The sequence below is a fragment of the Hafnia paralvei genome, from assembly GCF_020150375.1.
Taxonomy (GTDB): domain Bacteria; phylum Pseudomonadota; class Gammaproteobacteria; order Enterobacterales; family Enterobacteriaceae; genus Hafnia; species Hafnia paralvei.
Genome location: NZ_CP083737.1, coordinates 747723 through 863065 on the forward strand (window position 1 = coordinate 747723; position 115343 = coordinate 863065).

The following is a 115343-nucleotide window of genomic DNA, read 5'->3' on the forward strand; positions in this document are numbered from 1 at the left end:
CTTTGGCGATGTGGGTTCCGATACTTTAGGTCATATCGCTGACGCCTGCGCGCGCGGCGAAGCCGACATCGGTCGTAAAGGTCCATTGACGCTGCCAAACCTGAGCCGTTTAGGATTGGGCAAAGCGGCTGAAGAATCTACGGGGCGTTTCCCGCAGGGACTGGATAAAAACGCCGAAATCATCGGCGCATATGGCTATGCTAGCGAGCTTTCTTCCGGTAAAGATACCCCGTCTGGCCACTGGGAGATCGCTGGTGTTCCGGTTCTGTTCGACTGGGGTTACTTCTCCGATCATGAAAACAGCTTCCCGCAGGAATTGCTGGATATTCTGGTAAAGCGCGGCAATCTGCCGGGTTATCTAGGAAATTGCCACTCTTCAGGTACCGTGATCTTAGATCAGTTGGGCGAAGAGCACATGAAAACCGGCAAACCGATTTTCTACACTTCGGCTGACTCGGTATTCCAGATTGCCTGCCACGAGGAGACCTTCGGGCTGGATCGTCTGTATGAGCTGTGCGAAATCGCGCGTGAAGAACTGACCAAAGGTGGTTACAACATCGGTCGCGTTATTGCGCGTCCATTCGTGGGTGACAAACCGGGTGAGTTTAAGCGTACCGGCAACCGTCACGATTTAGCCGTTGAGCCACCGGCTCCAACTATGTTGAAAAAGCTGGTTGATGAGAAGGGCGGCGAAGTGGTTTCTATCGGTAAAATTGCCGATATCTACGCGAACGTTGGGATCACCCAGAAAGTGAAAGCGACCGGTATCGATGCGCTGTTTGACGCCACGCTGGTGGAAATGGAAAAAGCGGGTGACAACACTATCGTGTTCACCAACTTTGTCGACTTTGACTCCTCTTACGGCCACCGTCGCGACGTAGCAGGTTATGCTGCCGCGCTGGAGCTGTTTGACCGCCGTCTGCCAGAAATGCTGAAATTGGTGAAAGATGACGATATCATTATCTTCACTGCTGACCATGGCTGTGACCCAACCTGGGCTGGCTCTGACCATACTCGTGAGCACATTCCGGTATTGGTTTACGGCCCTAAAGTGAAACCGGGTTCATTGGGGCACCGTGAAACCTTCGCTGATATTGGTCAAACGGTAGCGAACTACTTTGGTTTGTCACCAATGGATTACGGTAAATCCATGTTTTAATTTCTGAGCGCCACCTGATTTCAATGGATCGGGTGGCGTTTCATTTCACAGCAAGTTTGAATATCTAGATTCATATACCAAAAGGATACGAATTATGGCTACGCCGCATATTAATGCCGAGATGGGTGATTTTGCAGACGTTGTGTTGATGCCGGGCGATCCGCTGCGTGCAAAACACATTGCTGAAACTTTCCTGCAAGACGTCCGTCAGGTAAACAGCGTGCGCGGCATGCTGGGGTTCACCGGGACTTACAAAGGTCGTAAGATCTCTGTTATGGGTCACGGTATGGGTATCCCATCTTGCTCTATCTATGCGAAAGAGCTGATCACTGATTTCGGCGTGAAGAAAATTATCCGCGTTGGTTCATGTGGCGCTGTACGTATGGACGTTAAACTGCGTGATGTGGTTATCGGTATGGGGGCATGTACTGACTCTAAAGTTAACCGTCTGCGTTTTAAAGACCATGACTATGCAGCGATTGCAGATTTCGACATGGTACGTAATGCATCTGACGCGGCTAAAGCGAAAGGCATCAACGCTCGCGTAGGTAACATCTTCTCTGCTGACCTGTTCTACACTCCAGATCCATCTATGTTCGACGTAATGGACAAATACGGCATTCTGGGCGTGGAAATGGAAGCGGCAGGTATCTACGGCGTAGCGGCTGAGTTCGGTGCGAAAGCGCTGACCATCTGCACCGTTTCTGACCATATCCGTACCCACGAGCAGACCACTGCCGAAGAACGCCAGACGACGTTCAACGACATGATTGAAATTGCTCTGGAATCCGTTCTGCTGGGCGATGCAGAAGAAGCTGCTGCAAAATAATTGCAGGCGCTTTAGATTGTTTAAAAGGCTCCAGATTGGAGTAATGCTGTTCATTTAAGAGATCGAGATACACGGGGCTAGCACACCGCGGGGCGCTCCGGCGGCTTCGCCGCTACGACCCCATCGGTGTACTTCCCCTAAAATCAGGCTTAACTGACAAGCATTGTTCCTGATGGGAGCCTTTTTCGTTTTTGGCTTTCAGCTAATTAATCGCACTATCCGCTAACCTAAAAGTGGAATAAACGGTGACGTGAGAACGATTATTCATCAGAGAGTGGTGATTCACCGATAAAATTCAAGCGCATGGTTAACCAATCCTGAACGATGGCGTTAGCTGCCTTCTCCGCATCGCTCTTAGTGAAATGTTGTTCTGTCACAAGCCATTGTGCCGTTGTTTTACGCGCCTCATTAGCCGCATTCAGTACGGCATCACGTTCCTGTTTTGGCCATTCTTTATCGTTCCAAGCTTGGATTTCACTTTCTGGGCTATTGGCCGTTGTCGTGTTGGGCTCAGATTTTAGAAAATCTCTTGGTGACACAGTGACATGCAGATCGAACATTCTCCAGTCTGCATAGCTGGCGGAACGTATGGTTCCCATATCTAAGCTGGCTTTATCAACGATCGTTGCCATTGCGTCATTTAATTGTTTCCATGCGGGGCGTTGAAATAAATCCCCTTGCGGCGAACAAATCGGAGCGTTTCCATCGAGAGATGAGCCATACAGCGCACCAAATGTGTCATAGGCGGCTTTCCCTTGGCGCTTGAAAATAAAGCAATGGGCATACTCCCTTTCTTTGCCGTTAATGATTTCCCTATAGTGATTTTCATTTTGTTCAATGGTCATGCGTAGCAGGGTAAGCGTGGCTGAGTTTTTGGTTGTCGCCGGATCTTTTTCTATGTTGTGGAGCAATTCGCCAGCCCATGAGCTACCTAACCCTTTTACCGCCTGTTGGTAGCGCTGTGCGGCTTCTGCATCGGTTATCTGGCTGGAGGGTTCAAACTGGTGGAGATAAACGAGCCAAGCAGAAGCAAGAGGGCCGCGATATAACGCTAACTTCTGTGCTGCAATCGCTGGATTGGCAGGTATGCCACGAATGATGTTGTCTAGCGTTGATGTTGCTTGGCCGGCTATCTCTTGCAGTTCACGGTCACGCTGCTCCATGCTTTTTTGTAAACAGCTTTCGAGCCGCTCGGGATTCGCTGCACAACCATTGCGCTGCTTGATCCAGTTTCTTTGGACCGTACGTAACTCATTCGCTTGAGTTGTTGGAAGGTTAGACATCGCGATCTGGTAGCTTTCATTCAAGCTACTGTCGAGGGCGCTTAATGACGTGGTATCGCAGATGGTATGCTCTATGCTGCTTTCCGCTTTTTCACAGTCAAAAGAGGCTGCAAATACTGGCGCGGCACACATGATGAGGGGCAGCATAATCCCTGCGGGAATGAACGATGAAAAAATGCTCTTCTTTGCCATCGAAGAATGCATGTGACGGTAGGTGCCGTGTAGCATCAATGAAAGTCCCTTCTTATCGTCGTATTTTATCAAGATCATCGCTAAATGAGATCGTTTACGGAAAGATAACCGCAGAGCAGATCAAAATACAGCTCCGGTTTATACGATCTGAAATGCACAGTTATCGGATCACTATTAAGGAATATATGGCATGAAGCGAATACATAAATTAACGCTACTGTTAGCAGCGGTATCCAGTATGCCAGCTTGGGCTGCGAGCGGAGTGTCGTTCGATCATAAAGACTGGGAAGTCACTTGTGATAACACGTTAACCTGCCGTGCGGCGGGTTATAGCACAGAAGAACAGCCTAGCGGCTCAATCTTGTTTACACGCAAAGCAGGCCCCAATACGCCAATTAGCGGCGAAGTTATTTTGGCTGAAGTTGAATCGGCCGATAAGACTCCTAAGAAACTCACAATGTGGATCGATGATAAATTCGAGGGGGAGGCCAAGGCAGGAAAAAATGATATCTGGCACTTATCAGCGGTGCAGAATCAGAAGCTCATTCGCGCTCTAAAAGGAACGGGAAAAGTTGAGTTCAGAGGCGCTCCCGACCCCTTTATACTTTCTGGCGACGGCGCATACGCAGTAATGCTAAAGATGGATGATGTTCAAGGGCGGATTGGTACACCGGATGCGATGGTGAAAAAAGGAGATAAGCCAGAGGACAGCGTATTGGCCGCGATCCCCGCGCCGGTGATTCAGGCGGCGCAGACTGAAACAGGAAAAGAGCGCCCGTTGACTGCTCCTGAGCTTGCTGCGCTGAAACCTAAATTGGTTTCCACTTTGACACCGGATGACGGATGTGACCGTTTACAGCCATCCCCAGATGACACTGCTGAAAGTGATGAGGGAATTACGCTAACGCCGCTCGATAAAACACATGCTCTTCTCTCGACACTTTGCTGGCGAGCGGCCTACAACGAAGGCTACGGCTACTGGGTGATCGATAATGCGTTGAAAGAAAAACCGGTCATGGTGACAGATTCCGGCACCAGCTATGACGCAGGCGTTATTTCATTAAGCCAGAAAGGGCGCGGGCCAGCTGATTGCATGTCGATGGCGAGCTGGGTGTGGGACGGGCAGGCCTTTCGTCAAAGCAAAGTGGCCGACACCGGCATGTGTCGGTATATTCGGTTAGGTGGAACTTGGGATTTACCGACGTTTATTGCCGATGTGAAACCTGCGCGATAAAACGACGCTTGCTGTTGTTACTGCCAAAAAACCAAAAGCCGCATAGTACTAGTACTATGCGGCTTTTGGCTAATCTCGCTATCGCATTAGCCGATTATTTGGACCCAATCTTACGCAGTGGCTTGCCTTGCATCAGGTTACGCTCGATGTGTTCCAGAGAAATGTTCTTAGTCTCAGGGATTAGCGCCAGCGTAATGAAGATGAAGATAATATTCAGACCGGCATAAACCCAGAAGGTATGCGCGCTACCCAGAGAGTTCAGCATGGTCAGGAAGGTGGCACCGACAATCATGTTAGCAATCCAGTTGGTTGCGGTTGAGCAGGTGATACCAAAGTCACGGCCTTTCAACGGCTGGATTTCAGAGCACAGAACCCAAATCAGCGGACCAGCGCTCATAGCGAAACCAACGATGAAGATGAGCAGCATGATGACGGCAAAGTACTGAGCAAAGACGGAGGAGATGCCGATGTTCATCATCGTACCCAGTGTCCCCATGCCCAGTGCCATCACAATGAAACCGAGGATTAACGTAGGCTTACGACCCCAGCGGTCAACCAGGCCGATGGCGATGAAGGTTGCTAACACGTTCACCAATCCGACGATAACGGTGCCCCACATCTGCTGAGAAGTGCTGGCAAAACCGGCCAAATCGAAGATTTTTGGTGCGTAATACATGATGACGTTCATACCGGTGAACTGCTGCATCACCTGTAACAAGACGCCAAGATAAACGGCACGGCGGAAGTTTTTGTTGTTTACAAATAATGCCCACCCGCTTTGTTTCACTTTCAAACTTTCGCGAATTTCGTCCAGTTCGTTTTTGGCTTGTTCGCCGGTGTCACGCAGCTTTTCTAACACGCGGCGCGCCTTTTCATCACTGCCACGAGCGGCCAACCAGCGAGGGCTATCCGGTAGGAAGAATACCCCAATCAACAGCAGAACCGCAGGGATGGTGATGACACCTAGCATCCAGCGCCATGCACCTGTGTAGCTGAAAGCGGTATCAGACAAATAAGCGGCTAAAATACCGATGGTGATCATCAACTGGTACATGGAAATCATGCTGCCGCGGATTTTTTCTGGAGCAATTTCAGAAAGATAAATTGGAGCAGTATAAGACGCGATCCCCACGGCCAAACCCAGCAATACACGTGAAACGATGAGTATTTCTACGTCTGGGGCAAATGCGGAGCAAAGTGAACCGACGACAAATAATACTGCGCCGATCATCAGACTGTATTTACGACCGATGCGGAAGTTTAACCATCCACTACCGACTGCGCCAACCGCTGCGCCAAACATCATGGAGCTCACAACCCATTCTTGTTGAGAGCTGGTGATCTGAAACGTCTCGCTGATAAATGGCAAAGCACCAGCGATAACACCAATATCCAGTCCGAATAATAAGCCTGCCAGCGCAGCGAGAAAGCAGACAAAAAACGTCAGGCTGGCATTTGAACGGGCTTTACGACCCGGGTGTGTACTCACGGTAGTACTCATACTGCCTCCGAAAAGAAACTCGTTTGTATATCTATCATGTTAAGAATCTATGGCTTGAATGTAAGTGCTCCCGATCACAGAAATGTAATCGTTTACACTGACGTGGTATTCACCGCGATTGTGAATGGATGTGTGGTTATGGATTTATTTACAGTGAAAATGGAATATTCGATTGAATTTTATGATTTTTTGTCAATGGTTTGCGATGGTTATATATTTGTTTTGATGTTCATTAAATATACATTAATAATTTTTTTAGTTTAATTGGAAATATTATGTAATCGTTTTCATTGTGATTGACCTGATTTGAGACAAAAAAAAGCAGGCTCACATGGCCTGCTTTATTGATGCGAAATAATCTAGCGCGAGTTAAATCTTACTTTAGACCCGCAGCTTCACGCAGTAATGCCGCTTTATCGGTTTTCTCCCAAGGGAAGTGCTCACGACCAAAGTGACCATAGGCTGCGGTTTGACGATAGATTGGCTGAATCAGATCCAGCATCTGGATCAAACCATATGGACGCAAATCGAAGAATTCACGTACTAGCAGAGTCAGTTGTTCGGTAGAAATTTTCTCAGTGCCGAAGGTTTCGATCATGATTGAAGTGGGTTCAGCAACGCCGATAGCGTAAGAAACCTGAATTTCACAACGATCTGCCAAGCCCGCGGCGACGATGTTTTTCGCCACGTAACGAGCGGCATAAGCGGCTGAACGGTCAACTTTAGAAGGATCTTTACCAGAGAATGCACCGCCACCGTGACGAGCTGCGCCGCCGTAGGTATCAACGATGATTTTACGGCCAGTCAAACCGCAGTCACCCATTGGACCACCGATAACGAAACGACCTGTTGGGTTGATGAAGTATTTGGTATTAGACGACAACCATTCTGGTGGCAGAACTGGCTTGATAATCTCTTCCATTACTGCTTCTTGCAGGTCAGGAAGACTGATGCTGTCAGAGTGCTGGGTAGAAAGAACTACTGCGTCAATACCCGCAATTTTACCGTCGTCGTACAGGAAGGTAACCTGACTTTTTGCATCAGGACGCAACCATGGCAGAGTGCCGTTTTTACGGACTTCGGCCTGACGTTCCATCAAACGATGAGCATAGGTGATTGGTGCAGGCATCAAAACTTCAGTTTCGTTGGTTGCATAACCAAACATAATGCCTTGGTCACCGGCACCTTGTTCCAGAGGATCGGTACGGTCAACGCCCTGATTGATGTCTGGAGACTGTTTACCGATAGCGCTCAATACGGCACAAGAGTTGGCATCAAAGCCCATATCGGAGCTTACATAGCCGATTTCAGCAACGGTTTTACGAGTCAGCTCTTCAATATCAACCCATGCATTCGTGGTAATTTCACCACCAACCAGCACCATGCCGGTTTTAACGTAGGTTTCACAAGCTACGCGCGCTTTAGGATCCTGTTCCAGAATCGCATCGAGCACGGCGTCAGAAATTTGGTCAGCAATCTTATCAGGATGTCCTTCAGACACTGATTCGGAGGTGAAAAGGTGTTTAGCCATTATGTTCTTTACCTTCAAAAGACGGGTTTATCGTGACTGCGTAGTGCTGGGGTATGTACATCAGTCGCTAGCGATATGCCCTTACGAGTGGGGATAACACGCTAGTGCTGGTGCCTGATGCATCCTGCAACGCCCCTCAGGCAAAGCCGTTCAGCAGTTTATCTGTCAATAAGTATAGATGGATTAACATCTGGACGGCTATTTTAAGCCAGACCCGCCATAACATTCCAGTCATTTTTACTGCGTGCTTTTATCAAATGAGCACTATTTATATCTAGAACAGAACCTTTACACTTGCGTAAACGCTCAGAAACAGTTTTTAGTAAAATTTCATTTTGCATTTAAGGCGAGTTGATTGTATAAACTGCGCGCGGCTATGTGTCTCACTTCCAGCCGAGGAGGGTATGGGTTGCTGCTCATACTGTCAGTTTCAACACACTGTTAACTTTTTGGCTCTGTGCGTTAGCGATAACCGCAGACATGGAGGTGGTTCAGGTAATGATCCGCACTGATATCATTGCGACATCCGTCGCGCTAGACACTGTTATTTGCAAAACCGCTTTGTTTAAGACAACGGCTTTGTTTGATACCGTGACTTCCTGCAATACCCTGCGTCATTGTGACGCCTCGCCGTCCCGCGCATTGCGCTTTCCTTCCTATTTATCTGCATTTCTCGCATTTTCCCGATGTTATTCATCACTTTGGTGAATATAGGGCGCGACTCAGGATTCTTACGCCGATAGCGGCAACTGATGACTGAACAAGGGTAACCTGCTACGTGGTATGACGACCAAATAACGTGGCTGGTGAATTTTCATTGGGGTTTATCCTGCATTCAAGAATGCACTCCCCGACCCACGGAGTTAGCGACGTGTTTTGCTCTTATACTTATATCAGCCCGGCATTTTGTCCGGCGCTGAGCTTTGTGGTCACGCCAAAAATCCCGGCGTGTGGGTTGTTAAGCGCAGATGTTGCTGCGATAGTGAATAACCGTGCTGTGAATAATTCCATTATTTGCCACGATAGTGCACAAGGAGTTCGGCATGTCTAACGAACTCAGCCAACGCCCGCAGGAAGCGGCCGGACACCATCATTTGCGTTCTATGCAGGAGGTTGCCATGAATGATCGTAATGCCAGCAAAATGCTGAGTACTTATAACGTCGCCTACTGGGGTGGCAACTATTATGACGTCAACGAATTGGGTCATATTTCGGTTTGTCCTGATCCCGACGTCCCAGAGGCGCGCGTCGATCTGACTCAATTGGTTGAGAAGCTGCAAAAAGAGAGCAACCAGCGTCTGCCTGCGCTGTTCTGTTTTCCGCAGATCCTGCAGCATCGCTTGCGTTCTATTAACGCGGCGTTCAAACGTGCGCGTGAATCCTTCGGTTATGAAGGCGGCTATTTCCTTGTCTATCCCATCAAGGTAAACCAGCATCGTCGCGTCATTGAATCTCTGGTGAATTCCGGTGAGCCTCTGGGGTTGGAAGCGGGTTCAAAAGCCGAATTGATGGCCGTGCTGGCGCATGCCGGTATGACTCGCTCTGTCATTGTGTGTAATGGCTATAAAGATCGCGAATACATTCGTTTGGCATTGATCGGCGAAAAACTGGGACACAAGGTGTATCTGGTCATCGAAAAGATGTCCGAGATTAAGCTGGTAATGGAAGAAGCTGAGCGTCTTAATGTCGTGCCGCGTTTAGGCGTGCGTGCGCGTCTGTCTTCTCAGGGCTCAGGCAAATGGCAGTCAAGCGGTGGTGAGAAATCCAAGTTTGGTCTGGCTGCGACTCAGGTTCTGCAATTGGTCGAAACCCTGCGTGAGGCTGGGCGCTTAGACAGCCTGCAATTGCTGCATTTCCACTTGGGTTCTCAGTTGGCGAACATTCGCGATATCGCCACAGGGGTGCGTGAATCGGCACGATTCTATGTTGAGCTGCATAAGCTTGGCGTTAATATTCAGTGCTTTGACGTCGGCGGCGGTCTTGGCGTGGACTATGAAGGAACACGTTCCCAGTCTGATTGCTCAGTCAACTATGGCCTGAACGAATATGCTAATAACGTGATTTGGGGGATCGGTGATGCCTGTAATGAACACGGTTTGCCGCATCCGACAGTGATCACCGAGTCTGGCCGTGCCGTTACCGCGCATCACACCGTGTTGGTTTCCAACGTGATTGGCGTTGAGCGCAATGAGTTCCATGCACCGATTGCGCCGGCAGAAGACGCACCGCGCGCGCTGCAAAGCCTATGGGCAACATGGGAAGAGATGCAGGATTCTGGCACTAAGCGTTCTCTGCGCGAATGGCTCCATGACAGCCAGCTCGACCTGAATGATGTCCATAGCCAATATGCGCATGGCATTCTGGATCTGACCCAGCGTGCTTGGGCAGAGCAACAGTATCTGACGATCTGTAGCCAGATTCAGGAACATCTGGATCCAAGCAATCGAGCACATCGCCCGATTATCGATGAGCTGCAGGAGCGCATGGCCGATAAGCTATACGTTAACTTTTCGCTATTCCAGTCAATGCCGGATGCATGGGGTATCGATCAGTTGTTCCCTGTACTGCCATTGAGTGGCTTGGATCAAGCGCCTGAGCGCCGCGCGGTGCTGTTGGATATCACCTGCGACTCTGATGGTGCTATCGATCACTACATCGACGGTGACGGCATTGCGACGACCATGCCAATGCCTCAGTACGATCCTGAAAATCCACCGTTGATCGGTTTCTTCATGGTGGGGGCTTATCAGGAAATTTTGGGCAATATGCATAACCTGTTCGGTGATACCGCATCGGTTGACGTATTTGTCTTTGAAGATGGTAGCGTTGAGGTTCAAGATTCTGATGAAGGCAACACGGTGGCTGAGATGCTGGAATATGTTCAGCTCGATCCGGAAGTGTTGCTCACTCGTTTCCGCGATCAGGTACGTAAAACCGATCTGGCGCCTGAACTGCAAACGCAGTTCTTGGATGAGTTCGAATCTGGCTTATATGGGTATACCTATCTCGAAGATGAGTGATCCTCAGCTCTAAGTGGTAATAAGTAAGATCACATTGAGTCAGATCACAAAGTATCAGGGTGCTTCGGCACCCTTTTTTATTGCTGATATAGTGAGGATCATACCGAACAGAGACGTGGAGAGTTTCACATGGAGAAAATCGATCTGCATATGCACTCGCATTACAGTGATGACGCGGATTATCCGGTGGCTGAATTGATCGCTCGCTGCCTACGCGAAGGAGTGACTACGCTGGCGGTGACCGATCACAACTCGGCATTTTCGTTTGCAGAATCGATAAAATGGCGTAGTGACTCCCTGAATATTATTTCGGGAATTGAAATCGACTGTACCTTTCAAGGACGCAATTTCCATCTGCTGGGCTACGGTTTTACACCGTCGGATGACTTCTCTCTGGTTTATGAAAACTTTAATAACATTCAGCGTGAGCTCGTACCGGTAAAATTGACCAAGCTGCGTGAATTGGGCTTTTTCATTGATGATGAACATTTGATTCGATTAGCTAACGGTCGCTTGCCGCAGGAAGAGCAAATGGGCGAGGCCATTCTGGAGGATGAGCGCAATGCCGGCAATTCACTGCTCTTACCATATCGCTCAGGTGGTGAACGTGCGGATATGCCGTTAATCAATTTCTATTGGGATTTCTTTGGCCCCAACAAAGCCTGTTATCAACCAGTGACCTATCCTGCGTTAGAGGATATGGCTGATTTGATTCGCAATAATGGTGGAATACCGGTGATTGCGCATATTGGGGCTAACCTGAAAGAAGAACATGAGGCGATGCTCGAGCTGATGTTGGAATCGGGCGTAGCAGGCATTGAGGTTTTCTCAAGCTATCACGATGAGGCGCTGGCGCAGCGACTCTACAATTTTGCGTGTGAGCAGGGTGCCTATGTGACCTGCGGCAGTGATTTTCACGGACGCAATAAGCCCAAAATTGAAGTGGGAACCTGCCAATATAATAGAGAGCAGTTGGCAGAAATTCAGCGCTTTATCGACGTTGTGAGCAAGGGTTCACATCAGGCTTGAAGAGTGGAAAGTTTACGGCGATAATTGCTAATAGCAGCTTTAAAAGCGAACAATAAATCCCTTTCTCGTCGGGCTAACGACGCGGAAGGGATTTTTTTTCATCGGTACTTTGACTTCGGCCTGTAACAAATGTGGCCTTCAACGAGGATTGATTATGAGCACCCTGGGCAATAAACCCGATAACTCACTGGTTTCTAACGCCTTTGGCTTCCTGCGTTTTCCGCTGAATTTCCAGCCATACGACAGCGATGCTGATTGGGTTATCACCGGTGTACCTTTCGATATGGCCACTTCAGGCCGTGCGGGTGGGCGTCATGGTCCTGCCGCCATCCGTCAGGTATCCACCAATCTGGCGTGGGAAGGCAACCGCTGGCCGTGGAATTTCGATCTGCGCGATCGCCTGAACGTGGTTGACTGTGGCGACGTGGTATTCAGCTTTGGTGATGCTCAGGACATGAGTGACTCTCTGCAGGCACACACCGAGAAATTGCTGGAGTCCGGTAAGCGCTGTCTGACCTTCGGTGGTGACCACTTTGTCACGCTGCCTTTGCTGCGCGCTCATGCCAAACATTTTGGCAAAATGGCGCTAGTGCATTTCGATGCGCATACCGATACTTATGCCAACGGCAGCAAATTCGATCACGGAACAATGTTCTTCCATGCGCCAAATGAGGGGCTAATCGATCCGAATCACTCCGTGCAGATTGGTATTCGTACTGAGTTCGATCGCGATAACGGTTTTACCGTATTGGACGCTGCGCAGGTAAACGATCGCGGTGTGGATGACGTGCTGGCGCAGATCAAACAGATCGTTGGCGATATGCCGGTTTATCTGACTTTCGACATCGATTGTCTGGATCCTGCTTTTGCTCCGGGCACCGGTACGCCGGTAATTGGCGGTTTAACTTCAGATCGTGCGCTTAAGTTGGTGCGTGGCCTGAAAGATCTTAACATCGTGGGTATGGATGTGGTGGAAGTTGCTCCAGCGTACGATCAGTCTGAAATTACCGCTCTGGCTGCGGCCACGCTGGCACTGGAAATGTTATATATTCAGGCAGATAAAAAAGGCGAGTAATTTTCACGAAGTCTTATGATATTGAGGCGGCCATCAGGCCGCCTTTTTTAATTCTGCTGTGCTCTTTGGGGCAGTAGTAAATATATTTTCATACTGATGGGGCGGCTGGTTGAGGCAAACACCGACTCACCGACCTTATGGTTCTGCTGGCACAGGATCTGAGCATAATGCATTGGGTGTACCGCGATAATTTTGCACATGATATTTACCTAACGGTTTTGAAAATCTGATGGGGATATCAATGCTATGGAATCAATACCATAAAAACAGAATAGGGGATTCCTTATAAAAATAGGGTAAAAATCGGCAGTGGAATATAAAAATGGTGTAACTATCTTACCTATTTCGGCTACTGTGAGGTGTTATTTACTATTATTTTGTTCTCACCGATTGGCATAATTTAATTGGCTACGCTATATGGAATAAGTATCACTTAACTGTAATTTTTTTTTTACTACATGCTCTTGGTGATAGAATAAATTATTACCAATTTATGGATTTTTTCGTGAAAAAAGTACTTGGATTATTTTTTTGTGTGGGATGCATCCTGCTTATTCTTGCGGGTTATATGCTCTATTCAAGCATGCAGTTTCAGAAAACTGCTTTACGCGCTGAAGGTGTTGTGACCGAAGTTCGCTATGAGCGCTCGAGTGATTCAAAAGGATCTTATCATCCCGTTGTTGCTTTTAACACCAATCAAAATAAGAGAATTGTTTTCGAATCCTCAACGGGGAGTTCTAGCTACAGAGGTACTGAAGGAAATAGCATTGAGGTTCTTTATGCCGCAGATGCACCAGAGAACGCAGAGATAAATGACGCACTTTCTCAATGGATTGCCCCTATTATTCTGGGTGGCATGGGAATAGTGTTTGCTGGCATCGGTTTTGTCCCCTTTCTGATTATGCGAGTGCGTTCTCGCCAAGGCGCCCGTTTGCTTCACGAGGGAGTCCCTATTGATGCGCAAATTATCGGTGTTGAATTGAATCAGGCTATTCAATTTAATGGCCGTTCACCTTATCGGATTAAAAGCCAGTGGTTAGATAAAAATACAAACCAAGTATTTGTTTTTTATAGTGACAATATTAAATTCGATCCTTCTTCTTATATACAGAGTGAGACGATTACCGTTTACATCGATAAAAATAATCCTAAAAAATACCATATGGATATTTCTCTGTTACCTAAAATAGCGTGATGGCTGAAGTATATGTTTATTATTAAGGGAGTAGTGATGAACAAATTAACATTGTTTCGTTTGTTGTGCAGTTTCTGGATCATTTTCGCTTTGTCTGGCTGTGGGTATAACGATATTCAGTCGGATGATGAAAATGTTAATGCCACCTGGGCTGAGGTATTAAACCAATACCAACGACGTGCCGATCTGGTCCCTAATCTCGTCGCCAGCGTTAAAGGGTATGCCGCCCACGAGTCGGAGGTATTCGCACAGATTGCTGAGGCCAGGGCAAAAATAGGCGGATTGCCAAATATGCAGCAGGCTCCGCAGGATGAGCAAAGCATTAAGCAGTTTCAGCAGGCACAGGCCAGCATGAGTAGTGCGCTATCCCGTTTGCTGGTTGTTAATGAGAAATACCCAGACCTGAAATCCGATCAGCTTTATACCAATCTAATGGTACAACTCGAGGGGACGGAGAATCGGATTGCGGTTGCTCGCCATCGTTATGTACAGGCAGTGCAAACTTATAACACCCGCATTAGAACGTTTCCTAACAACCTGACGGCTAGCTGGAAGGGGTATCAACCTAAACTCACTTTTCAGCCTGAAAATATCGAATCTATTAGCACGGCACCAAAGATAGATTTCTCAACTCCTTCAACGGCAAAATAAGGCGAAACGGATGCGCTTTTTCGGATATGGAATGATTCTGCTGTTATCACTGATGAGCGGCAGTCTATTTGCTAAAGAAATACCGATTCCTGCGTTAACTCAAAGAGTGACCGATTTAACCGATACGATTACGAATAGTGAAAGTGCGCAACTATCTGATCAGATTGTTAATTTCGAAAATAAAACGGGCCATCAACTTGCGGTTTTAGTGGTAAAAACCACGGGCGAGGAAACTATCGAACAATATGCCACACGCGTTTTTGAACAGTGGAAATTGGGAGATAAGAAGCGCGATGATGGTTTATTACTGCTCATCGCCAAGCAAGACCACACTCTGCGATTAGAAGTGGGATATGGGTTGGAAGGTGAGATGACCGATGTTGACGCGGCAAATGTGTTAGATAGATACATCGTTCCGTTATTTAAGAAAAATCAGTTTGCGCAGGGAATTAGCTCCGGTATTGAGCAGGTAACGTTTAAGCTCACCGGTGTAAAAACGGCCGATAGAAGTGCAGCTGAGGGCGTTTCTGCAGCAACAACGCACAATCGCACTAATACAGCTTCTGACAGCACGAGAAGAACTATCAGCCATATGCCATCGAGTCCGTATGGGGTTTATGTGTGGATTGTTGGCATATTGCTTTTACTCAAGCTAAACGCGAAAAGCAGTAAGGTTATTTTACCGGCATTATGGGGAGGTATTGGGATGGGGGTGGGTAACGTTGTCTACCAATCTGTTTGTCTCTTGCTTAAACCCACACCTTTTAAATTGAGTTCTCTTGAGCCAAAGTTTTCTGTTTTCTTCGGTATTTTCATGTTTATCGTTTTTTTAATACTCCCGTTTCTCAAGGGATGGAGCTCGGTACAGCCCTCTAGGCGGAAAAGTGGTTGGGAAAGTAAACGCTCTTCGAGTTCCTCCTCAACCTTTGGCGGAGGAGGTGGAAGCAGCGGCGGTGGCGGCGCGAGTAGTCGCTGGTGATTCGTTATCTTCCTCAGTAATACAACACGATAAGAGCTGTAAGAATTGCTACCAGCTAAGTTTTATCAGACCGCAGCCAATAACGTTGCGGTTTTTTTATCACTCATATATGACTAATTTGGCTTTCCCCTCCATTTCCATCTAATTTTTTGAATAAAGAAAGTAATGGGTATAAATCCTACAAATCCTTATTCCGTGTGCCATTAGAGTTAATGAAACGTTACTCTTCATACTTATTAAGGGGTAAATATTGACTAAATAGTTCTCTTTTTTGATTTGACTCAATATGAGCAGGGTTTTAACTGCTAGTTTGCCGCTGACAAAAACATCATTGAAGCAATGAGGATGGCAATGGACGTCAGTCGCAGACAGTTTTTTAGAATCTGCGCCGGCGGGATGGCTGGTACAACAGCGGCAGTTTTAGGGTTCACTCCTAGTCTGGCGCTGGCGGAGTCGCGTAACTATAAGTTGCTGCGAGCAAAAGAAACACGTAACTCCTGTACCTATTGTTCTGTTGGTTGTGGGTTATTGATGTATAGCCTTGGTGATGGTGCCAAGAATGCTAAATCTACGATTTTCCATATTGAAGGGGACCCGGATCATCCGGTGAACCGAGGCGCGCTTTGCCCTAAAGGTGCTGGCCTACTGGACTATGTCCATAGTGAAAATCGCCTGCGTTACCCAGAATACCGCGCTCCGGGTTCTGATAAGTGGCAGCGCATTAGCTGGGACGATGCTTTTGAGCGTATCGCCAAGCTGATGAAAAATGACCGTGATAAGAATTTTGAAACCACAAACGCCGAAGGCGTAACGGTCAATCGCTGGCTCTCCACCGGCATGTTGTGCGCCTCAGCGGCCAGCAACGAAACCGGTATGCTAACGCAAAAGTTTGCCCGCTCTCTGGGCATGCTGGCGGTTGATAACCAAGCGCGTGTCTGACACGGACCAACGGTAGCAAGTCTTGCTCCAACATTTGGTCGCGGTGCGATGACCAACCACTGGGTTGATATCAAAAACGCCAACGTTGTGATGGTGATGGGCGGCAACGCCGCTGAAGCGCATCCGGTGGGATTCCGCTGGGCGATGGAAGCCAAAAACAATAACGATGCCACGCTGATCGTGGTCGATCCGCGCTTTACCCGCACCGCATCGGTCGCGGATATCTATGCGCCGATTCGTTCTGGCACCGACATTACTTTCTTGTCGGGCGTGCTGCTGTACCTGATTTCCAATAACAAAATCAACGCTGAATACGTCAAGCATTACACGAACGCCAGCTTGCTGGTACGTGATGATTTTACGTTTGAAGACGGCCTATTTAGCGGTTATGACGAATCAAAACGTCAGTATGACAAAACAACGTGGAACTATCAGTTCGACGAAAATGGCTATGCCAAACGAGACGATACCTTGCAGCATCCACGCTGCGTATGGAATCTGTTGAAAGAGCACGTCAGTCGTTATACGCCGGATGTGGTAGAAAATATCTGTGGTACGCCACAGGCCGACTTCCTCAAGGTGTGTGAAGTATTGGCCTCAACCAGCGCCGCAGACCGCACTACGACGTTCCTGTACGCGCTCGGTTGGACGCAGCACACCGTGGGCGCGCAGAACATTCGTACCATGGCGATGATTCAGCTGTTGCTGGGCAATATGGGGATGGCTGGCGGTGGTGTTAACGCCCTGCGTGGTCACTCTAATATTCAGGGGCTTACCGATCTTGGCTTGCTGTCTACCAGCCTGCCGGGCTACTTGACGCTGCCTTCTGAAAAGCAAACTACTCTGGAAACCTATCTGGCCGCCAATACGCCAAAAGCCACGCTGCCGGGGCAGGTTAACTATTGGGGCAATTATCCTAAATTCTTCGTCAGCTTGATGAAGGCGTTCTATGGTGATGCCGCGCAGAAGGAAAACAACTGGGGCTTTGACTGGCTGCCGAAGTGGGATCAATCCTACGACGTCATGAAATATTTCCAGATGATGGATCAGGGCAAAGTGACGGGCTATATCTGCCAAGGTTTTAACCCTGTTGCGTCATTCCCAGATAAAAACAAGGTCGTCGAGTCGCTTTCGAAGCTGAAATATCTGGTGATTATCGACCCTCTGGTAACAGAAACCTCAAACTTCTGGCAAAACCACGGTGAGATGAACGATGTCGATACTGCGTCTATTCAGACTGAAGTATTCCGCCTGCCATCTACCTGTTTTGCTGAAGAAGATGGCTCGATTGCCAATTCCGGTCGCTGGTTACAGTGGCACTGGAAAGGTGCGGATGCTCCGGGTGAAGCGCGTAATGACGGCGAGATTCTGGCTGGCCTCTATCACCGTTTGCGTACCATGTATCAGAATGAAGGCGGAGCGGGCGCAGAGCCACTGCTGAAAATGGGCTGGCGCTATGAACAGCCAGACCATCCTGAATCTGAAGAAGTTGCTAAAGAAAACAACGGCTATGCGTTGGCTGACTTGTATGACGCTAACGGCACGTTACTGGCGAAAAAAGGCCAACTGTTGGATACGTTTGCTCTTCTGCGTGATGACGGAACCACGGCCAGTGCCTGCTGGATTTATGCCGGTAGCTGGACCAGCAAAGGCAACCAGATGGCGAATCGCGATAACAGCGATCCGTCCGGTTTGGGGAATACGCTGGGCTGGGCTTGGGCATGGCCGCTAAACCGTCGCATTATTTATAACCGAGCATCAGCCGATCCAATGGGTAACCCTTGGGATCCGAAGCGGATGTTGATCGAATGGAATGGTAGTAAATGGGTCGGAAACGATATTCCAGATTACAACACCGCCGCACCGGGCAGCGGCGTCGGACCGTTTATCATGCAGCCGGAAGGACTGGGGCGCCTGTTTGCCATCGACAAGATGGCGGAAGGGCCATTCCCTGAGCACTACGAGCCGTTCGAAACGCCACTGGGTACTAATCCGCTGCATCCGAATGTTATCTCTAACCCAGCGGCGCGTTTGTATGAGTCCGATGCTAAGCGTATGGGTGAAAAAACGGAGTTCCCTTACGTCGGTACCACCTATCGCCTGACGGAGCATTTCCATACTTGGACGAAACATGCGCGTTTAAACGCCATTGTGCAGCCTGAGCAGTTTGTGGAAATCAGCGAAGGCTTGGCGAAGGCGAAAGGAATTACTCATGGTGATACGGTTAAGGTCAGCAGCAAGCGTGGATTTATCAAAGCCAAAGCGGTGGTCACCCGTCGTCTGAGCACGTTGCGCGTTAATGGTCAGGATGTGGAAACCATCGGTATTCCAATTCATTGGGGCTTTGAAGGCGTGGCGCGTAAAGGATTTGTGGCAAACACCCTGACTCCGTTTGTAGGCGACGCTAACTCGCAAACGCCAGAGTACAAGGCGTTTTTAGTTAACGTGGAAAAGGTATAAGGAGCCGAACTTATGTCCATGCAATCACAAGACATTATTAAGCGTTCGGCGACCAATGCCTTAACGCCGCCGCCGCAGGCTCGCGATTACAAGGAAGAGGTTGCTAAGCTCATTGACGTCTCGACCTGTATTGGCTGTAAAGCCTGTCAGGTCGCTTGCTCAGAGTGGAATGACATCCGTGATGAAGTGGGGCACTGCGTTGGGGTTTATGATAACCCAGCTGATTTGAGCGCCAAGTCATGGACGCTAATGCGTTTCTCTGAAGTGGAGCAAAACGGCAAGCTAGAGTGGCTGATCCGTAAAGATGGCTGTATGCATTGTACCGATCCGGGCTGCCTGAAGGCATGCCCATCGGCGGGCGCGATCATCCAATATGCCAACGGCATCGTGGATTTTCAGTCTGAACACTGCATCGGCTGTGGCTATTGCATCGCGGGCTGTCCGTTTAACATTCCACGCCTGAACCCAGACGACAATCGTGTGTATAAATGTACGCTGTGCGTTGACCGTGTCAGCGTGGGACAGGAGCCTGCCTGCGTGAAAACCTGCCCAACCGGAGCGATTCACTTCGGCAGCAAGAAAGAGATGCTGGAAGTGGCTAGCGAGCGCGTCGAAAAACTGAAGAAACGCGGTTTTGAGCAGGCGGGGATATACAATCCTGAGGGCGTTGGCGGCACACATGTGATGTATGTACTGCATCATGCGGATAAGCCAGAGCTCTATCACAATCTGCCGAAAGATCCGAAGATCGATATGGCCGTGGGTCTATGGAAAGGCGTGTTGAAGCCATTATCCGTAGCTGGGTTTATCGCCACCTTTGCGGGGCTGATTTATCACTACATCGGTATTGGCCCAAACAAAGAAGTGAGTGACGAAGAAGAGAGCGATGACGAAAAGGGGAACCATCATGAGTAAAAGCAAAATGATTGTTCGTACTAAGTTTATCGATCGCGCCTGCCATTGGACGGTAGTGATCTGTTTCTTCTTGGTTGCATTATCGGGTATTGCGCTGTTCTTCCCTACGCTGCAATGGCTAACACAGACTTTTGGTACGCCTCAAATGGGCCGCATTATGCACCCGTTCTTTGGCGTACTGATTTTTGTGGCGCTAATGTTTATGTTCTTCCGTTTTGTGAAGCACAACATCCCTGAACGCGAAGACGTGCCGTGGGTGGTCAACATTGTTGAAGTGCTAAAAGGCAATGAGCATGAAGTCGCGGATGTGGGAAAATATAACGCCGGACAGAAGATGATGTTCTGGAGCATCATGAGCCTGATCTTCGTGCTGCTGGTGACGGGCATTATTATCTGGCGTCCGTATTTTGCTCAGCACTTCCCGATTGAGCTGGTGCGTTATTCGCTACTGATTCACGCCGCGGTAGCTATCGTGCTGATCCATGCCATCTTGATCCATATGTATATGGCATTCTGGGTTAAGGGGTCGATCAAGGGCATGGTGGAAGGTAAGGTAAGTCGCCGATGGGCGCGCAAACACCATCCGCGTTGGTATCGTGAAATCGAGGCGAAGGAAGCCGAGAAAGCGCAGGAAGATAAACCGTACGATTAACGCTGTTATCCGATGAAAAAGCCGCATGAAAATTGCGGCTTTTTTTATGTCCGAAAACGGTCGTTCATTAAATGAACGTAGCTAGCTAACATGCGTCACGAGAATGACATGTTGTCCGTGATGGGCAGACACATGTCTGTATATGGCCTTTAAATTTAAAATATTAACAAGCATTATAGATCCCACAAGAAGTGGTATTGCTTAAGGCCGTTAGCTATTAAGATGCAAGGTATCTGGCTACAGACGGAACTTGAGCAAAATGAGCGTAGATGTCTACTTCTTGGTATTACCGAATATGATGGTGCTGGATATTGTCGGGCCGTCAGAAACGTTACAGCTGGCAGGCGATCACTTTAAAATTCATTACATAAGTCCCAAGCAAAGCGTTCGCTGTTCTACGGGGATGATGGTTGGTGACTTAAAACCTCTGCCGGAAACGTTACCTAATGGCAGCTTGTTAGTGCTGCCCGGAGTCACTAACTCGCTGGTTGATTTTGACACTGAAGAGGCGTTGACCGCACTGGAGTGGCTCAAAGGGTGGCGAGGGAAGGTGAGTCGGCAGGAGCTCAGCATCGTATGCATCTGTTCAGGTGCATTGCTCGCGGCTAGAGCAGGCCTGTTAGATGGAATTCAATGTACGACGCACCACGACATTTTGGATCGGTTACGAGCACTGGCACCGGCAGCGTTGGTGAAAGAAAACCGCATCTTTATTGAAGATAAAGGCGTGTGCACGTGCGCGGGCATTATGGCTGGTATTGATTTAGCGCTGCACTTAGTGCACCGGTTTTGTAGCCCACAAGAAGCGATGCGTGTGGCGAGAGAGATGGTGGTTTATTTTCCACGGGCGGGCGAGGACGCACAAATGTCACCGTGGCTAAGGTTTCGTCATCATCATCATCCGGTTATTCATCGTGCCCAAGATATTATTGCGATTTCGCCAGAAAAGAACTGGAATATTGAGGAACTGGCCGCGCTTATTCACGTTAGCTCACGCCATCTGTCGCGTTTATTTCGCCAGCATCTTGGAATTAGCGTACGAGAATTTCATGAACAGATGCGTTTGGCCATTGCGCAGCAATATATCCAAAGCGGTATGGGCGTTGAAAAAGCGGCTTTGGTTGCCGGTTTCTCTTCCGCTCGCCAATTACGTCGAGCGAAAATGCGAGCTGAAGAGTAGCGTATAATTTACTTAATAATATTTTCGCACTCTTGATAATCATTTTTTAGCCTCACACTATCGGTATTAAATCGCTCCGAGGGAGCGATCTATTCAAAAAACAGAGAGTCGCTCTCCTAGCGCTAGAGATGTCATCTGTAAGTTTACGGTGAGTCTTGACGCTAGAGCCATATCTCCGTGGCGTAAAGGTTATGAATTAATAAATTTTAAAATATGTTTTTAATAAAATGAGAGAGCGTGGATATGGAAAGTAATATCAGTCAGTCAGCTGTTGTTTCTCAGCAATTTGCCGTTATTGTCGACCCATTTTCTAGCGGTGCTCTATTAGCCGCAGAGTTTAAAAAACGTGGCTTAGAGTGTATAGCGCTAATTTCTCAGAAAAATATTCCCGCGGTATTTGCAGGCTCATATCGCCGTGACGATTTCTTCATGGAGATTCGCTTCGACGGAAATGTGAAAAAGATCTCCAACGTTTTGCGCCAATTAGATATTCGTGCCGTGGTGTCTTGTTTAGAAACCAGTGTGGCTTTGGCGGATCGTGTGGCTAATTTACTCGATGTTCCGGGCAATAACGTATTTACCAGCGAAAGACGTCGCGACAAATTTGCCATGGGCGAAGCGGTGCGAGCCGCAGGTTTACGTGCCCCATTGCAAAAAATGAGCGCGAGCGAAGATGAAATCATTCGCTGGGTTGCAGAACATAAAGTATTCCCCGTGGTGGTTAAACCGGTAAATTCGGCTGGCTCAGATTGTGTCACGATTTGCCACGATCTGGATGAGGTGAAATTCGCATGTTCACTGATTTTAGGTAAGTTGAATAAATTCGAGCAGGAGAATACTTTCGTACTGGTGCAGGAGTTTTTAGATGGTCATGAATATGTGGTCGACACGGTGACGCTTAATGGCCAAACCGTTACCTGTAACGTATTCGTGTATGAGAAAGTTGCAGCTAACAACGTCGCTTTTGTCTACCGCGCTATTCGTGCGCTAGAGCTCGACGATCCGATTGCCCAAAAGCTGATTGCCTATAACGATCAGGTACTGAAGGCGTTAGATATTCACCAAGGTGCAGGGCACAGCGAAATTATTATTAGCAACGGAGAACCTGTGCTGGTGGAAGTCGGTGCGCGTATGCACGGCGGTAATATTCCAGCGGTTGTGCAGAAATGTGCCAAATGGTCCCAAATTGAATTGCTCGTTGATTCTTATATCGATCATCCTTCGTTCCATCGCCGCGCTAAAGAACCGTTGCATCTGGATAGAAAAATTCTTATTCATTTCTATATTTCGGGTGAAGGTGGAAAAGTAAAAGCAATTCGTGGACAAAGCGTTGTCGAGAATTTGCCATCTTACTTTGATGCATTTTGGTACGTTAAACCGGGCGAATCTATTGCTGAAACGGTTGATTTATATACCTGCCCGTTAAAAGTTATTCTCACTCACGATAATGCTCAACAGATTGAAGAAGATAAAAGACTTTTGTTAAAGCTAGAACAAGAGAATCTGATTTTTGAAGTGTAGTTATTTCCGATGATATTTTTAAAGGGTTAATTAATGAAAAAGATAGCTGTGCTGACTAATGACCTGCAATATGACTTGGTAGAGAAAAACCCTGAGCGTGTTGCCGCCGTAGAGGCATTTAAAGAGCGTTTTGTTTCATTCATGAATAATATGCGTGAAATGGGGCATATTATTGTCCATCTACAACTGGTTAACTTACCTGATGACCCTAATGTAGAGCGCTATAATGGTTTTCTTCCGGTACAGAAAGGAACTCATGGTGCGGAGATCATCAGTGAGTTTTTGCATCCTGCGGATATTGTGGTTGAAAAGAATAAAGACAGCGGTTTTTATGAAACCGAGCTGGATAATATATTGAAGCAGAATGATGTGGATACGGTCATTATCACCGGTATGCAAACTCAAATCTGTGTTCAAACGACAGCGGCTGATGCGTTTTTCCGTGGCTATAACGTTTGGGTTCCAACTGACGGCGTAGTTTCAGCCCGTGATGAAGATAAAGAAAGAGCGCTAACCTGGCTTGCTGGATATTGTGCCACCGTATGTTCTAGCGATGAGATTTTGCATACGCTGGTGGACAAAGGTCACTTACCCCGTAAAGAAGTTAAAATCCCTTAACTTATATTGAGTGAGCAATAAATGAACCAGCAGGACAAGATTGTTCTCGATCACGGAACGGGTGCGAAATTAAGCCAAGATCTTATTCGTACCATGACAGAACTTCTCGGTGATGTGCATATTGGTAAAATGGAAGATAGTGCGGTTCTCAATATTGGTAACAATAGAATTGCCATGACAACCGACTCATTTGTTGTTTCTCCTGTTTTTTTCGGCAACGGTGATATTGGGAAAATAGCCGTATGCGGAACGGTTAACGATTTGGCCGTGATGGGAGCCAAACCTTTATTTATCACTTTGGCGATGATTATCGAGGAAGGTTTCTTAATTGAGGATCTGAAACGCATTATTATGTCTATCCGTGATACCGCCCGTGAAGCCGGTGTGAAGATTGTGGCAGGAGATACCAAGGTTGTTGGGCGCGGTGAGGCGGATAAAATATTCCTGAATACGACCGGCATTGGTACTTTCGAACGAGAGCCTCTAAGCATGTTGAACGTGCGTAGCGGCGATAAAATTATCCTCAGTGGTAATATTGGCGATCACTCTATTCATCTACTTTCCATTCGTGAAGGTTTGGGATTTGAGCAACGCGTTAAGAGCGATTGTGCGCCGCTTAATAATATTATCGAAGCACTACTCAGTTCATCTTTGGCTTCAGCAGTGGTTTCCATGCGCGATGTCACCCGCGGTGGCTTCAGTGAAGTTATGCATGAATATAGCCAGTCGACAGGGCATGTCGTGTGTTGTGATGAGGCGCGATTGCCTATTCAAGCAGAGACACGTATGGCTGCTGATATGTTAGGGGTTAACCCTATTCATTTAGCCAACGAAGGTTGTTTGTGCCTATTTGTTCGTTCTGAACATGCAGACGAAGTCGTGAATTTCCTGCGTGAGTTTGAACAATCAAAAAATGCGACCGTCGTGGGTGAGGTGAGCGTAGAGGCAGGCTGCCAAGTATTGATGCGTCAAAGTGATGGTGATTCTTACACGTTGGAGCAATTGGTCGGGGCTGAATTGCCGCGCCTTTGCTAATACCCGTCATATTTGAAGCTGTATCGGCGTTGGCCAAGCCTGCTTAGCCGTATGACTAAAGAAAGTAAGCTCATACGGATAAATAAGAGGCCGATGCAAATCCAATTATTTGGAGCATAGAGAAATATTTCCGTAGCGGGTCAGGTTATTTCGTTTATTGACCCGCCTTTTTCAACTATCTGTTCTTAATACTATGGCTATTTAGCCATTTAAATTGCAAAGAAATACATTATGTATACACACAAACAGATAAGAGTGAACGGAGTCGTACAAGGGGTCGGATTTCGTCCTTTTGTACATAAAATTGCATTAATTAACGATCTATTGGGATGGGTGTTAAATGATTCCCAAGGCGTACTTATTGAAGTACAGGGAAGCGTTGAAAATTATGCCAAGTTTAAACGACAGCTATTAGAAGATAAGCCGCCGATGGCGAGCATTATTTCCTGCGTAGAAACGAGTTTCGAAACGAATCATGAAACGGGCGCAATTAAATACACTTCATTTTTAATTAAAGAAAGCCTAGAGAAATTAAATACTACGACGATAGTTCCTCCCGATGCCAATGTGTGCCCTGACTGCATAAGGGAAATGTTTGATCGCACCAATCGTCGTTATTTATATCCATTTATTAACTGTACCAACTGCGGCCCGCGTTTTTCTCTGATTGAAGATATGCCTTATGACCGCAAGAACACCACTATGGCCTCTTTTACCATGTGTGATAGCTGTTTGGCAGAGTATCAGGATGTTGCCGATCGCCGTTACCATGCTCAGCCGAACGCTTGTCCTGACTGTGGACCGCGAGCATGGCTTGCTGATACTGCAGGTCAAGAGATATTGCATCCTGAGCCGTTGGCTCAGGCTCGCCGCATGTTACGTGATGGACAAATTCTGGCGGTGAAATCGCTGGGGGGCTTTCATCTTTCTGTGGATGCGACACAGGAAAATGCCATCAAATTATTACGCCAGCGTAAGCGTCGGGATGACAAGCCGTTTGCCATCATGGTCAAAGACATGGCTACCGTGCGCCGTTTTTGTGAGGTCAGCGCTGAGGAAGAACGCTATCTACAATCGCACCAGCGCCCCATTGTCATCTTGAAAAAACGCAGTGATTGTTCACTGCCTGACGCTATTGCCCCAGCTAACCCATCACTTGGTGTTATGTTGCCTTCCGCGCCGTTGCACTATTTGTTGCTGGATGACACTGCGCTGCCAGCCTTAGTGATGACCAGTGCCAACCGTTCTGGCAACCCAATTGTGTTTCGCAATGAAGAGGCAGTGGCGGAATTAGGGCAAATTGCAGACGTTTTTTTATTCCATAACCGCGATATTCATACACGCGTCGACGACTCTTTGGTTCGTTTGGTTTCTACCCGAGATGGTGAAACATTGACGACGTTTGTTCGCCGCTCGCGCGGCTATGCGCCTTATCCGGTCAATGTGTCGCAAACGCTGCGTCCCATCATGGCCGTGGGCGCGGAGTTGAAAACCACGTTGGCGCTCTCGAAAGGTGAGCAGGTTTATTTAAGCCAACACATTGGCGATCTCAAAAATGATAAGGCTTTTGACGCTCATGAGCTGTGTGGCAAAACGCTCGGTCATTTACTGGATATCCAGCCGACGGCTTGGGCTGCGGATATGCATCCCCAGTTTCGTTCGACTCGTCACCTCGAAGAGAGCAGTGATTTACCTCTGTATCGCGTTCAGCATCATCACGCGCATATGGCGTCTTGTATGGCTGAAAATGGTTTGCAAGGCAAAACCATCGGTGTGGTGTTTGACGGCACAGGCTATGGTGATGATGGCACGATTTGGGGCGGTGAGTTTTTGCTGGGCGACTACAAAAGCGCACATCGCATTGCTAGCCTGCATCCGTTTGGGCTTCCTGGTGGTGATAAAGCGGTTAAAGAGCCATATCGCGTTGCATTAAGCCTACTATTTGAAACTTTTGGTGATGACGCAAGACACCTACCGCTGCCGTTTTTAAGTGAGCTACAGGCAGACCAAATCAATGTGTTGATGACTATGCTGAGCCGCGGAATTAATACCGTGAAAACATCCAGCATGGGGCGATTATTTGATGGTGTGTCGGCGCTCATCGGTGTGCGCAGCAAAATTGAATATGAAGCGCAGGCCGCTATTGAACTTGAAGGTCTGCTGGACCGCGATCTTTCCAGCGCAGAGATTTTTGCCTATAGCTTTGTCGGCGATCAAGGTGTGATCCGATTGGATTATCGCCCCATGATTGCTGAAATTGTAGGCTGTTTGATTAACGGCTCACAGGATGCCGCACATCTCTCTCGCCGTTTCCACGCCACTATTGTCGCCGCCACGCATAGGCTGTGCCAGCTTCTTTCCGAAGCCTATAACACTAGCCAATTTGTTCTCAGCGGTGGCGTATTCATGAATGAATATCTCCTAGCCAATACTTACACGGCGCTAAAAAACAGTGGTTTTCGTCCCTTCGTTCAGCAGCAGGTTCCTGCTAACGATGGCGGTATAGCTTTGGGGCAGTTGATGGTTGCCAACGCCCAGATGGAGTCTTAATAACATGGCCCCTTTTGATCACGATCTTTCTCGACAGTTTGGCATTGAGTCCAACGCACGCACTTATTCGCGCACGATTAATTGCAACATTGTGCGCGGGCAAGGCTCTTTATTGTTTGATGAACATGGACATCGGTATATCGATTGTTTGGCCGGCGCTGGCACTCTTGCGACTGGACACAATCACCCTGAAATAGTCTCTTGTCTGACTTCTTTTTTAACCAGCGGGCAGATTTTGCATGGGCTAGATATGGTGACGCCGGCTAAGCGGATTTTTAGCGAAAAGGTGATTGCCGCTTTTCCTGAGCAATGGCGTAACGATCTGAAAATCCAGTTCTGCGGGCCAACGGGTGCAGATGCCGCCGAAGCCGCGATTAAGCTGTTTAAGACCGCCACGGGGCGCAGCAATATTATCGCGTTTCACGGTGCTTATCATGGGATGACCTGTGGTGCCTTATCGATAACGGGCAATCTAAAGGTGAAAGACCCTATTCAGAATCTGATGCCGGGCGTTCATTTTCTGCCTTATCCGTATTTGTTCCGAAGCCCATATGGCGTGGGCGACGAAGAGACGATTGATATCTCTCTCCATCATATCCGACAAACGTTAGTCGATCCTGAAAGTGGGATTAGCAAACCCGCGGCGATGATCGTTGAGGCGATTCAGGGGGAGGGGGGATGTATACCTGCCCCTCTGCGCTGGTTAAAGGGGCTTAGAGAGATTTGCACCGAGCTCGATATCCCCCTGATCCTCGATGAAGTTCAGTCTGGCATTGGGCGTTCGGGGGCGATGTTTGCCTTTGAGTTGGCCGATATTCAGCCTGACGCCGTTTTACTTTCCAAGGCGATTGGCGGCGGCTTACCAATGTCGTTGTTGGTCTATCACCAGAAGTATGACCGCTGGGCTCCAGGCGCGCACACCGGAACGTTTCGTGGAAATCAACTGGCGATGATTGCCGGAACCGCGACGCTGGAGATTATAGAGCGCGAGCAGATTTTGGAACAAACCAAGCTCAAAGGTGCGGTGCTGATGCATATGCTTGAAGGATTGAAAGCGCGCCATGCCTCAATAGGAGACGTGCGCGGAACCGGTTTGATGGTCGGCATTGAGCTGGTTGATGTGGGAGGTGAGTGCGATAAATTTGGCCGCTTCCCACCCAACGGCGACTTGGCCACTCGTGTGAAACGTCGCTGTTTTGAGCATGGTTTGATTGTTGAAACGGGAGGGCGGCATGGCGCAGTGGTGCGCTTACTTCCGGCTCTGACGATTGAAACAGCGTTGCTTGAGGAGGCGGTATGTATTCTCGACCAAGCCTTAGGCGATGAGCGCTAATCTCCAATCTATCTATTGATTGGATCTATTTATAACGATAGCCCCGCTAAAACGGTGGGGCACAAAACATCACTGACAGGCTAGGGGAAGGAATATGGGGAACGTTGATAGTCAAAAAGGCAGCCGTTTCGGCGTCGGCTATATATTGGTGTTTAACCTGTTGTCTGGGATACAGGCAGTTTATTTATCAGGGCTGCTGCAAAAGGCTAATCTGTTTGCCACCATCACTATTACGTTTTTCTTTGTTAGCGTTTTTTTTCTGGTCGTTTCTTTGTTTTATAAAGAGAAGAAAAACATACCGACGGCACCGGCTGCTAAATTTTATAACGTACTCGCTATTAACCTGACCACGGCGGGAAGTTGGTTGGGATTCTTTGTGGCGCTGAAATATATTGAACCGGCGGTGGTGTCTGCCCTCGCGAATGCAATTGGTCCAATGCTGACGCTGTTCATTACCGTGAAAATCGCGAAAAGCGACAAGCTGAGCCGCGCCGAGATATTCTCTGCTATCGGTGTGTTTGTCTGTATGTTGTTGATGATTCGTTCCACGATGAACGGTACCAGCGCACTAGGGAATATCTCCCGCGATCACGCGATTATCGGGATCGGCATGGCGTTTTTGTGCGGTCTTTCAATGGTGCTGAACACCATATTCTCAAAACGTTTGAATAACCAAGGCGTAAAACCCCATAGCATCATGACATTTCGTTTCGTTTTGATTGTGCTGGTAGGGGTTTATATTGCGGGTTATGACGAGATCATGGCGACGCTGCATCAGTATTGGCTGACGTTGTTGATTGTGGCGATGTTAGGGAATGTGTTGCCGCTTTATATCTTGCAGGTCGGGATTAGTAAAGTACCGCCGCTGGTTGTTTCGTTCGCACTGGTATTAGCGCCACTGTTTTACTTCCTGTCGCAGCAGTTTAGCGCCCGCATCGCATTTTCTGCAGAAACGCTGATTTTTATCCTGTGCTCTTTAATGTTTTTGTCCTACGGCATTATTGCAAAGTCGAAAGCTAAAGCGATGGCTGAAAAAGCCTTGCTGGCTGAATGAGTGTCTGCAAAACCTTATTGCGAATGCTATTGTTGGGATAACCACCTCAGATGAGGTGGTTTTTTTGTATGTACTAATTTTTACTTATCAGCAGCAATGCGTTCGCGGATGTGCTGTGCGCGCTCGGTTGATGGTGGGTGAGAATCAAACATACTGCCTTTACGGCCACCTTCTAACTGCGCCAATTTTTCAAAGCTAGTGGCTAAGCCTAGGGTATTTAGCTTACGTTTTTTCAGATAATCGTAAGAGAAATCATCGGCTTCTGATTCTTGGTGCTGTGAGAACTGAGAGTTAATCAGGGCTTCACCCAGATCGGCTAACTGTGTTTGGGACAACTCTGCGGCAACACCGCTTGTGGAGGCGACGGCAGTGCGTGCTGCAATGGTGCCATAGGCAACTTTCATCGCTTTCAAGCTGTGACCTAGTGCGACGTGACCCATTTCGTGACCTAAAACGCCTTCAACTTCTTCGTCGGTCATCATATCCATCAGCCCGCTATAAACACGAATGCAGCCGTTGGCCATTGCCCATGCGTTAACATCTTCAGTCATATAGACTTTATAGTTAACTGGCGTGCCGTTGATGTTATTGCCCATAGCCTTAGCAATTTTATTTAAACGCTTAGTGTATTTGCTTTTGCTGCTGGCGATTTGGCTTTGGCTATCCATCTCTTTGCAAGACTTGTTCGCGATAGCTTTAGCATCATCATCGGACAGGGTGGCTGCTTGGACGGCCTGTGCGCCAGATTGAGCCATCATTTGGGTATTTATGTTTTTACAGCCCGCTAATAATGCGGTAGTGACTGCAATCGCAATGATTGTTTTAAGCTTCATTATCTTTATCTTCCGTTGACAAATGATAGGTTAATTGGATGATTTACATAAAATAAAATCAGCTGATGCTATCACTAGGTCAAGGACGTAAATAGTTAATTAAATATTAAGTCAAAACAATTTAGCAGGGGAAAAGAGAGGATGAAGTAGGGCGAAAAGGCTCCGAATTATACCGGAGCCTGACAGTGTTATTGCTCTGCTGCGATGCGATCTCGGATATGTTGAGCACGCGCCTGAGAGGATGGATGATCGTCAAACATACTGCTTTGACGTCCGGCTTCCTGAGAGGCGAGCTTATCGAAACTGGTCGCCAATCCGATCGGATTAATGCCGCGTTTCTTCAGTAGATCGAACGAGTAGTCGTCAGCTTCACTTTCTTGTTTTTGGGAGAACTGGGAGTTCACCAGTTTTTCCCCCAGATCGGCGAGCTGTGATTGAGAAAGCTGTGCACCGATACCGCTGCTGGCCGCAATGGCAGTGCGTGCTGCCGTTGTGGCGTAGGCTACCTGCATAGCTTTACGTGAGTGGCCCAAGGCTACGTGCCCCATTTCGTGACCAAGAACGCCTTCCACTTCATTGTCGTTCATCATGTCCATCAGACCGCTGTATACGCGCACGCAGCCGTTAGCCATTGCCCATGCGTTGACATCTTTAGTGACGTAGACTTTATAGTTAACTGGGGTACCATTGATATCGCTGCCCAATGCTTTAGATATAGTGGCTAACCGTTTAGCGTAGGTACTGTCGGCAGGTGCAATTTGATTTTTGCTGTCCATTTCGGCACATGATTGTTCGCTCAGGGCTTTTACCTGCGCATCTGACAGCGTTGCCGCCTGAAATGCCTGTGCACCCGATTGCATCAGTCCCTCGGCGTTCATGTTTTGACAGCCGCTGAGGAAGGCTGAGGCTGTTAGAGCAATAAGCGGAAGTGTTATTTTGTTCATGTTATTTTCCTTTGGTGCAGTCTTTCCAGAGATTGAAGGTCGATCTGTGGTAGTGTATCCAGCGCAAAACGGGCTGTCATTGAGTATGTATTTTGTCTGTGCAGACTCCATATGAAAGCGGATTAATCTGCTATTTACAGGGATTAAATGAGACTTGATGCACTCATTTGGCCTTAGGGATTGCTGTTTTCATACGTAGTCTGAGAAAATACCTCGAACCCTGTTTCTTTAAATCCGACTTGGAGTAGAACATGTCCTCTCGTAAAGAGCTTGCCAATGCGATCCGTGCACTCAGTATGGACGCTGTGCAGAAAGCCAATTCTGGTCACCCAGGTGCCCCTATGGGGATGGCTGATATCGCGGAAGTCCTGTGGCGCGATTACATGAATCACAACCCGACCAATCCAAATTGGGCCGATCGTGACCGCTTCGTGCTATCAAACGGCCATGGCTCCATGTTGATTTATAGCCTGCTGCACCTCACAGGTTATGACCTACCAATCACTGAGCTGGAAAATTTCCGTCAGTTACATTCTAAAACCCCAGGCCACCCAGAATACGGTTACACCCCTGGTGTTGAAACAACCACTGGCCCATTGGGTCAGGGCATCGCGAACGCGGTAGGTATGGCTATTGCTGAGCGTACTTTGGCTGCGCAGTTTAACCGTCCTGGTCATGAAATCGTTAACCACCACACCTATGCATTCTTGGGTGACGGTTGCATGATGGAAGGCATTTCTCACGAAGTTTGCTCTCTGGCGGGTACCTTGAAGCTGGGTAAACTGACTGCGTTCTACGATGACAACGGTATTTCCATCGATGGTCATGTTGAAGGTTGGTTCACTGATAACACCGCTGAGCGCTTCGAAGCTTACGGCTGGCACGTTATCCGTGGCGTAGACGGTCACAACAGCGACGCTATCAAAGCGGCAATCGAAGACGCACGTAAAGTCACCGATAAGCCATCACTGCTGATGTGCAAAACGACTATCGGTTTCGGTTCTCCGAACAAAGCGGGCTCTCATGAAGCTCATGGTGCTCCACTGGGCGCGGCTGAAATCGAAGCTACCCGTAAAGCATTGGGCTGGAACTATGCTCCATTTGAAATTCCACAGGAAATCTATTCTCAGTGGGATGCTAAAGAAGCGGGTAAAGCGAAAGAAAGCGCTTGGGATCAGAAATTCGCTGCTTATAAAGCTGCATTCCCTGAACTGGCTGCTGAGTTCAAACGTCGCGTGAGCGGTGAACTGCCTGCTAACTGGGCTGAAGAATCCAAGAAATTCATCGACCACCTGCAAGCAAACCCAGCTAAAATTGCTAGCCGTAAAGCCTCTCAGAATGCACTGGAAGCCTTCGGTAAAGTGCTGCCAGAATTCCTAGGCGGTTCTGCTGACTTGGCTCCTAGCAACCTGACCATGTGGTCTGGTTCTAAGCCGTTGAACGAAGATCTGGCCGGTAACTACATCCATTATGGTGTACGTGAATTCGGTATGTCTGCCATCATGAACGGTATTGCTCTGCATGGCGGTTTCCTGCCATACGGTGCCACTTTCCTGATGTTCATGGAATATGCGCGTAACGCCGTACGTATGGCTGCGCTGATGAAAATCCGCAATATCTTCGTTTATACCCATGACTCTATCGGTCTGGGCGAAGATGGCCCAACTCACCAGCCAGTTGAGCAGATGGCTAGCCTGCGCGTAACGCCAAATATGAACACTTGGCGTCCATGTGATCAGGTTGAGTCTGCGGTTGCGTGGCAGTTCGCTATTCAGCGCAACGATGGCCCATCTGCGTTGATCTTCTCTCGCCAGAATTTGGCTCAGATGGATCGTACTCCAGAGCAGGTTGCTAATATTTCTCGCGGTGGTTACATCCTGAAAGATTGCGCGGGTCAGCCAGAGCTGATCTTCATCGCTACCGGTTCTGAAGTTGAACTAGCAATGAACGCCGCAGAGCAGTTAACCGCTGAAGGCCGCAAAGTGCGCGTAGTTTCTATGCCTGCAACTGAAGTCTTCGATAAGCAAGATGCGGCATACCGCGAATCTGTACTGCCGGCGGCAGTTACTGCGCGTGTGGCTGTTGAAGCGGGTATCGCTGACTTCTGGTACAAATACGTTGGTTTGAACGGCGCGGTGGTGGGTATGACAACCTTCGGTGAATCAGCACCGGCTGAACTGTTATTTAAAGAGTTTGGTTTCACCGTAGACAACGTTGTTGCTAAAGCGAAAGCTCTGCTGAAGTAATTCGGTAAGCATCGTAGATAGAAACGGGATTGCCGCAGGGCAGTCCCGTTTTTTTACGCCTGAACGGGGATATGAAACGCGATAATTTGTGAACTACAGCACATTTTTGGCGAAAGAAAGCGAGGCTTAACGCCCTTTTTATTGCGGTTATTTCTTTTGCTAAGGCTTTGGTTTATTCTTGGCTGAAGCGTTTCAGTTGATTGATGAAACGTCATTATTGGGATTATGTGACCGTGGGATTTCCATCGTTTTCGATGCTGCAGTACTCTATGCTCTTGTCTTAAAACTTTTGTTTTAAACTGCGTTCGGCGCAGGGAGTGATATGACCATTCGCATCGCAATAAACGGTTTTGGCCGCATCGGGCGCAGCGTGTTACGTGCGCTATATGAATCCGGCCGACGGGTAGAGATGTCCGTGGTGGCGATCAATGAATTGGCTGATGCTGAAGGCATGGCTCATTTATTGAAATACGATACCAGTCATGGGCGCTTCGCTTGGGATGTCCGTCAAGAACGAGATACGATGTGGGTAGGTGGGGATATTATCCGCCTGCTGCATGAAAAGCAGATTGCCAATTTACCGTGGAGTGAATTGGGGGTAGATATCGTGCTTGATTGTAGCGGCGTGTATGGCAGCCGAGCTGACGGTGAAGCGCATATTGCTGCGGGAGCCAAAAAAGTGTTGTTCTCACACCCTGGCAGTCACGACCTTGATGCCACTGTCGTTTACGGTGTGAATCAGCAGGAGTTACAACCAGAACACCACATTGTGTCTAACGCATCCTGCACGACGAACTGCATTATCCCTGTTATAAAACTGCTCGACGACGCGTTTGGCATTGAATCGGGTACGGTGACAACGATCCATTCATCAATGAACGATCAGCCGGTGATAGATGCGTACCATTCCGACCTGCGTCGGACGCGTGCAGCAAGTCAGTCGATTATACCTGTCGACACCAAACTTGCCGCAGGTATCACCCGTATATTTCCCAAGTTCTGCGATCGTTTTGAAGCGATTTCAGTGCGAGTGCCGACCATCAATGTGACGGCAATTGATTTGAGTGTTAGCGTGCAGGCCGCAGTAAAGGTGAGTGATGTCAACCACCTACTGCAAAAGGCAGCAAGCACCTCATTTCGTGGTATAGTTGACTATACAGAATTACCACTGGTTTCGACCGATTTTAACCACGACCCGCACAGTGCCATTGTTGATGGCACGCAGACGCGAGTTAGCGGTCAACACCTGATAAAAACGTTGGTCTGGTGTGACAACGAATGGGGTTTTGCCAATCGTATGTTAGATACAACGCTGGCAATGTTCCAAGCGGTTTCCAGTACGGCACAGCGGCCTGTGCTGCTGTGACGGTCAAGCAACTTTAAGAGAATCAACGAGAGGGTTCACCATGTCTGTAATTAAGATGACCGATTTGGATTTGGCTGGTAAACGTGTCCTGATCCGTTCAGATCTGAACGTTCCAGTTAAAGAAGGCAAAGTGACTTCTGATGCGCGTATCCGTGCGTCTCTGCCAACTATCGAAGCTGCTCTGAAACAGGGCGCTCGTGTTATGGTTACTTCCCATCTGGGTCGTCCTACCGAAGGCGAATACAACGAAGAGTACTCTCTGCTGCCTGTAGTTAACTATCTGAAAGATCACCTGAAGTCACCAGTTCGTCTGGCTAAAGACTATTTGGATGGTGTGGATGTTGCAGAAGGTGAGTTGGTTGTTCTGGAAAACGTTCGCTTCAACAAAGGCGAAAAGAAAGACGACGAAACCCTGTCTAAGAAATACGCTGCACTGTGCGACGTTTACGTCATGGACGCATTCGGTACTGCACACCGTGCACAGGCTTCTACCCACGGCGTAGGCAAATTTGCGCCTATCGCATGTGCGGGCCCTCTGTTGTCTGCAGAACTGGAAGCTTTGGGTAAAGCTCTGGGTAATCCAGCCCGTCCAATGGTTGCAATCGTTGGTGGTTCAAAAGTTTCTACCAAGCTGACCGTTCTGGACTCCTTGTCTAAAATTGCTGACAAACTGATTGTTGGTGGCGGTATCGCTAACACCTTCGTTGCTGCTCAAGGCCACAATGTAGGTAAATCTCTGTACGAAGCGGATCTGGTAGGCGAAGCGAAAAAACTGCTGACAACCTGCGACATCCCAGTACCAACGGATGTCCGTGTTGCAACCGAATTCTCTGAAACTGCGGCCGCAACGCTGAAATCCGTAAACGATATTAAAGATGACGAACAGATTCTGGATCTGGGTGATGCTTCTGCACACGAACTGGCTGAAATTCTGAAGAATGCAAAAACCATTCTATGGAATGGTCCAGTCGGCGTGTTCGAGTTCCCTAACTTCCGTAAAGGCACCGAGATCGTTGCTCAGGCTATCGCTGATAGTGAAGCATTCTCTATTGCTGGCGGCGGCGACACTCTGGCAGCTATCGATTTGTTCGGCATTGCTGACAAAATTTCCTATATCTCTACTGGCGGCGGCGCATTCCTTGAATTCGTTGAAGGCAAGAAACTGCCAGCTGTAGTGATGCTGGAAGAACGTGCTAAGCAGTAATGAACCGTGACGGGAGGCCGAGCCTCCCGTTGTTCTATCTGTTTGAATGTGTGGTAGCTTTTTTCTCTGTACTTTGCCCACATCAAGCAGCTGAAGACGATTTATTTTTTACTTACGGCCCACGAAACAGGACGACGTAACATGTCTAAAATTTTTGATTTTGTTAAACCGGGTGTCATCACTGGTGATGATGTTCAGAAAGTTTTCCAGATCGCTAAAGAAAACAATTTCGCATTGCCTGCAGTCAACTGTGTTGGTACCGACTCTATCAATGCGGTAATGGAAGCTGCTGCGAAAGTACGTGCTCCGGTTATCGTTCAGTTCTCAAACGGCGGTGCAGCATTTATCGCTGGTAAAGGCGTGAAAACCGACGTTCCTCAGGGCGCTGCTATTCTGGGCGCAATTTCTGGTGCACATCATGTTCACCAGATGGCTGAGCACTACGGTGTTCCAGTTATCCTGCACACTGACCACTGCGCCAAGAAACTGCTGCCATGGTTAGACGGACTGTTGGACGCTGGCGAAAAACATTTCGCAGCAACCGGCAAGCCACTGTTCTCTTCTCACATGATCGATCTGTCTGAAGAGTCCTTAGAAGAAAACATCGAAATTTGCTCCAAGTATCTGACCCGCATGTCTAAAATCGGCATGACGCTGGAAATTGAACTGGGTTGCACCGGCGGTGAAGAAGATGGCGTAGATAACAGCCATATGGATAGCTCTGCGCTGTACACTCAGCCAGAAGACGTTGACTATGCGTACACCAAACTGAACGCAATCAGCCCACGTTTCACTATCGCTGCTTCTTTCGGTAACGTACACGGCGTTTACAAGCCAGGTAACGTACAGCTGACTCCAAAAATTCTGCACAACTCTCAGGAATATGTTTCTAAGAAACATAATCTGCCACACAACAGCCTGAACTTCGTATTCCACGGCGGTTCTGGTTCTACTGCTGCAGAAATCAAAGAAGCTGTAAGCTACGGCGTAGTTAAAATGAATATCGACACCGATACCCAGTGGGCAACGTGGGAAGGTATTCTGAACTACTACAAGAAAAACGAAGGTTATCTGCAGGGCCAGCTGGGTAACCCAGAAGGTGCAGACAAGCCTAACAAGAAATACTATGACCCACGCGTTTGGTTGCGTGCAGCTCAGACCAGCATGATTGCTCGTCTGGAACTGGCATTTGACGAACTGAACTGCAAAGACGTTCTGTAATTCTTGCGGCGCAGCACTAATTTGATTAGTGCTGCGGTCAAATAAAAACACCCTGACGATTTCGTTGGGGTGTTTTTTTGTTTTATATGACGACCAATATCTCTGAATTATCCTATTTCATTGGGCCAAATTTTATATTTTAAGTTTTGATTAGTTGGCGTATGGCCCATTGTCCGTTAACCTTACGTCAACATGTCGCATATATCCGTCATACTTGAAGTTGCATCTGTGTTGGCTGCGTTCGCTCACCCGAATCACTTACTAGAGTAAGCTCATCGGGGGTTTCTCACTTGCCACCTTGATGCAACGCCAATTATTTGGGATATAAAACGGCATAAATTGAGCATATTGCATTACTTTTGATTTCTTAAAAGGAAGGATGGTTTATGAAAGACCTGAACGTTGTTGATGGCATTAATAATGCCGGAAACTGGTTAGTGAAAAATCAGGACTTATTGATTCACTATGCGGTAAATATTATTGCTGCGATCGTTATCTTCATTGTGGGTTCGATTATTGCCAAAATCGTTTCTGGCACCATTACCCGTTTAATGAAGGCTCGCGGCGTAGATCTCACCGTTGCTCACTTCCTTTCGGCACTGGTGCGCTACGGTATTATGGCGTTTACCATTATTGCTGCGCTAGGTCGTTTAGGTGTGCAGACTGCGTCTGTGATTGCCGTTATCGGTGCCGCAGGTTTAGCTGTTGGTTTGGCGTTGCAGGGCTCACTATCTAACTTTGCTGCGGGTGTTTTGTTGGTTCTGTTCCGTCCATTCCGTACCGGAGAGTTTGTTGATTTGGGCGGCGTATCGGGTACGGTTAAAGACGTACAGATTTTCTCTACAACGATGCTGACTGCTGACAATAAAACTATTGTAGTGCCAAATGGTAAAATCATTGCGGGTAATATTATCAACTACTCGCGTGAGCCTAATCGCCGCGTAGATATTACCGTTGGCGTCGCCTACGATGCTGACATCGATATCGTTAAAAAAGTTCTGGGCGATATTGTTGCTGCTGATAGTCGTATTATGCACGATCAAGGCGTCACTATTCGCCTGAATGAAATGGCTGCTTCATCTCTGAATTTTGTGGTTCGCGCATGGACAACCAATGCTAATTATTGGCCTGTCTATTTTGACCTGATGGAAAACTTCAAACGTGGTTTGGATGCCAATAAAATTGGTATTCCATTCCCGCAGATGGATGTACATCTGTATCAAGCCGCGGTGCGTAAGGCTGAAGGGGAATAGAATCTCCTATTGTTTAGGCGTTTCGAGCGTCAGTTGTTTATGTTAAGGCTGTGCAAGGTTCCGCCCGCCTGTCGATACCGAGCTTCATTGATGCACTGATGAAGGCGTACGGGCAGAGACCACCAGCGCGTGGTCTCTGCACTCGCGCGCTTTTATCTGAGACGCCATCTCCGCTTCGGTTTGGTATCGCCCATCCAGGGCGCCCCAAACTCCGCCGATACATCCTTGTATTGGCGGCTCTCCCTACCAAGACTTAAACAATTAAAAAGACACAAACAAAACAATATTGCTGTGTCTTTTTCATGTTGAATGGAATGCATTTTAGAGCCGCCATTAGGGATGCTAGTGGGCGGACGAAAGGCTGGCGTGATATTCAATGCTCTAGCCGCATGCCTCTATATCATTAGCCTCTCTAATCCCCGATAAGAATCATCCATTTCCTCTTCTGAAATTCTCGGCGTAATATCGCTGCCATTCCGGCCCATTATCTCTTTGGGACGCCGTTATATTTCTGAGGGACTTCCATGTTTTCTGTTTTTTTACAGGGCTTTGCTCTGAGCGCAGCGATGATTTTGCCTCTTGGTCCGCAAAATACGTTTGTGTTGAGCCAAGGAATTCGTCGTCAATACCACCTGATGATCGCCTGCCTGTGCGCGCTTAGCGATATCGTTTTAATTTGTGGCGGCATTTTTGGAGGAAGCGCGTTATTAAGTCAGTCGCCGCTGTTGTTAATGCTGGTTACATGGGGCGGTGTCGCGTTCCTGCTATGGTACGGATGGGGAGCTTTCCGTGCGGCGTTGGCAAAACAGGGGATTCAGACTGGCACAGAGGTCATGCAACAGAGTCGCTGGCGTATTGTCGTGACTATGCTGGCGGTGACATGGCTAAATCCACACGTCTATCTTGATACCTTCGTCGTTCTGGGGAGTTTGGGGGGACAGCTTGCCGTAGATGCGCGTAGCTGGTTTGCGTTCGGCGCAGTGAGTGCATCGGCGTTATGGTTCTTTTCACTCGCGCTATTAGCCGCATGGTTGGCTCCGTGGTTGAGTACCCCAAAAGCTCAGCGAGTGATTAACCTGCTGGTTGCCTGTGTCATGTGGGTTATCGCCCTGCAATTGGCTCGAAGTGGACTACAGTTGTAATGTAATCTGTAACTCGATGCGTAAATTAAGGTTTGCACCCGATGGACAAAATTCTGGATTGTTCCTAAAGCGTTACATACTGTTTTAGTTCAGGATATTGTTCATCTTTCAGTATGAAATAGGTTCATGCTGAAACCACCAAAATCGAGTATGTCTACAAGGAGACGCCATGAAGCTAAAAGCTTTAGCAATGGTTGCAATGATGGGATTAAGTGCGTTACCGACACTGTCTCAGGCCGCAGATATACCAGAAGGACCACATTTGGCGACTTCCGGTACATCAAGCGTAAGCGCTACTCCCGACATCGCAACGCTGACTTTCCAAGTGACAGCGTCTGCTAAAGATGCGGCAAGTGCTAAAACTCAGGTAGATGAGCGGGTTGCCAAGTACTTCGATTTTCTGAAGACCAATGGCATTGAGAAAAAAGATATCAGCGCCGCGAATCTCAGTACTCAGCCTGAATACGATTATCTGAAAGATGGCAAAAGCGTGCTAAAAGGCTATCGTGCCGACCGTAGCGTTCAGGTGACTCTGCGTCAGTTAGACAAGCTGAATGGTTTGTTAGATGGGGCGTTGAAAGCCAACTTGAATGAAATTCGTTCGGTAGAGTTAGGTGTTGCTAAGCCAGATAATTACCGCGAGCAGGCGCGTCAGGAAGCGATCAAAAATGCCGTAAATCAGGCTCAGTCTCTGGCAAAAGGCTTTGGTGTGACGCTTGGTCCGGTATATAGCATTCGTTATCACGTCTCAAACTACCAGCCAGCACCGGTAAGCCGCATGTATATGGCCGCAGATTCTATGCCGAAGACTTCTGCTGCACAAACTTATGAACAGCAAACTATCCAGTTTGACGATCAGGTTGATGTGGTCTTTAGCTTGAACAAATAATTAACGCCGATGAATTGAAAAAGCACACCAAACGGTGTGCTTTTTTAGGCTTGATACACCGAACTTAGTCCTGACGTAACACATGATGCCCATAGGTCAGCAGCGCATCGGTGACTCGGCGCATCATGCGGCTCTCTGGCGCAAATCGGTGCCAATACAGCATACGGCGCTGCACCATGCCTGGAGTTAGATTGATCAATGAACCGTCTTTAAGCTCTTTTTCAATTTGCAGATGAGGGATCATACAACAGGTGGTTCCCTGCAAAGCTAACTGCACAAAGGCTTCGGACGAGTTAACGATATGGCACGGCACGCTGCCTGGTGGAAGGTCAAAGTTTTGCTGTAAGAAGGCCTGATGCATATCGTCCAGATGGTCGAATGCCACGGCAGGAGCTTTCAGCAGCGAAGAGCGGTTAACGCCGTTTGGAAAGTAACGAGCAGCAAACGTTGGCGATGCGACAAACAGATAGTCTAGTGCCCCCAAGCGGTCAACGAGGCAGCTGGGTAGTGGCTGTGGCTGGATACTCACGGCACCAACAACCTCACCGCGGCGCAGACGCTCTTGGGTTCGAGTTTCATCCTCAACCTGAAGATTCAAACGTAGCGGCGAATCGGCCAGCACAGGTTTAAGTGCAGGCAGCAACCATGTTGCCAAACTGTCGGCGTTGACGGCTAAAGAGAGCAACAGCGGGCCATCCGTGCTGCTATCGTTCCCAAGCCACTCTTCCTCTAGCAATTCGACCTGATGCAGCAACGCAAGCAGGCGCTGTCCCTGCTCCGTAGGACGTGGCGGAACGGTACGCACCAGCAATGGCTGTCCGAACAAATTTTCCAACTGCTTGATTCGCTGAGAAACCGCAGACTGAGTTATACAGAGTTTTTGTGCCGCACGCTCAAAGCCACGTTCGCGTATTACCGCATCCAGTGCTTGCAAAGTCCGGTAGTCCGGGCGTTTCATGTTGTTCTTCGTCCCCTGCGCTTATGATTTTTATATCTTAATAACTGCAATATGCCACATTTCTCCTCATTGACGAGGAGAAAATACATCAACCTCAGGGAAAAGGTTGTTACTAAGGACTAAAAACTCGCCATGTGACACGCCATTTTATAGGCAGTTGCTCTATAATACGCACACGTTTTCGTAGATTAGTCGATAGGATTCGGTAATGACTCAAGATGAACTGAAAAAAGCTGTGGGTTGGGAAGCGCTGAAATATGTGAAGCCAGGTACCATCGTTGGAGTGGGGACGGGGTCAACGGCGGCTCATTTTATTGATGCGCTAGGAACCATGAAAGGGCAGATCGAGGGTGCTGTATCCAGCTCTGACGCTTCTACGGAGAAATTGAAGAGTTTGGGTATTACTGTCTTCGATCTTAACGATGTGGACTCACTCGATATTTATGTTGATGGCGCAGATGAAATCAACGGCCACATGCAGATGATCAAAGGCGGCGGCGCGGCGTTAACGCGTGAAAAAGTGGTAGCTGCCGTCGCGAAGAAATTTATTTGCATCGTCGATGCGTCCAAACAGGTTGATATTCTGGGCAAATTCCCTCTGCCGGTGGAGGTTATTCCAATGGCACGCTCCTATGTTGCGCGTGAGTTGGTGAAGCTCGGTGGTCAGCCAGAATATCGACAAGGTGTTTTAACCGATAACGGCAACGTGATTTTAGATGTGCATAACCTGAAAATCATGGATGCAATTGCGTTAGAAAAGCAAATCAACGCGATTGCAGGTGTAGTGACCGTTGGCCTGTTTGCTAACCGCGGTGCTGACGTTGCGTTGGTCGGTTCGGCAGACGGTGTAAAAACTATCGTTTTATAAAATCATCGTTTTATAAAGCCATCGTCTTATAAAACCATCACGGCTTAAATTCGCTGTAACGATTGTTATCGTTGACTCAGCTCCGAAAACTCGGAGCTGTTTTTTTGTCCATCTGCCATAATTTCTCTTTAGTGCCTTTCCCTTTGTTAACTTTGTTTTAAACACTGAATTTCATTTATTTATCACACCCCCTAAATTCGGTGACATATGTCACATATTTGCGCTTGACGATACTTTCACTCTGCGGTGATGAAAGCCGGTAGCATTTTTCGCCAACTTTTAACGATTTATTCCCTTTGTTCACCTCATTGTAGGCAATCGGTTGGCTTGCTGGATGCGTAATATTTGTTATGTTGGCTGCATGCCGCATGAGTTTTATCGTTCGCAGCGGTCACACTAAGGTTCGAATTAACAGGGGTTAGGGTCGGGTCATGGCAAAAGTATCTTTGGAGAAAGACAGGATTAAATTCCTTTTAGTTGAAGGCGTTCATCAAAGCACGGTCGATAATTTACGTGCAGCGGGTTACACCAACATTGAATATCATAAAGGTGCGCTGGACTCGGAATCGCTGAAATCATCCATCCGCGACGCCCACTTTGTAGGCATTCGCTCCCGAACCCATCTGACCGAAGATATCTTTGCGGCAGCCGAAAAGCTGATTGCTGTCGGCTGTTTCTGTATTGGAACCAATCAGGTTGATCTGGTTGCTGCTGCCAAACGCGGTATTCCGGTATTTAACGCGCCGTTCTCAAATACGCGCTCCGTAGCTGAAATGGTGCTTGGCGAGTTATTGCTACTGTTGCGCGGTATACCGACGGCGAATGCCTGCGCGCATCGCGGTGAGTGGAATAAGCAGGCCGTTGGCTGTTTTGAGGCTCGCGGTAAAAAGCTCGGCATTATTGGCTATGGTCACATCGGTACTCAGTTGGGCATTTTGGCTGAAGGTATCGGGATGAATGTCTTTTTCTACGACATTGAAAACAAGCTACCTCTGGGTAATGCGCAACAGGTTCGCCATCTCTCTGATTTGCTCAACATGAGTGATGTGGTGTCTCTGCATGTGCCGGAAACTCGCTCCACGAAAGATATGATTGGTGCGGATGAACTGGCATTGATGAAGCCTGGTTCGATTCTCATTAACGCCTCTCGCGGGACGGTCGTCGATATCCCTGCGCTATGCAATGCGCTGTCATCTAAGCATTTGTCTGGTGCGGCTATTGACGTATTCCCAACGGAGCCAGCAACGAATAGCGATCCGTTTAACTCACCGCTGTGTGAGTTTGATAACGTGCTGCTAACGCCTCACATCGGCGGCTCAACGCAGGAAGCGCAGGAAAATATTGGCGCAGAAGTTGCGGGCAAGCTGGCAAAATATTCAGATAACGGCTCTTCATTGTCAGCCGTCAACTTCCCTGAAGTTTCACTGCCGATGCATGAAGAGAACGTCAGTCGACTCCTACACATTCATGAAAACCGCCCAGGTGTTTTGACTCAGATTAACCAGATTTTTGCCGAAGAGGGTGTGAATATCGCAGCTCAGTATCTGCAAACTAATGCGCAGATTGGCTATGTGGTTATCGATATCGAAACGGAAACCGAGCGAGCGGAAGCAGCGTTGCAACGGATGAAAGAGATCGCTGGGACTATCCGCGCTCGTCTTCTGTATTAATTTCGCATCATTATCATTGTGAAAACGGCAGCCACAAGGCTGCCGTTTTTTTATCTAGCATCTTGCTAGAAAATGAATAGTTTCTGTGTAGCGAAGTCATAAAAATCAAAAGATAGACCGCATTCTGAGCCTCTCTTTTCTTATCTCTGTGTACTTATATCATCAATGATGACCAACGATAATGCGTCGTTGGCGTGATTATTTCTGGCAGCGGCACATCCCATTCTTGAGACGGTAGAGTATCGACCTTTTGGCAATCGTGAGCCAAGCCGATTGGATAAGGGCCGCAGTGTTTGGCGTGCGCGGTTTGCCACTCCTGAAGAGTACGGTCGTAAAAGCCGCCACCCATACCTAGTCTTTGCCCCAATTCATCAAATGCAACTAACGGTGTAAAGACGATCTGCAGTCGATGTAGTGGTAGGACTTGCCGCACGTCGAGCCGAGGCTCATCAATGCCAAAATAGTTTCGCGTCATTTCGGTGTCAGGGGCGTAGCGTAAAAACAGCAGATTGCCGCGACTAAAGGGATGAAGAACCGGCAGATAAACCGATTTTCCTGCCTGCCAGAGCTGCTCAATGAGTGGACGCGTATTTAATTCTCCGTCAAAAGAGAGAAAAAGAGAAAGCGTTTGAGCCTGTTGAATTTGAGGTAATGACATCACTCTAGCAGCTATGTTCAGGGCTGCATGTTGTTGAAATTCAGAGCTAAGTTTTTTCCGGCGCTGGCGGATAGAAGAGCGGATATCCGAACGGGATAGAGCAGATATTGGGGTAGAGTAGGGATGAACAGAATTATTAGACATGAGACACCCGTTTAAGGATGTTTAGGGTAAGGAATCTCCGAGGTGCCGTAACAGGCTGTAACCCTTGAACCCATGGTTCAAGGTGAACGCAACGACGCAATCTTAAGGCTTCTCGGAGACCGAGCGTGCTCACCGATTACGGATCCGCCGCATTCTTGAGGTATTAAATATCGGCTCAGGGGACTGGCCCGCACACGAACACCTCAGAGAAATTTTGTATCCTTTACGCTAATTAGCTTATCACATTTTTCTTAAATTGATACGATTTTATTTAAAAATCGCTTGCTAACCAACATGTTACAACTATAAGTCACACTTATTCGAACTGCGCACCCTGACGATCAGTGATGCGACCTTGTTCCAGCAGAGCTTGTTCAATTGTCTGCTGCAACATGCGAATTCTTTGCTCCATATTGGAGGCATAATCGCGAGTTTTCAAGCGTTCTTGCGCCAGTTCGTGACATACGTTTAATGCCGCGATGAAAACCAGTTGCTCTGTATTTGTGACTCTAGTGCGAACTTTGAGATCTTGCAACCGCTGATTAAGATCCTCTGCAGCCTGATTCAACGCTTCTTGTTGTTCTGGCGGGCAATTAACTCTTAACGAACGACCAAAAATTTGAATATCTACCGGTTGTGCAGACATACCACCTTCCTGCCTAGATTTTGCGCCAGTTTCAAAACCGCGAGGGTCACTAAATCGGGCGCCAACTATATATACCTCGCTACGCAGTTACAAGCCATTTCAAGCCTTACAGCGTGCCCTTTCTGGTATAGCGACTGTTCTTGATGGTAGCATAACACGAACTTTATCTGCCAACGATGACCAAAACGTATGTCAATTGAGATTACTGTACCGGAATATTCTGTTTTTACTCAGGCTTTGCAACAGCAAGGCGTTGGATTAACTCCCGCTGAAATGCATGGTTTGATCAGCGGAATACTGTGTGGCGGCAATCAGAACGACAACTGGCGCACTATGGTTCATGATCTGACCAATGAGGGCGAGGCTTTTTCTCAATCGCTCGCACAGCCTCTTCAGGCTGCTTATCAGCATACCCGCGATACGCTGGAAGATGATGGATTTGGTTTCCAATTGTTGCTGCCTGATGGCGATGATGTGACCGTGTTTGATCGCGCCGATGCGCTGTCCGGCTGGGTAAATCACTTCCTGCTAGGTCTGGGCATGATGCAAAAGAACCTTGGCAAAATTAAAGGTGAAGTGGGCGAAGTGATCGACGATCTGCGTAGCATTGCTCAATTGGGCTATGAAGAAGACGAAGATCAGGAAGAGTTAGAACAATCTTTGGAAGAAGTCGCAGAATATGTGCGTATGGCAGCCATGCTGTGCCACAGCGAATTTTCTCAAGAAAAGCCAAACGCGGCTGAAGTGCAAAAGCCAACGTTGCACTAATTTCTGTTATGAATCAGGTGGCACTCCCGCCGCCTGATTGATCTTGCTTATCCCATTTCGCAAACCGCGTGATAGTCTATACCCATCATATTTGAAGCTGCCTCGGCGTTAGCTGCACCCATGCTTTCGAATCGCTTACTGATGTAGGTTCATCGGAATTTATGCGCTTGCTGCCTTGATGCAACACCAATATTTAGGCTATATCCCCTGCATGCTTGAAGCTTGGGGACTCTATCTGTATTGATAGCTCATGCTGATTAAGCCGTATGCTATGAGCACTACGCCACGTTTTCGCAACTGCTGATTTCAGGAGAAGGTCATGACCCCGCAAGAATTCCAACGTCGCCGACAGGCTGTTTTGGCACAGATGGCACCCGGTAGTGCCGCTCTCTTTTTTGCTGCTCCAGAATGTACCCGCAGCGCGGACAGTGAATATCCTTACCGTCAGAATAGTGATTTCTGGTATCTGACGGGGTTTAACGAACCCGAAGCGCTGCTGATCTTGATTAAAAGCGACGAGACCCATAATCACAGCGTGCTCTTTAACCGCGTGCGTGATTTAACCGCCGAGATTTGGTTTGGTCGTCGTTTAGGGCAAGAAGCCGCTCCGGCCAAGTTAGGCATAGATCGCGCCTTACCTTACGGCGATATTGAAGAGCAGCTTCACCTGTTGCTGAACGGGCTAGACGTGGTTTATCACGCTCAGGGCCAGTATGATTTTGCCGACCAGATTACCTTTGCCGCCCTCGAAAAACTGCGCCGTGGTGTACGTCAAAACTTCCGCGCGCCGGCAACGCTTATTGATTGGCGTCCTTGGGTACATGAAATGCGCTTGTTTAAATCGCAGGAAGAAATTGCGGCGATGCGCCGAGCGGGTGAAATAACGGCATTAGGCCATATCCGTGCGATGGAAAAATGCCGCCCAGGTATGTTCGAATACCAGTTGGAAGGCGAAATTCTGCACGAGTTTACTCGAAACGGCGCGCGTTACCCCTCTTATAATACCATCGTTGGCGGTGGTGAAAACGGCTGTATTTTGCACTACACCGAAAATGAGTGTGAGTTAAAAGACGGTGATTTAGTACTGATTGATGCGGGCTGTGAATATAAAGGCTATGCCGGTGATATCACCCGTACTTTCCCTGTAAACGGCAAGTTCACCAAGCCACAGCGCGAAATTTACGATCTGGTATTGGCTTCGATGGACAAGGCATTTGAAATCTTTGCTCCTGGCCGCAGTATTCGCGAAGCGAACGAGGCGACGGTTCGAGTGATGGTCGAAGGGTTAGTAAAATTAGGCGTAATGAAAGGGGATGTGGATCAGCTGATTGCCGATCAGGCACATCGCCAGTTCTTTATGCACGGTTTGAGCCATTGGTTAGGTCTGGATGTACATGACGTCGGCGATTATGGCTCTTCTGCGCGTGAGCGCGTGTTAGAACCAGGCATGGTATTAACCTGCGAGCCGGGCTTATATATCGCACCAGATGCCGATGTTCCAGTGGAGTATCGCGGTATTGGCATCCGCATTGAAGATGACATCTTGATTACTGAAGATGGATTTGAAGTGTTAACTAAAGATGTTGTTAAGCAGGCTGATGATATCGAAGCGCTGATGGCGCAGGCCAAAGCAGCCCGTTAAGGAAAGATAAACGGCATGAAAATGATCATTGTGGGCGGGGGCATGGCGGGAGCCACGCTGGCGTTGGCGGTTTCTGCTCTGAGCGCTGGACGTATTCAAGTTGAGGTTGTTGAGGCGGTCTCCCCAGACAGCAGACAACACCCAGGATTCGACGCTCGCGCTATTGCTCTCGCGTATGGTACATGCCAGCAATTGGAACGAATTGGCGTATGGCAGGCGCTTAAGGCGTGTGCTACACCGATTGAGCGTGTGCATGTTAGCGATCAGGGACATGCCGGCTTTGTTGGCCTCGATGCTCTGGATTATCAGATCCCTTATTTGGGACAGGTGGTTGAACTGCATCAGGCGGGCTCACGACTATTCCAACTGCTTGAGAAAGCGCCGGGCGTTACACTGCATTGCCCGGCAAAAGTGGTGGGTGTCGAGCGGCAAAAAGATAGTGCTCGTATTGCGCTGGATAACGGCTCTCATCTCACAGGCGAACTACTGGTGGCGGCGGATGGTTCATCTTCGGCGCTGGCCCAGCATTGTAACGTCGATTGGCGTAGTGAAGACTATGGTCAAATTGCCGTTATTGCCAATGTGACCACCGCATTGCCGCATCAAGGTAAAGCCTTTGAGCGCTTTACCCGTAATGGTCCGCTAGCCATGTTACCGATGAGTGAGGGGCGTTGCTCGCTGGTGTGGTGCCATTCCGCAAACGAACAGGACAACGTAGATAGCTGGAGCGATAGCGAATTTTTATGTCAGCTTCAGAAGGCGTTCGGCTGGCGATTGGGCGCGATGGTCAAAGCAGGTAAGCGCCATAGCTATCCATTGCGCTTAACGTTGGCTCAGCAACATATTAGCCATCGCCTTGCCTTGGTGGGTAATGCGGCACAGACGCTGCATCCAATTGCAGGCCAAGGGTTCAATCTTGGGCTGCGCGATGTGATTTCACTGGCAGAGACGGTTGTTCAGGCCGAGCAGCAAGGGCATGATATCGGCAGTTATCAGGTACTAAGCCAGTATCAACGGCGCCGTGAGCCGGATCAACGGGCTACGATTGGTGTGACAGACGGGCTTATCCATCTGTTTGCTAATCGCCTTGCACCCTTGGTGGCTGGGCGCAATCTGGGGCTGATGGCGATGGAGCTCGTTCCATCGCTGCGTGAAACATTGGCGCGGCGCACGCTCGGCTGGGTGGAGCGTTAAATTTATCCTCGCCGTACTTCAGGATGCTTTTCAGCAGCTTGAATGATTTAGGGGATATGATTCATTAACAGGAACAGATAATCACAATGCAATCTTTTGATGTGGTCATTGCCGGTGGTGGCATGGTGGGATTGGCAACAGCAGCAGCGCTTCAGGGAAGCGGTTTACGTATTGCTGTGGTTGAACATCGGATCCCCGAGCTCGCTGAGCTAGCGCCAGAACCCGCCCTGCGTGTTTCCGCGATTAATGCCGCCAGCGAGCGTCTATTGCAACATCTGGGCGTTTGGCAAGATATTCTCGCCCTACGCGCCAGCGCCTATCAAGGCATGGAAGTATGGGATAGTGATAGCTTTGGACGGATTGCGTTCCGCGCGCAGGAATATGGTCATACCCATCTGGGGCATATCATTGAAAATAGTGTCATTCAGCAGGCATTGTGGAATAAGGTAGCTCGGCAATCCGAGGTAACCATGATAGCGCCAGCCACTTTCCAACAGGTGGCATGGGGAGAGAATGAAGCGTTCATCACCCTGAATGATGGGCAAATGCTCACCGCGCGCCTAGTCATTGGGGCCGATGGAGCACAGTCGTGGCTGCGTCAGCACGCGGATATCCCTTTAACGTTCTGGGATTATGGGCACCATGCCCTAGTTGCTACGATCAAAACCGAACAACCGCACGATGGCTGTGCTCGTCAGGTTTTCCGTCCAAATGGCATACTGGCTTTCTTGCCGCTGGAAGATGAACACTTGTGCTCAATTGTATGGTCGGTTGGGCCGGAAGAGGCTCGGCGTCTGGAAGCCTTATCGGACAGTGATTTTAACCGCGAGCTGGCGGTGGCCTTTGATACACGTTTAGGGCTGTGTGAGGTGGTAAGCCCACGTCAGTCACATCCACTAGTGGGGCGCTACGCACGTAGTTTTGCCGCGCATCGCTTGGCCTTGGTTGGTGATGCTGCGCATACCATTCACCCATTAGCGGGGCAGGGCGTGAATTTAGGCTTTATGGATGCCGCTGAGCTGGCTTCTGAAATTAAGCGCCTACAACGTCAGGGTAAGGATATTGGCCGATATATGTATCTGCGCCGCTATGAACGTTCTCGTAAGCATAGCGCCGCTGTGATGCTGACGGCGATGCAAGGTTTCCGTCAGCTCTTTGACGGTGATAATCCTGCCAAAAAGCTACTGCGTGATGTCGGAATGATGCTCGCGGATAATCTCCCTGGGCTAAAACCTCGACTAGTACAACATGCTATGGGGTTAGCCGATTTACCGGATTGGTTGCAAAAATAATCCTCTTTTGCGGCTGACAAAACGCATTGTTGGCCGCTTCCATTCTTCCCTTTCTTTTTCCTCTTACGACCTTGTTTGAAATATTCTAATGCTGTCCGCTATTTTGAATTAGTTTTTCTAATGCATGCGTTTTTAACATCCGCTATTTTCCACGATAAAATTGCGACATACGTTATATAACTGCAATGCAGTTGCAGTGAAAATGTTAATAATGTGCCATTAGGCGCAGTTTTCTAGGTGAAACTTCTGCATTATCCCCTCTCTAAATTTCACTATCGTTAACACTAGCTCTTATTTTAACTTATGGTTAATCGCTGATTTCGGTGATAACGTCTGAGGAAGGGTATCGTTTGCGTAGCGATGTTTGCTGCTCTTTGGCTCGAAGATATCTTTAGGCAAAACATATCTTATCAGTGCGCCCGGGACGCCATAGAGAATGACTTGTACCGGATGACAAAACGTTCAGGAAAAGAGGGTTAAGATGGCTAAACAAACTCCACTCTTCGATCAGCACGTCGCCTGTGGCGCGCGTATGGTTGATTTCCATGGTTGGATGATGCCGCTGCACTACGGCTCACAGATCGATGAGCATCATGCCGTGCGTCAGGATGCAGGCATGTTTGACGTTTCCCATATGACTATCGTCGATTTGCGCGGGCCGCGCACCCGGGAGTTTTTGCGCTACCTGCTAGCAAACGACGTCGCCAAACTGACCGTTCCGGGTAAAGCTCTCTACACTGGCATGCTGAACGCCTCTGCAGGCGTCATTGATGACCTGATTGTTTATTTCCTCGAAGAGGAATATTTCCGTCTGGTGGTTAACTCTGCGACACGTGAAAAGGATCTTGCATGGATCACCGAGCATGCCGAGCCATATCACGTTGATATAACCGTACGTGACGATCTCGCGCTGATTGCCATTCAAGGTCCGCAAGCGCAGGAACGAGCCGCAACGCTGTTCTCAGACGCTCAAAAGCAGGCTATCAGTGGTATGAAACCTTTCTTTGGCGTACAGGCCGGCGATTACTTTATTGCGACTACGGGTTACACCGGCGAGAACGGTTATGAAATTGCACTACCTGTGGGTGAGGCCCCTGAGTTTTGGCAAAAACTGGTTAAAGCTGGCGTTAAACCCTGCGGTTTGGGCGCGCGCGACACTCTGCGTTTAGAGGCGGGTATGAACCTCTACGGCCAGGAAATGGATGAAGGTGTTTCGCCGTTAGCCGCCAATATGGGCTGGACCATCGCTTGGTCTCCGGAAGATCGTGACTTTATTGGCCGTGAAGCATTAGAACAGCAACGCGAAAACGGCACAGAACAGTTGGTTGGCTTGGTAATGACCGAAAAAGGTGTGTTACGTAATGAGCTTCCGGTGCGTTTCACCGATACCAACGGGAATCTTCAAGAAGGTGTGATCACCAGTGGTTCTTTCTCTCCAACCCTAGGTGTCAGTATTGCATTGGCGCGCGTACCAGCAGGAATTGGTGAAGAGGCTATTGTGCAGATCCGTAACCGTGAAATGCCGGTTCGTGTCGTTAAACCTGGTTTTGTGCGTAACGGCAAAAGCCTGATTAACTAGGCTACTGCGCTTGCCACGTTAAGCTCGGACAGTGCTCGGAATCCTCACGTACTGTGAGTACGCTCCGATTCCTATGAGCTGGCCGCACTTAAATTGGCAACACCAATTGAATCAGACTTAGAAAGTATAATTTAACAAACATTTAAGAGAGGATTTCGATGAGCAACGTGCCTACTGAATTGAAATATACCGCATCTCACGAATGGGTTCGTGCAGAAGGCGAAGGGGTTTATAGCGTTGGTATCACCGAGCATGCGCAGGAGTTGCTGGGCGATATGGTGTTTATCGATCTGCCTGAAGTCGGTACCTCTTTCGATGCTGGGGATGACTGTGCGGTAGCGGAGTCCGTAAAAGCGGCTTCAGATATTTATGCGCCTATCAGCGGTGAAATCGTCTCAATTAACGATGAGTTAGAAGGAGCACCAGAGCTGGTAAACAGCGCGCCTTATTCAGAAGGCTGGTTGTTCCGAATTAAAGCATCAGACGAATCGCAGATTGCTGACTTGCTGGATGCTGCTGCCTATGAGTCTTCTATCGAAGACTAACTGTCCGTGCCTGAACGCTTTTGGGCACCGTAGCGGCAACTCGTGGTAGATAGCGCTTCAAACTTTCTCTCGGCGGTAGGGTATCGCGGAGAGAAAGTGAGTTCGTAGTGTCATTTCTTTTGTATGCACATTTAGGAATCAGTAACTCATGACCCAGACTCTCAGCCAGCTCGAAAACAGCGAATCCTTTATTGCTCGCCATATCGGTCCGTCTGCGCAACAGCAGCAAGAAATGCTGGAAACTGTCGGAGCACGCTCTTTACGTGATCTGATCGAGCAGATCGTTCCATCGGATATTCAGTTACCAACACCGCCAGCGGTGGGTGACGCCGTGACTGAACATCAGGCGTTGGCTGAGCTGAAAGCCATTGCGGGTCAGAATCAACGTTACAAATCCTTTATTGGTATGGGTTACCACGGTGTGCTGATGCCGCCGGTTATTCAGCGCAATATGCTGGAGAATCCGGGTTGGTACACCGCTTATACGCCATACCAACCGGAAGTGTCTCAAGGACGTCTTGAGGCACTGCTGAATTTCCAGCAGTTGACGCAGGATCTTACCGGTCTTGAGTTAGCTTCTGCTTCCCTGCTGGATGAAGCAACAGCCGCGGCGGAAGCCATGGCGTTAGCCAAACGAGCCAGCAAGCTGAAAAACGCTAACCGCTTCTTTGTGGCTGCAGATGTTCATCCGCAAACGCTGGATGTGGTACGTACCCGTGCCGAGACTTTTGGCTTTGACGTTATCGTCGACGATGCAGAGAAAGTGCTCGATCATCAAGACGTATTTGGCGTATTGCTGCAACAGGTGGGGACCTACGGCGAGCTGCACGACTATACCGCGCTGATGAATGAGCTGAAAAACCGCAAGGTGATAACCTGTGTCGCAGCCGATCCTATGGCACTGGTACTGCTGGCGGCTCCGGGAAAATTAGGTGCAGATGTCGTATTTGGCTCGGCACAACGTTTTGGTGTGCCGATGGGGTATGGCGGTCCACATGCGGCCTTCTTTGGCTGCCGTGATGAATTTAAACGTTCCATGCCGGGACGTATCATTGGGGTTTCGCGTGATGCGGCGGGTAATACCGCGCTGCGTATGGCAATGCAGACGCGAGAACAGCATATCCGTCGCGAGAAAGCTAACTCCAACATTTGTACTTCGCAGGTATTGCTCGCCAATATCGCCAGTCTATATGCGGTTTATCATGGTCCAGTTGGGCTGAAGCGTATTGCCGATCGTATTCATCGTTTAACCGATATTTTGGCTGCGGGTCTGAAGCAAAAAGATGTCACCATTCGTAATCACAGTTGGTTTGATACGCTCACGGTGGTTGTTAAAGATAAAGCCGAGGTTTTGGCTCGTGCATTGAGTTTTGGCTTCAACCTACGCAGCGATATTCCTGGCGCAGTAGGGATTTCTTTGGATGAAGCGACCAGCCGTGAAGATGTTGAAGCGTTGTTTGCGGTTCTGTTAGGCGATAATCATGGTTTGGATATTGATACGCTAGACACGTTGGTATCTGAAGAGTGCGAAGGCAGTATCCCATCACATATGCTGCGTACCGATCCTATTCTGACTCACCCAGTATTCAATCGCTATCACAGCGAAACTGAAATGATGCGCTACATGCATCGTTTAGAACGTAAGGATTTAGCGCTGAATCAGGCGATGATCCCGTTGGGTTCTTGCACTATGAAGCTAAACGCTGCGGCGGAGATGATTCCAATTACCTGGCCTGAATTTGCAGAGCTGCACCCGTTCTGCCCGCCAGAGCAAGCGTTAGGGTATCAGATAATGATTTCCCAACTGTCACAGTGGCTGGTGCAATTAACCGGTTATGACGCTGTGTGTATGCAGCCGAACTCCGGTGCTCAGGGGGAATATGCAGGTCTGCTGGCGATCCGTCGCTATCATGAGAGTCGTAACGAAGCAACGCGTCATGTTTGCTTGATTCCAAGTTCTGCCCATGGGACGAACCCGGCCTCAGCGCAAATGGCGGGTATGAGCGTGGTCGTTGTGGCTTGCGACGATTCCGGTAATATCGATCTGCACGATCTGCGTGCTAAAGCAGAGCAGGCCGGCGATGAGCTGTCTTGTATTATGGTGACCTATCCGTCGACCCATGGCGTATATGAAGAAACCATTCGTGAAGTGTGCCAGATCGTGCATCAGTTTGGTGGACAGGTTTATCTTGACGGCGCCAACATGAACGCGCAGGTGGGCATCACCACGCCGGGCTATATCGGCGCGGATGTGTCACATCTCAATCTGCATAAAACTTTCTGTATCCCTCACGGCGGTGGCGGACCGGGCATGGGGCCTATCGGTGTGAAATCACATTTGGCTCCGTTTGTACCGGGTCATACTATCGTACAGATTGACGGTTTAACCACTCAGCAAGGTGCGGTTTCTGCTGCACCGTTCGGCAGCGCGTCGATTCTGCCGATTAGCTGGATGTACATCCGTATGATGGGGGCTGAAGGGCTGAAGAAAGCCAGCCAGACGGCAATTTTAAATGCGAACTATATTGCAACGCGCCTGAAATCCGCTTATCCAATTTTGTATACCGGCCGTGATGGCCGTGTGGCACACGAATGTATTCTGGATATTCGTCCGCTCAAAGAGCAGACCGGTATTAGCGAAATGGATATTGCTAAACGTCTTATCGATTTCGGCTTCCATGCACCAACCATGTCTTTCCCTGTGGCGGGTACGTTGATGGTTGAGCCAACCGAGTCAGAAAGCAAAGCTGAACTGGATCGCTTTATTGATGCCATGCTAGCGATTCGCGCTGAGATCGAGCGTGTCAGCAGTGGCGAATGGACATTGGCGGATAACCCGCTGGTCAACGCTCCCCACATTCAGGCTGAGTTGGTGGCAAACTGGGAGCATGCTTATTCACGCGAATTGGCGGTATTCCCAACGGAATCAACCAGAGAGAATAAATACTGGCCAACCGTGAAACGTCTGGATGACGTCTACGGTGACCGTAATCTGTTCTGCTCGTGTGTGCCCATTTCTGAATACGAATAGTTTTTAGAATAAAACGGTAACGATCAAACCCACCGCTCTGATGCTGTGAATCAACAGCTCAGAGCGGTTTTTTTATGTCATAAATCCGCAGAGCGTTATAGCAAATTGAGTAGGTGGAGGATTACATGTCCTGAATCACCACGCCGCCAAGCAATGGCGATATCGCTGGTAGGAAGCGCCCGGAGGGAATCAAGGCAGACCACGTTTTTTTCATCTATCTTGCTTAGCGAAGCCGGAACGAGAGCAAAGCCAAATCCCCCTCCCACCATGCTAATTGCCGAGGTTAGCTGAGGAGATTGTTGGCCTAACAACGGTGTGAATCCGGCTTCTTCACAGGCGTTAATCGTTTGATCATATAGACTTGGCGCTACCTCTCGTGGAAACGTAATCAGGGGTTCATCTTTCAGATCTAGTAATGATAGGGATTTATTTTGGCTGAGAGGATGAGTTCGCGGTAAAGCCACCATCATTTTCTCTGTGTCGATCACTCGGCACATAAAGTCTTTACTGCGCTCGCACGGCAGGCGGATAAAAGCAAAATCCAGATTCCCTTCTTCAAGTGCGTTCATCAATGCCGACATGTCTTTCTCTTGCGGTTGAAGGTGCATCTTGGGGTAGTTTTCGCGAAAGCGTCGTAACAGCGAAAACACCGTGGGATTAAACGCCGTAGAGCACGCAAATCCAATATTCACGGAGCCACTAATACCGCGCGCCACGTTGCGAGCACGTTCCAACGCGGCATCGGTGAGCTTGATGATTTCACAAGCGTCTTTATAGAGCGTTTTCCCCGTTTCCGTAAGCTCGATCCCGCGAGTTAAGCGCTTTATGAGAGGTGTGCCAACTTCATGCTCAAGTTTTTGGATTTGCTGACTGAGTGGTGGCTGGGAGATCCCGAGTTGCTCAGCTGCTCGAGTGAAGTGACCGGTTTGAGCCACTGCGACGAAATAGCGTAAATGGCGTAGTTCCATATCAAAAACGTCTCAAAGTGAACACAACATCATATTGGAACTCATTGCTGAAAGGAGTCAACCTTTAGTTAACAACGCTAATGATTAAAAAATGGATCACCTCATGAAAGCACATCATTCTGACTGTTCATGCGTGGCAGACATCGCAGAAACTGCTAAGCAGCTCTATCGTAAACATCCAGAACGCGTCATTTATCAAACTTCTCTAATGAGTGCGCTATTAAGCGGGGTCTACGAAGGTGAAACCACCATGGCCGATTTACTTAAGCATGGTGACTTTGGTTTGGGCACGTTTAATCATCTCGATGGTGAGATGATTGCGTTTAACCGCAACATTTTCCAACTACGTGGTGACGGCAGCGCTCGGAAAGCCAAGCCTGAGCAAAAGACGCCTTTTGCCGTCATGACATTTTACCAACCCACCGAAGAGTACCGTATTAACCGTCTACATAGCCGTGATGAAATCCATCAGGTTATCGACAAAATGCTGACGAGCCAAAATGCATTTTGCGCACTACGCATCGACGGTGTTTTCCATAATGTGGAAACACGGACTGTGCCTGAACAGCATCGTCCTTATAAGCCGATGCAGGAGGCTATTGAAGCGCAGCCGACATATCACATTGAACAGCGCAAGGGCGTACTGATTGGGTTCCTCACCCCTAACTATATGCAAGGTATCAACGTTGCTGGCTATCACGAACATTTCATTACTGAAGAGCGCGACTGTGGTGGTCATGTTCTCGACTATCAGGTGGAAAGCGGTGTGCTGACCTTCGGCACAATCGACAAATTACTGATCGATTTTCCTCATGACGATGATTTTATGCAGGCTGATTTATGTCCTGCAAATTTAGATACCGCAATTCGTTCTGTAGAAAGTTAAACCTTGAAGGCATCTAGGAGTTGGGTTCCATGAAAAAGTCTGATAGCAACAAAGCATGGCAGTGTGGGGCAGATCTGATCGTCGCTCAGTTGGAGGCTCAGGGGGTAAAACATGTATTCGGTATTCCAGGTGCGAAAATTGACCGCGTATTTAACTCATTAGTCGATTCGAATATCGAAACAATTCCAGTGCGTCATGAGGCAAATGCGGCTTTTATGGCGGGAGCGGTGGGCCGTTTGACGGGGAAAGCTGGCGTAGCGTTGGTGACTTCAGGACCTGGCTGTTCGAATTTAATTACCGGTGTAGCCACGGCAACATCGGAGGGTGATCCTTTGGTTGCACTGGGTGGGGCAGTAAAACGCGCTGACCATTTAAAACAGGTACACCAAACCATGGATACCGTGACGATGTTCCGTCCGGTCACCAAGTATTCAGCTGAAGTGACATCGGCTTCTGCTTTGCCTGAGGTGTTAGCCAATGGTTTTAGAGCGGCAGAGTTTGGGCGCCCTGGGGCAAGTTTCATTAGTCTACCCATGGATATTCTCAACGAGCCAGTCAATAGCAGGGTGTTGACGACGCAGCACCCTACTCTTGGTGCGGCTCCTTTTGAGAGTGTGGCTCAAGTCGCACGCCGTCTTGAGAAAGCTAAAAATCCAGTCATTTTGCTGGGACTGATGGCCAGCCAGCCGCGTAATGCTGAAGCTATTCGTCGGTTTTTGCATAAAAGTGGGCTGCCCGTTACCAGTACCTATCAAGCTGCGGGGGTTATCGATCAGGCGCATTTCCATCGCTTTGCTGGTCGGGTGGGGTTATTCAATAATCAGGCAGGGGATCGTCTGCTGAGGAATGCGGATCTGGTGATGACTATTGGTTATAGCCCGATAGAATATGAACCAGCACAGTGGAATAATGATGAAAGTGCGCTGGTACATGTCGATATCACGCCCGCCGAAACCGATAGCGATTATCAGCCAGATATTGAACTGGTAGGGGATATCGCCGATACGTTGGATCTACTTTCTGAACATATTCATGCCACGCTGGATTTAAGCTGTGATGCGGTCGCTATTTTGGAAGAGCGGCGTCAGCAACGGGAACTGCTGGCACAAAAAGGACGTAGCCTAACGCAGTTTGCGATTCATCCGTTGCGCTTGGTTAGAGCGATGCAGGATATCGTCAATAGTGATGTGACGTTATGCGTAGATATGGGGAGTTTCCATATTTGGATTGCTCGCTACTTGTACAGTTTCCGTGCGCGTCAGGTGCTGATCTCAAATGGGCAGCAAACCATGGGTGTTGCGTTACCGTGGGCAATCGGTGCTGCGCTAGTCGATCCTAGCCGTAAAGTGGTCTCGGTTTCTGGAGACGGTGGTTTTATGCAATCCAGCATGGAGCTAGAAACCGCCGTACGTTTAGGCGTAAACCTGCTGCATATCATTTGGGTCGATGACGAATATAATATGGTTGCGATTCAGGAAGATAAAAAGTATCACCGCACATCAGGGGTTAAGTTTGGGCCCATTGACTTTAAAGTTTATGCTGAAGCTTTTGGGGCTAAAGGTTTTGCTGTTACTTCCTCGGAAACGCTCGAGAGCACGCTTCGCGCTGCCATGGATGTGCAAGGACCTGCGGTTGTCGCCGTACCGGTCGACTATAGCGATAATGCGTTGTTGATGAGCCAGCTGAATATGAGCGAAATGTTCTAATTCAAGAGCCATTGATTTCACCTACCCCGAGGAGTGTCTGACATAGCATCTCTTCGGTTTCAGCCTCATCATTTTATCGATGAGGCTTTTTTTATCTTTATAGCGACTTAAACCATCTTACCCTTACTTTTTCTCATTTATTTTGGATGAAGTTTTCTAATGCAAAAGTTGCAGATACCCAATGGGCAATCTCTTGGGTGACTTTAGATAAATCTAATTTTATCATTTAGTTATGCTGATTTAACATTCTATTACTTACACTAATCATCACTTTTACTCATGCTGATTTAACCCTCATTCAACCCCAGAATGGTGATAAAAGTGTGATAGAGTTCTCACCGTGAAATGTTCCCCTAATGAATACAAGGTCAGCCAGCCTATCTGGGCTTATTGGCTGATATATCAGCATTTTCATCATGACAATCCACCTGGGTGCTTTTAACGACTACGGGTGAGCTATTGGTTTTGCATTACAACTTTGACGCGTGACCACACGCGCGCCGGCATAAAACAGGTAAGGCATTTATGGAATTTATTACTCAGTTAGTTAATCAGGTCAACAGCCTGCTTTGGGATGAACTACTGATTTTTCTACTTTGTGGGACGGGGATCTATTACACGCTACGTTTGGGGTTCATCCAAATCCGCCATTTTAAATCGGGATTTAAAGCCTTGTTTAGCGGTATCTCGCTGTCTGGTGCTAAAGCAGATAAGCAGGGGATGAGCTCTTTTCAGGCCGTGGCGACGGCGATTGCTGGACAGGTTGGTACGGGGAACTTAGCGGGGCCAGCCACGGCCATTATTGCTGGTGGACCAGGTGCGATTTTCTGGATGTGGGTTTCGTCGTTCCTTGGGATGGCGACAATTTATGCTGAAGCGATGTTGGCTCAGAAATTCAGATCGAAAGATAAAAATGGGCAGGTTGTCGGCGGACCGGCGTACTACATCGAAAAGGGGCTGAACTGCAAATGGCTCGCCTGTATTTTCTCGGTGTTAGTGATTATTGCATTAGGATTTATCGGCAACATGGTGCAATCCAACTCCATTGCCGCAGCGTTTAATAGTTCTTTAGGCGTTCCAGGCTGGGTTATTGGCATTATTCTCGCGTTGATTACCGGTGTGGTCATCATGGGGGGGATCAGCAGTATTGCGTCCTTTACCGAGAAAGTGGTGCCTATTAAAGCCGTGTTCTATTTATTGGGTACTCTGGTGATTTTGGTGCATAACGCACACTATATTCTGCCTGCGTTTAAATCGATCTTCGTTGCTGCGTTTAATCCAACAGCGGTGTTAGGTGGTGGTGCAGGGATTGCCATCCAGCAGGCAATGCGTTTTGGTATTGCTCGCGGCCTGTTCTCCAATGAAGCCGGTATGGGGTCTACGCCTCATGCGCATGCGGTCGCTAAAGTCGAACGTCCAGAGCAGCAGGGTTATATCGCGATGATGGGGGTTTTCGTCGTATGCGTTATTGTAACGTTGACGGCATTGGCGATTATCACTTCCGGTATGAGCATGTGGGAGCTGGATGGTAAAACTCAGGCTAATTTCCTCGGAGTGTTTACCGGACAGGGAATTGCGGTGACTCAGCAAGCCTATACCTATGTCTACGGCTATTTCGGCAGTCTGTTTATTTCTGTCTCTCTATTTTTCTTTGCCTTTTCAACGATTGTAGGTTGGTACTACTACGGTGAAATGAACATTCGCTACCTATTCAATTCGCAAAGAGCGGTACGTGCTTATCAATTGATGGTGATCGCCTTCATCTTTATTGCATCATTCTTCAAGGTTGAGCTGGTATGGAATATGGCAGATATGTTCAACGGGCTGATGGTACTACCAAATCTTATCGCGCTGATTTTGCTGTCGCCAATAGTGATTAAGATGAGCAAGTTGGTAGGCGGAAAGGTGGCGGTGAACCCAAATTAAACTGGGTGAATGTTACGTTCGCCTAATGTATCCGGTCTTACATCTGTATTGTGCAGGCATCCGTGTCGGAGGGCTCAATAGACGTCCTCCGACGCGCTTCCAGCCGGCTACGCGGTTGCCCTCGGGAACGAACGGCAATCGCCATTCTGGCTAATCCGTTCTTTTACCTAGTCCAACGTCAGCTACACATACAAATAAATCGCAAAGAAGTGGCAAGCACAGCCCCCGAGTACAAACGCATGCCAGATGGCGTGGTTGTAGGGGATGCGTTTGCTGACGTAAAAAATCACGCCTAGCGTATAAACAATCCCGCCGATAGCAAGCAATGTCACTCCGCCCCACGCCAGCTTGGTTGCCAGTTGGTAGATCACAATCAGCGACAACCATCCCATCGTCAGATAGGTGATCAACGACAGCACTTCAAAGCGATGCGCAAACGCGAGTTTGAAGATTATGCCAAACAGCGCTATTCCCCAGATCACCGCCATCAGCCATTTAGCTAGCGTTGAGTCCAGCCCAACTAACAAGAAAGGCGTATAGGTGCCGGCAATCAATAGATAGATTGCGCAGTGGTCAAACACTTTTAGCCAACGCTTGGCGCGCTGATGTGAAATTGCGTGATACAGCGTGGAGGCCAGAAACAGCAGAATCATGCTGCCGCCATACAGGCTGTAACTGGTGATTGCGGTGGCGTCAGCGCCGGTGCCAACGGCTTGCACCAGCAATAAAACTAAGCCGACGATACCTAGAATAAAACCAACTCCGTGGCTGATGCTGTTGGCAACTTCCTCTGCCAGCGAATATCCCTGCTGAACAATATTTGCCTTTGCCATAGTGCGGCGTTACCTCTGTTGAACAATGAAAAAATTAAAGCTAAGGCTAGATTAGCTGAGAATGATTCCAGTGTACACGTGTACGCCAAAATATAATTAAAACAAGATAGAGAGTGATGTGTTTGCTTTTGGTTATCAAATAATTAAATGATTTATAAGGGAATAAATAAGTTTTTATAATATTGTGCGTATGAGCTTGGTGTCATAATTATCACAAAATATGGGTTATTTTATTACCTTCCAAACATTTGTTTGGTGCGACACTGTTACAGCAGCAAAGTTTCGTCAGACTTTTCGTAGATAAAGTTGCGCAACACGGCTGTAAGTGACTACCTGCGTTGGCGTATTTTATAGAACCCTTGCAGGGCAAGCCTTATCGAGCTGTTTTAAAATTATGCTCTCCGTTTTAAATTTGATTAATCCTGCAAAGATTGTAGAATCCCTCCGAATTTTTTTACCGCAAACGTGAACGCAATCGATTACGTATTTAAGAATGTATTCCTAGATCACAGATTTTTGTGAGCAATGATTTCTATAATACACGCAGCCAGAAAGCTGGGTTGTTGATCAATTGATGGCTATTTGTGGTGATGTTTACATGGGTCTTTCCCCTGGCAGGGAATCTTGCTTAAGGTAAGTAGCAATATTATGAAAAAAATAATTTTAGCTGCAGGCACCGTGCTTGCGCTTTCAAGCAGCGTTACTGCTGTAGCAGCAGACAACAACAGCGAATATCTTTCTGACTGGTGGCACCAGAGCGTTAACGTCGTGGGCAGTGCTCATACGCGTTTCGGACCACAATTGCGTGACGATACCTACTTAGAATATGAAGCTTTTGCCAAGAAAGATTGGTTCGACTTCTACGGTTACGTGGATGCGCCAATGTTCTTCGGCGGTGACAGCACCTCTCGCGGTATCTGGAACCACGGTTCACCGTTGTTCATGGAAATTGAACCACGTTTCTCTATTGATAAATTGACAGGCACCGACCTGAGCTTTGGTCCATTTAAAGAGTGGTACTTCGCGAACAACTATATCTACGATATGGGTCGTAATAGCGATAACCGCCAGAGCACGTGGTATATGGGTTTGGGTACCGATATCGATACCGGCCTACCAATGAGCCTGTCCATGAACGTATATGCCAAATACCAATGGCAGAACTACAATGCGTCTAACGAAAACGAGTGGGATGGCTACCGCTTCAAAGTGAAATACTTCGTGCCAATCACCGAAGTATTGGGCGGCAACCTGAGCTACATCGGTTTTACCAACTTTGACTGGGGTTCTGATCTGGGCAAAGACTCTGGCTACAGCAACATCGATGGCAAGCGTACTCGTACCAGCAACTCTATCGCCTCCAGCCACATCTTGGCATTGAACTACGATCACTGGCACTATTCCTTCGTTGCGCGTTATTTCCATAATGGCGGACAGTGGAACGACGGCACTGAACTGAACTTCGGTAAAGGTAACTTTGACGTGAAATCCACCGGCTGGGGTTACTACCTGGTTGCGGGTTATAACTTCTAAGTTTTGCCAATATGCATAGAGAGAGGAGCCTTATGGCTCCTTTTTTGCGTTCTGGTGAGTCGCAGTGTTTGCTATAAAAGAGGAACCAGAGAGAAGATATTCAGCCATTTTCACCCTCCCTGTTTTAGTCCATGATAGTCCTCAATACGGGCGCATCTCTGCGGCTTCACTCATATTCACCCTTGGCGAAGAGGTTTTGTTACATGACCAAATACCTAAATAAAGATACGCAGGTTTGTATGTCGCTGGCGGCGCGGCCAAGTAATTTTGGGACTCGTTTCCATAACTATCTTTACGATGCACTGGATCTGGACTATCTCTACAAAGCATTTACGACCAAAGATATTCAGGCGGCTATAGGCGGCGTTCGTGCTCTGGGGATCCGTGGATGTGCGATCTCGATGCCGTTTAAAGAGGATGTGATCCCGTTAGTCGATGAAATGGATGCATCCGCTAAGGCGATTGATTCAGTTAATACCATTGTTAATACTGATGGTCATTTAAAGGCCTATAACACCGATTATTTGGCGATTGCGCAATTGTTGGCACAGTATGCGGTGTCTAATGATCAGGTTTTTGCTTTACGTGGTAGTGGCGGTATGGCGAAAGCCGTAGCTTGTGCGTTGAAAGATGCTGGTTTTAAGCGTGGCTATATTGTGGCTAAAAATGAAAAGACGGGTCAGCAATTGGCCGCGTTATATGGCTATGAATGGCGCGCAGATATGCAAGGTGTCACCGCCGAGGTATTAATTAACGCCACGCCAATTGGCATGAGCGGCGGCGCTGACGCCGATAAACTTGCCTACAGCGAAGATGAAATCAACTCCGCAAACGTGGTTTTTGACGTGGTCGCACTGCCATCGGAAACGCCAATGATCCGCTACGCCAAGACGCAGGGCAAAACCGTTATCAGCGGTGCAGAGGTGTTTGCGATTCAAGCGGTCGAACAGTTTGTGTTGTATACCGGGATTCGACCTGAGCATGAGTTGTTTTTAGCTGCGGCGAAATATGCGAGGGAGAGTGCATAAAAAGGATGAGTACGGGTTGCTGAGTCTTGCAGTTGAGCCTTTATGTTAGAACTATGAAAGGTTTCGTCCGCCTGTCAGTATCTACTTTTCCATGACACCGCTGGTGTAGGCGTCCGACGAGAGGTTGCCAGCGCGTAACCTCTCGACTCTCGCGCTTTTTTACCGCGTCGTTTGACCGACCGGTCTCGGCTCGCACATCCTGTACGCCCTCGACCTACCGCCATCTTCCCTGATGGCGGTTCTATCATGCATTCCATTCAACATGAAAAAGACACAGCAGTATTGTTTTATTTGTGTCTTTTTAATTGTTTAAGTCTTGGTTGGGAGAGCCGCCGATACAGGGATGTATCGGCGGAGTTTGGGGCGCCCTGGATGGGCGATACCAAACCGGAGCGGAGATGGCATCTCGGATAAAAGCGCGCGAGTGCAGAGACCACGCGCTGGTGGTCTCTGCCCGTACGCCTTCATCGGTGTATCAATGAAGCTCGGTATAAAACAGGCGGGCGGAACATTACACAGTAGCCCCATAAACGGCCAGTGTGCGGAACATTACACAGTAGCCCCATAAACGACCGATAAAAAATCTTACTCTACCAATGAATATGGCAATGCCTGAATGGTCAGCATGCCGCCTTCATCATCACGTACTCGCAGTACGCTGTCGGCTTCCAAATCGTTATTTAACACGGCCTGAACATTTAGAATGCCGTTGTTAAGCTGGATTGCAGTGAGTACAGTGCCTGTACGGCGCCAGTTTTCACCTAGCTTAAGCTCTAAATCTTCGCCAGCCTGCGGAACTCGACTTGCAGAGCCTTGCAGCCAATAGAGTGCGCGTTTATTGGCACCACGATACTTAGCTCGAGCCACCATTTCTTGTCCGGTATAGCAGCCTTTTTTGAAACAGATGCCATTTAGAGCCTGAAGGTTGGTCGCCTGTGGAATCAGCTGGCCGCTGTTTTCTACGTCGATAACGGGCTGTCCCGCTTCGATATCCAGTTCAACCCATTGCTGACTATCGTTAAATTGGGCACTGCCCTGAAGCTTTTCAACCAGCGCTTCAGCCATCGAGGTTGATGTAATCACTAGGTAGCGATCCTCTGGCTGGGCTAGATACAGCAATGTTGTCTCTTCATGAGCAACCACCGGCGTTGTCGAGTCAGGCAGTTGTGAGAACAAGGGGGCAAGCGCAGAGGCGGCTTTAAAGCCGGCAACGCCAAGAACGACGGCGTCAGTGTCGGCAGCGATAGTGAGCTTGGAGAACACGGCATATTTCTTTAGTTCAACGATTTGGTTCTCCGCGACGCTGCGACGAAGCAGATAAGAGAAACCTTCTGCGCGGTGGAATAAACGTAAATCGCTCCACATTTTTCCCTTTGCGTCACAGTGGCCACACAGGGTGTGCTCTTGCTCAGTCAGCGCGGCGACGTCCACCGTTAATTGTCCCTGCAAATATTTACCTGCGTCAGGGCCTGTTACGTTCACCAACTGCCAATCGTTGAGTAGCATAATCGTTAGTGGAAGGTGGCTTGAAGCAACAGGTTGGCGCGGTGCGAAAAGAGAGTTCAAAGTCATGATGGTTCCCTACTAATGCCGTTCCGAAATGGAATTCGTCCATGTTAAGAGAGGGCGGTAGGATTGCAAACGGAAATATTGCACCATGGCGATAAAAATGGAGTCAGAAATGCATATGAATAGAGGAGTGGTCAGAGCAGGGGAGAATTCCGAGTTTCGATGAAACCCCTACTTTTTCCAATGTTAAAGGCTCGCTTTGGTACATAATGCGCTAATAAATATGTCAGTTTGTGAACCTATTTTCTAAATCTTGGCCTGAATCGCGCTAAAATAGAGCCTCGGCATCTTGTAGAGGCTGGGAACCCAGTATGATATGGGGTGTCTTACAGGATTAATGATAAGAATAAGACTAACTGATCAGGAGTCGGTAAATCATGGATATAGAAAATAAATCACGAATTCATTGGGCGTGTCGCCGTGGGATGCGTGAACTGGATATCTCTATTATGCCGTTTTTCGAACATGAGTATGATTCACTGAGTGACACAGACAAGCAGACATTTGTACGCTTACTTGAGTGCGACGATCCCGATCTTTTTAATTGGCTAATGAATCACGGCTCACCAAAAGATCCTGAATTGGCGCATATGGTTAAACTCATTCAAACGCGAAACAAAGACCGTGGACCAATGGCGTTGTGATGTGCGGGTGTCATGGCGTACACAACTATTACTGTTGGTGACGCATGGCACTCTGGTTTTATTGATTTTGTTAGCTCCTTGGCCGGAAAACTACAGTATTTATTGGCTCATTTTGCTGACATTAGTGGTGTTTGAAAGTATTCGCAGCCAGAAGCAGATTGCTAAGGTTCAGGGAGAGTTGAATTTTCTGGCGGAAAATCGCATTAGTTGGCAGCACCAAGAATGGGAGCTATGTAAGACGCCGTGGATCAGTGATTTTGGCGCTTTGCTACCGTTGAAGAGTTTGAAGGATCAGGATAAAAGAAAGCGTTTGTGGATTGCAGCAGATAGCCTGACGCCAGAAGCGTGGTCTCATTTGCGACGCAGTTTAATGCAGATGCGTCATGATGCTTAACAAAGAATGCCCGAGGTTTTCTATCGGGCATTTTTGTTGGGACGTGATTTACAGCAGTTCAGCAATTTCTAACATGATCTGTTCGCACCATTGCTCAAGTCGCTGATCGCTTAGATCATATTGGTTGGCCTCATCTAGTGCCAGCCCGACAAAGAGTTTACCGTCATCGATAACAGGTTTAGGGCTTGTAAATTCGTAGCCCTCCGTTGGCCAGTAACCCACAAACTGTACGCCGAGCGGCAGTAAACGATCGTGTAGCATGCCGAGTGCGTCTAGGAACCACTCACCGTAGCCGAGCTGATCGCCCATGCCATACATAGCGATGATTTTGTTTTGTAATTTCAGGCTAGGTAGCGCGTCCCAGACCGCTTCCCAGTCTTCTTGAATTTCACCGAAATCCCAGGTCGGAATACCAAGGATTAAAATATCGTAATCCTCCATCCGTTGGATCGGCACATCTTTGATGTTGTGCAAATCGACTAACTCGGTGCCGAGAATATCGCGGATTTTTTCAGCGGCCATTTCGGTGTAACACGTGCTGGAGCCGTAAAAAAGACCTATCTTCATAGTTATACCCAAAAACATTCGAGCTGCGGCAAGCCGGCAACTGGGGGATACGAGGGACGCTAACACCCCCCGCATTGACTGGGGGGGAATTCGCTGCCATCGGGTTACAAATACATAACAGCAGAGTGTATCAGATTTGAATCCGTATCAGGCATAATGCACACTAAACCTAAGTTTGAGCCTTTATATAAAACGGAGTAAGCGGTGCACGAGCAAGATCAGGCACTGATAGAACAATTTCTGGATGCGTTGTGGCTAGAGCGTAATTTGGCAGAAAATACGCTGGCGTCTTATCGCCTAGATCTTCGGTCTCTGGCCGAATGGCTGGCGCATCATCATTCTGATTTATTACTGGCTCAGGTCTCCGACCTGCAAGATTTTCTCGCTGAGCGTGTTGATGGTGGCTACAAGGCGACCAGTTCAGCCCGGCTATTGAGCGCAATGCGCCGTTTGTTCCAGTATTTTTACCGTGAGAAGATGCGCAGCGACGATCCAACAACGCTGCTATCATCGCCAAAATTGCCGCAACGCTTGCCCAAAGATCTCACTGAAGCGCAGGTTGATACTTTGCTGCAAACGCCCTGTATAGAAAATCCGATTGAGCTGCGTGATAAGGCGATGCTTGAGGTTCTCTATGCGACTGGGTTGCGAGTATCTGAGCTGGTTGGTCTGACGCTGGCTGATGTGAGTTTGCGTCAGGGCGTTGTTCGCGTGATTGGTAAAGGTAATAAAGAACGACTGGTTCCGCTGGGCGAAGAGGCTGTTTACTGGATTGAGTATTATCTGGAATATGGCCGCCCATGGTTGCTTAACGGCCAAACAATCGATGTACTGTTCCCCAGTAATCGCGCGCAGCAAATGACGCGCCAAACGTTTTGGCATCGCATTAAACATTATGCGGTGCTTGCTGGAATCGATAGTTCGCGTTTGTCCCCCCATGTGTTAAGGCACGCTTTTGCGACGCACTTGCTGAACCATGGGGCTGATTTACGTGTCGTACAGATGTTACTCGGACACAGCGATTTATCCACCACCCAAATTTATACGCATGTAGCCACTGAACGACTGAAACAGCTACATCAACAGCATCATCCTCGCGCCTGAAGCGATGGGGAATTACAAGGACTATGCAATGAAGAAAGGTTTAATCTGGTTGTCTCTGTTGGCGGCTTCAGTCACCGGTGCCGCGCATGCAGGTGACGCAGAAATTCAACAGTCGCTGAAAACGTTAGGCGTGCAAAAAGCTGACATTCAGCCATCGCCAGTGGCTGGCTTACAAACGGTGTTTACTGACAACGGTGTGCTGTATGTCACGAGTGACGGCAAACATATCCTTCAAGGTCCAATGTATGACGTCAGTGGTGCTGTACCGGTTAACGTGACCAACCAGATTCTCATTGGGCGTTTGCAGAAGTTGGTGCCTGAAATGATTGTCTATAAGGCACCTAAAGAAAAACATGTCATTACCGTTTTCACGGATATTACCTGTGGCTACTGCCACAAACTGCATTCTCAGATGAAAGAGTACAACGATCTTGGTATCACCGTACGCTATCTGGCATTCCCGCGTCAGGGCTTAAGCTCGCAGGCGGAAAAAGATATGCAATCAATCTGGTGTATGGCCGATCGCCGTAAAGCGTTTGATGCTGCGTTGAGTGGTGAATCCACTCAGCCTGCAACCTGTAACGTTGACATCAAAAAACATTATGAACTGGGCGTGCAATTTGGCGTACAGGGCACCCCAGCTATCGTGCTGAATGATGGCTCTGTGATCCCTGGCTATCAGGGACCTAAAGAGATGCTGGCGATGTTGGATGCACAGGCTGCAATGAGCAAAGCAAAAGGTTAATAAGTTTGATCGTATCGACACAACTCCGCCGCCGTGAGGCGGTGGAAAATCATGAACTGCCCGAAGATCTCCATCCTCTTCTGCGTCGTGTCTATGCTAATCGCGGCATTCTCAATGTGCAGGAGCTAGAACGCAGCGTTAAAGGCTTACTTTCATACCAGAAACTATCCGGTATCGAGCGAGCCGTAGAACTGTTACATCAGGCGCTGAGTGAGCATCAACGCATTGTTATCGTCGGTGATTTTGATGCTGATGGCGCCACCAGTACCGCGCTGTCAATGTTGGCGTTACGTAGTATGGGGGCTGCCAACGTCCAGTATCTGGTGCCAAATCGTTTCGAAGATGGCTACGGGCTAAGTCCTGAAGTGGTCGAGCAGGCGGCGGCAATGGGTGCTGAACTGATCATGACCGTCGATAACGGCATTTCTTCGCATGCTGGCGTGGATAACGCTCACGATCGCGGAATTAAAGTCTTAGTTACCGATCACCATTTACCTGGCGAAACGCTGCCAGCAGCTGATGCCATAGTAAATCCAAACCTCAATGATTGTGACTTTCCATCCAAGTCATTGGCCGGTGTGGGGGTTGCTTTCTATCTGATGCTGGCGCTGCGTAAGCATCTCCACGAACATGGTTGGTTCGAGAAACATGGTATTTCTGCACCGAATTTGGCTGATTTGTTAGATCTCGTGGCGTTAGGCACGGTTGCTGATGTGGTCGCTTTGGATACCAATAACCGTATTCTGGTTCATCAAGGATTAAATCGTATTCGTGCAGGGAAATGCCGAGTTGGTATTCGTGCACTGTTGGAAATTTCCAATCGTGATGCTAGACAGTTGGTGGCAAGCGATTTGGGCTTTGCGCTAGGGCCAAGGCTGAATGCCGCGGGGCGTTTGGATAATATGTCCGTGGGCGTTGAATTATTACTGTGTGAAGATATGCCGCAGGCGCGGGCATTAGCCAGTGATTTGGATAGCCTAAACGTCACACGCCGTGAAATTGAGCAGGGCATGCAGGTTGAGGCGCTGCAGATTTGCAGCGAGCTTGAACGCACTACGGTAGAAATGCCGTATGGTTTAGCGTTGTATCACCCTGAATGGCATCAGGGTGTGGTCGGTATTTTAGCATCGCGCATTAAAGAACGTTTCTATCGTCCGGTCATTGCTTTTGCTCCTGCGGGGGATGGCATTTTGAAAGGTTCAGGACGCTCGATCCACGGTTTGCATATGCGAGACGCCCTCGAACGTATAGATTCACAGAATCCCGGTCTGATCATGAAGTTTGGTGGTCATGCAATGGCGGCGGGATTATCTCTGGAAGAGGCGCGTTTTGATGAGTTCCGCCTGCGTTTTGCTGAGCTGGTGGGCGAGTGGCTGGATGCCTCTCAGTTGGAAGGCGTGATTTGGTCTGACGGTGAATTGGCGATGGACGAGCTTTCGTTACCAACTGCCGAACTGTTACGCGATGGCGGCCCTTGGGGCCAGGCATTCCCCGATCCGACGTTTGACGGCAAGTTTAAAATTCTGCAACAGCGTTTGGTTGGCGAGCGCCATCTAAAGCTGATGGTTGAGCCCGTTGGTGGTGGTCCGTTGTTAGATGGAATTGCGTTTAACGTGGATACCACATTATGGCCAGATCCCAGCGTGCGTGAAGTTGAACTGGCATATAAGCTGGACATTAACGAATATCGTGGCAACCGCAGTGTACAGCTGATGATTCACCACCTTTGGCCGCGCTGACGCGTTCGAATAAAAATCCATGTAATGTAGAAGGGGTAGCACAAGCTGCCCCTTTTTGTTCTCATCATAGCTCAAGCGGTATGAAGTAATCGCTTTCCACCATACAACCCGAGTTGGATAGCGCTATGAGGCATCGCTCTTTTATAAGAAAAAGTAATAACTGCGACTCAGCAATAAGCTACACATTTTAGTTTCGTCGATCCTCGTCCGATTTTGCAGCAACAGAGCTTGAAAAGCGCGGAATGACTGCCATTTATAGATGTGAGTTGCTATATTCTGTAAGGGCATTTTGATAGAGTCGAAAACTGAGCATAAGCGATTTTTTCGTTCATTATGCTGCTTTGAGGCTGTTTCTATCGTCTCTTTATGGCGGGTTAGGATTTCCTTTATGGGAATGAAGTGGTTCCGTCTTTGAACACTTAACGAAAGATATAAGAAAATATGTTTGAAATTAATCCGGTAAAAAGCCGTATTCAGGACCTGTCTGAACGGACAGAAGTTCTGAGGGGGTATCTTTGACTATGATGCCAAGAAAGAACGGCTAGAAGAAGTCAACGCTGAGCTTGAACAACCCGATGTGTGGAACGAGCCAGAGCGGGCACAGGCGCTGGGTAAAGAGCGCTCCTCGCTAGAAGAAATTGTTAACACCATTAATCAAATGACGCAGGGTCTGGATGATGTTTCCGGGCTGCTGGAGTTAGCTATTGAAGCTGACGACGAAGAGACCTTCAATGAGGCCGTCGTTGAGCTGGATCAGTTAGACGCGAAACTCGCTCAGTTAGAATTCCGTCGTATGTTCTCGGGTGAATACGATAGTGCCGATTGCTATATCGACATTCAGGCGGGTTCTGGTGGGACAGAAGCACAAGATTGGGCAAGCATGTTGCTGCGTATGTTCTTGCGCTGGGCTGAAGCCAAAGGTTTCAAAACTGAAATTATTGAAGAGTCAGACGGTGAAGTTGCTGGTCTGAAATCTGCGACCGTAAAAATTTCCGGTGAATATGCCTACGGCTGGTTACGTACTGAAACTGGCGTACATCGTCTGGTACGTAAGAGCCCGTTTGACTCCGGTGGTCGCCGTCATACGTCATTTAGCTCTGCGTTTGTATACCCAGAAGTGGATGACGATATTGATATCGAGATCAATCCAGCCGATTTGCGTATTGACGTATACCGCGCCTCCGGTGCAGGTGGTCAGCACGTTAACCGTACGGAATCCGCTGTACGTATTACCCATATTCCGACCAACATTGTGACCCAGTGTCAGAATGACCGTTCTCAGCATAAGAACAAAGATCAGGCAATGCGTCAGCTTAAAGCTAAGCTGTACGAGTACGAAATGCAGAAGAAAAATGCTGAGAAACAAGTGATGGAAGATAATAAATCTGACATCGGTTGGGGGAGCCAGATCCGTTCTTATGTACTGGATGACTCTCGCATAAAGGATTTACGTACTGGCGTTGAGACGCGTAATACACAGGCCGTGTTAGATGGCGACCTGGATAGATTCATTGAGGCAAGTTTGAAAGCCGGGTTATGAGGAAACAATATGTCTGAACAACAATCACAAGGTGCCGAACAGGCTCTTGATCTAAACAATGAAATGCAGTCACGCCGTGAGAAATTGGCCGCGCTGCGCAAGGAAGGGATCGCTTTCCCTAACGATTTCCGCCGTGATGCTACTTCGGACAAGTTGCATAGCCTGTACGACGAAAAGGATAAGGCAGAACTCGAAGATCTGAACGTCGAGGTATCTGTTGCAGGTCGTATGATGACCCGTCGTATCATGGGTAAAGCTGCCTTCGTGACGCTGCAAGATATGGGTGGTCGCATCCAGCTGTATGTTGCTCGTGACGATCTGCCAGAAGGCCTGTACAACGACCAGTTCAAGAAATGGGATCTGGGCGATATCATCGGCGCACGCGGTAAAGTTTTCCGCACTCAAACCGGTGAGTTGTCTATCCACTGTACCGAAATTCGTCTGCTGACCAAGGCTCTGCGCCCACTGCCAGATAAATTCCACGGTCTGGCCGATCAGGAAACACGTTACCGTCAGCGTTATTTGGATCTGATTGCTAACGAAGAGTCTCGCGAGACTTTCCGCATTCGTTCTAAAACGCTGGCTGCTATCCGTAGCTTCATGGTGAACAAAGGCTTCATGGAAGTGGAAACTCCTATGATGCAAGTGATCCCTGGCGGTGCGTCTGCACGTCCATTCATCACTCACCACAATGCGCTGGATATCGATATGTATCTGCGTATCGCTCCTGAGCTGTATTTGAAACGTCTGGTTGTGGGTGGCTTCGAACGCGTGTTCGAAATTAACCGTAACTTCCGTAACGAAGGCGTGTCTCCGCGTCATAACCCAGAGTTCACCATGATGGAACTCTATATGGCTTACGCGGATTACAAAGACTTGATCGTTCTGACCGAAGATCTGTTCCGTACTCTGACTCAGGAAGTTCTGGGCAGCAGCATTGTTCAGTACGGCGACCAGACTTTCGACTTCGGCAAACCTTTCATCAAAATGACCATGAAAGAGTCCATCAACCACTATCGTCCTGATATTAAAATGGAAGATTTGGATGATCTGGAAAAAGCGACCAAAATCGCTGAATCTCTGGGCATTAAAATTGAGAAGAGCTGGGGTCTAGGCCGTATTCAGTGTGAAATCTTTGACGAAACCGCAGAGAAAAACCTGATTCAGCCAACCTTCATCACCGAATATCCAGCAGAGGTTTCTCCGCTGGCACGTCGTAACGATGATAATCCGTTCATCACTGACCGCTTTGAATTCTTCATCGGCGGTCGTGAAATCGGTAACGGTTTCTCCGAGCTGAATGATGCGGAAGATCAGGCTGAACGCTTCCAGGATCAGGTTCGTGCGAAAGACGAAGGTGATGATGAAGCAATGTTCTATGATGAAGACTATGTGACTTCTCTGGAACACGGTTTGCCACCAACCGCAGGTCTGGGTATTGGTATCGACCGTATGATGATGCTGTTCACTAACAGCCACACCATCCGTGACGTTATTCTGTTCCCTGCAATGCGTCCAATTAAATAAATCAACGTACTGATTTAATTTAATAAAAACCTCATTAATGCATTCTGTGCTTAATGAGGTTTTTTTATGCCTATGTTTATTTCCCTTTGTGCGCATCTATGTGATCGCCTAGGGAAGATCACCTGAGCATCCAGAGCCATGGAAAAACGTTGAGGGGAGAGCTGATAGATCTTCTGCGAGCAAACCAACGGAGGAAGAGGGGATAGCTTGATTGACGCTCAATTATCTTATGCGAGATATGGCGCATGTCTATTTGCTTAAATTATAATCTGTTAGCGCATTTATCTGCTTGCCGGGTTAACATAAGCGGCTATAATGGTCTCCACATTGATGCGGGCGTAGTTCAATGGTAGAACGAGAGCTTCCCAAGCTCTATACGAGGGTTCGATTCCCTTCGCCCGCTCCATTTTCAAAAGTCTTTTCTTCTAGCTCGCACTCAACATAGTTAATATCGCCAACGGTAATTAAACAAACATTCATGCTTTCATAATGGACTGCGGGCATAAACTCTGCTTTTGGCGGTGAATATTGATTTTTGATAGCCAAACCTTAATGTTAATCGATCATTGCTATCATCTAACGCTATACTGAGGCCATCAACGTAAAAAATTTATTATGTTTTCAACATACTGCTCGGTAATAAATACATAATCGATTTTTTGATGAATATAAAACACCTCATAATGGGATAGATATTCAGTTATTCACATTTATCTCGCATGATACCTCGCTTTATTCGATTACGTATTAGCATGAAACTTCGATTAGCGATTAGCCATCTATATTTGGATGGAACAGCCACAAAGCCCTCAGACAGTTGCAAATGGCTGGGGGCTTTTAAGAATGAGAGGATTTTTTGTTTTGATGCATAAGGTTGTGCCGGAGTGATTACTGCTCTAACAAAGCAAGGATTTGTTCGTCCAGTTTATCAATCGTATAAATCACTTGTTGACTGGCTGATTCAAACTCATCTAATCGCTGTGTGATATCTGACCAATCCATCGACTTAAACCCCTCTTTGGCTAACTGCACACTGATTTCATGTAATTTCCGGTGGGCATCACCCAGTGAAGAATACGCAGGTAGATGCCCAAAATCTCGACGACCATCCCCGTGATACCATTGCCCTAAAGCACAGTGAAACTCATCGTCAGTAGGTACATTGTCTGAACGTCTCAGTACGGACAGATACACTTTCTCTCGCCACTGGTAATGCTGTGACTTAAGAATGGTCATCAGGAAACTGTTCGCGATCCTTGCCATCGCATTAGCCGAGTCGAGCGTTGTTTTTTGGATACGGTCGGCGGTGAAACCAAGCTCATTGGCCAGTAATAGCATTTTATTCATATTGAGCGGTGGGGCGGTTTCAGGCGAGGCCTGAATTTTCTCAATATGTCGACGATAGACATACAGGTGATTGAGTGCCCGATAAGCATCCTCGCCCACCTGCTTTTGATGACTGGCAAGATTTAGCATATAGCGCTGCAGTTTGAGTGCTTTCTGAGTGGTGTATTGGATATGCGTCCGTTTCTCTTGCAGTGCGAGGTAAATATGTTTAAACCCTTCGTGCTCATTATCATCGTTTGCGCACATTTATTTTATTCTCACTTTCTGTCGCACTAACATATATATTTCCCCGCACCCTTGCCTCCGGTCATACCGATAGCTTACAGCGCTAAGTGCATCGGTAGTACTTGTTGATGTAGTGAAAAAGCATGGTTTAGATAATGCAGGACACCCATATTATTGGCGGTCTAACTTTCAAGCTCGACTACGCTTATCAGTCGGTCATCACAAATTATCAATATTGCTATGAATATCTAGGTTGCTTAAACTCAGTACATGGCTAGATGCTAGCGAACATATAGAGCGGTAATATCAACGGGATAGTGCTGGCGTTTGAATGCTTGACGGATCAATAACATTGTCAAAGAACGTCATAAAAACGGTAGGTTACTCGAACCTACCTTAATGTGACATAACTCAGTTATTACCGTGATTTTAATTTAACGCGGCATTTATTGTTAATCGCCCATCAATATCACCCGTTTGTGCTTGTAGTGATTCAATTTTCAGAGTACGAGTTATACGATCACCCGAATTAGCCGTAATAGTCTCACTAGTAACTTGCGCTGGAACGTCGTCTAAAACAGAAGCTTTTGCCCATGCAGGTAATCCGCTGAAAACATAATCAACCATAACGGAGGATTTTGAAGGGAGGCCATTGAACGTGATATTTATGTCGCGCTGAGCACTCTGAGTGTTCGAAAGAATACCAAAATCAATGGCGTCAGGTGCTGCCGCTATGTTGACATTTAATTCTCTGACAAAATCCACAACCATATGAAATGTGTATGTGTCCACATTTGATGTGGCGCCGCCCAAGTTACTCTCAAAATTCATTAAAGAATTATTCGAAAGTGAATAAGTGGAGGTTAACGTATATTCATTCTCTATTTTTCCTGAAGGCTCGGCACAATACGGTGAGTTAAGAGGATAATCCACAGACACCTCCTGCTTCAAGTCGGATATAGCGGTTGTCTTCTGTCTTATAGCAAACCTATATGTATAATCTTGTACTACTGAGGAATTTTTATAATATCTAGGTGTGACGAGTAACCTCATATTATCATTGCTTACACTGAGCCCGTTACCGCCTTTAAATATATTCCTGAATGGGGTTTTAACCTCTTCTATTGCCGCAACTATACTATGATTGGCACTTGTTGTGCCCGCTGTATTTGAATATATATAGATGTCGCGACTGAGTTCGATATCATTGACCATCTCCGCGAGAAGTTGCTGTGTGTCGTCTTGCGACCAAGCCACCGGCTTTGTTGCTATTGTCCCCGGCGTTAATTGCATATCAATACGAAGATTAAGATTACCGCCTGAATAAACTGCATTTACAGGGTCTACCTGACTAAACCAGAACTGTTGTGCATTAAGGCCCCAGTTAGGAATTCCTGTAAAAGATACAGTCCCCTTAATAGTACAACTGTTATTATCTGCTGATTGTGCAGGAAGAACAAAAACCGACATTAAAAACATCAGCACAAAAAATTGTGTCACTAGACAGGTCCGTTTTATATGACGCTTCAAAATATCACCCTCACACATAATTTATATTGAATCTGATTGTCGCTGTGGTCTGGCCTCTGGGAGTATCCTGAACGACAAGGGTCGATGGCGTCAGTGTGCAGCTACGGTTGTCCGTTCCCGCGCAAAATCCCTTGGTCTCATCTGTCGCTCCATCTCCGGTCAGGTCAATCTCTTTCCCTTCCGTACTCAGCCAGAATTGTGCCGGCGTACCGGTAACACCTGCAGGCCCAGTCATTTCCATCCGTGAGGCGTTACCTCCCACCATCGCGCTGCCAATCTGTTCCCCGTAAATCACCGTATTCGTGGGGGTCGGGCAATTGATATCTATCTTCACCGGGTTATAACTCTGCGTTCCGTTCAACAGACCGCCAAGATGCACTGCCGAGGGCATCGTCAGCGTACATGGCTGGCTGGAGAAGGTCGCCTTTATGGTTACCGTAGCGCTCGCTGACGTAGCCGCCTGAGCCCCTTGATGGCCCGCTGCTAGCAGTGTCAAGAGCGAAGAAAAGGCTAGATGTACCGCTTTATTTAACGTCATAACTCACCGTCCCGCCCCAGTCATTAAGCGCCTCCACACTGACCTCGTTTAGGCCACTGTGCCCCGTGCTGGCCTCAGAATAAGGCGCAAGTTGTGCCAGCGCACGCTGGGCTTCACTACTCAGCTTCACCTCTTTCCCTTGGCTTTTTACCTTCGTCACCGCGAAGTAATACGGTGTCGGGTTTTTTATCCATACGCTCCCGTCTCGACTGACTAAGGTCAGCTGTTTTTCCGCCTCTTTGCGCCCATCAGTTAGCGATTTGGGGCGGTAAATCAGTTTGACCTGAGTGTTCATGGCAATCGCCAGTACACTACCGTCGGTCTCCTTTGGCTTTGGCGGAATTTCCTGAACGTTCAAGCGAAACAGGGATTCTCGGTCAGAGGGTAATGCTGGGTTTACATTCATCAAACGGACTATCTGTTTCCCTTGAGGCCCCACCTTAAAGAACGGCGGAGATGGAACCATAAACACATCCGCTTTATTCTGTGACACATTGTCAATCCACACCTGGCCGCCATAGGTCTCCTGAGAACTGCTGCTCACCTCAAAGGAGATATTCTTTTTCCCCTCTTCATAGATAAACCGCGTTCCGTTCAGAGTGAAGGCCGCCATGGCTGAGCTGACCAGCGTAGTGCCTAGCACAGCCGCCAGCACCGTGCGCAGTAATACTTTCTTTCTGTTATTCACAACGTATCTCCTGAACGGTAACGATATTTTCTTTCAGACCAGACGCGCTGAAGCGGCATTGCTTCCCGTTGCTCTGGCTGACAGTAATGGTTTTCGGCGTAGCCAATAGGTTCATCAGTAACACGCCATTATTAGTAATGAATCCTGCATCCAGCCCCTGTTCGGTAGTTGTACTACCTCCGGTCAGTACATTGCCCTGAGCATCCCGCACTCGAACGATGTAACGCTGCACATTCTGGAAACCGAACTCCCGATAGATAATCGCTTTCTCTGTCGGTACCACTTCATAGGACGTATTAAGCAGTTCCGCGCTATCTGGGACGTTTTCTGGATTGATGCTGATGTTGGTCGGGTTGTATCCAGTCAGGTACAGCACCGTACTCCCATTGCCGTTGGTGGGCAGTGAGCCGTTAAAGGTCACCCCTGGGGTATCTTTAATCCTAACCACCGCCACGGTATCGGACGATTCTTTGGTCAGCAGGAGACCTGTAGGTGCAGTGGCAATTGCTGAGCCAGAGACATTCCCAGATAACGTGGTCGTGTCTCGGCTTTTCGACACGGCCAAGTTGGTCTGCATGCGGTCAAAGGCATAGCTAACGGAGGCGCCTGCGGTATTATTACTGCGCTCATCCGTCCCCGCGTTGACGCTGTAGTTCAGACGTTCATTCAAGGTGGCTGAGGTGCTGGTATTAAACGAGGTCCCGCTGTATCGGCTGTAACCCACTGAATTACTACTATAGTGACGTACTCCCCCCAGAGAGCCTGAATATTCATCCGTCGTTGACCAAGCACTGCGAGAATAGTTGCCACTGAGGTACAGTGATATACCGTCCAGAATGGTGGTACTGGCAGACAGTGAAGCACCGATGGCATCTTTGTCACGATTCCAGTAAGACTGCTGCCAGAACGATCCACTCACATAAATATTGTCCATCCGGTGGGATAGTCGGGCTTCGTAACGTGCTTTTTCCCGGCCGTCAAACCAGACATAATGGTCATTTAGCCCAAGCCCGTCTGGGTCGTAAATTTTACGACGGTCGCCGTATTTAGGATCCCAACTTGCAAACTCGGTATACCCTGGGCTCTGATAACGGTACGTCAGCAGTTGAATATCCGTTTTGTTGGTAAAACTTTTGGCATACTTCGCCGTAGCACTTACGCCTTGGCGGCGGGAGCCATCATCATATTCAGCTCGCGAGCCGTTAACGCTTAGTGCCAGCGCGCCCCACATCCCCATAGATTGCGTAACGCCTATGCCTGCTGCCTGATAACCGCTGTGCAGCAGAGTGGCCATATTGAGGGTGGTGGACGATAGCCCCCAGTCAAGGCTAGCCAGACCAAAGGTGCCATTACCGGAGGAGAACGCCTCACTCAGACGGTTGGAGTCGTTTCGCTGCCCAACGGCTAGGTTGTAGTTATAGTCCCCTGGTCGCAGAAGAGAAGGCAGGGTGGCTACCGGGTATTCAGTTACAGTTTTATGCCCGCTATTATCCTCCACGGTTACCACCAGATTTCCGTTACTGGTGGAATTAATATCATCGAGCCGATACGGCCCTGATGGCACTACGCGGGAATAAATGGTGTATCCCCCTTGAGATACTGTGATTCGGGATGCTGAGGAAGCGACACCCGTGATGACCGGCGCATAACCACGTGTTTGCCATGAGCGCATATTGCTGTTGGATCGCAGGGCGGCGCCATAAAAACCGAAATCATTGAACAACTCAGTCTTCGTCTGCGATCGTCCTAGCAACAGGTCGCCTTTAATTTGACTGATGGCCGTGGATAGTGTGAGGTCATTCGTGGTGAACTCACTTATCCCTGCGTTTCGAGCCGCGTTCATGTCACTGGATAAAATCCAGCGACCGACATTCAAACTGGTATTGAAGCTGCCATAGGCATTAAGGGAATCATCCCCATACCAGTTGTTGTTTCGAGTCTGAACGTTCTGGTTAAAGTTACCGTTATACTTCAGACGTAGACCACTGATGCCATAATCCCAGCGTGAGGCATCGTTTTTTTCTGCCAACCAAGCTTGAGGAATACCGAAATCTAGGGACTGACTGCCGAGGTCAAAACTGACTTTTGTGCTGTCCTTACGTCCCAACTGGTAGCACCCTCGGACAGTGTCAAAGGTGTCCTGATACGCTTCCGGCTTAAAGAAGATGCCGGCATTCTGCAGCCACTCTGGACTGAGACAAAGCAGGCCTGTCTGCTCATCATCTGGACTGATGGTGAGCTCCGTTCGTCCGATTCGAGCGCCGTTGAGAGAAACGTCGATATAGTACTGACCTGCAGGATATTTCACCCCGTCCTTCAGAACCGAAGGAACATCCGTGGTTCCTTGCAGGAATGCCGTATTGAGTTCCGTGGCAGATGCAAAGGAAGAACAAATGCTCAGAGCCAGAAGAGACAGCGCAGGTTGTTTTATTTTTGTATATAGTTTTGTGTTCACGCAGACCTGCCTTCAAAGCAAATAAGAAAGAACAAAACAAAAAAACAGCGTCGACTGATAAAGGCCCTGCCGAGCCACGGAGTCATCGCGGTACAGGCAGGGCGAGCACTTTATAGTCGATGGGGATTAGTTGTAGGCAACAACGTAGGCAGCAGTAGAGTTATAGTCACCTGCATCATTGCCGCCTTTCAGTGTTGCAGTGAACTGGGCACCGTCAGTGGTCAATTTTGTAGCATCAAAGTCAATGCTCAGGTGTGACTGAGTGATAGACTGCACAGCAGTGGTCTGGGCATTTTTGGTGGAAATCAGCGTCACAGCGTCAGTTGCAGCCCCCCCTTGAGCTTTCAGACCTTCACCATTGAAAGGACCGTTCCAGCCGATGGTTGCTTTACCGGTTAAGTTGCCACAGCCGGTGGCTGTTGGGTCAGCCTTCAGGACAAAGTCGACAGGAGTAGTGCTAATAGCGTTTTTTGTTACTGAACCCAGTTGTACCAAGCTGTTCACACCGCCGTTCACAGATGGGGTCAGGTCACATGTGGTGTCTGTTACTACACCTAGAAACTGGATTTCATTCGCAGCCATAGCAGAGCCAGACATGACAGCCAGAGCCAGAGCAGAAACAGCCAGTAAATTTTTTTTCATTGTTAAATCCTTAATAAGTATTGATATAAGTGCGACAGTTTTTGTCAGTGTGATTGTTAATAAGCACAAGGCTCCCTTGATGATGGCGCTTATCCTCTACCTTGAGCTTTTCTCAATGCCACATCCTTATGGACGAGAAACCATCGGTGGCGCTTTAAAATAAAAATCAAAAAATAAAGCCCCACCGATAATCACTTATCTAAATATGGAGTTACGTTGTCCGACCAATAAAAATTGGATAGTGAGAAAGTTAAGTTATTAATAAGCCACTCGCACTCCGACGAGAGAGTACTTTACTTTATTGGTGCGCCCATTCTGCATGATTGTCCCCTAATCCTAACTTTTTCACTTTCTAGTTTTTTATATTTCCATCTATCACTCTGGAGTTTAATGAAAATTTCAGCGCATATAAGGAATTGCTGTGCTTAGCATAACCTCTGTGCTCATGATAATCTGACTGACGCACTGTTTTATGCTAAGCGCGAGAAATACCTCGCGATAAGAATGTTATTGATTTTTTAATTACATTGCTTTTAATCGATAATTTTCTACCAATAATAGTATGGGCATTACCAATAAGAGTTTATCAACTAACACATTGAGTTAGCGTGGTTTTGAATTTTAAAAAATAACAACGCCTAGTTTTCCATTACGTTCATAAATAACTTATGCAACCTGCGGCTATTATTAAGGCCATCCTTTTTCTTATTTATTGTTATGTTGCAATATCCGCTATTTCCTAGTCTCAATGTGCGTAAGCGACGAGCCGGTCATGGTGTGCCCTTCCTCATAAATTAGCGCACAAATTCTGGCGACCGTCCGACTGACCATCTGCATGTGACGATATTTCACTGAGAAATAACTCTGTGCGACACCATTAGCCTCACAGGCTTCGCTACGGCTTTTACCGTGTACCAATACATCTTCTAAAGACTGTCGGATACTTGGGCTATGCATCACACAGACCGTGGACAGCAAGCGAAAAAGTCGAATATCAACTTCACCCGGTGTTAATTCTCCCTGAGTTATTTTACTCATAGCGCTCAGATCATTCTCTTCATGTGTGCGACTCATTCCTCCACTCCTGCAATCTTTATACTGTGACACCGTATTCTTGTATATTAGCCAGTCCCTGCTTCTCGTCACTGCTCGTCTTTATCTTGACCTGTTCATGCGAGGGCAATGGTGGTGGGGATGACACCAACGCAGGCCGGTGTTCCCTCATCGGGTAATAAGAAACGGGCCCTGCGGTTACTGTTAGCGAGGCAATAAAATCCCGAGTACGGTTCTGAATACCCAGTACTTTCATTGCCATCAAGCGATAGTGGTAAACTACCTTACTACTACATCCCAACAATCTTCCGGCGGTAATGGGTTCAACTCCCTTAACCAACCAACCTAAAACCACCTCTTGCGCCCTTGGCGATGCAATTAGGTGAGAAAAGTGTACATGCATTAATTGCTTAATTGACTGCAATGCCTCTGAAACACCTTGCGTCCTCCATGACGGGAGTTTGGTTAAATTCACTTCCTCTCTTAAAGTACGAAGGAGACAATGATATTCAGCCAGCAATAAACAAGGAGGATCATTCATCAAGGCATCATATTTTTTTAATGCTATCCCATCAAAATATTTCACAACTATTTTGTCAGAGAATAAAAACTCGTCTTGCATAAATATGATGGCCGTATCTGGGCATTGTTGGCGCAGAGCTAAAGTAAGAGCCACTGCATTTCTAGGCGCATCATCGATAATAAGCAAGTTAGGCTGTGTATTTATTGCATAGCTAACAAGTATATCTGTATCACGCGTGCCTTGAATAATTATTCGGGTTTGTTTTATTGAACGGTACGTATATTCAATTGCTACCTGATGCGTCCAGTTCTTGGAGTAAATCATCACCTTTAATGTATTGTTTATCTTATTCATGACCGCATCCTTAAGCCCTGTTAATAGCCAACTTCATTATTCATCCAAGAATAACACCATAGGGTTTGTGGGTTTACGAGCATCCTAAGCTAGACATTTGGCGTGGTATAATTAATAAAATCGATCGATAAGATCTTGATTTTAAATTAATAAGGTTTAATGTAAGAAAAATCTGATGATTGCATTGTGGGAATATTCATAAAAGTAGCGATATTATCTTTTTATAAAATATTTATAATATCAATGAATTTATTAATGTTTATTTTTGATATTACGTAATGTACGTTATAGCGTACATTGCATAATTATAAATACTTACAATAAGATGTTGCGATATTTTTCAGTATCAGCGCTTGAATGCTCATTTATTCGATAAACTTGAATAGTACGGAAAAATCGAAGGTTTAAAAAAACGGCATGGGAAATAGGCTGGGAAAAATCCTAATAAATTAGGACAAAGACAAATGAGAATTGCGTCGTGCATTGTAAAATACAGACACATTCAATATGGTGGTACTTGGATTATCTAACCTTATGGCAATAAAATAAAGAAAATACACTCTTTTTTAATTAGTAGAAGGCTAATGATGGGGTTTGTTTATCGTGGATAAACTGCAGAGAGGAGAAGACATTAACCTGCAAAAGTGCTGGCGACGATAAAGAATTTTGTTCAAACGTACTTAACGCAAGCAGCCCATCCACTCACCACCGTGTTTCTAGTCGCTGCCCCGGGATATGATGAGTCAACGTAAACAGGCTAAACGATGCTTTTTGCTAGGGTTTAAACAGGAATAGATTGAATAGGTCGTTTAACATCAACGGTGCGCTGTTGATTTGACCCAGACTCTGAATTGAATACCAGTCAGTTGTGTAAAGGGGGACCTCAGTATGAATATGAACTGTAGGTCGCATAGCTGGGATAAAGAAAAGCATCCTCACCAGCATCACGGCGGTTTATCGCCCAGTGAGAAAATAAATGAAAAAGGGCGACAAAGGTGTACTGATTTTGTGAACTACTACATTTTACGGATGGTTCATGCTATCTAGGCTGCGTCAGACGCTTTTCACAAGATGCGACTAATCGCGAGTGACACAGCCTAGTTATAGTGAAAATAGATTAAGCAGGGCGCGGATGATTTTCGCTATTAACGACGGGTACATCTTCTTGTACTGGCAGATCATTCGCTGTCAGTGCAGCATCGCCGAGGCCATGGGGTAATGCGGCAGTCAGTGCGGCTAATGAACCACCGGAAAGACCCACCTCTCTGAGTAGGGAATCTACAATCGGCGCATGTGTACGATAGGATAGCGCGGCCGTCATTGCCTGTTCTGCTAGATTACTTCCACCGCCGGTACTTGGTTCAGATGAAGAGCCTGCTGTGGCAGAACCACTACGGTTTAAACCGTCAACCTGAATGATTTTGATACCGTCGATAGATTTCATTGGTTCAACGGATTTCTCAATAATACTTGGCAGGGACTGCAATAGTGCCAGTTTGAATTTTAGGCTGGTTTGATTATCGGACAGTATATTGACCGCATCATTTAATGCCCGTTGTGCTTCAGCTTCAGCAAGCCCTTTTTTCAGCGTCGCCTCTGCGAGTTTAATAATGGCCGCTGCTTGCATTTCGGCTGCTTCTTTCTCGGCCTGCGCCTTCAGCGTTAGCTGTACCGCTTCGGTTTCTGCGGATTGTTTTGCGACGATTAGCGCAACTTGTTTGGCACGATCTGCTTCGGCGGTTTCCCGAGTTGTAACCACGTGTTCTTCCGCGCGTACAGCTTCGGCTAATGCATCGTTTGCTCTTGCCTGAGCTTGAGATTGCTGCTCTGATTTACTGGCAATCGCAATATCTTTATCCTGCGCGGCGATTTCAGTCACCTGTTGTTGTTCAATCTCTTTTATTCTAATTTCACGTTCAGCTTCTACCTTACGAGTGCGAACAGCCTGCTCCCGTGCGATTTCCGCTTCTTGAATTTGACGTTCGGTGCTAATACGGCTCTGTTCAGCCTCTCGGCGGCGTTCCGCTTCAAATACGGCAATATTTGCGCTTTGCTCTGCGCTGCGAGTTTTTACCTGCTGCTCTTGGTCAAAGGTCATGAACGATTCTTGTTGCTCAATTTCCAGCTTACGTGACATGGCATCGCGGTTCTTTTCGCGTACGGCGACTTCAATGTCTTGTTCGACTTCGTTACGTTCACGGCGGCGGCGTTCAGTTTCCTGAGTCAGTTTGGTTAGACCCTCTGCATCAAACGCATTGTTAGGATCGAAGAATTCTTTCGAGGTTTGGTTAAAGTTAGTTAATGAAACGCTCTCTAACTCCAAGCCGTTTTTGGTTAAATCCTCTGCGACCGTATTCTGTACGCCTTGAACGAAGTGTTCGCGGGTATCTTGCAGATCATGCATCGTCATCTGTGATGCCGTTGCACGCAGCGCATCCACAAATTTATCTTCAATAAGAATGCGTAGATCTTCCGGTGACAGCGTTCTTTGCCCCAACGTCTGTGCTGCGGTAGCGATACCTTCAATGGTTGGTTTTACACGCACAAAGAATGCGACGACAACATCGACTCGCATACGATCTTTAGTGATCAAACTGTCTTTCATGGAGCGACTGACTTCCAGTTTGAGAGTATTCATATTGATGTGAATAAGCTCGTGAAAAATCGGAAGTACAATGGCGCCTCCGCTCATCACGACTTTCAGTCCACCCAAACCAGTTCTAACAAAGGATTGCTCTGCAGAAGCGCGCTCATAGAGTCGAGAGAAAATAATCCCGATGACCAATAATATGATTAATACGCCAAAAGAAACAAATCCCCAATAAGGAATGTTATCCATTTCAAACATAAAATTTCCTTGTGATATCATTAAGTAAGATAAGTTTTAAAGTAAATTAGGCCACGGGTTTTTGCTTGCTAAAAATCGCGCTGACGTTATTTTTGCAATAATGAGCACGCGTTCTCCCCGCGTAAAAATAACGTCTGGGTTTTCTGGCTCAATCAATAAATAGTGAGATTGTCCGTAGGTATCAACAATTTTACATTCTGCTGACATCCCAGGTTGCTCTGCGGATTGGGTTACAAGGGCCATTGAACCGACAAAGCTATCCTCTGACACCGCGAAGGATTCATCTTTGGGAAGATAAGGAGCAAGCCATCGCCCTATGAAATGTAAAGTGGGCAGTGATAGCACAAATGCAATCAGAGCCATTAAACCTGCCGGTAGCGGCTTTTGAAGCAGGCTAATCATGAGATACTGCCCGCTGATACCAATAATAGCAAAACTGCCAAGCAGTAAAACGAGCATAACCAGCAATGGAAGCTTGCCAATGTGCAGCCAACTCAAGGCCTGCACGAGTAAGTTATCTCCACTGGCAAGATCAAAATGAGATCCTAAGGAAGAGTCTAAATGGCCAAATGCACTAGCACCTATTAGTAGCGATAATATTTCCAATACACCAAGAGAAATTATAAACGCAAGCGCGCAGAGAAAAGGGGCATTATAAGCAGACAGTAGTACCACTAGGACTCCTTTCGATCTATATCCATAATATGGTCATTCTATCGTTATTTCTTGCTTTAGGATATGGAGGGGGAGAAATATAGGATAATTGCTGTGAAAGATAATTTTCAAGGCATGTTTGCCGCTGAAACATCAATGGTTAAAATTGCTTTCGTCAAGTATCAGAAATTAACGTTAGGGTTAGAGAAATATTTCACCCTAAGGTTAGATATCAAAATAAAACAATCGTTATCAATATTATCGCGATATAAATCGGAGATATTCACTACGGGAAGATGTAGTAGACCGCGTTTACATTTTGACTATGAATGAATTTCTCTTCGATATTTTCCTTTTATGTTCTTGCATCAGGTAAGGTTTTTATAGAGTGCCTTAAGCGTTTCTCGTAACCAGATAATTTTAGGGTTATGGCTGTTGCGTTTATGCCATAGCAGCGTGAAGGGAACCATCAGCTTTTCCCGTAGTGCTTCGTCGAAGGGGAGCGGGCGTGCGACCAAGGGGAGTTGGTGTAATTGATTATAGCGTTGGCAATAGAGAGGCGCGGTCGATATTAGCGAATGACCGGGTTGAGCAGCCATAAACAGCGATTGCTCGAAACCAGGCAGACTCAGTGCGATATTGCGTTTATGCCCCACTTCCTGCAATACGTCATCTAGCGCCCATGTATCGCTTTGCTCCCAGCAAATACTGATATGGGGATAGCGTAAAAAGGTTTCTAAATTCCATTCCTCTTGTAGCGCAGGATGATCTTCTCGTAGCCAAACCCAAGGCAAATCAGAAAACAGAACTTCATAATCGATCGATAAAGGCAGCAGGCTGAGCTGTTCGCGCGATCGCGGATGGCTTTCGCGACCGGTGAAGCCAATATCTACTTCGCCACGAGTAATGGCGTCTAGTGCATCATAATCCCAGTTGCGTACTTTGATCGTTGCCTGCGGATAACGCTGGTAAATCTGCTGTGATAGGGAATTGAACATGATCATCATTAGCGGAGATTCTGCAACCAGTTCGAACTTCAGGCCATGCGGTGTTTCATTGTGTGGCTTATCAAGTAACAGATTGCTCATCTGCATCCACTCGGCCAAAGGGTGTTCCATACTGATCATCAGCGGCGTAGGCGTTAACCCCAGCGGCGTATTGACGAACAGCGGATCACCAAACCATGAGCGAAGCTTCGACAGTGACTTGCTCGCCGCCGAAGGCGTTACGTTCATACGCTTTGCCGCTTTGGTTACGCTGCGTTCTTGCATCAGAAGCTGTAGGCATAACAACAAATTAAGATCGAGACTGCTGATGGATTTCTTCATGGTTGGGTACAGGACTCTTGAGCGTAACGAGCATGATCAATGAGAGACTGACTATGCTACAGACAATCAGAATTGCGATCAGCATATTCAGCGCATCGATGCCGAGTATTGCTGCTAGCCAAATCCAGAATGACGAACCGCAAACTTGGGCGATGCCTAGCACAGAGCTAGCCACGCCCGCGCGCAGTGAAAAAGGCCCTAAAGCCTGACTCATGGCCACACCAAACCCCACAGAGAAGCCTGCGCAGATTAGCGTTAAGCCAAAGAGCGCCACGGTATTTGAGTTTGCGAGACTTAACACCACGGCGGCGACCAGAAATAGCGCCTGAGACGTTATCATGAGCGTCCGGGGTTTAAACACATCCAGAGCAAATGGGGTTGAGAATGATACTGCCATGCTCACACCCGCCGTCAACGCCATGATCATGGCATATTCTCCCCGCTCGAACCCCATAATCTCCATCAACAATACCGGCGAGGTATTTACGAAGGTGAGGATCACAGACACGCTCAATGTGGTAATGGCTAACCGGCTGAGGAAGACACGGGTGAGCAGTGATTCAGCAGTTATTTGTGACGGTGATGATGCGGAGGCTGATTCAGGACGAGTCTCTTTCAGAACAAACAGGGACAGCATACACGCCAAGAAACCCATGGTCATCATGGTGTAGAACAGGCTTTGCCATGGGAACTTGAGCATAATTAAATGCCCAAGAACAGGGGCTAGAACTGGCACAATGCAGGTAATTCCGTTTAGCAGTGAGAGTACTTTTGCTCGTCGGCGGTCGTCTAGCGTGTCTCGCAGAATGGCAAATGCCACGACATAGCAACTCCCCGCGCCGATACCTTGAATAAAGCGTCCCGTTAGAAATAACAAGCTATCTTGTGCTAGAGAGCAGAGTGAGGATGCAATAATAAAAATCACGCTTCCCACGATCGCCACCGGTTTTCTTCCCGACCGATCGGCGATTTTACCTGCAAACAACATGGCACAGCCCATTCCAGTCAGATAGACGGAGAAGGCGATATGTAATTGTGATTCGCTGGCGCTGAGATCGGCTGCGATGCGAGGTAGTCCCACTAAATACATATCAATTCCAGCGGGATAGAGCAACACCAGAATAAAACTGCAGATTAGAAAACGTGTCATAGCATCCTCACAAGTAGAGTGGCGGCAAGGATAACGGCAAGGTGTGAATGAGGCGAGTTGCCATTTGGACAACACTAATTTCCATATGGGACATCGACGTCAACATGGTCGCGATGTTGAGACGCGTCCAATAAAGACAACATTTTCTAATATGCTAACTTTGTTATTTTTTGTGCCTAGACCGAATCATGGTTGTTCAGTATTGCGATTCACTGTCCATCGGGGATCCGCAGGGAACAGCCAGCGGGCTTCATTAGTGAGTTGTTCTGCCTGAATCGGATCGTTTAAATATGTCGCGATTTGAATGCGAACGGCATACAGATTGTTGTCTGGATGGCGAAGCGTATAGTCTGCGGCCCACTGTTCAACGTTACGCAACGCATTAATATCCTGAACGTGATTAAAGCGTAACAGTTCCCCCATTTGCCGATCATACTCATAGCGATCCTGTTGCAATACCGTCTGCCAAACCGCACGTGACGGGAGCTCATATTGTGTGCCATTCCTTTCAACGGTCGTTAGCTGATTCTGTAGGTACAGGGTTTGGATTAAAACACCGGCGGCGAATACGGTGAAAAATATCATGCCTCCACGGATCCATCTCATGGACATCGGCATGGTGCTTGTGGAGTACGGACGATCCGCACAGCGCAGCAGCACAATCAGTAAAATCCAGTGTGGGGCCGATTGATATAAGGGAAATTCCGTCATCATATGTAATGCAATAGGAGAGGCGGTTAGTAACATGGCTCGTTGAAGCCGACCCCCATTCAGCCAAAGCGTGATGATTGCCATTAACAGCATTAACATTCCTACGGCGGCAAATATCCCCCCTTCCACCAGCCACAAAAGTATTTCATTATGCGGATGACTGACGGTTCTGATGCCAACGTTAGTGATTTGTCCGCCAAACTGATGCAGAAAAACGGACTCAAAACTACCAACGCCCCATCCAAACAGCGGATGCATACTGAATAACTGCCCGCTATGCTGCCAAATTAACAGCCGAGTATGGGTACTGTCGGTGTGAACTACGGTAGGAAACTGTAGCCAAACATGCACGGCAAACGACAGGATGCCCCCAGCCACCAAGCTTATGATGGCGGCAAAGATGATAAAACGCTGCGGCCAAAACAGTCCTAAACAGGCGAGTATGACCAACGCCGTACTTAGATAGCCAATTTGTGATTGGCATGCGTAAAGAACAAAACCTTGCAGCGTGAGGCTGATATGCAGCAGCACGCGCTTCCACCGAGTAGTTTTGCTGCGATATAAAAGCAATAGCAGCGTGGCTGCTATGCCGCATGCGATAAAGCTCGCTAAGACATTAACCTGCTGGAAAATACCATAGGGGCGTAACTGCGCGGGTGAAAACTCCCACCACGCCGCTGCTTTGAGATGAAATAGCTGAATAACAGCGATGACACACTGCAAAACTGACGCTATCCACAGTGTGGAGAGTATCGCGAAGAGGTGCTGCCGCCGCCACGGTAACTGGAGTAATAAACGGTAGAACGATAATCCGGCGACTATACCGATTGCGACGATCAGTGCGTCGTTAAACCAAGGTAAAGGGGTGAGCAGTGCTCGAATAACCAGCACCACACATCCTGCATAAAGCCAGAACAGCGATGCTGAGCGACGATACCGCTGCCAGACTTTAGGCGCCTGAATGATAAGTAGCGCAAAGCAGCATAAGGCTATCCAACTCAGAATATTCAGAGGTAAAGATAGCCCGCTTCCTCCCATGTTGGGCAGGTAAACGGTCATCACGATACCGCCAAAAAAAAGAGCTGGTACTAATGCGCTATAGTAACCAGCTCGCAGTGAAATTCGGCGCATAGTTAAGCAAATCCCGTTAGATGGCGGAACGTTTGTGCCAGAGACACTGTGCTGGTCACATTGAGCTTTTTCATTAAGCGCCTTTTGCGATAGCTAACGCTTTTAACGCTGATACCACTGTTGAGAGCAATCTGTGTGAGTGATTGTCCCTTGAGAATTTCCTCCATTAGCCACCATTCTGTATGGGTGATGCCATACCTCGGCACCGAAAATGCCTGATTGCGGTAATGCTCAATGCTTTTACGGATCATACTGCTGTAATAAGGAGCGCTAAACGAGGTTAAGCGCAGGTGTTCCAGCATGTTGACTAATTCTTGGGGAGGCTCTTTCTTGCAGAACCAACTCGCCAAAGGCAGCTCGGTGAACAGTGCTGACAGCAGGGGAACTTGCCCCTCTTCAACGAGCATAATCAACTGACGTTGCTCACCTTTCAAATATTGATGACGAAGTAGACTTAATGCTTTAAACCGTGCCTCAGGTAGGCTAGCAATATCACAAAGTATGATTTGCTGTTTATTTCCCCAAATAGGTGTAGCAAGGTGATCGACGAGTTTTTGAAAGTCGCGATCAAAATATTCCAACGTAGATTGTGTGGATATATTTTTGGTATCAATAATTGCTTTTATTCCCTGAACGAAAGAAACGTCACTGTCAAAAATACAGAGTTGGAGTTCCATACGATATTAACCTTTATTGATAAGTCAGCGTATAATTCGCCGTGGCGGTAAATGGCCCCAGTGTTATATCTCCATTTTGCAATGCAGTTGGTTCGCCTGCGACCCAAGCTTGAAATGTTAAATCCATAGAACCGTTAGCAATATTTTCTGCCGTAGTCGGTTTATTGAGTTCTATTGCTGAACCATTGCTTTCTTTTAAACCAATTGCAACCCCTGAAGCTGAACTTGGAGAGACAGGATTTATAATCAGATGATTAGGAAGTTCTGTACTTTCTATTCCACTAAACGTGACTGAAACGGTTTTAAATACGGCATCACTGCAATTTTCTAGAGGTATGGTAAAAGGAACGGGTGGACTCGTTTTATTACTATATAAATCTTTAGTAGATATTTGTTTGAAATTAACACCGATTTTATCTCCTCCTGGTTTGACGCTGCACGGCAGCGCCTCCACGGTTCCGTGGAAGCGCATGTCTCCGCCAATGAGCTCCGTCTGCGCGTAGATAGGGCCACTCAAAAGCAGAAAAATAGCGGCACCGTATAATTGATGGCGTTGTGGCATCGTTGCTATTCTCCTTGGTTATTGAAACTGTGCGACGACGGTCGCTGCAGCATCGAATTCCCCCTCAGGGATAATACTGCCCGGTTTTGCAATCGGCGCGGCGGTTAAATTCCATACACCTTGGTTATTATTAAACCCAGGGACGTCGTAGAATTGATTGGGTACTACCGTGCTACCTGATGAATCTTTTATGACAATGCCAAGATCGCGACGATCGTTTGCGCCATTTGTACCCAAATAGTCAGAGTTAAAACTTGCCACACCTGAACCGGCAGACTGAATACCCAGTTTTATATTAAGGTATCCCGTATCAAAACTGCCCCCCTTACACTGAACTTGAATAGGGACTTGCTGCACATAATTATTGCCATTTAGCTTTTCACTGGTATTAGGAATGGCTCCAAATTCGACGCTAATTGGCGTGCCTTGGTTAATAATACATTTGTCTGGAACGGTAATAATGCCAGAGCGAATATTAATAGTGGATAATGCCTCACCTGATAAAACGCCCGCGGATAATAATCCACGGCGACCAAATACCTTAACCAGTTCGTGATCCACCAATACAATACCGTTAATAACGGGTTTGGTGATACGGAAGGTTATTTTCCCTTTTGAGCCCGAACGCACGTTGTTAAAACGAGATGACGGCGGCCTACAGCTTTCACTATAGCGGTTGGTTTCATCGGTAAAGGGCGACGTTACATATTCGCTTCGATTCCCTGCAATCCAGACCTCTACTTTAACGTCAAAATATTCATTTAAGCGGTAGTAGCCTGGGTTTGACGTTGATGGGGTCATGGTTGACGTCGTTGAGTAATAACGAGCGTCATTAATCCGTTGAGTACAGTATTCAGTGACGCCGAAATTACCGCCCAAATCCCATGACTTAGAGATGGTTCCTCCTATGACGTTGTTGGAGATATCCATCGTTTCCAGATCGAAGTCATACGTATGTGTACCACTGTTAGGTACGACTTCGCCTTCGATCCATGCTTGGGCGCTTGATGTATACGCTAGCGCAGCAAGAATGAGAGCAGTACTCCAACGGCGGCTAAACTGATTTACTTTTTTCATTACTGATACTCCATGATTAGCCGCAGTAGGCTGCGAAAGTCACCGGCGCTGATGCTCGACTGTGTGGATTCCAGTGCGGCATTAAGCTGTAGTTCGTTATCGCCGGGAGAGAGCAGCCAAGTGTTTGCTTTTTGGTTAAGCGCTAATGCGTGTCCTTTGTCATCAAGCAGGCGAATTCCCGCGCCTTTGACGGCGCCTTGGATACGTAATAGGTCTTGGTTTATTGGAGACGATTCCCCTTCCAAGCGGAGAGAAACCGCCTGTTCACCGCTGGTGTAGCGCTGAGTCGGTTGTCCGACGCTGTGACTTGTTATATCGCTTGCGGACTGAGAGGCGCCCCTCAAACAATCACGCAGGCGCAGTGTGAAAGGAATGAGTTTGCTGCGGTCTCCTGACTGATGAAACAGCCGAGCGCTGATATCTCCCAGATCGATATATTGCTCACGAGATTGGGGATCGAGCACACAGGGGGCGACGTAAACATTTCCAGAGAAATGAACGACGCCGTTTTCCCCTTCGACATGACTGAAGTCCTGTCGAAAGGTCGGTGCCGCCTGCAACATGAGCGGCATTGCGGCTAATACAATTATCGGTAACCGGAACTGTTTCATCACATCCTCCTTTATGTAGGTCAGCGAGGCTGCTGATCGGCAGGTAATGCCTTACACACGCTTCCTTGGCAGCTGTACTTCAGTTCGGGATGACCGCCATAATCGTTGATGTACATCATCGCGAAACTGCTCACCGCGGAATTAGTGACGTCAATATCGAGTGATGACTTCGGTGCAACCAATACACCAGGAAACTGGGTCAGTTTGCCTCCGCCTTCTTTCACCGTTTTCTGCGCCAAACCAATAATCGTGATGTAGTAAGGCGTTGGATTTTCAATCGTCATCCGGTTACCAGATTGCTTATGGAAAACGACTTGGTTTTGCCATATCTCACCTTTGCTTTTTGGCACGATGGCGCTAGGGCGGTAAAACAGCTTAATGCGTGACTGCATAGCTAACTGCAACACGTTTGGTTTTGTCGGTTTAGGCGGAATTTCTCTGACATTGAGATAAAACAGGCTTTCACGATCCTGTGGTAAATCATCGATGCCATTGGTCTTGGTGACACGAGCCACGCCTTTTTGCCCCCCGTTAATTCGCTGGAGAGGAGGTAGTACCACTAACGGTGAAGTGATTTTTTTGCCTTCAGCATCTTCCACCCAAGACTGGGCTAAAAAAGGAATATCAGGACTGGTGTTACTCAGATTGGCGCTGGCTGAGCGATCGTTACCCGTGATAATGAGGCGGGTACGATCCAATGAGATCCCAGCGTGTGCGCTTCCTGTAATGGCGCTGAATAGGCATAGCGTGCTTAGCCAACGTTTGACTGTTAATTTGTTCATATTATTCCTTTCGCTATTAAGCAGGCCGCCATAAAGCGGCCGTTATTTCACTGGCAAGGCAGTAGTAATTGTTTGGAAGAGTTAAGGTTATGGTCAGGAATTTTCAGTTGGCACTGGCTCTTGCCGTTCCAATTGGCTGAGAGTTTTTCCCCCGGTGTCACACCCGCGATCCACGCCATACCGTTATCCATCACCATGGCCACGCTCACGCCGTCGCGATTGACGATTTCTGAACCAAACGGAGGGAAAGAACCATCTGCAAGGCGAATGAGTGCCATCATTTTTTCACCCTGAGCAACAGCAAAGCGCTGATAACCAATAGCCCCTTCGGTGAGCGTCGTTGTCGAAATTGCTTTGCTGGCTTCGATATCCTCATCCAGCGCATCAACGTCGATTCGAGTATCAAAACTGTTGTAGCTCACGACATCAGGTACGACGGCGACACCTTGGCTGTTGGTCCAAGCATGCTTACCATTAAGAGGAACACCGGCGATGCCGCTGGTATCCACCATGATGCGAGCCGTATCGAGCGTCGCGCTGCTGTTATGCAAGGCGGCTCCGTATTGCGTGGCGGTAAATCCACCGCGCATGGTGCCGCCGACAGAAACATAGCGAGATTGCTGATAACTCAAGTTAGCGTTGAGTTCGGCCATCTGAGATCGATGCTGGTAATAACCGTCCATCGCAGCGCGATCGTTTTGACCTAAACCGGCTCGAACTCGCCACAGGTTGTTGTAGTCGCTGTTATCGCTATAAGACGCTAACTGAGTCGTGCTGCCTGCGCTGTTTTGCAGGTCATAGCCCATCCAGCGGCTATCGCCGATCGGGATGGAGAGCGAGAGGGCAAAGCTGTCATCGCGTCGGCCCTGATAGTCTGAACGCCAAGCAGATACGTTCGCCGTGATGCCATTGACACCAGCCAATCGGAAAGAACGCCCAAGCGTGATCCCGTAACGATCTTGCCCGCTGCGATCCCAGTAGTTTTGATGGGTGTAGGTAAGAAACATGGTGGTCGCCCAGTCAGGATTGTCAGCCCAAAAGGTTTTATTACCCGTAATGGTGTACATCTCTTTTTCTCGACCCACGTTGTCGTATTTCTGGTAACGCTCATCAAGATATTGAGAGAGAGAACGGAATGTCTTTTGAGAAAAGCGGTAGCCTGCAAAGGTGATTGCACTGTTATATTCGTCGAAGGTTTTAGCGTAGCTAAGCTTAAAGGACATCCCTTTTTGGCTATCCTGATCGGGGACGCGACTGATGGATTGCGTCACGTCAGCAGATAATGCGCCAAGCACATTCAGATCGCGGCCAAGACCTAAAGACCATGCGTTGTAGTCATTACCCGTCAGCATGGTGCCTCCGTACAGTGACCATGCATTGCTGATCCCCCATGAGAAGTCTCCGACGTAAAAAGCCGGTCCTTCTAGCTGGTGGTTATAGCGTGATGGCTTGCCGATAGAGGTGTTGTAGCGCACGTAGCCAGGGCGTGTGAGATACGGGATATTGGCGGTATTGACTTGAAAAGTCGAAACCGAACCATCTTGTTCTTCAACTTTAACGTCCAACGTACCGCGTACAGAACTGCGCAAGTCCTGAATATTAAATGGCCCCGCCGGCACGGTCGTTTCATAAATAACGCGGCCACTTTGGCTAACGGTGACCTTTGCGTTGCTTTTTGCGATACCGTGAATTTCAGGCGCGTAGCCCTGCAGGCTTGGCGGCAACATGCGCTCATCGCTAATCATGTTGATACCGGTGAAGCGTACGGTGTCAAAAACCTGTGAGTTAAGATAGATTTCGCCGACGGTCAGTTTTGACGCCAGACTTGGCAGCGGGCGGTAGGCATACACCTGATTCCAGTCAAGATTATGCTGGCCATCATTGTCGTAATTTGCCTGATATTCACCACGCATACGCCAAGCGCCGGCGTTAAAACCGGTTTGACCATAGGCTGACAGCGAGTGTGTGCTATCACCTTCTTTAAGCTGGTGAGTCATCTGGCCAGAAAGGCTGTAATCAAATACTAAGCCAGCCACGCCGTCATCCCAACGTTCTGGTGGCACCCAATCAGGATCGTTATATTTCATCCATGCCTGCGGCACGGTGATATCCAGAATCCCTTCATGATTGTTGAGTTCAACGCCAGGGATCGCTTTGATGTCGAGGCACTGTGGGTCAACGTGGTGTATTTTCTCCTGGGCTTCTTTTTTTAAAGCGAGAAAATCGACCTGCTCTGGCGTCAAGCAGACAAAGCTGGTGTCAGCATTATTTGCTGTGGCGCGATAGATTACGTTTTGCTGTGATACTGCTTGGCCATTAACACGGATATCTAAAAGATAATTCCCTGGAACGACATAGTTATCGGATGAGAATCTCTTTAAATCGACATTTTTACGATCGGACGCATCTAAAACGTCGGTGTTAAATTCCACCATAGGATCGGCCGCGACCCTGTCGCTGTAGCAAAACAGGGCGATCAAAACAGCCAGTAAATTTTTTTTCGTTTTCGGTGAATAAAGCATAATATCACTACGTTATATTTTACCGGCTGTCATGCGCAGCCCTTAAGAGCGAGCTAAAACGCCCCCCGTCAGATATTCCCTTCATACTTCAAGCTGCATCTTTATTAACGGTGTTTACTCTTTTTCCACCCCAATGCGGCTCGAATTATTTTGGATATACATAGCTAACCTGCCGTTGAGTTACAGGTAGTCCATGAAAAAACGCGCGGTGGCATAGAAATCGCCCGCACGAATATTTCGCCCTGTTGAGACGAGTGACGCGCTGAAATTCAAAATGTTGTCACCATCCATCAAGGCATAATCAGGTGTGTTCTTACCCAGTGTTAATATTTCACCATGAGTATCAGCTAATTGAATTGCAAAGCCTCTAGCTTCCCCGTCAATGGCTAATAGTTGGTTGTCGGATGAGTCAGGTATGCCGGTGAATGTTACGTTTGCGCTATGGTAATAACTGCCGGGTTTTATAACGCTAGCCAAAGCACAACCGGTTAGCTTGATATTAAAATTTTTTGTGAGTAACACGCCGGAACCTTGCGCTATATCCCTCGCTGAGATATTTCCAAACTCGATCCACTGTTCTCGGTAGAGTGGATCAATCACACAGGCAGCTTCGATTAATTCACCTTTCATACTTAGGCTACCCGGTGTTATATTTCCTGTTTGCGCATGGGCAAGGATCGGAATTACACCGATAGCAATATATAGCCAGCTGCGGATAAACATGATGTCTCCCTGTCAGGAATAATGTTCTATCCAAGGGTGAAAATAAACGCGGGAATGCTCCCGCGTTGTACGGCTGATTTATTGATAATCAATCTGGAAGTTAACGGTAGATTGGAATGCACCTGGGGTTACTGCACCAGATGCATTGTCAGCTTTCAGGTAAGCGACAAATGGGATCTTGTTCGTGCCGTTAACCAACTGAACTGGTGTCATTTTTTGACCCCAAACCACGTTGTTACTTGCGTTGTCTTTCAAACCGATACCTGCGCCTGAAGCGGTGCCAGAAGTGAAGGCAGCTAAGGTATTATCGGCTGTGTTAATGGTGTTTGGGTTATAGGTCACCGTCGCAGTTTTTGCCACAGTAGTATCGCAATCCTGCAATTCAATATTCTTCTGAATATTGCCGGCTTGCTGGCCATTAGCTAAAGCTGAAGTTGGGATCTGGCCAAAATCAACAACCACTGGGCTAGATGATGGCGCTAAACCACAGGCAGAGTTGACCAGTTCACCCTGGAATTGAATTTCACCTGTAGTTGGAGAACCCGTGTAAGCCGCAAATGCAGTCATAGACGTCATGCCAGCAGCTAAAGCTGCAATAATTGCCAGTTTATTCGTTTTCATATTGTATATTCCTAGAGATTTAGCGTATTGCTATCAATAAGTAACAGCACATGGTGAAAATTTATGTACTTGCTACTCTATTTTATTCAGCGGTTTTAAATGTCTATTTTTATTAAATGAAAGATATTTCATAAATCCATTTAACAAATCAATATTACAATTATTTTGTTTATACATAAAAGGCTTTGCTAATCAATAAAAAGAATTCGGTATATTTTTCTAATTGTTATTTTATCCTTAGAGGTTCAGATCGTTTGTTAACAATGCTTGTGCTGCTGTTGGAATAAAAGTCCTGATATCTGGATTTATTTGGAATGTTCCTAGTTAATTCATGGGTGAATTAAGATAATTCCTTATGGTTTTATTTTTAAATGATTTAAATTACAAAAATGCAACATCTTGATATTATATAAACCTTAAACTTATGGGGTTTATTCTTAATGGTTTAATAATTTGTCTCTAGGAAAATATATAGGGTATAAATTCTTGGCAGGTTTTGATGACGTGCTGGAGTAAGGTAATGGTTTTGGTTATGGGTTAACTTATTTCCATAAGAATTTTCTCTGGATTGATTATATCTCGTTATTTGACTGCTTAATGGACGGTTGATCTAACATGCACCTGATCGTCAGGGGCAATTGCGACATCACACTCTTTACAATCCAAATACTTTGCAACTATTCATTACTCTCTCATCGTGCGTAGAGTGCTAGAGTTGCGCCTGAAGCATGTTGCTTAAGGCTTGAGCCTCTTGAGGTGTACCATGAAAAAGTTAATTGCTATCGTGTTGTTTTCAACGCTGCTAGCGGGTTGTGCAACAGAATCACCATGTGTGCCGAGCTATGATTCGGAAGGGCGATTAGTGCATACCAATACCTGTATGAAAGGTACGACTCAGGATAATTGGGAGACGGCGGGGGCTATTGCTGGTGGCGCAGCGGCGGTTGCTGGTTTGACGTTGGGTATTATCGCGTTAACTAAATAACGCTATCGTTTAGACTTCGTTAGCGGTAGGTAAACAAAAACTCAGCCTAGGCTGAGTTTTTGTTTTAATGCTTAGTCGCGCCATTTTATTCTTTCTTTTCATCTTCATAGCGTGTTTTTGCGTCCAGTGCTTCTTGATGTGTTGGATGCTCGCTGATTAATGTATTGGGACGAGGGTGATCTGCCCGTAGCTCATACCAAATTTCAGTTGCTCCCTGTGTACCTTTACGGATTTCAACGATCTCTGCATGTCTTGGATAGGGCGGTTTACCTGCCATTTTTGCTCCTTATTGTCTGATGAAATCAGTGTCATAGTTCTTTTCAGTATAGACAATGTTGGTGAATGAATGCCCAGATAAAACCGACGATTCTTAGAATTGGGGGAAAGATCCTTTAAGGCGTAGATAGACTTCGGAAATGTAGCCTTCCAGATGAGCAATAAACGCTTCAACCAGCGCCGAAGAAGGACGATGCTTCGGTACAATCAGACTTACGGTAAAGGGGACGTCAACGCTAAAGGGCCTGATTTCTACGCCACACCCTACGAAATCCAGCGCGGTGAGCGGATTGACAATCGAAACGCCAACTCCTTGGCACACCATTGCACAAATAGACGCGGCGCTGTGGGTTTCTACCACCATCTGACGACTAACCTGCTCGCGATGAAAGAGAGCGTCTAGCGTTTGGCGATAGCCATCGTTAGGCGACAGACTGATATAACGTTGTTCCTCAAAGTCTTGGGGTGTCAGCCGTTTTTTACTGAGCAATGGATGATTGCTCGGTAGTACGCAAATCTCGTTTAAGGTAGCCAGCGTCCGGCGTTCAGTGCCTGGTGGCGTATAAGTGTTCTCTGTTAATCCAAGATCGTAGCGCTGTGCGGACAGCCACTCTTCTAATAAAGGAGACTCTTGTGGAATCACATTTAGGCTTACGTCTTGGTACTCGCCCAAAAATGTACGGCAGACATTGGGCAACAGAGACTGCGAGAACGCGGGCAGACAAGCAATAGAGAGCTGAGCCTGCTGGAATTGTCGAATGTGAGTTGCAGCGTCAACAATACGCTCAATGCCATAGTATGAACGCTGTACTTCCTCAAAGAGCTGTAGCCCCTGTGCTGTGGGTCTCAGTCGCCCACGAACTCGGTCGAATAGAGACATCTGCAGCAGTTTTTCAAATCGAGCTAACTCACGACTGACAGTGGGTTGTGACGTATTTAGCAATGCCGCGGCTTCGGTCAAATTGCCTGTCGTCATTACCGCATGAAAGATTTCGATCTGGCGCAAAGAAATAGCAGACATGGTCGACGAACTCCAAGCGAGATAAAGCCATATCATAAATGAATAGACTTGCCCTAAATAGATATTTTATTAAAGGCACACTCAGTGGCAATAATCGAAGCACAACATCAAATAACCACAAAATCAAATAACCACAAAAATAGACTGACCGCCGAGAGGATGCCATGCCACGTTCGCTAAACGATCGCACTACTTCGCTGAATGCCGATAATCTCATTACGCTACCGTCACGTTTTGGTGGCCCTGTATGGGTTTATGATGGCGAGATCATTAAACAGCAGATTGAAAAACTGCGCGAATTTGATGTAATTCGTTTTGCGCAAAAAGCCTGCTCGAACATTCATATTCTGCGGTTAATGCATCAGCAAGGCGTGAAGGTGGACTCGGTTTCTTTAGGGGAAATAGAACGTGCACTGCTGGCGGGTTTTCAACCCGGAGGCTCGCCAAGCCAAATCGTGTTTACCGCTGATGTACTCGATGAAGCGACGATTGCTCGCGTGGTTGAACTGAATATTCCCGTTAATGCTGGATCAGCCGATATGCTGAAGCAGTTGGGAGAGCGCTCGGCAGGGCATCCGGTCTGGCTGCGTGTGAACCCAGGGTTTGGTCACGGCCACAGCCAGAAAACAAACACCGGCGGTGAGAACAGCAAGCATGGTATCTGGTTTGAAGAACTGCCGCAGGCGCTGGCATTAATCAAACAATACGATCTAGAGCTGATAGGTTTGCATATGCACATTGGTTCAGGTGTGGACTATCAGCATCTCGCGCAGGTTTGCGATACGATGGTACGTCAGGTAATCGAGCTAGGTCATGATATTCAGGCGATCTCTGCGGGCGGCGGTTTATCGATTCCCTATCAGCAGGGTGACGAGTCGATTAACGTTTCTCACTACTATGGCTTATGGAACGACGCGCGCGAGCGTATCGCTCGTCATCTAGGCCATCCTGTGCATCTGGAGATTGAGCCGGGTCGCTACTTGGTTGCTGAGTCAGGTGTGTTGGTGGCACAGGTTCGCGCGGTGAAAAATATGGGTAGCCGCCATTTTGTTTTGGTTGATGCGGGTTTCAACGATCTTATGCGCCCAGCAATGTATGGTAGCTATCATCATATTTCTCTCTTGCCTGCGGATGGACGAGACGTGACTGCTCAGCCGCGGGTTGAGTCTGTGATTGGTGGGCCGCTCTGTGAATCTGGTGATGTGTTTACGCAAAAAGCGGGCGGAGAAGTTGAAACGCGTTCAATACCGGCCGCACAGGTAGGCGATTATCTGGTTTTCCATGATACCGGTGCATATGGTGCGTCGATGTCGTCGAACTACAACAGTCGCCCGTTGCTACCTGAGGTGTTGTTTGAAAATGGTGAGTCGCGTTTAATTCGCCGTCGTCAGACGATTGAAGAATTATTGGCACTAGAGATGGTATAATTTTACTAATTATATTTATTAATAGTTTCATGTGCGTTAGCGAATTGTTGACGCACATGTTCAAAGAATAATGGTTATTATTTGCCACCATTACAATGGCAATAATTGTCATATTTAAGCATTCAGATCATATCTATTCTGGTTTTCTTTCCCGTAAAATAACCGACCTAATCATTTCACGCGCATCATCTTCAGTTATGAATACCGTCAAAATACAGTCTTCGACCAGAATGAATCCGGTCTGGCAGGATATGCTGCATCAGGCCACACAAACGCTGCTTGCTCAGCGAACCCTCTCTGAGCTGATGCAGGCTCTCCACGGCTTGTCATTTTCCGTTATTCGTTTTGATCGCGTTAATATCTTGCGCCTCGACCCTCTGCATAACCGTATAACACATTATGGCTATGAGCCTGAAAGCAAACAGATGCAGTGTTCCAATGATGTTTTATTGGCTGAAGGACCAGGGGGGAAAGTGTGGGCGGATCAGCAACCTATTTGCTGTCAGCGCGAGCAGTTTATTCAACAGTTCCCGCAGGTTTCAGAATTAGCGCAGTATCGCTCTCTTAATGTTTATTATCAGCTACCGCTGACGACACCACGCCAAAGATTAGGCGGCATTGAATTCATTAAACACGGTAATCAGCAGTTTAGTGAAAGCGAGTTGGCGTTGGCTTTGCCGCTATCTGATGTGGTTGCCAGCGTACTCGAGAATATTCTTGAGCGCGAACATGTTCAGCTTGAAGAAGAGAGCCTTCGTCGCGAGCGCGATCATTACCGCATTTTAGTCGACGTAACCAATGCCGTGACTTCTAAGCTAGAGCTAGACGCACTGGCCGCCGAGGTCTCCAAAGAGATCCATCGTTTCTTTGGTATTGATTACATCGGCCTATCTATTTTTGATGAACAGGAAGATCGCTTCAAAGCCTATGTGGCCTGTTATCAAAGTGGAAAGCCGGTGCTGCGCGAGCAAAAGTACTTACCGCTGGAAGGCTCTCTTGCTCAGCAGGTGGTGCAAAGTGAAGAGATGCTGTTGATGGATTTGCAGGACTCCACACGTTTGGCGCCACAAGATCGTCAGTTAGCTCAGATGTTAGAGTTTGGTCATCAGACGATTTGTCAGCTTCCGCTGGTCTTCGGCAACAAAGTGTTGGGCGTGCTTAAACTAGCTCAATGTCAGCCGGCCATCTTCAGCGATAACAATCTCAAACTGCTACGCCAAATAGCGGCTCGTATCGCTATCGCGGTGGACAACGCGCTGGCTTATGGTGAAATTTCTCGCCTGAAGGATAGTTTGGTCCATGAGAACCGTTATTTGACCGAGCAAATTCGCCAAGATAGTGATTTTGGTGAGATTGTGGGGCAAAGCGCCGCCATCAAAAGCGTGCTAGAGCAGGTCGAAATGGTCGCTTCTAGTGATTGTAGCGTGTTGATTCTGGGAGAAACCGGAACAGGTAAAGAGCTGATTGCGCAAGCCATCCATAATCTGAGTTCCCGTAACCAAAAACGCATGGTGAAGATGAACTGTGCGGCAATTCCAAGCGGGCTGATTGAAAGCGATCTGTTCGGTCATGAAAAAGGGGCTTATACCGGAGCAACGTCGCAGAGAATGGGGCGTTTTGAGCTAGCAAACAAAAGCTCACTGTTTTTGGATGAAGTGGGAGATATTCCTCTCGAGCTACAACCTAAACTGTTGCGAGTACTGCAAGAGCGCGAAATTGAACGTCTGGGTGGGAATAAAGTTATTCCAGTCGATGTGCGTCTAATTGCGGCCACCAATCGTGATTTAAAGCAGATGGTTCTGGACCGTGAATACCGTAGCGATCTCTACTATCGCCTAAATGTTTTCCCTATCGTGATCCCGCCGCTGCGAGAACGCCCAGAAGATATTCCGTTACTGGTTAAATTCTTTACGCGCAAAATTGCCAAACGGATGAACCGTACCATTGATAGCATTCCAACGGAAACCATCCGCATGCTGTGTGATTTGCCATGGCCGGGGAATATTCGTGAATTGGAGAACATCATTGAACGCGCAGTTATTTTGACGCGTGGCCCTGTGCTGAATTTACAGCTTAACGAACTGCAATATCATCTTTCACCGCCGTTGGTGAATAAGCCTGCGAGAGAAATACCGTCTTCTTCGTCGACATGGACGATGCCAAAGGCATCTAAGCCCGCAGAAAAAGTGCCGCATGAACAAGACGGCGAACTTAGCGAACGTGAACGTATTCTCAATGCTCTGCGAGAAACTAACGGCATTGTGGCTGGGCCACGCGGTGCTGCGGCTCGCCTAGGATTGAAACGCACGACACTGATTTCCCGTATGCAGCGTCTGGGCATTTCTGCTAAAGACTGATTTATCTCTTATGACTCGGGCGGAAATTGGCTTTTTTCGCCCGTGACATTTTCTTCGACATAAATGTCGAAGCGTCATCATTCCTCGTTTCATCATCATGTTTTTTACGCCTTCTCAATGAAATGCCGAAGTTAACCAATTGAATAATATCAATTATTCATTAATTTTACTTTTTGGCACGGATTATGCTTTGTATGGATTGAAACGTTCAACGCTGCTGGATTACGGCCTGATTGAGCGTCAAATCTATCAATGGGGCTAAGCCCTGAGTAACAAACTCCAACCCACAATGTGGAGCGAGGCAAAGAAGCATGAAGGTCAGCGAATTAACCGAAAAGTCGCTTTATATCCATGACAAAAATGAAAAATTAATGGCGCAATGGGCTCTGTACAAAAGCAGCCTGATTAAAGCCGCGACCTCTTCAAAACTGAAGATTTTTCATGAGTTCAGCTGCGGGGATGGCGATAGCGTTAACTTCACCGTGTTTGATCACTTTATGGTTGAAGTGAAGCTGGCAGATGAGTTCTACAGCAAAAAAATTCAGTATGGCCTGCGTATGAACGATGAACAGTGTGAAGATCATTTTGTTGAAATCAGTCATTCGACAATCGATGAGAATGGCCTGATTGACGGTACTGTCAACAATCGTTCTATGGACGCTGTGCTAGAGCACTATCTGGATAAAATTCACGACCTGTACGAGACCTTGTATCAGGCGATGAATACCAACCAGCCAGTGCGGGAGTTGTTGGTAGGTAAATTAGGGGCGCATTAGTTTACCTATCCACTTCTGGCTGCATAACGGCGGCCAGAAGTGGACAATATGTTTCTTAGCAAATCCTCGGTAACGGCTCGCTATGCGGTAAATCTAGCAGGCGTGAAGTGCCATACATTCCCGTTAAACGCACCTGTTTGCCTTCGGTAACGTCACCAATGGTAGCCGCATCTACGCCGAGTGGGTGTGCATGCAAGCTATCCAGTACCGCTTGTTCAGCTTCAGGCGCTACGGCAATAACCAATTTCCCTTCATTGGCGAAGTTCAGCGGTTCTAGGCCTAATAATTCACAAATGCCTCGAACGGCATTTTTTACCGGCAGTGACTGCTCAATCACATCAATACCGCATCCGCTGGCGTTGGCGAACTCATGCATAATGGCTGTAACTCCACCGCGCGTGGCGTCTCTCAAAGCGCGTACACCAGGAATATTTCGTAAAGGTGCAATCAAGGGAGCGAGAACAGCGCAATCGCTGATCAATTCGGCTTCAAGCCCAAGTTGTTCACGCAAATTCAGGATTGTCGCGCCGTGATCGCCCAAAGTGCCGCTGACGATCAGTTTGTCACCCGGTTGAATTTCAGAAGCTCCCCAATGGATATCATTAGGGATCGCGCCGATACCTGCGGTGTTGATAAAGATCTTATCTGCCGCACCGCGCTGCACAACCTTAGTATCGCCGGTGACAATCTGAATATTGGCGGCTTTAGCGGTTGCAGCCATACTGCGCACGATCTTTTCCAAATCCAGCAACGGCAATCCTTCCTCCAGGATAAAGCCACAGGAGAGGTACTTAGGCTGAGCACCGCTCACCGCTAAATCGTTTGCAGTGCCACATACGGCTAATTTGCCTATGTCGCCGCCGGGGAAAAAGATCGGATCGATAACGTAGCTATCGGTCGTGAAAGCTAGGCGATCGCCGTGCTGATTAAAAATGCTCAGCGGCAGGCGAGCCTGATCTTCACGTTCATCTAAAGCGGGATTGCTAAACAACGGTAGAAACAGCGTATCCAGGAGTTGTTGCATGGCGCGACCACCGCTGCCGTGCGCCATTGTGATCACATCATCTTTAGACCATTCACTCATTATTCGTACCTTTTTTATTCAAGCCCACGACGATATTGGTAGAACGCCGCACAGGCTCCCTCAGATGAAACCATCAAGGCGCCAAATGCGTTTTGTGGATTACAGCCTTCACCAAACAGAGGGCAGTCGGCGGGTTTACAACGGCCGGTTAGAACATCGCCACAGCGTGCTCGTGGATCGTCTGCCACTTTCTGTTCTTGAGGATGAAAGCGCAGTTCGGCATCAAATTGAGCATAAGCAGGACTTAAGCCAACGCCAGAATGAGCAATTTCTCCCAAGCCTCGCCATTCGCTGCTGTCTTTGGTTACAAAGACGTCATCTAATACTTTTTGCGCAATAGCATTACCGTGATCGGGAACGATGCGGCGATATTGATTTTCGACGCTGCAACGCTCTTCTGCTATCTGAGCCACCAGCATATCCAAGGCTTGTAGGATATCTAGCGGCTCAAAGCCGGTAATCACCAACGGCTTATGGAAATCTTCGCAGATAAACTCATAAGGATGAGCACCTATCACCATGCTGACATGACCCGGCGCGAGGAAGCCGTCGATGCGCACGTCAGGCTGCTGTAATAAGCTACGCAGCGTTGGAGTAATGGTGATGTGCTGGCAGAAAACGGTAAAGTTTTTCAGCCCTAGCGCTTTAGCCTGCTGCAAGGTTACCGCGGTGCTTGGCATGGTGGTTTCAAAACCAAGTCCAAAGAACACGACTTCTTTATCGGGGTTTTGCTGAGCCAGCGTAAGCGCATCAAGCGGAGAGTAAACGATACGAACATCTGCGCCTTTGCGTTTAGCATCTAGCAACGAGCCATGGCGTCCGGGCACGCGCATGGCATCCCCAAACGTGCAGAAAATCACGTCTGGTTGGTTAGCTATTTCAACGCATTCGTCGATACGTCCCATAGGAAGAACACAGACAGGGCAGCCGGGGCCATGCACAAACTCGATCTCTGGTGGAAGTAATTGATCCAGCCCGAATTTGAAGATCGCATGTGTGTGTCCGCCGCAAACCTCCATCAACTGTAAAGGAAGTCGGCAGTGTGAAGGCAAGGAACGAACCCGTTCGGTAATGCGCTGAACCAGTTTTTTTGCCAGTTCAGGATTGCGGAATTCATCAACGAACTGCATATCTTATATCACCTTACTTTTCACTGACCTGTGGCGCTGGCTCGCCATTACGGAGAAAGTAGCCAACGTCTTCTTCGACTTCTTGCATTGCCATTAATGCGTCTAGCGTATCTTTGGCTTCAGCCTCATCCAGAATGCTCATGGCAAAGCCTACGTGAACCAATACCCACTGTCCGAGCATATCTTGCGGTGAGCCCTCGCAGACCAATGCAATATTGACTTCGCGTTTCACGCCGCATACGTCGACCGTGGCCATTTGATGAATATCATCGCCAACGGCAACCACCTGCCCCGGAATTCCTAAGCACATACATTCGTCTCCAACCAAGCGAGCCAAGCGTCCATACCTTCGCCGCTGGTGGCAGAAAGCTGAATCACGGTGATCTGCGGATTTACACGTTTAGCGTTGGCGATGCAGGCCTCAACGTCAAAATGCAGATACGGGAGCAGGTCGATTTTATTGATGATCATCAGGGAAGAGGCTGCAAACATATGAGGGTACTTCAGCGGCTTATCTTCGCCTTCGGTAACGGACAGTACGGCAACTTTATGGCGTTCGCCTAAATCAAAACTGGCTGGGCAAACCAGATTTCCTACGTTTTCAATAAACAGCAGGCTATGGTCTGGTAGATCCAGACGATGCATGGCGTCGTGCACCATTTGAGCGTCTAAATGACAGCCTTTACCGGTATTAACTTGAATGGCGGGTACACCAGTGGCACGGATACGTTCAGCGTCGTTGGTGGTTTGCTGATCGCCTTCAATGACGGCACAGCTATACCGATCAGCAATACGCTTCAATGTTTCGGTTAGCAGCGTTGTTTTGCCTGAACCAGGGCTGGAAACTAAATTTAGCGCAGCAATGTGCTGTTGGGTAAAGTGCTCACGGTTGTGCTCTGCCAGATGATTATTTTTACCGAGCACGTCTTGTTCAATTTGCAGCATACGGCGCTGAGTCATGCCGGGCGCGTGGCTACCGGCTTCACCTTTTCCGTAGTGCAGATCGTTGTCCTGCTGTTCTGGTACGAATTTTTCTTCGTGTATGTGCTGGTGTTTACCTTTGTTTTTATTCTTATTTTTATGTTTGTGCTGATGATCATGAAGATGCAGTTCGGCATCAGAAGCCAAAACATAATTATAGTGATGATGATGCACGTCGCCGGCGTGGTGGTAATGGTGATGGACGACGACGGTCTGTGGGTGCTCATCTTGTGCGTGGTGGTGATGCCCATGGTGTTCATGGCCGTGGTGTTCATGGTCATGATGGTGGCCGTGCGCATGTTCATGATGATGTTCATGATCGTGATGATGGTCACCATGCGGGTGTGTATGGTGATGCTCATGATCGTGATGATGATCGTCGCCTTCAATACGCTGTTCGCCAGCCGCGCAACCGCAGGTAGTACACATAAATTCTCTCCCGAAAACTATTCGATTTCGATTTGTTTGATTTGCATGCTGTCGCCGCTGTCCACGCGCAGATTATGGCTCTGGCAGTGTGGGCATCCGGCGTCATGCGCAGATACGGTGATTGACTGACTACAGTCCCAGCACCACGCCTGTGCAGGCTGGGTGGTGATGTGCAATTTGCAGCCTTCGGCCACGCTGCCGCGGCAAACGATGTCAAAACAAAAATGTACGGCGCTCTCTTCAATACAGGATAGCGCGCCAATCTCCAGCCACACGCCCGTTACGCGCTTCACGTTGTTGGCTTTAGCCTGCTGTTCAATGATGTCAAATGCGCTTTGGCATAGGGTCAGTTCATGCATAATTATGATCTTATTTTTTATGGCGGGCATATCCTCGGCGAATACACCCGATGAGACCTTGATTACCGTCATTAGATAACGCATTGGCGGCACCGTGGTAGCGTGACGTTTATGTCTTTGCGATCGTCCTCGCATCCGATAGCTGTACGGCAGCGATCACGGCTTGTCCAAGTGCTAAGGCGCCATCGCCAGCAGGTAATTTCTGCGGCAGCAACAGCGTGAAATCCGCTAAGTTTTGCTGTAACAGCTGGCGCAGTAAGCGGTTATGCAATACGCCCCCTGACATCACGATAGTGCGACAATTTTCAGCCTCGGCATGCACGCGAACTAAATCCGCCAGCCCTTGGGCTAGTGCCGCATGAAATGCGTAGGCACGCTCTTCTGGAGGTGCCTGCCAGCTTAACCACTGCTGCCAAAACACTGCCATGTCGAGGTTATTTTGCTCATCTAAGGGGAGGGATATGGGCGCATTTTTGCTTTTTGCCTGCTGCGCTAACGCTTCCAAGCGGCAGGCCGCTTCACCTTCAAAGCTGATGGATTCTGCACAAATATTTAGCGCAGCGGCGACGGCGTCAAATAATCTTCCCGTAGATGACGCCAATGGGCTATTGAGATTACGCTCGACCGCTCGCTGTAAAATCTGCCATGGCTGCGACAAAATAAATTGGGCTTCGGGATATTGCTGCCAATGCGGTACGAAGCGTAGTAGCTGTGCTAAAAGATTGCGCCACGGCTGCCGAGCCGCTAAGTCTCCGCCGGGCAGCGCAACGGCAGGTAAGCCGCCTAGGCGCTGCATTTGTCGATAATCGACCCGCAGACACTCTCCCCCCCATAGCGAATCATCCGTTCCGTAGCCGATACCATCGAGCGCAAGCCCAACGAGCGGTGGTGTATCCAGCGCAATATTGTGCTCGGCCATGCATGCGACTAGGTGGGCATGATGGTGCTGAATCGGCAAACAGGTTAAAGCCGCCTTTTCTGCCCACCGTTGAGCGAGCTGAGTACTGGCATAGGCTGGATGCAGATCGCAGGCCAATGCTTCAGGCACAAACTGATAGATTTGGTGCAATAGTTCCCATGTTTGGGTGAATTGCTGCTGTACGCGCTCGTCGCTCAAATCACCGAGATGTTGACTCAGCACCGCACGGTTACCTTTCAGAAGGCAAAACGTATTTTTTAAATCACCGCCGACGGCGGCAATCGAGGGTAAATGACGAAAATCCTCTGGCAGATCGAAGCTGTCTGGAACAAAACCGCGTGAACGGCGCAGCATTTCGCTGCCGTTGGTGTGCCAGCGAATAACGGAGTCGTCAGCGCGCTGCACGATGTCGCGATTATGCAGTAACCAAATATCGGCAATGCCAGTGAGCTCGTGCAGCGCCTGTTGGTTGCTAAGCGCGGGTGGTAAACCATTGGCGTTACCAGAGGTCATGACAAGCGGGCGTCCGATCTTTTGTAGCAGCAGATGGTGCACAGGATTGGATGGTAGCATTACGCCGACTTCGTCTAGGCCAGGCGCAATGCCATCAAGCACTAACGATGATTTTGGGAGCAGAACAATAGGGGCTGCGGGACTCTTCAACAGCGTGAGTAAATCGGCTGAGACGTCGTCTCGACAGAAAGCGCGCACCCAATGTTCATTGGGCAACATAACGGCCAACGGCTTTGCTGGGCGTCGCTTGCGCTCGCGGAGTAATTGTATGGCCTGTGGATTGGAGGCATCACAGGCCAGATGGAATCCACCAATTCCTTTAATGGCGGCAATACCGCCGTTAAGCAATACGTCTATCAGTTCTTTCCACGCCTGTTGTCCCGTAAATGGCTGTCCTCCGGCCCTATTACTGCACCATAAATGAGGGCCGCAGTCGGCACAGGCAGTAGGTTGTGCATGAAAACGCCTGTTGGCGGGATTTTGGTACTCTTGAGCACAGGTTGGGCATAGCGGGAAGCTAGCCATGGCGGTGAAAGGACGATCGTAGGGCATACGGTGAATAATGGTGAAGCGTGGGCCGCAGTGGGTGCAGTTGATGAATGGATAGCCAAAACGGCGATTGTTGGGATCGCTCATTTCCCGTAAACACTCTGGGCAGGTAGCCGCATCGGGCACAATCTGGGTGTCCATTTTGCCTTTACCACTTTCCACAATGCAGAATTCATCGGGCAGTTCGCCGCCAGTCCACTCGTGTTCACTGATGCTGTCAATACGTGCTAACGGAGGGCATTCCTGACGCAACAGATGACAAAAATAAGCCACGTCGGCAGGTAAACGCAGTGCGATTAATACCCCTTGAGCATCATTACTGACTTCGCCTTGTAGTTTTAAGCGTTGAGCGAGTTGCCACACGAAGGGTCTAAAGCCAACACCTTGGACTTTGCCTTTCACTCTCAGCAAGATTGATTGTTGACTCAAAGGGGCTCCTGAACACTAACTCGTGGGAATGACAAAACTTCGCCACATCGAAGAAGCCTATTTTCCGTACTTAAGCGATAAACATCTTTGATGTGGGGCAGCGAGCATGCAAAAAGGGTCAAATAAATACAGTGATAACTTTCCCATTGGGCAGTTCTAATGCCCTCCCCAAATTCGGGGAGGGGATACTAAACAGATTGAGAATGGTTAAGCGTGCGCCATCCTGCGTTCTGCATCCTCAACGTGATGGCGAAGCCGTGATTTCATCTCGTTATAGGTCTGAGAGGCGTACGTCTCAGCCCAATCCTGATCGATAATTGGCTTAACCCGGACCGCGCAGTATTTGGTTTCTGGCGTTTTTGATACCGGATCCAAATTATCCTGCGTTAGCTCATTACAAGCGCCAATCCACCACTGATAGGTCATATAGATCGCACCTTTGTTGATGCGTTCGTTGTAATTACAGCGAGAGATAACCTTTCCGCGGCGGGATTCAACCCAAATAATTTGTTGATCGAGTATGCCCATTCTCTGCGCATCTTCGGGATGGATCTGAACAAAGCCAGGCTCATCGGCCAGCGTCTGTAGCGCCACGCAGTTACCCGTCATTGAACGACAGCTGTAGTGACCAACTTCGCGTACGGTGCAGAGTACTAAAGGATAGTCGGCATCGGGTACTTCAGCGGGAGCACGCCAATCGGTGGCGAATAGCTGACCCTTACCGGTTGGTGTATCGAAATGGTTATCTTTATATAGGTAAGGCGTGCCCGGATGATCTAACGTTGGGCACGGCCACTGTATATGGCCCATTTCACCAATTTTTTCGTAGGTCGCACCGTAATAAAGTGGGCATAGCTCGCGTAATTCATCCCAAATTTCTTCGTTGCTGTTGTAATGCATCGGGTAGCCCATCTCGGTCGCTAACAGGCTGATAATTTCCCAGTCGCGTTTAACGTTCCCTTTCGCTTCGATGGCCTTGCCAAAGCGTTGGAAACCACGATCGGCGCAGGAAAAGATTCCACCGTGCTCGCCCCAACTGGTAGCAGGTAAAATGACGTCGGCTTGCTCGGCTGTTTTGGTCATGAAGATGTCTTGCACAACGACAAATTCCAAAGCCTCGAAGCCCTTGCGAACTAGGCCTAAATCAGCTTCGGTCTGTAATGGATCTTCGCCCATGATGTAGTAGGCTTTTACCTTACCTTCTAACGCCAGATGCGGCACTTCAGTGATCCGATAGCCGACATCGGGATCCATGTCTTCGACGTTGATGCCCCATGCTTTGGCAAATTTGGCGCGGATTTCAGGATCGGTGACCGACTGATAGCCTGGAAACTCATTGGGTAGCACCCCCATATCGCAGGCACCCTGCACGTTGTTTTGCCCACGAACGGGCCCCACACCAACGTTAGGACGGCCTAAGTTACCGGTGAGCAAGGCTAGACCCGACAAGCCTTTCACGACGTCAACGGCCTGACCAAATTGTGTCACGCCCATGCCCCACATGATGGTAGCCGAAGGGGCTGCGGCATAGGTGCGCATGGCTTGACGAATATCTTCGGCAGGAATACCTACGAGTTTTTCAATCGCTTCTGGACTGTAGTCGGCGACAATTTTGCGATATTCCTCGAAACCCTCGGTGAAATTAGCGACGTAGCTTTTGTCGTACAGGTTTTCTTCAATCAGCACATGCGCAAAAGCGTTAACCAAAGCCATGTTGGTTCCGTTTTTCATTTGCAGGTGCTGATCGGCAATGCGTGCGGTTTCTATTTTTCGTGGGTCGCACACGATGATTTTGGCACCTTTCTCTTTGGCTTTGATCACGCGGCGGGCGACGATAGGGTGAGAATCCGCGCAGTTATAGCCAAATACCAGCAAACATTGAGAGTTTTCAATATCGCTGATGGAGTTACTCATGGCACCGTTACCCAGCGTTTGTTGCAGGCCTGCCACCGAAGGGCCGTGGCATACGCGCGCGCAACAATCGACGTTGTTATTGCCGGTTACCGCACGTGCAAATTTTTGCATGACATAGTTGGTTTCGTTACCGGTTCCGCGAGAGGAACCGGTATGCATAATCGATTTCGCACCGTACTTCTGTTTGATTTCTTTTAGGCGCTGAGCGGTATAACGAATGGCTTCGTCCCAAGAGACAACCTCGAACTTTCCACCTTTCTCACGGCGGATCATGGGCTCATTCAAGCGCGGCGTAAGCAGTTTGGTGTCGTTAAGAAAGTCCCAACCGAAATACCCTTTCAGACATAGTTCGCCCTGATTGGTGACCCCATTGGCGCCCTCTGCGCGTACTATTTTGCCGTTTTCAACACACAGGTTAATTTTGCAACCTGCGCCGCAGTATGGGCAGACGGTAACAACTTTGCTTTTCCCAACAACATCGTTAACTGCAACGTTGTGGTTCACGACATCTAGATTATTGACAACAATTTGATTATTCACGATAGGTGAATTCATAACGAGACCTTACCCCGAACCGGGGATAATGAATGGTTGTTAATCAATCCCTTACGTTTGAAGCCGCAGTAAATTCACTGCGACGTCAATCAATAGGGACTAAAACTGCTTAGCAAAAGAGTTAAAACATGAAATCAATGGTGGTATCGA

At 48.0% G+C, this 115343-nt stretch carries 95 protein-coding genes, 1 tRNA gene and 1 other RNA gene (2 of these 97 cut by a window edge); 52 read left to right on the forward strand and 45 right to left on the reverse strand.

The features are described 5' to 3' along the window. On the forward strand, positions 1-1159 hold the 3' portion of the coding sequence (deoB, locus tag K9N75_RS03470; protein WP_008815003.1) for a phosphopentomutase. The gene continues 65 nt to the left of window position 1, outside the view; the window shows 1159 of its 1224 coding nt (coding positions 66-1224); its start codon lies off the left edge, out of view; it ends in the stop codon at positions 1157-1159. Between the two features lie 94 nt (positions 1160-1253). Continuing rightward, positions 1254-1988: a purine-nucleoside phosphorylase gene (gene deoD, locus K9N75_RS03475; RefSeq protein ID WP_004846800.1), complete on the forward strand. Its 735-nt coding sequence runs from the start codon at positions 1254-1256 to the stop codon at positions 1986-1988. 260 nt (positions 1989-2248) lie between these two features. Here deoD and K9N75_RS03480 read toward each other — a convergent pair whose 3' ends face one another. After that, positions 2249-3463 carry a lysozyme inhibitor LprI family protein gene (locus K9N75_RS03480; RefSeq protein ID WP_224452219.1) on the reverse strand — a complete coding sequence of 405 codons (1215 nt, stop codon included), beginning with the start codon at positions 3461-3463 and terminating at the stop codon, positions 2249-2251. Positions 3464-3653: 190 nt separating this feature from the next. On the opposite strand from K9N75_RS03480, the gene K9N75_RS03485 reads away from it, so the two are divergent. Next, on the forward strand, positions 3654-4697 hold the full coding sequence (locus K9N75_RS03485) for a DUF1176 domain-containing protein (RefSeq protein ID WP_130954747.1): 1044 nt from the start codon (positions 3654-3656) through the stop codon (positions 4695-4697). Between the two features lie 94 nt (positions 4698-4791). On the opposite strand, the gene K9N75_RS03490 is transcribed toward K9N75_RS03485, so the two are convergent. Together K9N75_RS03490 and metK are read right to left on the reverse strand one after the other, a co-directional pair. Beyond that, on the reverse strand, positions 4792-6198 hold the full coding sequence (locus K9N75_RS03490; RefSeq protein ID WP_130954748.1) for a sugar porter family MFS transporter: 1407 nt from the start codon (positions 6196-6198) through the stop codon (positions 4792-4794). A gap of 376 nt (positions 6199-6574) precedes the next feature. Next, on the reverse strand, positions 6575-7729 hold the full coding sequence (gene metK, locus K9N75_RS03495; RefSeq protein ID WP_004846810.1) for a methionine adenosyltransferase: 1155 nt from the start codon (positions 7727-7729) through the stop codon (positions 6575-6577). A gap of 1043 nt (positions 7730-8772) precedes the next feature. Here metK and speA point away from each other — a divergent pair. From speA to speB, 3 genes are all read left to right on the forward strand, one after another. Beyond that, entirely contained in the window at positions 8773-10749 is a 1977-nt protein-coding gene (gene speA / locus K9N75_RS03500; protein WP_008815006.1) for a biosynthetic arginine decarboxylase, read from the forward strand. Between the two features lie 129 nt (positions 10750-10878). Further along, on the forward strand, positions 10879-11778 hold the full coding sequence (locus tag K9N75_RS03505; protein ID WP_130954749.1) for a PHP domain-containing protein: 900 nt from the start codon (positions 10879-10881) through the stop codon (positions 11776-11778). A 154-nt stretch (positions 11779-11932) separates the two neighbouring features. Further along, positions 11933-12853, forward strand: a complete 921-nt coding sequence (gene speB, locus K9N75_RS03510) for an agmatinase (protein ID WP_004846823.1) — start codon at positions 11933-11935, stop codon at positions 12851-12853. A gap of 47 nt (positions 12854-12900) precedes the next feature. Here the strand turns inward: speB and K9N75_RS03515 are convergent, their stop codons facing one another. Next, positions 12901-13053 (reverse strand): hypothetical protein, encoded by a 153-nt coding sequence (locus K9N75_RS03515; RefSeq protein WP_166712931.1) that lies wholly within the window; start codon positions 13051-13053, stop codon positions 12901-12903. A gap of 305 nt (positions 13054-13358) precedes the next feature. Here K9N75_RS03515 and K9N75_RS03520 point away from each other — a divergent pair, with 305 nt between their 5' ends. The 13 genes from K9N75_RS03520 (at position 13359) to K9N75_RS03580 (ending at position 29935) form a co-directional block, all read left to right on the forward strand. After that, a complete protein-coding gene (locus tag K9N75_RS03520; protein WP_224452220.1) occupies positions 13359-14048 on the forward strand; it encodes a DUF3592 domain-containing protein in 690 nt (229 codons plus the stop codon). Positions 14049-14084: 36 nt separating this feature from the next. Beyond that, entirely contained in the window at positions 14085-14699 is a 615-nt protein-coding gene (locus tag K9N75_RS03525) for a LemA family protein (RefSeq protein ID WP_130954750.1), read from the forward strand. A gap of 31 nt (positions 14700-14730) precedes the next feature. Then, positions 14731-15678 (forward strand): TPM domain-containing protein, encoded by a 948-nt coding sequence (locus K9N75_RS03530; RefSeq protein ID WP_263481239.1) that lies wholly within the window; start codon positions 14731-14733, stop codon positions 15676-15678. Between the two features lie 351 nt (positions 15679-16029). Further along, positions 16030-19077, forward strand: coding sequence for a formate dehydrogenase-N subunit alpha (gene fdnG / locus K9N75_RS03535; RefSeq protein ID WP_096079962.1), 3048 nt, complete (start codon positions 16030-16032; stop codon positions 19075-19077). 12 nt (positions 19078-19089) lie between these two features. Then, on the forward strand, positions 19090-19992 hold the full coding sequence (gene fdxH / locus K9N75_RS03540) for a formate dehydrogenase subunit beta (protein WP_008815013.1): 903 nt from the start codon (positions 19090-19092) through the stop codon (positions 19990-19992). Next, positions 19985-20644, forward strand: coding sequence for a formate dehydrogenase-N subunit gamma (gene fdnI / locus K9N75_RS03545; RefSeq protein ID WP_096079960.1), 660 nt, complete (start codon positions 19985-19987; stop codon positions 20642-20644). Before fdxH ends, fdnI begins: the two co-directional genes overlap by 8 nt. A gap of 259 nt (positions 20645-20903) precedes the next feature. Next, the gene (locus K9N75_RS03550) at positions 20904-21824 is read left to right on the forward strand and encodes a GlxA family transcriptional regulator (RefSeq protein ID WP_008815015.1); all 921 of its coding nucleotides are present in this window, start codon (positions 20904-20906) and stop codon (positions 21822-21824) included. A gap of 243 nt (positions 21825-22067) precedes the next feature. Next, on the forward strand, positions 22068-23345 hold the full coding sequence (locus K9N75_RS03555; protein WP_020303479.1) for an ATP-grasp domain-containing protein: 1278 nt from the start codon (positions 22068-22070) through the stop codon (positions 23343-23345). 33 nt (positions 23346-23378) lie between these two features. Continuing rightward, positions 23379-23963, forward strand: coding sequence for a cysteine hydrolase family protein (locus tag K9N75_RS03560; RefSeq protein WP_008815017.1), 585 nt, complete (start codon positions 23379-23381; stop codon positions 23961-23963). A gap of 21 nt (positions 23964-23984) precedes the next feature. Then, positions 23985-24998 (forward strand): hydrogenase expression/formation protein HypE, encoded by a 1014-nt coding sequence (hypE, locus tag K9N75_RS03565; RefSeq protein WP_008815018.1) that lies wholly within the window; start codon positions 23985-23987, stop codon positions 24996-24998. Positions 24999-25229: 231 nt separating this feature from the next. Next, entirely contained in the window at positions 25230-27548 is a 2319-nt protein-coding gene (gene hypF / locus K9N75_RS03570; protein ID WP_224452222.1) for a carbamoyltransferase HypF, read from the forward strand. A 4-nt stretch (positions 27549-27552) separates the two neighbouring features. Further along, a complete protein-coding gene (locus tag K9N75_RS03575; protein WP_064575081.1) occupies positions 27553-28881 on the forward strand; it encodes a diaminobutyrate--2-oxoglutarate transaminase family protein in 1329 nt (442 codons plus the stop codon). A gap of 94 nt (positions 28882-28975) precedes the next feature. Beyond that, complete coding sequence (locus K9N75_RS03580) at positions 28976-29935, forward strand: EamA family transporter (protein WP_039187984.1); 960 nt, start codon at positions 28976-28978, stop codon at positions 29933-29935. 80 nt (positions 29936-30015) lie between these two features. On the opposite strand, the gene loiP (K9N75_RS03585) is transcribed toward K9N75_RS03580, so the two are convergent. Together loiP (K9N75_RS03585) and loiP (K9N75_RS03590) are read right to left on the reverse strand one after the other, a co-directional pair. Continuing rightward, complete coding sequence (loiP, locus tag K9N75_RS03585; protein ID WP_008815022.1) at positions 30016-30768, reverse strand: metalloprotease LoiP; 753 nt, start codon at positions 30766-30768, stop codon at positions 30016-30018. A gap of 188 nt (positions 30769-30956) precedes the next feature. Further along, the gene (gene loiP / locus K9N75_RS03590) at positions 30957-31712 is read right to left on the reverse strand and encodes a metalloprotease LoiP (RefSeq protein WP_008815023.1); all 756 of its coding nucleotides are present in this window, start codon (positions 31710-31712) and stop codon (positions 30957-30959) included. A 251-nt stretch (positions 31713-31963) separates the two neighbouring features. On the opposite strand from loiP (K9N75_RS03590), the gene tkt reads away from it, so the two are divergent. From tkt to K9N75_RS03625, 7 genes are all read left to right on the forward strand, one after another. Further along, the gene (gene tkt, locus K9N75_RS03595) at positions 31964-33958 is read left to right on the forward strand and encodes a transketolase (protein ID WP_008815024.1); all 1995 of its coding nucleotides are present in this window, start codon (positions 31964-31966) and stop codon (positions 33956-33958) included. Between the two features lie 322 nt (positions 33959-34280). Continuing rightward, the gene (epd, locus tag K9N75_RS03600) at positions 34281-35324 is read left to right on the forward strand and encodes an erythrose-4-phosphate dehydrogenase (protein ID WP_008815025.1); all 1044 of its coding nucleotides are present in this window, start codon (positions 34281-34283) and stop codon (positions 35322-35324) included. 40 nt (positions 35325-35364) lie between these two features. Then, the gene (pgk, locus tag K9N75_RS03605; protein WP_008815026.1) at positions 35365-36528 is read left to right on the forward strand and encodes a phosphoglycerate kinase; all 1164 of its coding nucleotides are present in this window, start codon (positions 35365-35367) and stop codon (positions 36526-36528) included. 141 nt (positions 36529-36669) lie between these two features. Next, the gene (gene fbaA, locus K9N75_RS03610; RefSeq protein WP_004846864.1) at positions 36670-37749 is read left to right on the forward strand and encodes a class II fructose-bisphosphate aldolase; all 1080 of its coding nucleotides are present in this window, start codon (positions 36670-36672) and stop codon (positions 37747-37749) included. A gap of 386 nt (positions 37750-38135) precedes the next feature. Then, on the forward strand, positions 38136-39002 hold the full coding sequence (gene mscS, locus K9N75_RS03615; protein ID WP_008815027.1) for a small-conductance mechanosensitive channel MscS: 867 nt from the start codon (positions 38136-38138) through the stop codon (positions 39000-39002). 524 nt (positions 39003-39526) lie between these two features. Next, a complete protein-coding gene (gene argO, locus K9N75_RS03620) occupies positions 39527-40144 on the forward strand; it encodes an arginine exporter ArgO (RefSeq protein ID WP_004846867.1) in 618 nt (205 codons plus the stop codon). A gap of 169 nt (positions 40145-40313) precedes the next feature. Then, entirely contained in the window at positions 40314-41033 is a 720-nt protein-coding gene (locus tag K9N75_RS03625; RefSeq protein WP_004846868.1) for an oxidative stress defense protein, read from the forward strand. A 64-nt stretch (positions 41034-41097) separates the two neighbouring features. Here K9N75_RS03625 and K9N75_RS03630 read toward each other — a convergent pair whose 3' ends face one another. Next, the gene (locus K9N75_RS03630) at positions 41098-41991 is read right to left on the reverse strand and encodes a LysR family transcriptional regulator ArgP (protein WP_004846873.1); all 894 of its coding nucleotides are present in this window, start codon (positions 41989-41991) and stop codon (positions 41098-41100) included. Positions 41992-42199: 208 nt separating this feature from the next. Here K9N75_RS03630 and rpiA point away from each other — a divergent pair, with 208 nt between their 5' ends. Further along, on the forward strand, positions 42200-42859 hold the full coding sequence (gene rpiA / locus K9N75_RS03635; RefSeq protein WP_004846874.1) for a ribose-5-phosphate isomerase RpiA: 660 nt from the start codon (positions 42200-42202) through the stop codon (positions 42857-42859). Between the two features lie 431 nt (positions 42860-43290). Then, positions 43291-44529 carry a phosphoglycerate dehydrogenase gene (serA, locus tag K9N75_RS03640; RefSeq protein ID WP_008815028.1) on the forward strand — a complete coding sequence of 413 codons (1239 nt, stop codon included), beginning with the start codon at positions 43291-43293 and terminating at the stop codon, positions 44527-44529. Positions 44530-44683: 154 nt separating this feature from the next. Here the strand turns inward: serA and K9N75_RS03645 are convergent, their stop codons facing one another. The 3 genes from K9N75_RS03645 to zapA form a co-directional block, all read right to left on the reverse strand. Beyond that, a complete protein-coding gene (locus K9N75_RS03645) occupies positions 44684-45331 on the reverse strand; it encodes a 5-formyltetrahydrofolate cyclo-ligase (protein WP_224452223.1) in 648 nt (215 codons plus the stop codon). 30 nt (positions 45332-45361) lie between these two features. Further along, positions 45362-45544: non-coding RNA, 6S RNA (gene ssrS / locus K9N75_RS03650), on the reverse strand. 103 nt (positions 45545-45647) lie between these two features. Continuing rightward, positions 45648-45977, reverse strand: coding sequence for a cell division protein ZapA (zapA, locus tag K9N75_RS03655; RefSeq protein ID WP_004846886.1), 330 nt, complete (start codon positions 45975-45977; stop codon positions 45648-45650). Positions 45978-46166: 189 nt separating this feature from the next. On the opposite strand from zapA, the gene K9N75_RS03660 reads away from it, so the two are divergent. From K9N75_RS03660 to gcvP, 7 genes are all read left to right on the forward strand, one after another. Continuing rightward, on the forward strand, positions 46167-46745 hold the full coding sequence (locus K9N75_RS03660; protein WP_008815030.1) for a YecA/YgfB family protein: 579 nt from the start codon (positions 46167-46169) through the stop codon (positions 46743-46745). A 319-nt stretch (positions 46746-47064) separates the two neighbouring features. Continuing rightward, positions 47065-48387 carry a Xaa-Pro aminopeptidase gene (pepP, locus tag K9N75_RS03665; RefSeq protein ID WP_008815031.1) on the forward strand — a complete coding sequence of 441 codons (1323 nt, stop codon included), beginning with the start codon at positions 47065-47067 and terminating at the stop codon, positions 48385-48387. 15 nt (positions 48388-48402) lie between these two features. Then, positions 48403-49581: a 2-octaprenyl-6-methoxyphenyl hydroxylase gene (gene ubiH / locus K9N75_RS03670; RefSeq protein ID WP_039187990.1), complete on the forward strand. Its 1179-nt coding sequence runs from the start codon at positions 48403-48405 to the stop codon at positions 49579-49581. Positions 49582-49667: 86 nt separating this feature from the next. Then, positions 49668-50873, forward strand: coding sequence for an FAD-dependent 2-octaprenylphenol hydroxylase (gene ubiI, locus K9N75_RS03675; RefSeq protein ID WP_008815033.1), 1206 nt, complete (start codon positions 49668-49670; stop codon positions 50871-50873). 481 nt (positions 50874-51354) lie between these two features. Next, the gene (gcvT, locus tag K9N75_RS03680) at positions 51355-52452 is read left to right on the forward strand and encodes a glycine cleavage system aminomethyltransferase GcvT (RefSeq protein WP_095661579.1); all 1098 of its coding nucleotides are present in this window, start codon (positions 51355-51357) and stop codon (positions 52450-52452) included. A gap of 158 nt (positions 52453-52610) precedes the next feature. Continuing rightward, positions 52611-52997 carry a glycine cleavage system protein GcvH gene (gcvH, locus tag K9N75_RS03685; protein ID WP_004846899.1) on the forward strand — a complete coding sequence of 129 codons (387 nt, stop codon included), beginning with the start codon at positions 52611-52613 and terminating at the stop codon, positions 52995-52997. Positions 52998-53145: 148 nt separating this feature from the next. Beyond that, a complete protein-coding gene (gene gcvP, locus K9N75_RS03690; protein WP_008815035.1) occupies positions 53146-56028 on the forward strand; it encodes an aminomethyl-transferring glycine dehydrogenase in 2883 nt (960 codons plus the stop codon). A gap of 95 nt (positions 56029-56123) precedes the next feature. Here the strand turns inward: gcvP and K9N75_RS03695 are convergent, their stop codons facing one another. Beyond that, positions 56124-56996 carry a LysR substrate-binding domain-containing protein gene (locus tag K9N75_RS03695; RefSeq protein WP_039187993.1) on the reverse strand — a complete coding sequence of 291 codons (873 nt, stop codon included), beginning with the start codon at positions 56994-56996 and terminating at the stop codon, positions 56124-56126. A gap of 103 nt (positions 56997-57099) precedes the next feature. Between K9N75_RS03695 and budA the strand changes: the two genes are divergently transcribed. From budA to K9N75_RS03710, 3 genes are all read left to right on the forward strand, one after another. After that, entirely contained in the window at positions 57100-57882 is a 783-nt protein-coding gene (gene budA / locus K9N75_RS03700) for an acetolactate decarboxylase (protein WP_008815037.1), read from the forward strand. 29 nt (positions 57883-57911) lie between these two features. Next, entirely contained in the window at positions 57912-59588 is a 1677-nt protein-coding gene (gene alsS / locus K9N75_RS03705; protein WP_224452224.1) for an acetolactate synthase AlsS, read from the forward strand. 525 nt (positions 59589-60113) lie between these two features. Further along, the gene (locus K9N75_RS03710) at positions 60114-61514 is read left to right on the forward strand and encodes an alanine/glycine:cation symporter family protein (RefSeq protein ID WP_224452225.1); all 1401 of its coding nucleotides are present in this window, start codon (positions 60114-60116) and stop codon (positions 61512-61514) included. Positions 61515-61696: 182 nt separating this feature from the next. Here K9N75_RS03710 and trhA read toward each other — a convergent pair whose 3' ends face one another. Next, positions 61697-62347, reverse strand: a complete 651-nt coding sequence (gene trhA / locus K9N75_RS03715) for a PAQR family membrane homeostasis protein TrhA (protein ID WP_004846918.1) — start codon at positions 62345-62347, stop codon at positions 61697-61699. A gap of 648 nt (positions 62348-62995) precedes the next feature. Between trhA and K9N75_RS03720 the strand changes: the two genes are divergently transcribed. Beyond that, complete coding sequence (locus K9N75_RS03720) at positions 62996-63880, forward strand: nucleoside-specific channel-forming protein Tsx (RefSeq protein WP_004846922.1); 885 nt, start codon at positions 62996-62998, stop codon at positions 63878-63880. 203 nt (positions 63881-64083) lie between these two features. After that, positions 64084-64908 carry a shikimate 5-dehydrogenase gene (locus tag K9N75_RS03725; protein ID WP_130954759.1) on the forward strand — a complete coding sequence of 275 codons (825 nt, stop codon included), beginning with the start codon at positions 64084-64086 and terminating at the stop codon, positions 64906-64908. Between the two features lie 585 nt (positions 64909-65493). Here K9N75_RS03725 and ygfZ read toward each other — a convergent pair. After that, positions 65494-66480: a tRNA-modifying protein YgfZ gene (ygfZ, locus tag K9N75_RS03730; RefSeq protein ID WP_224452226.1), complete on the reverse strand. Its 987-nt coding sequence runs from the start codon at positions 66478-66480 to the stop codon at positions 65494-65496. A 374-nt stretch (positions 66481-66854) separates the two neighbouring features. On the opposite strand from ygfZ, the gene sdhE reads away from it, so the two are divergent. Further along, a complete protein-coding gene (gene sdhE / locus K9N75_RS03735; protein WP_008815042.1) occupies positions 66855-67121 on the forward strand; it encodes an FAD assembly factor SdhE in 267 nt (88 codons plus the stop codon). After that, positions 67102-67515 (forward strand): protein YgfX, encoded by a 414-nt coding sequence (locus K9N75_RS03740; protein ID WP_008815043.1) that lies wholly within the window; start codon positions 67102-67104, stop codon positions 67513-67515. Before sdhE ends, K9N75_RS03740 begins: the two co-directional genes overlap by 20 nt. Before the next feature lie 48 nt (positions 67516-67563). Here K9N75_RS03740 and fldB read toward each other — a convergent pair whose 3' ends face one another. After that, complete coding sequence (gene fldB, locus K9N75_RS03745) at positions 67564-68082, reverse strand: flavodoxin FldB (RefSeq protein WP_061059195.1); 519 nt, start codon at positions 68080-68082, stop codon at positions 67564-67566. 204 nt (positions 68083-68286) lie between these two features. On the opposite strand from fldB, the gene xerD reads away from it, so the two are divergent. From xerD to K9N75_RS03775, 6 genes are all read left to right on the forward strand, one after another. After that, the gene (gene xerD / locus K9N75_RS03750) at positions 68287-69186 is read left to right on the forward strand and encodes a site-specific tyrosine recombinase XerD (protein WP_061059194.1); all 900 of its coding nucleotides are present in this window, start codon (positions 68287-68289) and stop codon (positions 69184-69186) included. A 28-nt stretch (positions 69187-69214) separates the two neighbouring features. Then, positions 69215-69931, forward strand: coding sequence for a bifunctional protein-disulfide isomerase/oxidoreductase DsbC (dsbC, locus tag K9N75_RS03755; RefSeq protein ID WP_224452227.1), 717 nt, complete (start codon positions 69215-69217; stop codon positions 69929-69931). A 5-nt stretch (positions 69932-69936) separates the two neighbouring features. Beyond that, positions 69937-71670, forward strand: coding sequence for a single-stranded-DNA-specific exonuclease RecJ (gene recJ / locus K9N75_RS03760; RefSeq protein WP_224452228.1), 1734 nt, complete (start codon positions 69937-69939; stop codon positions 71668-71670). Between the two features lie 441 nt (positions 71671-72111). Further along, positions 72112-73210, forward strand: a protein-coding gene (gene prfB / locus K9N75_RS03765) for a peptide chain release factor 2 (protein ID WP_096079952.1) whose coding sequence is annotated in 2 segments (ribosomal slippage) — positions 72112-72186 and positions 72188-73210 — 1098 coding nt in all. Because the reading frame shifts where the segments join, the coding sequence is not laid out codon by codon here. A 9-nt stretch (positions 73211-73219) separates the two neighbouring features. Further along, positions 73220-74737, forward strand: coding sequence for a lysine--tRNA ligase (gene lysS, locus K9N75_RS03770; protein WP_004093230.1), 1518 nt, complete (start codon positions 73220-73222; stop codon positions 74735-74737). A 332-nt stretch (positions 74738-75069) separates the two neighbouring features. Then, positions 75070-75143, forward strand: a tRNA-Gly gene (locus K9N75_RS03775). A gap of 482 nt (positions 75144-75625) precedes the next feature. Here K9N75_RS03775 and K9N75_RS03780 read toward each other — a convergent pair. From K9N75_RS03780 to K9N75_RS03880, 21 genes are all read right to left on the reverse strand, one after another. Further along, positions 75626-76330 carry a CZB domain-containing protein gene (locus K9N75_RS03780; RefSeq protein WP_224452229.1) on the reverse strand — a complete coding sequence of 235 codons (705 nt, stop codon included), beginning with the start codon at positions 76328-76330 and terminating at the stop codon, positions 75626-75628. A 408-nt stretch (positions 76331-76738) separates the two neighbouring features. Beyond that, the gene (locus tag K9N75_RS03785) at positions 76739-77809 is read right to left on the reverse strand and encodes a hypothetical protein (protein ID WP_143421317.1); all 1071 of its coding nucleotides are present in this window, start codon (positions 77807-77809) and stop codon (positions 76739-76741) included. Positions 77810-77849: 40 nt separating this feature from the next. Continuing rightward, positions 77850-78377 carry a fimbrial protein gene (locus K9N75_RS03790; protein ID WP_224452230.1) on the reverse strand — a complete coding sequence of 176 codons (528 nt, stop codon included), beginning with the start codon at positions 78375-78377 and terminating at the stop codon, positions 77850-77852. Beyond that, positions 78364-79065, reverse strand: coding sequence for a fimbrial chaperone (locus tag K9N75_RS03795; protein ID WP_224452231.1), 702 nt, complete (start codon positions 79063-79065; stop codon positions 78364-78366). The genes K9N75_RS03790 and K9N75_RS03795 overlap by 14 nt, the downstream gene beginning before the upstream one ends. Further along, positions 79058-81520 carry a PefC/AfrB family outer membrane usher protein gene (gene pefC / locus K9N75_RS03800; RefSeq protein WP_224452232.1) on the reverse strand — a complete coding sequence of 821 codons (2463 nt, stop codon included), beginning with the start codon at positions 81518-81520 and terminating at the stop codon, positions 79058-79060. The genes K9N75_RS03795 and pefC overlap by 8 nt, the downstream gene beginning before the upstream one ends. Positions 81521-81646: 126 nt before the next feature. Beyond that, positions 81647-82162 carry a fimbrial protein gene (locus tag K9N75_RS03805; protein WP_130975354.1) on the reverse strand — a complete coding sequence of 172 codons (516 nt, stop codon included), beginning with the start codon at positions 82160-82162 and terminating at the stop codon, positions 81647-81649. A gap of 732 nt (positions 82163-82894) precedes the next feature. After that, entirely contained in the window at positions 82895-83236 is a 342-nt protein-coding gene (locus K9N75_RS03810) for a PapB/FocB family fimbrial expression transcriptional regulator (RefSeq protein ID WP_008815090.1), read from the reverse strand. Between the two features lie 19 nt (positions 83237-83255). Beyond that, a complete protein-coding gene (locus K9N75_RS03815; RefSeq protein ID WP_130975355.1) occupies positions 83256-84092 on the reverse strand; it encodes a hypothetical protein in 837 nt (278 codons plus the stop codon). A 1117-nt stretch (positions 84093-85209) separates the two neighbouring features. After that, complete coding sequence (locus tag K9N75_RS03820) at positions 85210-86940, reverse strand: flotillin family protein (RefSeq protein WP_114445292.1); 1731 nt, start codon at positions 86938-86940, stop codon at positions 85210-85212. A gap of 36 nt (positions 86941-86976) precedes the next feature. Continuing rightward, complete coding sequence (locus tag K9N75_RS03825; protein ID WP_130975356.1) at positions 86977-87615, reverse strand: OB-fold-containig protein; 639 nt, start codon at positions 87613-87615, stop codon at positions 86977-86979. 347 nt (positions 87616-87962) lie between these two features. Continuing rightward, positions 87963-88922, reverse strand: a complete 960-nt coding sequence (gene yidZ, locus K9N75_RS03830) for an HTH-type transcriptional regulator YidZ (RefSeq protein WP_008815095.1) — start codon at positions 88920-88922, stop codon at positions 87963-87965. After that, positions 88891-90072, reverse strand: a complete 1182-nt coding sequence (locus K9N75_RS03835) for an MFS transporter (RefSeq protein WP_039185503.1) — start codon at positions 90070-90072, stop codon at positions 88891-88893. Before K9N75_RS03835 ends, yidZ begins: the two co-directional genes overlap by 32 nt. A 186-nt stretch (positions 90073-90258) precedes the next feature. After that, a complete protein-coding gene (locus K9N75_RS03840) occupies positions 90259-91914 on the reverse strand; it encodes a PglL family O-oligosaccharyltransferase (protein ID WP_224452233.1) in 1656 nt (551 codons plus the stop codon). Positions 91915-91916: 2 nt separating this feature from the next. Next, positions 91917-92591, reverse strand: coding sequence for a helix-turn-helix transcriptional regulator (locus tag K9N75_RS03845; protein WP_004093246.1), 675 nt, complete (start codon positions 92589-92591; stop codon positions 91917-91919). Between the two features lie 13 nt (positions 92592-92604). After that, on the reverse strand, positions 92605-93153 hold the full coding sequence (locus K9N75_RS03850) for a fimbrial protein (RefSeq protein WP_008815098.1): 549 nt from the start codon (positions 93151-93153) through the stop codon (positions 92605-92607). Positions 93154-93171: 18 nt separating this feature from the next. Continuing rightward, positions 93172-94230, reverse strand: coding sequence for a fimbrial protein (locus K9N75_RS03855; RefSeq protein ID WP_008815099.1), 1059 nt, complete (start codon positions 94228-94230; stop codon positions 93172-93174). Then, positions 94230-94841: a fimbrial protein gene (locus K9N75_RS03860; RefSeq protein ID WP_004093252.1), complete on the reverse strand. Its 612-nt coding sequence runs from the start codon at positions 94839-94841 to the stop codon at positions 94230-94232. The genes K9N75_RS03855 and K9N75_RS03860 overlap by 1 nt, the downstream gene beginning before the upstream one ends. 20 nt (positions 94842-94861) lie before the next feature. Continuing rightward, positions 94862-95623 carry a fimbrial biogenesis chaperone gene (locus tag K9N75_RS03865; RefSeq protein WP_004093254.1) on the reverse strand — a complete coding sequence of 254 codons (762 nt, stop codon included), beginning with the start codon at positions 95621-95623 and terminating at the stop codon, positions 94862-94864. Positions 95624-95670: 47 nt separating this feature from the next. Continuing rightward, a complete protein-coding gene (locus K9N75_RS03870; RefSeq protein WP_008815101.1) occupies positions 95671-98145 on the reverse strand; it encodes a fimbria/pilus outer membrane usher protein in 2475 nt (824 codons plus the stop codon). 180 nt (positions 98146-98325) lie between these two features. Further along, positions 98326-98868 (reverse strand): fimbrial protein, encoded by a 543-nt coding sequence (locus tag K9N75_RS03875; RefSeq protein WP_008815102.1) that lies wholly within the window; start codon positions 98866-98868, stop codon positions 98326-98328. A gap of 78 nt (positions 98869-98946) precedes the next feature. After that, positions 98947-99489, reverse strand: coding sequence for a fimbrial protein (locus K9N75_RS03880; protein WP_008815103.1), 543 nt, complete (start codon positions 99487-99489; stop codon positions 98947-98949). A 763-nt stretch (positions 99490-100252) separates the two neighbouring features. On the opposite strand from K9N75_RS03880, the gene K9N75_RS03885 reads away from it, so the two are divergent. Next, positions 100253-100474 carry a putative periplasmic lipoprotein gene (locus tag K9N75_RS03885; protein WP_004093259.1) on the forward strand — a complete coding sequence of 74 codons (222 nt, stop codon included), beginning with the start codon at positions 100253-100255 and terminating at the stop codon, positions 100472-100474. A gap of 85 nt (positions 100475-100559) precedes the next feature. Here the strand turns inward: K9N75_RS03885 and K9N75_RS03890 are convergent, their stop codons facing one another. Next, on the reverse strand, positions 100560-100751 hold the full coding sequence (locus K9N75_RS03890; protein ID WP_004093260.1) for a hypothetical protein: 192 nt from the start codon (positions 100749-100751) through the stop codon (positions 100560-100562). A gap of 93 nt (positions 100752-100844) precedes the next feature. After that, complete coding sequence (locus K9N75_RS03895) at positions 100845-101771, reverse strand: LysR family transcriptional regulator (RefSeq protein ID WP_130995957.1); 927 nt, start codon at positions 101769-101771, stop codon at positions 100845-100847. 164 nt (positions 101772-101935) lie between these two features. Here K9N75_RS03895 and lysA point away from each other — a divergent pair, with 164 nt between their 5' ends. The 3 genes from lysA to hycA all read left to right on the forward strand — a co-directional run bounded on the left by lysA (position 101936) and on the right by hycA (position 106331). Further along, a complete protein-coding gene (lysA, locus tag K9N75_RS03900) occupies positions 101936-103198 on the forward strand; it encodes a diaminopimelate decarboxylase (protein ID WP_061059183.1) in 1263 nt (420 codons plus the stop codon). Between the two features lie 197 nt (positions 103199-103395). Beyond that, a complete protein-coding gene (gene flhA, locus K9N75_RS03905; RefSeq protein WP_051146187.1) occupies positions 103396-105555 on the forward strand; it encodes a formate hydrogenlyase transcriptional activator FlhA in 2160 nt (719 codons plus the stop codon). A 311-nt stretch (positions 105556-105866) separates the two neighbouring features. After that, a complete protein-coding gene (gene hycA, locus K9N75_RS03910; protein WP_224452234.1) occupies positions 105867-106331 on the forward strand; it encodes a formate hydrogenlyase regulator HycA in 465 nt (154 codons plus the stop codon). Positions 106332-106386: 55 nt separating this feature from the next. Here the strand turns inward: hycA and hypE (K9N75_RS03915) are convergent, their stop codons facing one another. The 8 genes from hypE (K9N75_RS03915) to hydN form a co-directional block, all read right to left on the reverse strand. Next, on the reverse strand, positions 106387-107415 hold the full coding sequence (gene hypE / locus K9N75_RS03915) for a hydrogenase expression/formation protein HypE (RefSeq protein ID WP_008815107.1): 1029 nt from the start codon (positions 107413-107415) through the stop codon (positions 106387-106389). Between the two features lie 14 nt (positions 107416-107429). Then, on the reverse strand, positions 107430-108545 hold the full coding sequence (gene hypD, locus K9N75_RS03920) for a hydrogenase formation protein HypD (RefSeq protein ID WP_008815108.1): 1116 nt from the start codon (positions 108543-108545) through the stop codon (positions 107430-107432). Positions 108546-108558: 13 nt separating this feature from the next. Then, positions 108559-108855: a hydrogenase maturation factor HybG gene (hybG, locus tag K9N75_RS03925; RefSeq protein WP_004093282.1), complete on the reverse strand. Its 297-nt coding sequence runs from the start codon at positions 108853-108855 to the stop codon at positions 108559-108561. Beyond that, a complete protein-coding gene (hypB, locus tag K9N75_RS03930; protein WP_224452235.1) occupies positions 108846-109955 on the reverse strand; it encodes a hydrogenase nickel incorporation protein HypB in 1110 nt (369 codons plus the stop codon). Before hypB ends, hybG begins: the two co-directional genes overlap by 10 nt. A 17-nt stretch (positions 109956-109972) precedes the next feature. Beyond that, positions 109973-110314 (reverse strand): hydrogenase maturation nickel metallochaperone HypA, encoded by a 342-nt coding sequence (gene hypA, locus K9N75_RS03935; RefSeq protein ID WP_035503530.1) that lies wholly within the window; start codon positions 110312-110314, stop codon positions 109973-109975. Positions 110315-110423: 109 nt separating this feature from the next. Continuing rightward, positions 110424-112724 carry a carbamoyltransferase HypF gene (gene hypF, locus K9N75_RS03940; protein ID WP_224452236.1) on the reverse strand — a complete coding sequence of 767 codons (2301 nt, stop codon included), beginning with the start codon at positions 112722-112724 and terminating at the stop codon, positions 110424-110426. Positions 112725-112931: 207 nt separating this feature from the next. Next, complete coding sequence (gene fdhF, locus K9N75_RS03945; protein ID WP_224452237.1) at positions 112932-115193, reverse strand: formate dehydrogenase subunit alpha; 2262 nt, start codon at positions 115191-115193, stop codon at positions 112932-112934. A 121-nt stretch (positions 115194-115314) separates the two neighbouring features. Then, positions 115315-115343: the end of an electron transport protein HydN gene (gene hydN / locus K9N75_RS03950; RefSeq protein WP_008815112.1), read on the reverse strand. Its footprint extends 517 nt past the window's final position; the window shows 29 of its 546 coding nt (coding positions 518-546); its start codon lies beyond the right edge, outside the window; it ends in the stop codon at positions 115315-115317.

Excerpts from the sequence above, each read along its gene's own strand:
- deoD (WP_004846800.1), top strand. The coding sequence starts at position 1,254 with ATGGCTACGCCGCATATTAATGCCGAGATGGGTGATTTTGCAGACGTT.
- K9N75_RS03480 (WP_224452219.1), bottom strand. The coding sequence starts at position 3,463 with ATGGCAAAGAAGAGCATTTTTTCATCGTTCATTCCCGCAGGGATTATG.
- K9N75_RS03485 (WP_130954747.1), top strand. The coding sequence starts at position 3,654 with ATGAAGCGAATACATAAATTAACGCTACTGTTAGCAGCGGTATCCAGT.
- K9N75_RS03490 (WP_130954748.1), bottom strand. The coding sequence starts at position 6,198 with ATGAGTACTACCGTGAGTACACACCCGGGTCGTAAAGCCCGTTCAAAT.
- metK (WP_004846810.1), bottom strand. The coding sequence starts at position 7,729 with ATGGCTAAACACCTTTTCACCTCCGAATCAGTGTCTGAAGGACATCCT.
- speA (WP_008815006.1), top strand. The coding sequence starts at position 8,773 with ATGTCTAACGAACTCAGCCAACGCCCGCAGGAAGCGGCCGGACACCAT.
- K9N75_RS03505 (WP_130954749.1), top strand. The coding sequence starts at position 10,879 with ATGGAGAAAATCGATCTGCATATGCACTCGCATTACAGTGATGACGCG.
- speB (WP_004846823.1), top strand. The coding sequence starts at position 11,933 with ATGAGCACCCTGGGCAATAAACCCGATAACTCACTGGTTTCTAACGCC.
- K9N75_RS03515 (WP_166712931.1), bottom strand. The coding sequence starts at position 13,053 with ATGTGCAAAATTATCGCGGTACACCCAATGCATTATGCTCAGATCCTG.
- K9N75_RS03525 (WP_130954750.1), top strand. The coding sequence starts at position 14,085 with ATGAACAAATTAACATTGTTTCGTTTGTTGTGCAGTTTCTGGATCATT.
- K9N75_RS03530 (WP_263481239.1), top strand. The coding sequence starts at position 14,731 with ATGATTCTGCTGTTATCACTGATGAGCGGCAGTCTATTTGCTAAAGAA.
- fdxH (WP_008815013.1), top strand. The coding sequence starts at position 19,090 with ATGTCCATGCAATCACAAGACATTATTAAGCGTTCGGCGACCAATGCC.
- fdnI (WP_096079960.1), top strand. The coding sequence starts at position 19,985 with ATGAGTAAAAGCAAAATGATTGTTCGTACTAAGTTTATCGATCGCGCC.
- K9N75_RS03550 (WP_008815015.1), top strand. The coding sequence starts at position 20,904 with ATGAGCGTAGATGTCTACTTCTTGGTATTACCGAATATGATGGTGCTG.
- K9N75_RS03555 (WP_020303479.1), top strand. The coding sequence starts at position 22,068 with ATGGAAAGTAATATCAGTCAGTCAGCTGTTGTTTCTCAGCAATTTGCC.
- K9N75_RS03560 (WP_008815017.1), top strand. The coding sequence starts at position 23,379 with ATGAAAAAGATAGCTGTGCTGACTAATGACCTGCAATATGACTTGGTA.
- hypE (WP_008815018.1), top strand. The coding sequence starts at position 23,985 with ATGAACCAGCAGGACAAGATTGTTCTCGATCACGGAACGGGTGCGAAA.
- hypF (WP_224452222.1), top strand. The coding sequence starts at position 25,230 with ATGTATACACACAAACAGATAAGAGTGAACGGAGTCGTACAAGGGGTC.
- K9N75_RS03575 (WP_064575081.1), top strand. The coding sequence starts at position 27,553 with ATGGCCCCTTTTGATCACGATCTTTCTCGACAGTTTGGCATTGAGTCC.
- K9N75_RS03580 (WP_039187984.1), top strand. The coding sequence starts at position 28,976 with ATGGGGAACGTTGATAGTCAAAAAGGCAGCCGTTTCGGCGTCGGCTAT.
- loiP (WP_008815022.1), bottom strand. The coding sequence starts at position 30,768 with ATGAAGCTTAAAACAATCATTGCGATTGCAGTCACTACCGCATTATTA.
- loiP (WP_008815023.1), bottom strand. The coding sequence starts at position 31,712 with ATGAACAAAATAACACTTCCGCTTATTGCTCTAACAGCCTCAGCCTTC.
- tkt (WP_008815024.1), top strand. The coding sequence starts at position 31,964 with ATGTCCTCTCGTAAAGAGCTTGCCAATGCGATCCGTGCACTCAGTATG.
- epd (WP_008815025.1), top strand. The coding sequence starts at position 34,281 with ATGACCATTCGCATCGCAATAAACGGTTTTGGCCGCATCGGGCGCAGC.
- pgk (WP_008815026.1), top strand. The coding sequence starts at position 35,365 with ATGTCTGTAATTAAGATGACCGATTTGGATTTGGCTGGTAAACGTGTC.
- fbaA (WP_004846864.1), top strand. The coding sequence starts at position 36,670 with ATGTCTAAAATTTTTGATTTTGTTAAACCGGGTGTCATCACTGGTGAT.
- mscS (WP_008815027.1), top strand. The coding sequence starts at position 38,136 with ATGAAAGACCTGAACGTTGTTGATGGCATTAATAATGCCGGAAACTGG.
- argO (WP_004846867.1), top strand. The coding sequence starts at position 39,527 with ATGTTTTCTGTTTTTTTACAGGGCTTTGCTCTGAGCGCAGCGATGATT.
- K9N75_RS03625 (WP_004846868.1), top strand. The coding sequence starts at position 40,314 with ATGAAGCTAAAAGCTTTAGCAATGGTTGCAATGATGGGATTAAGTGCG.
- K9N75_RS03630 (WP_004846873.1), bottom strand. The coding sequence starts at position 41,991 with ATGAAACGCCCGGACTACCGGACTTTGCAAGCACTGGATGCGGTAATA.
- rpiA (WP_004846874.1), top strand. The coding sequence starts at position 42,200 with ATGACTCAAGATGAACTGAAAAAAGCTGTGGGTTGGGAAGCGCTGAAA.
- serA (WP_008815028.1), top strand. The coding sequence starts at position 43,291 with ATGGCAAAAGTATCTTTGGAGAAAGACAGGATTAAATTCCTTTTAGTT.
- K9N75_RS03645 (WP_224452223.1), bottom strand. The coding sequence starts at position 45,331 with ATGTCTAATAATTCTGTTCATCCCTACTCTACCCCAATATCTGCTCTA.
- zapA (WP_004846886.1), bottom strand. The coding sequence starts at position 45,977 with ATGTCTGCACAACCGGTAGATATTCAAATTTTTGGTCGTTCGTTAAGA.
- K9N75_RS03660 (WP_008815030.1), top strand. The coding sequence starts at position 46,167 with ATGTCAATTGAGATTACTGTACCGGAATATTCTGTTTTTACTCAGGCT.
- pepP (WP_008815031.1), top strand. The coding sequence starts at position 47,065 with ATGACCCCGCAAGAATTCCAACGTCGCCGACAGGCTGTTTTGGCACAG.
- ubiH (WP_039187990.1), top strand. The coding sequence starts at position 48,403 with ATGAAAATGATCATTGTGGGCGGGGGCATGGCGGGAGCCACGCTGGCG.
- ubiI (WP_008815033.1), top strand. The coding sequence starts at position 49,668 with ATGCAATCTTTTGATGTGGTCATTGCCGGTGGTGGCATGGTGGGATTG.
- gcvT (WP_095661579.1), top strand. The coding sequence starts at position 51,355 with ATGGCTAAACAAACTCCACTCTTCGATCAGCACGTCGCCTGTGGCGCG.
- gcvH (WP_004846899.1), top strand. The coding sequence starts at position 52,611 with ATGAGCAACGTGCCTACTGAATTGAAATATACCGCATCTCACGAATGG.
- gcvP (WP_008815035.1), top strand. The coding sequence starts at position 53,146 with ATGACCCAGACTCTCAGCCAGCTCGAAAACAGCGAATCCTTTATTGCT.
- K9N75_RS03695 (WP_039187993.1), bottom strand. The coding sequence starts at position 56,996 with ATGGAACTACGCCATTTACGCTATTTCGTCGCAGTGGCTCAAACCGGT.
- budA (WP_008815037.1), top strand. The coding sequence starts at position 57,100 with ATGAAAGCACATCATTCTGACTGTTCATGCGTGGCAGACATCGCAGAA.
- alsS (WP_224452224.1), top strand. The coding sequence starts at position 57,912 with ATGAAAAAGTCTGATAGCAACAAAGCATGGCAGTGTGGGGCAGATCTG.
- K9N75_RS03710 (WP_224452225.1), top strand. The coding sequence starts at position 60,114 with ATGGAATTTATTACTCAGTTAGTTAATCAGGTCAACAGCCTGCTTTGG.
- trhA (WP_004846918.1), bottom strand. The coding sequence starts at position 62,347 with ATGGCAAAGGCAAATATTGTTCAGCAGGGATATTCGCTGGCAGAGGAA.
- K9N75_RS03720 (WP_004846922.1), top strand. The coding sequence starts at position 62,996 with ATGAAAAAAATAATTTTAGCTGCAGGCACCGTGCTTGCGCTTTCAAGC.
- K9N75_RS03725 (WP_130954759.1), top strand. The coding sequence starts at position 64,084 with ATGACCAAATACCTAAATAAAGATACGCAGGTTTGTATGTCGCTGGCG.
- ygfZ (WP_224452226.1), bottom strand. The coding sequence starts at position 66,480 with ATGACTTTGAACTCTCTTTTCGCACCGCGCCAACCTGTTGCTTCAAGC.
- sdhE (WP_008815042.1), top strand. The coding sequence starts at position 66,855 with ATGGATATAGAAAATAAATCACGAATTCATTGGGCGTGTCGCCGTGGG.
- fldB (WP_061059195.1), bottom strand. The coding sequence starts at position 68,082 with ATGAAGATAGGTCTTTTTTACGGCTCCAGCACGTGTTACACCGAAATG.
- dsbC (WP_224452227.1), top strand. The coding sequence starts at position 69,215 with ATGAAGAAAGGTTTAATCTGGTTGTCTCTGTTGGCGGCTTCAGTCACC.
- lysS (WP_004093230.1), top strand. The coding sequence starts at position 73,220 with ATGTCTGAACAACAATCACAAGGTGCCGAACAGGCTCTTGATCTAAAC.
- K9N75_RS03780 (WP_224452229.1), bottom strand. The coding sequence starts at position 76,330 with ATGTGCGCAAACGATGATAATGAGCACGAAGGGTTTAAACATATTTAC.
- K9N75_RS03790 (WP_224452230.1), bottom strand. The coding sequence starts at position 78,377 with ATGACGTTAAATAAAGCGGTACATCTAGCCTTTTCTTCGCTCTTGACA.
- K9N75_RS03805 (WP_130975354.1), bottom strand. The coding sequence starts at position 82,162 with ATGAAAAAAAATTTACTGGCTGTTTCTGCTCTGGCTCTGGCTGTCATG.
- K9N75_RS03810 (WP_008815090.1), bottom strand. The coding sequence starts at position 83,236 with ATGAGTCGCACACATGAAGAGAATGATCTGAGCGCTATGAGTAAAATA.
- K9N75_RS03815 (WP_130975355.1), bottom strand. The coding sequence starts at position 84,092 with ATGAATAAGATAAACAATACATTAAAGGTGATGATTTACTCCAAGAAC.
- K9N75_RS03820 (WP_114445292.1), bottom strand. The coding sequence starts at position 86,940 with ATGTTTGAAATGGATAACATTCCTTATTGGGGATTTGTTTCTTTTGGC.
- yidZ (WP_008815095.1), bottom strand. The coding sequence starts at position 88,922 with ATGAAGAAATCCATCAGCAGTCTCGATCTTAATTTGTTGTTATGCCTA.
- K9N75_RS03835 (WP_039185503.1), bottom strand. The coding sequence starts at position 90,072 with ATGACACGTTTTCTAATCTGCAGTTTTATTCTGGTGTTGCTCTATCCC.
- K9N75_RS03840 (WP_224452233.1), bottom strand. The coding sequence starts at position 91,914 with ATGCGCCGAATTTCACTGCGAGCTGGTTACTATAGCGCATTAGTACCA.
- K9N75_RS03845 (WP_004093246.1), bottom strand. The coding sequence starts at position 92,591 with ATGGAACTCCAACTCTGTATTTTTGACAGTGACGTTTCTTTCGTTCAG.
- K9N75_RS03850 (WP_008815098.1), bottom strand. The coding sequence starts at position 93,153 with ATGCCACAACGCCATCAATTATACGGTGCCGCTATTTTTCTGCTTTTG.
- K9N75_RS03855 (WP_008815099.1), bottom strand. The coding sequence starts at position 94,230 with ATGAAAAAAGTAAATCAGTTTAGCCGCCGTTGGAGTACTGCTCTCATT.
- K9N75_RS03860 (WP_004093252.1), bottom strand. The coding sequence starts at position 94,841 with ATGAAACAGTTCCGGTTACCGATAATTGTATTAGCCGCAATGCCGCTC.
- K9N75_RS03865 (WP_004093254.1), bottom strand. The coding sequence starts at position 95,623 with ATGAACAAATTAACAGTCAAACGTTGGCTAAGCACGCTATGCCTATTC.
- K9N75_RS03870 (WP_008815101.1), bottom strand. The coding sequence starts at position 98,145 with ATGCTTTATTCACCGAAAACGAAAAAAAATTTACTGGCTGTTTTGATC.
- K9N75_RS03875 (WP_008815102.1), bottom strand. The coding sequence starts at position 98,868 with ATGTTTATCCGCAGCTGGCTATATATTGCTATCGGTGTAATTCCGATC.
- K9N75_RS03880 (WP_008815103.1), bottom strand. The coding sequence starts at position 99,489 with ATGAAAACGAATAAACTGGCAATTATTGCAGCTTTAGCTGCTGGCATG.
- K9N75_RS03885 (WP_004093259.1), top strand. The coding sequence starts at position 100,253 with ATGAAAAAGTTAATTGCTATCGTGTTGTTTTCAACGCTGCTAGCGGGT.
- K9N75_RS03890 (WP_004093260.1), bottom strand. The coding sequence starts at position 100,751 with ATGGCAGGTAAACCGCCCTATCCAAGACATGCAGAGATCGTTGAAATC.
- K9N75_RS03895 (WP_130995957.1), bottom strand. The coding sequence starts at position 101,771 with ATGTCTGCTATTTCTTTGCGCCAGATCGAAATCTTTCATGCGGTAATG.
- lysA (WP_061059183.1), top strand. The coding sequence starts at position 101,936 with ATGCCACGTTCGCTAAACGATCGCACTACTTCGCTGAATGCCGATAAT.
- flhA (WP_051146187.1), top strand. The coding sequence starts at position 103,396 with ATGAATACCGTCAAAATACAGTCTTCGACCAGAATGAATCCGGTCTGG.
- hycA (WP_224452234.1), top strand. The coding sequence starts at position 105,867 with ATGAAGGTCAGCGAATTAACCGAAAAGTCGCTTTATATCCATGACAAA.
- hypE (WP_008815107.1), bottom strand. The coding sequence starts at position 107,415 with ATGAGTGAATGGTCTAAAGATGATGTGATCACAATGGCGCACGGCAGC.
- hypD (WP_008815108.1), bottom strand. The coding sequence starts at position 108,545 with ATGCAGTTCGTTGATGAATTCCGCAATCCTGAACTGGCAAAAAAACTG.
- hybG (WP_004093282.1), bottom strand. The coding sequence starts at position 108,855 with ATGTGCTTAGGAATTCCGGGGCAGGTGGTTGCCGTTGGCGATGATATT.
- hypB (WP_224452235.1), bottom strand. The coding sequence starts at position 109,955 with ATGTGTACTACCTGCGGTTGCGCGGCTGGCGAACAGCGTATTGAAGGC.
- hypA (WP_035503530.1), bottom strand. The coding sequence starts at position 110,314 with ATGCATGAACTGACCCTATGCCAAAGCGCATTTGACATCATTGAACAG.
- fdhF (WP_224452237.1), bottom strand. The coding sequence starts at position 115,193 with ATGAATTCACCTATCGTGAATAATCAAATTGTTGTCAATAATCTAGAT.